A 105189-nucleotide genomic window follows, 5' to 3' on the forward strand; every position below is an offset into this window, starting at 1 on the left:
ATATATAAAAATGTAAAATTCAGGTGTGATTCGATATCCTGCCATTCTGTTTACGAAGGAGATCCTATTGCTGGCATGGCCTATTATGCTGTCGGTGTTGATGGCATTCTCATTAACTCAATAGAAAAATTGGAAAAAATAAGAGAAGCCATAGAAAGGTGCTCAATAGAGCAATGGAAGAGGCTCATAAGCCAAGAAAAAGAGCAGCTTAAAATAAAAGCGCTTATGCAAAGATGCTATGTTCTGAAAAACATGTTCGAATTGCTGGGCATAGAATGGAAACCAAGCACAGGCATGATCAATGCTGTTAAAGATAAGCCGCTTAGCTCCCCTTTCAAAATCATACCGAAAGATGAAAAAGAGAGAAGGTTATTTTGGAAGAAATTTTTTGATCCAAGACTCGAGATTTATCCTTCATAGCTACTAAAATCCAAATATATTCTTCATCATAATAAAATTTAAATACTTCTACTCCAAAATAACAAATATGGCAAGCAATTTTGTCGATCTGATCATTGAAAAAGGGATGGACAAGGTAAACATTTCTATGCTGGATGAAAAGAACAGGAAAATGATCCTTGGCGATGCAGGCAGCCAGCTGGTTAGAATGGGCAAGTTTGAAGATGGTGTGAAAGCACTTGCATTGGCTGGAGAAAAAGAAAAACTGATTAAACTGGCAGAAGACTTTGCGAAAGAGAAGCAGATAAGGCTGGCAGCATTGGCAATAGAGAATTCCGGCGATATTGCAAGGATCGAAGCCATTGCAGCAGAATGTGTAAACCTCGGATTAATGGCAGAGGCATTAAAGCTCTACAAGGCAGCAGGGAATGAGATGATGACCAATTTCGTGCTTGAGAATTTTAAGTGAATTTGATGTTTTGTTCCTGATTTCTTGAAAACTCTTCTACTAGCTTTAGTATGGTGTAGCTTACAATTTCTGAAGGGTTATCTAAAAGTCTTAGTTTAAAATTTGCAACCATCCCTATGGAGTTAGCGAAAGTATTGGAAAAGTAAGTATATCCTTTAAGGAAATATCCATCAAAATTATTAATGATATTTTTAATGTTGTCAGCAGAGTCAAAAAACAGCTCTTTTTCCATAATTGTGGGGTGATGCACACAATGGACGGTTCTAACAGCATTCACAAACTTTGCCCTAAGCCTTGATCTTTCATGGCCAAACTTCATAGGTTTAACAAAAAAGGCATTGCCCAAGTCAAAAGCCAAATCATTACATCTAGACCCCTTAATATGCACATATTCTTCATAGTTGCAAAATACTCTATTAAGAACAATCAATGGCCCTATTGGCCCTCCTTCAGAATATTTGAATGTCCTGTTAGTTTTGTCAATCTCGTATCTGTTGATAGTTTCTTCATACGATAAAGTGCTATAGACATTTTTGAAATCTTTAGATAAAAACAAAGCATTACCGGTACCAACGATGCCTTCAACTTCACCAAATTGAGAGAATGCCTCTAAAATGTTTATTGAACCGACGCCCAGGGTCAGATATACTCTGCGCTTATACAAAAATCCTGCACCTTGCATAAGTGTGCAGTTGTCACGCTCGCTGCTTTTGTAAAGCAGTTTCCGCTGTGCATCTTTATGCCCCATTAATTTCATATCTGTAAGGTCTTGTTCGTGTAGAGGGCATTTTGTCAATCTGGATCTCCAAGCATACTGGTCATAAGATGCATCAATAATGCAGTTTATCATAATGGAATGATAACATGTATGTATTTTAATTTATGTTGTACCATCATAGTACAACTATAGTAAACTTTAAAAACTCCAACATATTTCAATGCCCATGTTTGATGGCAATATTTTAAAAAGTGCAGGACTTACCGAGAATGAAACCGAGGTTTATGTCATATTATTGCAGTTAAACGAATGTTTGGCTTCAGATATTGCCAGACGTACAAAAATATCCAGACCCCACGTTTATGATGCGCTAAATAAATTACTGCATAAGGGTTTGGCATCTTATGTATTGAAGAATGGTAGCAGATACTTTATGCCTACAGATCCCAATAAACTTCTAGAACATCTTAAGGACCAAGAAAAAATTCTTCAACAAAAATACCTATCTATACAATCCATAATGCCGCAACTCAAATCACTGCGCCAACCTTTGGCGAATAAGCCGCTAGTTGAAGTCTTGGAAGGTAGTGAGGGCATTAAGACTATACTCAATGATATAATCAAGACTGGAAAAGAGATGTTGGCTTTTAATACTCTAGGCGAGGAATTTAAGAAGTATGTTCCAGAACACTTCCTTAAACGGTATTTTATTGAACGTGAAAAATATCATATTAGATCTAGGCAATTCTATGTCGAGGGTGCCCAAATATATCGGCATACCATGGTTACTTACAAAAAATTGCAACAATCCTTTAATCCAGTAGCATTATTTGTTTATGGCAATAAGGTTGTAATGTTTGTACTGACAGATACGCCATTAACTATAAGAATAGAAAGCAAGGATGTTGCCAAACTGTATAAAGAACAATTTGAAAAGATGTGGAAAGAACTCTGATTGCTTTTTTAATTAAAAAAGAAAAAATAAAATAATAAACTTATGCCTTTCCTAGAATCCTGCACACTGTTGTTGTGCATTTAGGGCATTTGCCTTTCAGGATCTTCTTTTTATTCGAAGTAACAGACTCTTTTCCGCCTTGTATATCCACTTTCTTTTTGCACTTCACGCAATATCCTTGAATTCCAGCCATTTTATTCACCTCAATATTTAGATTTTAAAGCCAATATACAGCTTAGCAACTTAAAAATACCCATTATTTATAAATCTTTGGGAAAGTAAAGTATAAAGTGGCATTTTTCATGCAGTATTATGGTACTTTGTAACATCACCTTGCAAAAAAATAAATCTTTATATATTAGTGGATAATTAGAAGCCTTGGGGGAAAATGGAAAGCGATAAGGAAGTTATTATAACTCTTGAAACTCTGTTCGATCTTCTCAGAAGGGAAAAGGAAAGAGAGGACTTGCAGAAGTTGGACGATTCTTTCTTCGGAGACGTTGTGAATTATCTGAAGGATAAAAGGCAGATAATGCTTAAAGCAGAAAGCGAACTGTTTGCTGAAGAGGAAAAAGAGAAGACAACCAAGCAGCTTGCAAACTTAAGCAAGATATTAAGAGAGTTCTATGAGAGAAGGGAGAAGAAGATAATAAGCATGGCATTGGCCAAATCAAGGATTAAATCCAGCCTGATAGACGCTTCAGCGTTTTTGGATGAAGAAAAGATGCTTTTCGACCAGCTTTTGCTTGTCTTTGACAATTTCAGGGATAAAGTGCTCTTTAGCGTTCTTAATGAAAAACTGCCTTTGTTTGAGCATGCCAAAGAAGAACCTGAAAAAAAAGAAATTCAGGCTAAAGAAACAAAAACAATAAGGTTCCTAAGCTCTGTGCCGAAGTTTGTTGGAAAAGAGCTTGAAGTTTACGGCCCCTTTGAAGAGGAGAATATTGCAAACCTTCCTTCAGAAATTGCAGATCTTCTTATAAGCAAGGGGAGGGCTGAAGAGATTGAAGGAGAATGAAAAGAAAAGACATTCCTGTTTTGATGTACCACGAAATAGCGCCTGTTATAAAGAACAAGTGGACAATCTCGCCATCAATGTTCAGGGAGCAGATCAACTATCTTGTCAAAAACAAATTTCAGGCAATAACCCCTGACGATATTTACGAATTTCTTGTAAACAACAAAAACCTTCCTGAAAAGCCAATAATGCTGACTTTCGATGACGGAAGGGAAGGCACAAAAAAATATGCAGCTCCATTGCTTGAAGAAAACAACTTTAATGCGGTTTTTTACATCACCTCAGACTGGGCAGATGGAAAGAACATTCCGGAGAGCGAAGCATATTCTGCTTTTATGAGCTGGAATGATATACAAGAGCTGTCTGAAAAAGGTTTTGTTATTGGCTGCCATGGAAAAACCCATAACGATCTGACAAAATCAGATGAAAACAGCTTAAATGATGAAATAAAAAATTCAAAAAATATCATCGAAGAAAAAATAAACAAAAAAGTTGAAGATTTTTCTTATCCCTATGGCCTTTTCAATGAGAATGTTGTTAAAAAAGTAGAAGAATCAGGCTATAAGACTGCTGTTACAATAAGAAGCACACTGAACAATAAATTTCTGCCGCCATTAGAGCTATCCAGAAGATGGGTAACAAATGATGTTTTTCTTGGAAAATTCATAAAATTGCTGGCAACCCCTACTTTAAGCGCCTGCATGATTGTAAAAAATGAAGAAAACGTTATTAAAAGATGCCTGGACAGCATCAAAGATATTGCTGACGAAATAATCGTTGTTGATACAGGCTCAGAAGATAAAACAATTGAGATTGCAGAAAGTTTTGGCGCAAAAATAATAAAGCACGAGTGGAAAAATGATTTCAGCGAAGCAAGGAATGCTTATCTGCAGAGTGCAGCATCAGACTGGATATTGACAATAGATGCCGATGAGGTTATTGACAGGAAAGATCTGCTGAACATAAAAAGAATAATGGAATTCGAGGATTTTGATGCCTTCAGGCTCATGTTATTTAATTATTCCAATAATGAAAACGATGTCGGCTGGGTGAAATTAAGCGAAAAAAGAGAAGGCTATTCAGGATATCTGCCAATAGAGCTTGCAAGATTGTTCAGGAATAATAAAAAATACAGATATGAAGGGGCAGTCCATGAAGCAATTGAAAATTCCATTATGAAGAATAAAGGCAGAATATCGAGCATAGACATCCCAATACACCATTTTGGGGGCTTTGATGAAACACTGAAAGAAAAGCAGTTGAAATATCTGGAATATTCTAAAAAAAGGCTGGAAAAAAACCCAAAAGATGTAAAGGCATGCTGCGACATTGCGCTGATAAATTTTAAATTCTTAAACAACACTGAAGAAGCAATAAAGAGTTTAAGCAGGGCAGTAGAAGCTGATAAAAAGTACATAAGATCCTACATCATCCTTGGCGAAATCTATGTTCATCTGAAAAAATACGAAGACGCAATTTCGTGCTATGAAAAAATCATCAAAATTGACAATAAAAACAGCGATGCTTATTTCAATTTGGGGCAGGTTTATTTTGAATTAAAAAAATACAAAGAATCTGGTGAATTCTACAAGAAAGCCCTGGAATTCGGATGCATTCATTCAGAAGAGATATATCGCAGGCTAAAAGCCATCAGCGCTTAAACAACAAAAGGTTTTTAAATAGTCCGCAATTTCTTTGAAGCATGAAGCTGCCAAAAACAACAAAGCGCTACTGCCCTTATTGCAAAAAGCATACAGAGCATGCTATAATCTTCGGCAAGAAGAGAAGCCCGTCTTCAATGTCCTATGGTTCTAAGTACAGAGCCAGAAAAAGAGGCCAGGCAAGAGGCCATGGCAATCTTGGCCGTTATTCAAAGCCCGCTGTCACAAAATTCAAGATGACAGGCAAGAAGCAGACAAAGAAGACTGATCTGAGATACGAATGCAAGGTCTGCAAGAAGCAGCATGTCCAGAAGAAGGGAATAAGGGCCAAAAAAGTGGAATTCAAGCAATAAGTTCGAAAACTATATAAATAGCTCTCTTTTTTCTCTTTTCAATATCGAGGGGGTTTTAAACATGAAACTAAAAGAGCCAACAAGCAAATTCATAAAAATAAGATGCGCCAAATGCAAGAATGAGCAGATATGCTTTGGAAAGGCAACTTCTGTTGTCAACTGCCTTGTCTGCGGTAAGCCATTGATAGAGCCGACTGGAGGCAAGACGCGTGTAAAAGGCCGCGTTCTAGAGGTGCTGGAGTAATGTTTTTCAAAAAAACAGGTTTTCCCGAAGAGGATGAACTCGTTTTATGCACTGTAACTGACATCCAATATCATTCTGTTTTCTGCGGCCTTGATGAATATGGAAGAATGGGCATGATTCATATTTCAGAAGTTGCTCCTGGAAGAATAAGGAACATCTACGATTTTGTAAAGAAGGACAAAAAAGTTGTCTGCAAAGTACTGAGAATTGACTCAGAAAAAGGCCATATTGACCTTTCTTTAAGAAGAGTCACAGAAACTCAAAAGAAAAACAAGCTGGACCAGGTCAAAAAAGAGCAGCTGGCTGAAAAGATAATCGAGCAGGCTGCAAAAGAGCTGAGCATCGATGTTACAAAATTATATGATTCAATTGCAGGCATTATTCTTAAAAAATATTCCCGTATCTATGCCTGCTTTTATGACATTGTTGAAGGCAAAACAAGCTTGGAATTATTGGGCATTGAGAAAAAAACTGCAAAGAGCTTGGAAGAGCTTGTAAAATCAAGAATAAAAAAACAGCAGGTTGCAATAAACGGAGAGCTTATGCTGAAAAGCTACCAGCCGAATGGGATCGAAATAGTAAAAGATGCCTTAAAAAATGCAAAGATATCTGACAAGCTCACAATAAGATACAAGGGAGGCGGCAAATATGTTGTTGATGTAAATGCCGATGATTACAAGGAAGCTGAGAACCTGCTTAACACGGCAATGGATAATGCTACATCATTTATCAAGAAAAAGAATGGCGAAGGTGCATTCGTCAGAATAAAATGAGTGCGCATATTTTGAAATGCATTGGATGCGGAAAATATACATTAAAAGAAGTTTGCGATTGCGGCGGCAAGGCAGTAAGCGCAAGGCCGCCAAAATATTCTCCTGAAGACAAGTATGGGGAATACAGGCGAAAGGCAAAAAAAGAAGAGTTTGAGAAAAAGGGGCTGGTATGATGTGGGAGATTAAAAAGGTTGCAGCAATTCCGAAGCTCAACAATCCTATTCTGATAGAAGGCATGCCCGGCATCGGCAATGTCGGAAAAATAGCAGAGGATTTTCTGATAGATGACCTCAAGGCAAAAAAAGCCTACGATTTCTTCTCTTATGATTTTCCCCATTCTGTTTTTGTGAATGAAGACAATCTTGTCGAGCTGCCCAAAATAGGCATGTATTATAAAAAGTTCAATGATAAAAGGAACGATCTTCTGCTTCTGGGAGGCGATATACAGCCTGTCAACGAAGGGGCATGTTTTGAGTTCTGCGACAAAGTGCTTGACATAATTGAAAAGAACAATGTAAAGGAAATAATAACTCTTGGCGGGATTGGCCTGCAGTCTGCCCCTAAAAAATCAAAAGTTTATTGCACTGGCAATTCAAAGGAAATAATAAAGAAATACAAAGAAGGCGTTGATGTCGAAGACAAGATTTACGGCACTGTCGGCCCGATAATCGGCGTATCAGGCGTTTTGCTTGGCATGGCTAAAAGAAGAAACATAAATGCTGTTACTTTCCTTGCTGAAACATTTGGCCATCCAATGCATATAGGCATCAAAGAAAGCCAGGAGATATTGAAAGTCCTTGATAAAAAACTGAAACTCGGCCTTAATTTGAAAAAGCTTGAAAAAGACATAAATAACCTTGAAAAAGAGATGATTCAGAAGACAAAAAATTTAAGCGAAGCTATAAAGCAGACAAGCTTAAAGGGGATGAAAAGCAAGTTCAAGGACACTAATTATATCGGATAATTAAATTTCATAAAAAGGTGATAATATGGCGAATGAAATTAAGGCAATAAAGGCAAGAGAAATACTAAGTTCTGGCTCAACTCCATCAATTGAAGTTAAATGCGAATTGGAATCAGGCGCTGTTGGCATAGCTTCTGTCCCTTACGGTGCTTCTGCTGGAATTCATGAGGCTTTTGTTCTTTTAGACGGGGACAAGAAAAGATATGATGGAAAAGGGATGCTCAAGGCTGTTGAAAATGTAAATGTAAAAATAGCATCTGTACTAAAAGGCAAAGATGCTTCAAATCAGCTTGAAATAGACAAGACAATGATTAAATTAGACGGCAGCGAGAATAAGAAAAATCTGGGAGCTAATGCAATACTTGGTGTGAGTGTGGCTGTAGCAAGGGCAATGGCTAATGAAAAAAAAGTGCCTCTTTATAAATATATAAGAGAAGCGTTTAAGCTGGATATAAAAGATTGGAGACTGCCAAATCCTATGATGGTGGTTATTGAAGGCGGAAAGCATGCAGATAAATCAACCGACTTCCAGGAGTATATGGTTTCTCCAATAGGCGGCCGGTCTGTGAAAGAGAATGTAAGAGCCGGGATTGAAGTTTATTTGCAGTTAAAAAAAGTTTTCAAGGAAATCGGGCTTAACACAAATGTTGGGAATGAGGGGGCCTTTGCAACATCTTTAAATATCAAACAGCCAGATGTAACAATAACAGGAGCATTTGCTCCAGCATCAATGGGATCTAATGAGATGCCTTTTGATCTTATCTTAAAAGCAATAAAAGACGCAGGCCACCAGGCAGGCAAGGACGTTGCTATTTCCATAGACCCGGCCGTCTCTGAACTATTTGACAAAGAAAAAGGGAAGTATGTTCTTAATAATGAAGGCGGCAAAGAGTTTACTTCAGAAGAGCTTATCGATTATTTCTCAAGATGGATTGAAAAATACCCAATAATTACATTAGAAGATGGTTTAAGTGAAGATGATTGGGATGGCTGGGTAAAATTAACAAAAAAATTAGGAAATAAAATATCTGTTATTGGTGATGATCTTACAGTAACCAATTCAAAAAGACTGCAAAAAGCCATTGATATGAAAGCAATGAATGCAATTTTGATAAAATTAAATCAAATAGGAACATTATCAGAGACTATTGAGTGTTGTATGCTGGCGAGAAAACATGGCTTTATGACAGTTATAAGCCATCGTGGCGGCGGTGAAACAAATGATACAGCAATGGTTGATCTGGCTGTCGCTGTTAACTCTGGCTTTATCAAGGTAGGTCCTTCTCGTGGGGAAAGAGTGGAAAAATACAACAGATTAATGGAAATAGAGGACGAATTAGGAAGCAAAGCAAAAGTGGCAGGAAAGGATTTTAGGAAGATTGTCTGATTTCTTTATTGTTTGCACATTGAACAAAAGTTTTATATATTAAACATCTCGTAAAAGCAGGATATAGGAGGCGCATAGATGAAATTGAAGATTTATATTTTTAGGCATGCTCAGACATACTATAATAGAAGGCATTATTTTACAGGCTGGAAGGACTCCAAATTAACCCCGTTCGGCATAAAACAAGCCAAAGCATTAGCAAAAAAATTAAAGAATAAAGAAATAGATGTTTCTTATCGCACTCATCTTTTACGATCGAAGGACACATTGAAAGAAATATTAAAATATCACCCTGAGTGTAAAAAAATCATTGAAGATGACCGGATGATTGAGCGCTCATATGGTGATTTAGAGGGAAAGTCGCACAAAGAGTTCATACAAACCGAAGGCGAAGATTCTTATAAAACATTGCTGCATTGGCATAAAATAGACCATCTGCATGGGAAAGAAAGAGAAAATTTCATTCAGCAAGTGGGGGAATCTGAGTTGCACATTATACGAAGATCTTATAGTGTTTCCCCGCCGCACGGAGAGAGCATTAAGATGGTTGAAAAACGAGTTCTGCAATTTATTAAAGATCTCTTGAAAAAAATGAAAAAAGAGAAGATTAATGTTGCCATTTCTGCCCATGGTAATTCAATGAGGCCGTTCAGAAGATATTTTGAGCATCTCAGCAAGGAAGAGATGATGAAGCTGGAAAATCCGTTTGACGATTATTTTGAGTATGCTATCAATGCTTAAATTAAAAAAAGACCAAGGAGTGGCAGGCGAAAGTTTAATAATGCGTTAGTTTTTCTTTATGCTATGCACCTTAACGATATCAAATCAAAAATCCCCAAAGACTTATTTAGCACGCTGGAACAGTTAGACATAAAAGAACTGCGTCCCTGCCAGGAAAAATCAATAAGCAAAGGCCTTCTTGAAGGAAAGAATCTTCTGGTTTGCACGCCAACTGCATCCGGAAAAACATTGGTTGCAGAGTTGGCTGCCATAAGCTCAATAATGGAAGGCAGGGGAAAAGCCATCTACATCGTTCCTCTGAAAGCATTGGCAAATGAAAAATTCAAAGAATTTTCAAATAAATACGGCAAATTCATTAAAATCGCATTATCAATAGGCGACATTGATTCTGCAGACTCCTATCTCATTGATTATGACTTCATAATATGCACTGCTGAAAAGCTGGATTCATTGATAAGGCATCATACTCCGTGGCTTAAGTATGTCAGAACAATCATCATAGATGAAATCCATCTGATGAATGATCCGGGCAGAGGCCCGACTTTGGAGATCCTGCTCACAATCCTGAGGGAGATTCTGAAAAATGTGCAGCTGATCGCCCTCTCCGCAACAATAGGCAACCCGGAGGAGCTTGCAGAATGGCTCAATGCAGAACTCATCATTGACAGCTGGAGGCCTGTAGAGCTGCGCAAGGGGATTTATTTAGATGGAAAAATAGAATTTAAAGAAAAAGAAGAAAAATAACTTAGTTCTAGCTTGCCTGCTGCAATATCTGTATTCCTGTTACTAAAGCCCAGATCCACATTGCCACCATTAACACTAAGCCAAGCCCAAAGGCAAATATCAAAGGTATTCCAATTATGTAAAGCACAAGCTGTATCACTCCTGTTTTTGTCCTTCCTGCTATTATTGTTCCCAATCCCGGCAATATTACTATGTTTAGGATCAACCCAACTATTGCCAATGTCTTATCCGGTTTTTTATCAGCCATAAATAACACCTCCGTGTTGTTTTTGTATGATTTCGATGTTTCATTATATAAATCTTTCCGAAATCAAGTCTCTCAGCGAATTTTTATGATGGTGTTTCAATACCGCACCATAACATTTATAATGGCTGAATTAAATATGCAGGATATGCAGCAATATGATGTCATTCTGGTAAGCGGGGAATATTATGCAGATCATCCGATGTCTGCTGCCGGCATCCTGGTCAGAGTTTTACAAGACAAAGGCTATTCTGTGGCTGTAATTGAAAAGCCGGATTGGAAAACAGATAAAGATTTCTTAAAATTCGGCAGGCCTAAATTATTTTTCGGAGTTACTTCCGGCTCAATTGATTCGATGCTGGTTAATTATACCCCTTTGAAAAAATTAAGGTCTGAAGACAAAAAACACCCGTATTATTCAGGAATCCCTGACAGGGCTGTAATTGTATATTGCAATAAGCTGAGGCAGTTATTTAAGGATTCTGTTCTGGTGATCGGCGGAATAGAAGCTTCTATGAGGAGATTTACGCATTATGACTATTGGAATAATGGCCTGAGAAAGAGCATATTGTTTGATTCAAGGGCAAATATCCTTGTTTATGGAAGCGGGGAATACCAGATAATTGAGATAGCTGATAAGCTAAAACAAGGAAAAAGCATTGAAAATATAGAGGGCACCTGCATTGTTTCAGATAATGCTCCAAAAGATTTTGAAATAATTCCCTCCTATGAAGAAGCCTCAGAAGACAAAAAAGTTTTCTGCAGGATGCAGCTGATGTTTTCGCAAAAAAAGAATATTGCGCAAAAAACAGCAGATAAATACGTTTTGCAGTATAAGGCGCACAATTATACAGCTCAGGAATTGGATTACATCTATGGATTAGATTATTCAAGGGATATCCCGAAAAAATTCCCGGAATTCAGGATGGCTCAGTTCAGTGTTGTAACCCATCGCGGCTGCATAGGTGATTGCAATTTCTGCTCAATTTCCCTGCATCAGGGAAGCAGGATCGTTTCAAGAAGCGAAAAATCAATTTTAGATGAATTGAAAAAAATTACAAAACACAAAGATTTCAAAGGATACATTGATGATTTTGGCGGGGCTTCCGCAAATATGTACGGCATGGATTGTGTGAAATGCGATAATAGCATTTGTATGAGCTGCAAACATTTAGATAAATCGCATTCAAGGCTCGTGCATCTTATGAGAGAAGCCAGGAAAATACCCGGGATAAAAAAGATTTTCATAAGATCGGGAATAAGATATGATCTGGCTGTTGAAAGCGAAGAATATGTAAAAGAATTATCAAAATATCACATAAGCGGATGCTTAAAAATAGCACCGGAGCATTTTTCTGAAAAAGTGCTTAAGCTTATGAACAAATCAAGCAAAAGTTTTGATAAGTTTAAGCAGATGTTTGATAAATATAATCTGCCTTTAAATCAGTCTTTAAAATACTATTTCATGACAGGGCATCCAGGAAGCACTCTTGATGAAGTTGAGGTATTGGCTGCAAAATTAGGCAAACTAAAAAATACAGAAAGCGTTCAATTATTTACGCCAACACCGATGACAGTATCAACATGTATGTATTATACCGGATTAAATCCCTACACCTTGGAAAAGGTTTACATTCCCTATACTTATAATGAGAAGAAAAAGCAAAAAAATATTCTTTACAGCTAAAATTTAGGGCTTTTTTATCTAGCCCTGCATTGAAGCTTTCCAAATCCGATTGATGAGCTTTTCTTTACTTTACAAAGTCTTTGATACGATCTCTCTCGTTTTGTTTATCGCTTCTTTGCACATTTCAACCAGTTTATTAAATTTCTCTTTTTCTTTAAAATCCAAATCAGCAGTGTACTGGAAATTCTCCCTTAAGGCGATTATATTGCTCTCCTGCCTTTCTTCTATCTTTTCTATCTTTAAGGCATCTATGAACTTTTGGTCAATATCTATTTTCCCTTCCTCTTTAAGCATTTCTATTACCGCCAGGGTGCATTCTTGATTTCTTGATGCATAACCAAATTTTATGAGGATGGCCAGGAAACAATGATAGATGCAATAAAAGAATGCTGATACAGACCAGTCTGAAAACCCTCCTTTTTCAAGATAAAGGGCAGCTTTTAAGTTATGCTCTGCTTTCGTTATGTGCCTTCTAGCCAATTCATCATCTTTTTCTGTTTCAACTAGCCCTCTATGCAGATTAGAGTCCTGAAGCTCTTTTTTTGCCTTATCTAAACACCATTTAACCTTATTGGTTGCTTCTGACATTTTTTAGCGCCTCCACTAATTTACTATATCCGTGCAATACATAACAGGAGCCGATTATATTTAAAATCACTTCATCTCTTCTTTTTAAGCTTGCATTTAAATCCTCGGGAGTCATCTTTATCACATGGATCGGTCTTGTAGAAATTGTTCTTCTTTCTTTTATTATTTTGTCTATGACGCCATTATCTTCTTTTTTAGCTATCATCAATAAATCAATATCATTTGCATTTTTCGGATCATTAACTATGGAGCCGAATATTATTGCAATCTCTGCATGGCCATATAAATCTGTAAACTCGTGCAGCCACCTTGAAGCCTTTTCCCTTGCTTCATTGATAAGCAGAGTTTCTATAACCCTGAATGCATAATAATCATCTAAATTCGCTTTATAAAATATTGCTTTGCCCATTCTTTTTCCTGCAATCAGCTTTTGTCTTTCCAGTCTTTTCATTGCCTTAAACGCACCGGCAGAAGTGATCTTTATCTTTTTGGTTATATTATTTGAATTGTAATCATTGGAAATATCTTTAACTAAAAGAAGCAATATTTCAATTTCCTTGTCAGCCAGCCCTTTCATATTAACTCGTAGTTAGTATATCTTAACTCGCAGTTAGTATATAAAACTTTCGGTTTTTTGAAGAAATAAATCACATTCCACAATCATCATAAATTATCAAGCTTCTTCTGCTTCTTTTTGCGTCAGATATTCAGGCATTTATCCCCACCTTCACAAAGTCCATATCGCCTTTAATAAGATTGCCTTTAATAATGTTTCTGATCAATCCAAGCCCAAATTTATGCAGTTCTTGCTGGTTATGGCAAATAAAGAGCTGTATATTCCTGCTGAGCTTCATTTCATAATTTCCTATCTTCAAGCCCTCTGGATCACCGTAAATAAACAGATCTATATCGCTGTTCTTGTACCAGTCTGAGCGCGCAAAACTGCCAAAAAGTATGACTGTTTTAGCTTTTCTTAACGAGCTTAAATGATTCAGAAATCCGCTGTCATAAAGCTTGTTTAATGCGAACAATTTCTTCCTGTTTTTGTAAGCGGGAGACTCATAATTGCCTGTGTAATATGGCATTTTGCCCCTTTCTTTTACTCTTTTAACCAGCTTTTCTTTAGTAAACTGTTTAAGCCATCTGTCTGCCTTGCTTCTCGCAAGTTTTGCCTCTTTTAATATCTCTTCAAAATGCCACTCTTTAGTCGGATTTTCAAAAAACAATTCAAGAACGTGATCTTCTTTGCTTTTCATAATAGTTCCCATAATAGGAACTAATATTTAAATCTTTCCAAATTCAAGTTTCCAATCCCAATCCCCTAACAACCATCTCAGGCTCAAAAACTTTCAGATCATCATACTTCTGCCCAACTCCAATGAACAAGATCGGCTTCTTTGTAATGTAGCTTGTTGAGATCGCAGCCCCTCCTTTCTCATCAACATCAGCCTTTGTCAGTATTATTCCGTCAATGCCGATTGACTCGTTGAACTGCTTGGCCTGCTCAACAGCGTCATTTCCTGTTAAGGAATCGCCAACAAATATCTTGAGGTCAGGCTTTGTAACCCTCACAATCTTTTTCATTTCATCCATTAAATTTTCATTGCTGTGCTGCCTTCCGGCAGTATCTATCAGCACAACATCTTTCTTGTTTGCTCTTGCATGCTGTATTGCATCAAACGCAACAGCAGCTGCATCTGCCCCATAACCGTGCTTTATCATCCTGACATCAAGCGCTTCGCAGTGCTTCTCCAATTGCTCGATTGCTGCAACCCTGAATGTGTCCGATGCTGCAACAATACAGCTTAAGCCATTCTTTTTAAAAAAATTAATCACTTTTGCCAGATTAGTTGTCTTGCCGGCTCCATTCACTCCAAAAAATATCATCACATATGGCTTTTCTTTTTTCTCCTTTATTTTTTTGATCAAATCAATATTTTCGACCTTGAACAAGTCTTCAATGCTGTTTTTAAGGGTTCTTTTGATTACGTCCTCAATCTTAAATCTGTCAATCTTCTTTTCAACAACCTCTTTTTTCATATCGTTCTTTATTTTTTCTATAACTTCAACAGCAACATTATTCTCCAGTAAAACAACCTCAAGATCCCAGAACAGCTCATCAAATCTTTCCTCGGAAATAGCTTTCTTAGTTATTGCCTCGGATATTTTCTTGAAAAATCCTTTTTTCTCAGGCTCTTCTTCAATTTCTTTTTCTTCAGCTTTTGCCTCTTCTTTTATTTCTTCGTGCTCTTTCTCTTCTTCAGTTGGCTCTATTTTTTTAATTTCTTTTTCAGCAGGCTTTTCTTTTATCTCCTCTTTTTCTTCTGGCTTGGTTTCAGGCTCTTCTTTAGTTTCTTTCTTTTTAGCAAATGTTTCTTTTATTTTCTGAAAAAACGATTTTGGCTTTTCCAAATCTGTCATATCTTCGTCTTCAGCCGCTTTCTCTTTTACTTTTAATTCCTCTTTTATTTCCTTTTTTTCAGCCTGTTTTTCTTCTTTTTCAATGCGCTTTTCTTCGGTTTTTATTTCTTCTTCAGCAGGCTTTTCTTTTATCTCCTCTTTTTCTTCAATCTCTTCTTCAGCCTTTTTGCTGAATATAGAAACAGCCTTCTGCAGCTTTTCCTTTAGAAATTTAAACATTAAGCTCACTCTTTGGATTCTTTTACAAGATCTTGCAGCTCATCATCCAGCTGCTGCACCCTTTCGCCAGCCATCTGCAGATTAGCCAGCATTTCCTGCTGAACAGCATTCATCTGCCCTAATTGGTCGCTTAATAATGTTTTAACGTCATCTATTGGCTTTTTAATAACAACTCCTGCACCAACATTGACAAGTACATCCTCGCTGTCCAATAACTTTGCTTTTGCAAAAACACCGCCTGTAATGGGAACAAACAGATCATTCTCTTTCCCTATCTTTTTAAAATCATCAAGATTGCCAATAGTATTGTTTAGTTCAATGCCCTGCTGCATTATCATCTGCAGCTGCTCCTGCAGCTTTTTAAACTGCTCATTCATCAGCTGGAACTCCATATATTTCTCTTTCAGCTCCTTCTGTTTTTCATTCTTCTCCAATTAAACCACCAAGAAGCAGGAAGATATGTTTATTTATAAGTTTATTGATTATTAAGAATCAAATCATCCCAAGCTCTTTATCCGCCTGTCTTTGCGTCCTCAACAGCTCAACTTCAATCTCCCCGAAATGCTCGTACTGCCAAAGGTCTATTTTCCTCTGGTGAGTCAGATGAAGCAGCGGAATAAATGTATATACTTTGTCTTCCTTGCTTTGCGAAGGCACAAGATTCGAGAATGTCAGCTTTGATCTTTTATGAAATACAAAGAAATCCTTGATCTTCCTGTAAACATCCCTTACAACAAGAGTCATATCAACGCCCTTTTTAGGGATTTCAAAATCAGTTACAGGCATTCTGCTCAGAACCCTTCTTCTTTTGACTTCCAATGCCTGTTCTAATGCGCCCACAAGGTCATAAATCGAAACCTTTCTTTTCCTTGGCTGCGGAGTCCTTGGAATCAGCTTTGCCTTTTCAGCATCCGGCTCCCCTCTTGTTTCCTCCAGCACATCAAGGAATGCCTCATCATCGCCCTGCTCGCTTACTGAAATCAGCCGGTCTAATACATCTAAATCTTCTCCAACTAAGCGGTTTGACTTTATTTTAAGAAGTATGGCGGCAGCAAGCAGCACTTTCCCGGAAATCCTGAAATCCATTTGCTTTAGCTGTTTGACCAGCCCTATGTATTTCTGGGTCAGAAGCGAAATATCAATGTCCCAGGGGTCCATCTGCTCTGTCCTGACAAGATCATAAAGAATCGTCTGCCATGTCAACTCATCTTCTTCGACGATCATCTTGAAGATACTCTCGTTGTTTGGCATTTTCACCTTTTTTAATTTTAATTTTATTCAAAGTTTATAAGGTTTTTGATATGTCGGAAATATCATCAGTCTTTTACTGATATATTTCCGAGCATGCTCAAAAACCACTTCAATGTAAGGTATGGCTTAAAGGCGTACTGCACAATATGCCACCCGTCTGTAAGAGGTGGTTTTTGATAAAGTTTAAATATCATTCAAGAAATCTCCATATTATGGGCTCATAGTTCAGTGGCTAGAACGTCGCCCTTACAAGGCGAAGGTCGCCGGTTCGAGTCCGGTTGGGCCCATTTGCGCCAGTGATCTAGTGGCTATGATAGGGCCTTGCCAAGGCTCTCACCCGAGTTCGACTCTCGGCTGGCGCATTTTTTAAAGCACAAATTTTATAAACAGATTGGCAATAATCATTCTCAAGAGTCCGTAGCTCAGTCTGGTTAGAGCGCCGTGTTTAAGAAATATCTTAAACGCGTAAGTCTTATATGAGATTTTTGGACGCAATGCGAAAATCCAAAAATTCTCTAAGCCAGCCGGCGGTCTGGGGTTCAAATATCCCGGAGGGAACCAAATTCCTCGGGATTTGAAAGTCCCTGCGGACTCATATGCCCCCATGGTGTAGTCCGGCCAATCATTCGGCCTTTTCGAGGCTGAGACACGGGTTCGAATCCCGTTGGGGGCACCATTTTCAACATGAAACCAAAAAACGCAGCAGTTGTTTACCATTTTAAAGACAAATCTTTCAAATCAATCTGCAATGTTCTGAAGAAAAACAACATAAAATTCAGCATTTTCTCAAGAGAAAACTTGAATGAAAACAGTTTTAAAAATAAGGATATGGTTATTGCACTAGGCGGCGACGGAACGTTTTTAAGGGCATCGCATTTCATTGTAAATTCCACCATAATGGGCGTTAACGCAGATCCCAAAAATAAAGAAGGATTTTTCATGTGCTGCAGCATTAAGGGCTTTGAAAATAAATTCAGAAGTATTTTACAGAATAAATTTAAAAAAATAAAACTGAACAGGCTTGAACTTAAAATAAACAATGAAAAAATAAGCACTCCGGCGTTAAACGAAGTTTACATCGGTTCTGCCAAAGCATACCATACATCAAATTACGAGCTTTCAGTTGACGGTAAAAAAGAGATTCAAAAAAGCTCAGGCATTTTGGTTGCAGCAGCTGCAGGAAGCACAGCATGGATCAAAAGCTCAGGCGGCAAAAAACTAATCTTAAATTCTAAAAAGATGCAATATCTTATTAGAGAGCCTTACAGCGGCAGAATTTATAAATTTAGCCTTAAAAAAGGATTTGCCAGCAAAATAAAAATAAAGGCATTAAAACGCGATCTTGTTGTTGTTATTGATTCTTTGACAGAAGAGCATTCATTGAAAAAAGGAAGTTCTGCAGAAATTTCAGCATCCAACAGACCTTTAACAATAATAAAATAAGTGGGAAGACGCACCAGAGAATTGACATAAAAATTGACCATCAGTTACCTTGAACTTTTCTTAACTCCGCTACCCTTTGAGCACCGATATCAAAGCTTAAGGCTGCCTAATGTAAGCTTTTGGCTTATTTCATTCCTGATCTGACCTCTTTCACTAAGACACCAATCCCGAAGGACAGAGTCTCATTGTCCAGCTCAAGACCAATAGCCAAAATATATGCCGTTCCTCTGATTTCAGCTCCGTCTAAAGCGTGTTTACGGTAACAGGAGAGCGCTAACCTCCCAGCCTAGTCTTCCCAAGCATAAGAATGAAAAATCAGTTATAAATCTTTTTGTTTTTCCCTCTAAAATGCGTAATATTTATAAACAAAGGCATTTTATTAGATTCAAGAAATAACAGGGGGTTACATGGGACGAATTAAAACGCAGTTAATCAAGAGAACTTCGAAGAAGCTTGTTGTTGATCATAAGCAGGATTTCAAGAAAGATTTCAATGAAAATAAGCAGTTAGTGGCTAAATACATAGATGTAACCGGCAAAAAAATGAAGAACATCATAGCAGGCTATGTTACAAGAATGATGAAAGCAGGGGAGCGCAGGAGAAGAAGCGTCAGGATAGAGGAAGAGAATTATGGCGGGGGCGATAAAAATGACAGAAGACAGCAACAACATATTTATAGGAAGTAAGCCGTTTATGAATTATGTGACCGGCGTGGTGATGCAGTTTACAACCAAGGACGCGCGGCAGGTCGCTATAAAGGCAAGGGGAAAATTTATATCAAGAGCAGTGGATGTGGCGCAGGTCGCGGCAAAAAGGTTTTTGGTAGGTCAGGTTGATCTAAGTGACATAAAGATTGACAGCGAAGAGTTCACAAACAAGGAAGGAAGGCAAGTAAGGGTTTCAACAATAGAGATCGTTCTGGCAAAGAAGTAATTCTTTTCAATTAATTTTATATACTGATTGCATTTTAATCAGGATAAGGGCCTATAGTCTAAGTTCATTAGATTTTTGTCTTCACCAACTATTTTAAATCGCCTCAAGTAATTCTCAACTATCAAATTATGATTTTCTCCACTGGACACATTGGACAAGTGCGGTAGAGAGGTATTTAAATACAAATCATTTACGTAGTTTCAACTAAGAAGAATTGGTGATTTAAAATGAATTCAACAAAAATTAATTCAAATAATATTAACATTGACTTACAGTTAGCAGAAATATGCGGAATCCATGCAGGTGATGGTTATTTGAGAAATGATGGAAGAAGAAAGGAATGGGATATAAGTGGTAACGTCGAAGAAAAAGACTACTATGACAAACATTTAATTCCCCTGTTTAATAAGACATTTAAGTTAAACATCGAAGGAAGGTTCTTTAGAAGCAGAAACACTTATGGATTTGTGATAAGAGACCCAAAGATCATAGAATTTGCACATAATGTCTTAGGATTTCCTTACGGAAATAAATCGTTAAAAATAAAAGCTCCCGAGTTTATTTTTAAAAATTCTTCTTTAATGGTTCATTTTTTGCGAGGTTACTTTGATACAGATGGGCATTTCAGTTGTGTTAAAAGATACGGCAATTGCTGCGAATTCAAAAATAAGGTTAATTGTTACCCTAGATTAATATTTACCACAGTTGCACATCATCTTTCAGATAATTTAAGAGATTTACTCAAAGCATTTGGATTAAGATTTTTCTTTCATAATTATCGTTCTTTAATAAAAACAGAAAGTTTAAAATACATCTATGAACTTAATGGTATTGAGAGAGTTAAAAAATTCATGAATTTGGTTAAGCCACAAAATATAATTAAAAAATCCAGGTATTTAATTTGGGTAAAATTTGGATTTTGCCCTACGAATATAACATACCAACAAAGACTAAATATTTTAGAAGGAAAAATATCACCTTATATTTTTTATAAGGGCCTATAAGCTAATGGACAGACTATCTGGCTTCGGTAAAAAAACTTGGCGATACCAGAATATCGGGGTTCGAATCCCTGTAGGCCCGCTAATTATTTTGTGTTCTATTGAGTTTTTTCAGAGAATATGTATTCGGGGATATGGCCATCATAAAATAGATTTGACAATGTTGCCAAAAATGAGGCTCTTTATTCTTCGCATAAATGAAAGATGCAGTAGTTTTCTTGTTTTTTCATATTCGTTTATATGTGTAATCGCTGTACCGCACTTAACACAGCTTAAGACATTCTGAGGTATGGTTTTACCATTGTGCACAATCAATTCTACGTGTTGCTCTAATTTTCCACCGCACTTATAGCATTTCATAATATATTAATAATATATTAATAATATAGCATAATATATAAATATTACTGATTTCTACTGATTTGTTCATTGGGGCTGTAGTATAGCTTGGTAGAATCCGAGGTTCGGGACCTTGTGGCCTGAGTTCAAATCTCAGCAGCCCCATCTTCAGAATAATAAGGTGAATAATCCGAACAGAATAAACAGGATATAGCTCGCTGTTCTTATGGTATTTCTCGGTAGCTTTTCTGCCAGCTTTCTCCCGACAAAAACATTCAGGCCTATGGTTATGGCCAATCCCACAATAACACCCAGGATTATTGGAATCGGCTGGAGATATTTCGCAGCCAGCAAGCCAGATGCAATCTGAGTCTTGTCTCCTATCTCAACAACCAAAATTGTCAGGAATGTTGCGATTAAAGGCATGCTGTGCCTGACTTTATTTTCTTTTTCCTTCCTGCTTTTTATGATGTACCTTTTTAACAGGCCCCACAGCCCGAATAAGATAAACAATGACCCGACTATTTCATCCAGTATTGACATGTTTGAAGAAAAAACAAACCCAAAATAATATCCTATAATTATCGCTATGCCGTCCATTACAGCGTGCCCTGCCAGAGCCCCTAAAAACACCTTGAATGGCGCCTTGTATTTCAGCGATAAGCCCAGAATGATCAATTGCGTCTTGTCAGCTATCTCTCCCAATACTGAAAACACCACTGCGCTGATAAAGGCTTCGAGCATTTCTAAGAATGAACAGCGCTATTATTAAAATGTTTTGTTTACTGCAGATTTAAAGATGTTTAATGCAGTTTATCGCATGCACTTTATGCTTTGAATTCTCCTTGATCTCGATAATATTCACGCACGCATTGGATTGCCCAAGTTTAAACGCCTCTTCAATGGATTTATTCAGGATAATCCCCAGCAGCATCATGATAAAAGCAGCATGCGATGAGATAAGGATTGTTTCTTTTGTATGCATTTTAAACAGCATATTGAGGAATCTTTGCGCCCTCTCTTTTAATTCTGCAAGACTTTCCCCGCCCTTTGGCTTGAATTCTGTTACTAACAATCCCCTTTTTCCCCGGGTTTTGCGAAGCTCGTCTTTTGGCTTTCCTTCAAAAATACCTAAATGCTGCTCCCTTAATTCAGAAGTATAATGAATCGGAACTTTATGAAATTTTGCTATTTCTTCAGTTGTATCTTTTGCTCTTTGCAAATCACTTGAATAAATAGCATCAATTTCTTCATCTTTCAGCCTAAATGCCAATTTTCTTGCCTGCTCAATTCCTGTTTTTGTTAATTTCCCATGCTTATGGCCCTGCAACAATCCTTTAACATTGTCTTCAGTTTCACCATGCCTGATTATTATCAATTTCATGACAGCATTGCACAGCATCTGATTTAAATAATTATTGATTAAAAATAAAGAAAATTGTCGCCCGTAGCACTAACCCCTTTATTCATTGCTTGGCGTTCGCCGTAAGCTCCAAAAGGTACTCTCGTGACGGGCTGTTTATGCAAGAACGTCCTTTATTCAACGCTACAGTGAGCTCGTAAAGGTGTTTGATTGCACGATAAGGAGAATATCTCTGTTATTTAAAAGCCTATCGGAATAAAAATCAGTCTTCAGGCCAATTTGAAGAATATACATCAACTTCAACATCTTCTTTCGGCAGGATCTTCAGGGATTTATAAGAGCAGCCAAGCGTTTCATTCAGTTTCTTATGCTCGCCATCGCAGAAAGGCAGATGTTTGCTCTTGCCGCAGGTGCATAAGCTGCATTTCGTTCCTTTCTTCAGCATAATCTTCTTTGCATTATCCGGGAGCTTATCTTCGTCTGCCATAAAGTTAAGAGCAGATAGAGATATATAAAGTTAACTCCAAAAAAATTATCCGCAATAAAAAACCAAAGATTTATATACGAGTGTTACTACCCATTAGTCAATCTTTTTAAGATAAAAATGAAAAATCTCCAAGTCGTTAAAATCGGCGCAAGCTCAATAATAAAGAACGGAAAAGCTGATCAGTATATTTTAAAGAGCATTGCTTACGATGTAAATAAATTGATGGAAGAAGGCACACGTTCAATATTAGTTGTTTCCGGAGCGATTAAGCTCGGAATGCATATTATGGGTGATAAAAAACAGCCAGAAAAAGAGGATCTGGTTGGATTGCAAATGCGGTCTGGTGTAGGCCAAAAAGAGCTCATGATAGAATACGGCAAGGCATTTGAAGGGTATGCGACAACATCTCAGCTTTTGCTAACCTTCGATGACTTGAATAATCCAAAGAAAGAAAAAAATATTGAGAATCTGATAAAAAGCTATATTAAACATGGGATTGTGCCGTTAATCAATTACAATGACGGGTCTGATTTTGATGGTGTGGCTTATGATAATGATGTTCTGGCCGGAAAAATTGCAAAATATGCTCATGCATCGAGGCTGATAATGCTGACTAATTCTAACGGAAAAGGAACAAGGGGCAACAGGGAAACAAAAGAAGATGCTGTAAAATCAGCAGAAGCAGAAGGGATTGAAGTTATAGTTGGTGAATGCGCTAAAGGCCTTTACGATATGGTAACTGGCAAGGAAAGGCCAAATTACAGAACATGCCGAAACGTTTAAATATAATATAGCAGAAAAGACATTAAATGGAAGAATCAAAAAAAGAGATTGGCATCACTGTAACGAAAGACAAGGATTTTTCAGAGTGGTATCAGCAGGTTATTCTGAAGTCTGATCTTGCAGACTACAGCGCAGTAGGCGGCTGCATTGTTTTCAGGCCCTATTCTTATGCAATATGGGAAAAGGTTGTCAAGGCAGTTGATGACCGCTTGAAAGCAATGGGTGTCAAAAACGCTTACTTCCCATTACTCATTCCCGAAAGGCTGTTGAAAAAAGAAGCAGAGCATCTCAAAGGATTCTCCCCCGAAGTTGCATGGGTTGATTATGCAGGCGACACAAAATTAGAGGAAAGGCTCGCAGTAAGGCCGACATCAGAAACAATAATGTACGATTCCTATGCAAAGTGGATACGCTCGTGGAGAGATCTGCCATTAAAGATAAACCAATGGAACTCAGTTGTAAGATGGGAGTTCAAGCATGCTGTTCCATTTTTAAGAACAAGGGAATTTCTATGGAATGAAGGCCATACAGTTTTCGCAGATAAAAAAGAAGCTGAAAAGGAATGCATTGACATCCTGAACATGTACAGGGAGATCTTGGAAGAATATTTTGCGTTATACAATCTGCCTGGAAAGAAAACAGACAGGGAAAAATTTGCAGGCGCTGAATACACATTCTCTTTGGAGATCTACATGCCTAACGGCAGGGCAATACAGGGCCCGGATTCGCATCATGACGGGGAAAACTTTGCAAAGGCATTCAATATAAAATTCCTTGACAAGGACGGAAAAGAAAAATTTGCAATCCAGAATACATGGGCTATAACAACAAGGATGCTCGGAGTTTTATTTGCAGTGCATGGCGACGATAAAGGATTGGTCCTTCCGCCAAAACTGGCTCCAATACAGATTGTCATTGTTCCGATCTTCTTCAAGGAATCTGAAAAAGAAAAGATAATGAAAAAAGCAGAAGAACTAAAATCAAAGCTTAAGGATTATTCAGTTGAGCTTGATGCAAGGGAAGAATTCACCCCGGGCTACAAGTTCAATGAATGGGAGCTGAAAGGCATTCCGATAAGGATCGAAATAGGCCCGAAAGACATTGAAAAGGATCAAGCTGTTTTAGTAAGAAGGGACAGCGGCAAAAAAGAAGCAGTAAGAATAGCTGATTTGGCTAAAAAAATAAAAGAAACATTAGATGATATTCAGGATTCATTATTCCAGAAATCAAAAAAACTGACAGAAGACAATATTGTAAAAACAGGCAATTGGAATGAATTAACAAAAGCAATTGAAAACAAAAAATTGGTATTGGCGCCGTCCTGCGGCACTCCGGAATGCGAAGACCTGATCAAAGACAAAACAGGCGGCGCAAAGGCATTGAACATTCCGTTTGACCAGCCAAAGAGCATAGGCAAGTGCGTCCACTGCGGCAAGGAAGGAAAGTACTTGGTTTATTTAGGGAAGAGCTATTAAACAGAAAATAATTTAAATCAGTCTCGACTTTCTTGTAATATGACAGCAACCTTTAAGATCGGCAGCAAGGAATTCAGCGCAGACAACAGAGCATTGCCTCAGCCTCATGATGTAATGTTCAGCTTGTTTGAGCCTTCAAATGATCACAGCATGTTTGCAGGCGAAAACAGGGATTTCCTCATAAAAGGCGCATTCTTCATTTTTTTCATCTTTATTTTAAGGTTCATCTTCACCGAATCTGTTCCGCAGCCGCTCGATATTTTATTTTTGATAATAGGCATAGTAATTGCAGTTGTTTTTTTAGTGCAGTATTTTGATTTAATAGAAAAATTATCGAAGAAATTCGGCGCCTTTAGGGCAACAATGCTCGGCATATTGCTTTTAACTGTAATGATATTTGTGGTGGTTTGAATGATATTAAGGGTATTGGGGATTTTGGACCTGATTTCAGCAGCGATCATACTTCTTGCAGCCACTATGCCGCACAAGATGGTGTGGGCAGTTGGCGTCTATCTTATTGCAAAAGGCGGTCTATTCGCATTCTCAGGCGACTTCATAAGCTTTGTTGACGTCGGAATAGGCTTCTACGTCTTAGCTCTCTCATATGGCTTTGCAGTGACAATAGTCACAGTCCTGATTCTGGTCTACATGGCCCAGAAGAGCGTTATGAGCCTGGTTTAGCTATAGAAGATATTTATAAAAATGCTCAATTATTTTCTGTTTAACAAACTGATACTCTGGCGCTTGATTAAAGCAATCATCCATTTTAGTGGCTTTGTTTAACCCATGATCTGCACCATCAGCAATAAAAAGTTCTTTTATTCCGCTGCCTAACTCATCATACATCTTCTTTATTTGATCGGGCAGCTTCCCTCCCTTAATTCCAAGAAGCCTGTCTTCTCCGCCGTATACTAAAAGAGCCGGTTGTTTGATTTGCCCAGCCGCATCATCTAATCGTGGAGCATTAGTTACCCATTGCATGAGCTTTTTTATGCTTTCTATCTTTAAAGCGCCAAATTGCGCATATGGCTGATGGCCTTTTTCTGTTAAAAATTGGGCATGCGATTTGTTTTGGTAATTTACATTGCATCTGGATTCGATCTCATCAAAGACAATTGTTCCAAATCTGATAAATGATTGAGGAACGTAGCTTAAGAATTCTCGTGTATGTGGAGGAACAATATCCTGAAGCCCGGCTGGAGTTGAAGTCATGCAAATGCAGTCTAAGATCTTTTCATCCTGCGCAGCAGTTAAGCCCACAGCCATGCCCCCAATCGAGTTTCCATGAGCTCCTAGATAAGCTAATCCATGCCTTTTTCTTATGATGTCTTGGATAGCATATACACTTTTCTGCATCTGCCTTAAATCCCAATTGCCAGAAGACTCTCCTTGGGAGTTTATGTCAAAAGTCCAGGTTTTAAAATCTTTATTCAACTTTTTTGCAATTTCTTCTAAAGATGATCTGTGCTCTGTAAACCCCGGAAATAAAATCACTCCGTTTTTTGCTGAAGGATTATCGTAATAAGTGCCTACTATTTTTATTCCATCTTCCATATTGATCTCTACTCTTTCAACACTCTCACCCATATATTCCTTCATACCCAAGATGTCTAAGACCATACGATGTGTTATAAAGAGGTAGTTTTTAAACTTTACTATTAATCTATCACTTTCAAGTGGTTAAAAATAGAAAGGTTTATAAACCCCGGATTTTTATTAATTTAAATGAAAGAATTCGGCATAGAAAAAGGCTTGGAAAGAATCTTAGATCTTGCTAAAACCAAAGAGCAAAAGCCGGTATTGATCGCTGTTTGCGGATATGCAGACAGCGGTAAAACTTTCTTATGCACAAGAGCAAGGGAAAAGTTTACTGATGAAAAGATCAGCATGAGCTCATCTTATGATGGAAAAAGCAACTACCGATGTGCTTCTCATTATGATTACTTTTTTATCCACGTTCCGCTCGATAAAATAGAAATAAGCGAAGTTTCAAAACACACTCAAAAACATTTAGGTAAGCCAGTTGACATTTCAGTGCACATTTACAATCCAGATGACCTGCGTTTTGAAAAACCAGACTTAGAGCATTTAAAAAAGTATGATGTTGTAATTAAAAACACCGGTGCATTATATAAAGACATAGATGCAGCTATAGGCGTCATAGCAGCCCAATTAGCTTCATCAGCAGTTCAAGCCAGGGTCGAAAAATACCTTTCAAAAAGAATGAGAATATGAACCCCAAAATAATACCTTTAGGAGAATACAATGGCAGCAATATTTGGATATCCTTCGAATTCGAAAAGGTATACTGGTAATTCCTGCACTTTGTCAATAGGGCCTCTGACAAAAGAGGCAAGGGCAAAAAGAGCAATATGCGATCTCGTAGATGCTGAGAAGGAATTCAATGCAAGTTTAGAAGCCAGAAGCGGCCAACCAAACCCGCCATTTAATGAAAGCACATACTATAAACATGTTTTTGAAAAATACAGCCTTTCTTTGCCAAAATAATCACCTTAAATGTATCTCTACAACATCTTCATCTTTCAATGCATAGTTCAGTGAAAGCTTCTGGCCCGGGAATTTTGATGATCCCCACACTCTTGCAAACTTAAATTTATCGGCAAAATCCCTGTGCAGCCTGTTGCACATATCCCTTATTGTTGAATCTTTTTTGACGATCATCGGCACATCCAGATCAGCCATCTTCCCGATTTCCTTGCAGTAAACCCTCATCAAATTCAGTTTTTTAAAAATCAAAGCTTTCAGCTCTTCTGTATTTATCTTTCTCTCAGCAGAAATGCACAAGTCTGGTTTTACGTCTCTGATTATCGCATTAAGCTCTTCTTTATCAACAATATCTACTTTATTTACAATTGTAATTGCCGGAACATATTTTTTATTGCTCTCTATCGCGTCTATAAGTTGGTCTGCATCTATATTCTCCCTTATGACAATCATTGCATTAACCAGCCCAAGCGCATTTGCAATGGATTTTATTGTTTGATCCTGCAGTTTGCTCAGCTTTACTGTCCTGCCTATTTCAATTCCGCCTCTCTCAGTTTTTGTTAGTTTAACATCAGGAGGCTGCTGGTTGATCCTGATGCCTGTATCATAAACTTCTTTCAGCAATGCTATATGCTGCTCTGGCTTTAGCGCATCAACAACAATCAAGACAAGGTCAGCGCTTCTCAGCATTGTAAGCACTTCTTTTCCTCTTCCCGTGCCTACAGCAGCCCCTCTGACAACTCCAGGAACATCAAGGACCTGTATCTTTGCATGATTGTATTCAAGCAATCCTGGGATGACTGTAAGCGTTGTAAAGTCATAAGAGCCGACAGGCGAATTTGCATTTGTTATGGCATTCAGCAAAGTGGATTTTCCAACAGAAGGGTAACCGACCAGAACAACTGTCGCATCTCCGGTTTTCCTTACAGCAAACCCCTCTTTTCCTTTCCCTATGCCTGCCCTGGATTCCCGCTTTTCCTTCAGCTTTGCAAGCTGCGCTTTGTACAGGCCGATGGCATGCTGCGTCTTCTTGTTGTATTTTGTATTCTTTATTCTATCTTCCAGCTCTTTTATCTTGTCATGGAGAACATTTTTGGCAGACTCTTTTTCAGGCATATCTGCCTGTTATTGGCTCTGATTTAAATTATTTATGGAAATTGAGGAAAACTATTTAAATCAAAAACAAAAACCTATGATCTATGCTTAATGCAGCAATGGTATCAGTTGATTACTGGCAGAAGTTTGTATCTGGCCTTTGGGCTAAGCTTACATTAGCAGTGATTATCCTTTTGATCGGATTCATAATCGGCAAATTGGCTGGCAGGCTGATACAGAAGATTCTGCACCAGTTTGAAGTCGATGTCGCATTCAAAAAAGCCGCTGGCATCAAAGTGACAATTGAAGGGATCATTGGCAGCATTATAACGTATTTTATTTATTTTATAGCAGTCATTATGGCACTTAACCAGTTCGGCTTGACAACACAGGTGCTTTACATTGTTTCAATCAGCGTAATCGTATTTGTGATAGTTGCCCTTCTGCTAGCTATAAAGGATTTCATGCCTAATTTTTTCGCAGGGTTTTTCATCTTCAGGAAAGGCATAATAAATGTCGGCGACAGGATAAAGCTCAAGAACATAGAAGGCAAAGTTATCGAAGTCGGATTGGTTGAGACAAAGGTAGAGACAAAAAACAAAGACCACATATTCATCCCGCATTCAGAGATGATAAAAAGCGAGCTTACAATCAAGAAGCGCTGACTTTTTCCAGCACAGAGACAATGTTCCATATCTGGGTTCTAGCATAAGACTGAAGATTTGCATCATTCGCTATCTCATCAAGCGCATGCAGTGCCTTGTTTAATTTTATAGATGTATCGGAATCGCCATTAAGAACTTCTATAATCGAATCTATTTTTATTTTTACGTTCTTTGGAACAGCAGCATCATCTTTCAATTCTTCCAGCATGCCAGTTATCTTGCCGAAATCGAACTCTTGCACCATTTTCACTTTTCTTTCATCTCGCCGAGAACTTCTTCCTGCAGTTTTTTTGCCCTGTCTTTTATGCTGTTTTCCTGCTTTTCTATTGATCTTATTCTTATTTCGAATGTTTCCTGCTTTTCCTTTAGTTCCTTCTCAAGCGCATCTTTGTCAGAGCTTACCATAATGTTGCCGACGATCTTATAGGCTTCTTTTGCCTTGCCAAGCTCGCTCAATGCAGATTCTATCTCAACCAACTGGGACTGAAACTGCTGTTTTTGCATTAAGAAATTCTGCAGATTCTGCTCTAAAAGCTGCAATGTCTGTATTTTCTCCTGAGTTTTTTTCTCCATTTTATCTTGCCTTTATCTTTGTTACAACTGAGCGCGGCTTGAAAAGTATCTTTGATCCGCAATAAGGGCATCTGACTCTCTTTCTCATCATCTCATCGCCTATTTTTTTATCGCAGCTAAAGCATTTGTATTCTACCATCTTTTTTCCTCTTTCTTTTTCTTCGAGCTTCTATCCTCAGCTTCCTCCGTTTCTTCTTTCTGGCCTTCTTTCGCTTCTTCAGGCATAAGCTCTTCAAATACTACTCTCTTTGCAATAGAATAAGACTTTCCTGTAAATTTTGCGCCGCATTTACTGCATCCCCATATTCCCGTTGCAATTCTCTTTGCTCTTAAGCTGCTGCAATAAGGGCATTTGTGCTTTTTCTTCAGCTCTTCCTCTATTTTAGCAACCTTGTACCTTATCCTTCTTCCATATCTCGCGCCAAAGCGCTTTACCGTCATTAATTTTTTTTCTGCCATTTTGTAAATGGGGCTGCCCGGACTGTCGGAGCCCATTTAATAAGCTAAATGGAGCCTTTTCGAACCGGGGTCTTCTGGTGCCCTTTGCAGCCATTTGCAACCCAAGCCAGAAAGGATAACCAAGCTACCCCACAGCCCCAATTGATAAGTTGTGAAAACGCAGTTTGTTTATAAAGCTTTCGCATGGGATTTTACAAAATAACTTTACAAAACCAACAATTTTTTATACTAACTGCCTTCTATCCATCATTATGTTCGAAGATGTAGTAAAAGAAAACAAGGTTGAAAATGAGAAGGAAGTTTTTAGTAAAATAATCTCCTTTATCGATAAAATAAAAAAAAGCATTAAAAAAAACAGGATAAAGGCAATTGCCCAGCTCGGAGGAAGCGCTGCAAAAGGAACTTTTCTGAGAGATTTTGATGTTGATATTTTTGTAAAGTTTGCTTTAAGCTATAAAAATGAAGCCCTTTCTGATATATTAGAAAGAATTTTAAAAATTTTTAACAATGCCAGAAGAGTCCATGGCAGCCGCGATTATTTTGAAGTCATTGAAAACAGCATAAACTATGAAATTATCCCTGTTTTGAACATAAAAAAGCCAGGCGATGCAAAGAATGTTACTGACTTCTCCCCCTTGCATGTCAAATGGGTCAAAAAGAATATAGGAAACTTCCAGAATGATATTTTATTGGCTAAATTGTTCTGCAAAGCTCAGGGAGTTTATGGCGCAGAGAGCTACATCGGAGGCTTCAGCGGCCACATAATTGACATTCTTGTGATATATTATAAGGGATTTTTGAATTTATTAAAAAATTCCCTCAAATGGGGAGATGGTGAAATAATCGATGTAATGCATTATTATAAAAATAAAAGGCTCGACATAAACAAGTCAAAGCTTTCGCCTTTGATCATAATCGATCCTCTGCAGAAAGGCAGGAATGCAGCCGCCGCATTAAGAAAAGAAAAGATAGAAAAATTCAGGGAAGCTGCTGTTTTGTTTTTAAAATCACCTTCAAGGGATTTCTTTGTCAAAAAGAAAATGGAGATTAAGGAAGGAGCAGCGATTATTGAAGCTACGCCATTAGATGGAAAAGAAGATGTTGTTGGAAGCAAATTATTGAAGGTTTTTGATTTCATTAAAACAGAAATTGCGCTCAATGATTTTCAATTGGAAGATTCGGGTTGGGAATTCAACGATAAAAAAACCATCATGTGGTTTTTAGTGAAAAACAAGATTTTAAGCAAAACAAAGATCCATGAAGGCCCTCCATTAAAGGCAGCAAAGCATGTTGAAAATTTTAAAAATAAATATAAGAAAACCTTTATAAAAAACAACAGGATTTATGCAGAAGTCAGCAGGGAATTTATTAATATAGATGAGTTAATAAAAAATTCAATAAAAGCCGATTATGTAACAGAAAAGATTAAAAAAATAAACCTCAAATAAAATGGACGCATTAATCAAAGCAATGATCTGGAGCTTCCTGCCGATATCAGAGTTAAGAGGCGGAATTCCTATTGGCTTATATGCCGGGCTTAACATCTTCCTGGTTTATTTTGCCTGCGTCATCGCCAATATACTTGTTGTTCCTGTTGTTTATTTCTTTTTAGAGTATATACATGGTCATTTCATGAAATCCAGGCTCTACAAAAAAACATTTGATGGCTTTCTGGAAAGGACAAGAAGAAAAGCGCATAAAAGCATTGAGAAGTGGGGTTATGTCGGATTAATGATCTTTGTTGCAATACCATTTCCAGCAACAGGAGCATATACAGGAGCTTTGGCTGCATGGTTCTTCAAGCTTGACAAGTGGAAGTCATTTCTAGCGATCTCTCTGGGAGTTGCAATTGCAGGGATTATAGTTACCTTGATCGTCTCAGGCGGGTTTACTGCATTTAAGTTTTTGGTTAAATAATAAAAATGAAAAAAAGATGCATTGTTTGCGGAAAAAAGCTCAATATAATTCTAAACAAAGATAAAACTTACAAGGGCGGATACTATTTTGGTAAAATGAGAGTCCAAATTGGAAAAGGCAAACTGGTTAAAGTTGGAACAACAAAACTTCTAGGCAAAAAGATTGATATTGTTAAATGGACTGGAAAATCAAAGAAAGCAGAATATTGGGAATGCAAGAAGTGTTTTAATGAAGAATAGCATTTTTTACGGTTTCTTTCAGTTACTTTTTTAAATCAAACTTCATTCTCGAGCTATATGAACAACTTCGAACTAAGAAGGCAGATCTTCCACCTCGCATTTGGCCTTGCTGTTGTATATCTTATTTACATGGGCATATTGACAGACATGGCAATGTTCCTGCTCATCATTGTTGGGTTTTTGATCTCCTTGATAAGCAAATACGCAAGGCTGCCATTAGTAGGATGGTTCTTGGACAAGTTTGAAAGGGAAGAAAATGCAAAAACATTCCCTGGCAGCGGCATGCTTTTCTTCATGATCGGAGCATTACTCACCCTTAAGCTATTCAATGAAAACATCGCGCTGGCTTCAATAATGATCTTGGCTGTGGGCGACTCTGTGAGTCACATCATTGGCGCAGAGTTTGGCGCTATACAAAATCCCTTCAGCAACAACGGCAAAAAGCTTGAGGGAACGCTTGTAGGAGTTCTGGTCGGATTTGTAGCGGCATTAGTCTTTGTAAGGCCTTTGGAAGCTTTATTGGCATCTGTAGGTGCAATGATCGCAGAAGTGATTGAGCTGGAATTCAATAAAAGGCCGGTTGATGACAACATTGTTGTTCCATTGGTTGCAGGGACGATAATTCTGCTTGTGAGAAAATATTTGTGATGGTTTCTTTATTAAAAAATATGCCTATATGGCTGATAAAAAGTCTTATCAAATACCGATTTAAAAGTAGTTACGAAGAAAAAATTTATAAAGTTAGCTGTTTCTTTGGCTGATATGATTGAGGTCGGGGTGGATGAGAAGTGTTGCTGCTGCTGTATTAGCTTGGCTTTAGGCTATCTGTTGCTGCATGATTCTGCAGGCGGAACAGTCTTGGCTGAATACAGCCGTGCTGGCAGGCCAGCCGCAATAGATGATGCTGTTAAATCTGCGCAACCAGATGCCTTTTTATTGAGGCAGATTGAAAATTATCAAAAAAATATCTCCCCAAAAATTAAAGAAACATTAGGAAAAGACAGGTTATGTAAATTTGAGCCATCCTGCTCGGAATATTCAAAACAGGCAATAGAAAAATATGGCTCAATGAAGGGTGCTTTGATATCGATCAACAGGCTGCTAAGATGCAATCCTATAAGCAAGGGGGGCGCAGATCCTCTCAAATAAATCATTTCTTGCACAATCTTTATAAATCCTCTTCAACAACACCCTATTTCTATGCAAACTTTAACCGAAACTTTAAAGAAAATTTTCATTGAGAACAAAGACCCATTCACAGATATTCTTGGGCAGGAAGCTGTAAAGAAGCAAATAAAGTCAGCTCTGCTAATGGACCGCCACATCATAATTGTCGGGCCGCCAGGAATTGGAAAAACAACACTGGCAAAAAACATTTCAAAATTATTGCCGGTAATCGAGATTAATGACTGCGGCTTCAGCTGCACAAAAGACACTCCACTCTGCCCAAAGTGCAAAGCAGGCGATAAAACAAAAACCAAGAAAATAAAAGGAGAAGACCGGTTCATAAGAATACAGGGATCTCCTGACCTGACAGCAGAAGACTTATTGGGTGACATAGATCCGATCAAAGCATTGAAATTCGGGCCATTGAGCATTGAAGCCTTTACCCCGGGAAAAATATTCAAGGCAAACAATGGAATTCTCTTTTTTGACGAAGTTAACAGATGCCCTGAAAAGCTGCAGAACGCCTTATTGCAGGTCCTCTCTGAAAAAAAAGCAACCATCGGCAGCTACGATGTCGATTTTCCGGCTGATTTTATTTTCATCGGCACAATGAATCCTGAAGATGCAAGCACAGAAAAGCTGAGCGATGTCTTTGTTGACCGCTTTGACTTCGTCTACATGTCATATCCTGAAAATTTAGAAATAGAAACGAGAATTGTAAAAGAAAAAGGAAAATCTTTGGTTGAATTCCCGGAAGAATTATTGGAGCTAGTCATCCGGTTTGTAAGAATTCTTAGAGAAAGCGAAAAGCTTGAAAAACATCCGTCTGTAAGAGCTTCCATCGGCCTTTACGAGAGAGCGCAGAGCAATGCATTCCTGGCTAAAAAGAAAAAAGTAGATTTTGACGATGTAAAGGAAGCAGTTGTTTCTGTATTGAGCCACAGGATAGAATTAAAGCCAAGCGTCAAATATCTGCAAAGCCCGAAAGAATACATTGAAGAGCAATTCAGCAGCTTTTCCGACCGAAATCTGGAAGAGATTGAAAAAGGTGGTTACCGGTAATGTAGATATTTCCGTTAAGGAGTTTTCTAAAGCAGAGGAATTAAGCGGCGGCCTGGAAAAACAAAGCGAAGAAGACAAATTAATGCATTCTGTTCTTCAGGCAGATAAAGACGCAATAGACGACGGAAAAATAATATCCGATTCAATAAACCAGGGATTAAATTCTTTCACCCCTGACTTGATGTTCGACAAAATAGTCAGCAATTATTCTTTGGCAAAGCAGCTTTTCGGCGAGAGCATAATAAGGGCAATAGCAGGCTATGATCCGAGATACATTGAAAGGAACATAAAAATCCCGGAATTCCAAAGGGAATTAAAGGAAAAAATAAAGGAAAACATTGAAAAATTAAAAGAAAAAAAGCTCATTGATGATGAAGGAATAATAAGCGACAAAGGAATTGAACTAGCATCTTTAGTTTTATACACAGAAGAATTAGACACTCTGATGCCGAAAGGAATTTTGGGTGAAAAAATTCATAAAAAGCGATTCATTTACGGAGATGCAGAAGATATAGAATCTTACAAAAGAGGCACCCGCTACCGCGATTTATCAATTAAAAAAACAGTAAAAACAGCGATAAGAAGAAGCCACGATTCTATCGATAAAAAAGATCTCAAAGTTTTCGAAAGAAAAGCAAGAGGCAGCGTTTATATCATTTACGGCCTTGACAGTTCTGGCAGCATGAAAGGAAAAAAAATAGAAACTGCAAAGAAAGCAGGCATTGCCCTCGCTTACAAGGCAATCAATGAAAAAGACAAAGTAGGCTTAATAGCTTTCGGAACAGAATTAAAGGCAGTTGTAGCCCCGACATCTGATTTTCTGATGCTGATAAAAGAAATAACCAAAGTAAGGGCATCAATGGAAACAAACATCACAGCAACAATAAAAAAAGCTGTTGAGCTGTTTTCAGTTAAAAATGCAACAAAGCATTTGATATTATTGACAGATGCTTTGCCGACAGTTGGAAAAAATCCAGAGGAAGAAGTTTTAGAGGCAGTTTCATTTGCAAGAAGCAGCAATATAACTGTATCCATAATAGGCATAGGCCTGGACAATAAAGGCAAAGAGCTCGCAGGCAAGATTGCAGAGATCGGAGAAGGAAGGGTGTATATTGTGAAAGATCTCGAAAAGCTCGACAAAATCGTTCTTGAGGAATATTACAGCGTGGTTTAATCACAATCAAAATAGAAAGATTTAAATACATGCACTAATTATCGTATAAACATCAAATATATTGAATAAACAAAATGACAACTTTTACTGTCTCAATACCTGAAGCCTTAAAGAAAAAGATAGATCAGCATCCTGAAATAAACTGGGCGGAATATCTTAAGCAAAGGTTTGAAGTCAGGATCAAAGAATTTAAAAAATTTGAAGAATTAAAAAATTCAGGGAGAATATAATGGCATCTCTAACTTTATCCGTGTCAGATGAATTTAAGAGCCAATTGAAAGCTCTTCAGTGGGTGAACTGGAGTGAAATAGCAAGAGAAGAAGCCATGAAAAAATTAATACTTGAAAATTACATGAAAACTGGAAAGGTAACTGATGAGGAATGGGAATTCTGCGAGAAAATAGACTGGCATCCGGTTGATGAGCTGCCTTTGAAAGAGGAGCATATGAGAAAATTAGAAAGAATAAGGCAGGAAAAATCCATAAAGGTTAAGTCCGTTTCTCATATATTTAAGAACATCAAATAGAAAGGGGTGAGAGATGTATAATATAGAGATAAAGCCTTCTTGCCAGGAAAGTATAGGGAAGCACTGCAAAAAGGACCCTGTTCTGAGGGAAGCCTTGGAAAATAAGATGAACGAAATTGTCCAGAACCCGCAGCATTACAAGCCATTAAGATATGGTCTGGCAGGAAAAAGAAGAGTGCATATTATGAAAAGCTTTGTTCTTAAGTTTGAAATCAATGAATCAGCAAAAACAGTCGAGTTCGTTGCTTTTGACCACCATGACGATGCTTACAAGAGATGATTACTCATGTCAAAGGCCATATTTCCAGCAATCCTTTTCTGATTCTCAGCTCAATATTCTCTGCCCCAAGATGCTTAATTGACTCATCGGGCAATTTTATTGCGTTATTTTTTATTGTGGCTGTTTTTATATTCCGGCAAAAAAGCCTTTTGTAATATCTGGCTAACGCTTTTGGCATAATTCTTGAAAATGCCTCTTCTCTTACATACTGCTCATAACCATCTAAAATGGCAAGATAATTAGTTTCTCGTTCCCTGTGCCAGATATACAGCATAGTGCCATCACAAGGAAGATAATTGTACCTGATAATTTCAGGAATTACTAACCTGTTTCCATTGGTTATTTTTAAACCATGCTCCATTTTATTTGAGAATATCAATAGATTTATAAAATTTTACATAAAAATACTGCTCATGAAGCTTTTTGCATTCGGTGACACGCATGGAAACAGCAGGTTCATGCATATTGTAGTCAGCAAAATAAAAAAAGAAAAGCCAAACTTGATTCTTTGTGCGGGTGACCTCTCCGTTTTTGAAAATGGTTTGGAAAAAACTCTAAAAGCACTAGACGAGCTCAAAATATTGACTTTGGTCATTCACGGCAATCACGAAAGCGAGAATGCATTGGGGCATTTGTGCTCAAAACTAAAGCATGTAAAATTCTTCCACAAGAGGGGGCTGAAGATGGGCAATTACTTTTTCTTCGGCTTCGGCGGAGGCGGATTTTCAATGGTTGATAAGGAATTTGAAAGGACTGCAAAAAAATTCAAAAAAACAATAAAAGATGAAAAAGTTGTTTTAATGACACATGCTCCTCCTTACAGGACAAAATTAGACAGAATATCGGGCATGCATCACGGCAGCAAGTCAATAAGCCATTTCATCCGTGAAATTAAGCCTGTTTTGGTCATCTGCGGCCATCTGCATGAGAACTCAGGAAAGCATGACAGGATCGGGAAAACATTTGTTATTAATCCTGGGCCGATGGGGAAAGTAATAAAGATTTAAGGAGTGTAATTTCCACCAGCATCCTTATCTGACCTCTTTTTAAGAACTAAGTACAGATCCAAAATTTCTTTCATTTTCTCTTCAAAATATTTCTTATCAACTACGGTTTTGTTTAACTCAATTATTTTAGCATTGAATTTTGCAACTTCATCAATTAAAGGAGCATATTTTTGCCTGTCTTCTCCAGCTGTGTTTTCCAACGATGCCAATTCGTCGTTCAGCGATTTAGTAGATGCTGCAAGCGAGTTATAACCCTCAATTAAAAATTCTTGTTCACATTCTATGTCCTGGGACATTGCATAAAGTTCGTTAATTCTTGCTTCAAGTCTTGCCTCAAGCGGAGCAGTTGCTTCAGCTATTTTTGAAGCAATAGACGCATTTGCAGTATCTAATGCAACCCTTGCTGTAACAACCTCATTTCTTGATTTAACAACCTCATTTTTGAGACTAGTTGCTTCCTGCTTGGCTGCCTTTAAATCTGATCTATATTCGTTAGTTTTCTTACCCATATACCACCCAACTACAGCCAGCGTTAATAAAGCCGCGCCCGTTATTCCAATCAAGATTATCCCCGCATTTGATGCGACATACAACTTAAACCTTTTATACTTATTAATCCCCCTTGCGCCATAAATTTCAACTTGTTGCCTTATCCACCAGAATCTTTTATCAGTCTGAGGTTTTGTAAGTTTTATGTGCGGGTCTAATTCCCTTATTTTCTTTGATAAATCATCAAACGACTTAAGAAGTTCTTCACTGGGCTCTTTTTTGTAAGCAATAGATAGTGCTGAATAGCTACCTAGAAGTTCAGCTTCCATTCTTAAATTATCAAGAGTTCCCCCATCCATAATCCAAGGTATTCTTTCCTCGCTTATTAATTTTTTCTATTTTGCAGTAAAGAAAACTTTAAATATAAGCGTAAGATTTACGGTTAAAACAAGATGGGTGGTTAAAATATCTACAATGGATGTCAAAAAACCGTATGATCCTAAACTAATAGCGGACAATATCAGGCCCCTTTATGAAACAATAAGAAGGTATAATATAAAAGTACTCCAAAAGAACCCCGACTTAGCTAAAGAGGCCGGAACTGTTTTCCATCGTTTAAAGGAACTTATAAAACAATACCAAAACCTGCCTCAACATCATAAAACTCCTAAGATGGATGGGCTTTTTAAAAGATATGATGCAGATTACACCAACATCGAGAAGAAGCTATCTCGATTTGTGCAATATCCACAAGAAGAAATAAAATCAACACAATCTGCCAAAGGAATAGAAAGGAAAATCGAAATCGTACCCAAACCGCTTCCCAAAATATCCGTCCCTGATTATATCCTGAATGGGATAAATGAAGATGCGGCTAAAAGAGACCCATTGCCGCTGTGTTATATACTTGGAATTGAAAGCGGCGGAGGGTGTACTGCTGATTCTTTTTCTGCAGTTAGTGAAGCTATTGACCATTACAACAAGATCGATACAAGCAAAGGTATAACGATGGTTATACTGAAAACTGAAAAAAAGGATGAAAAAATAAACTCATACCCTGTAAGTTTAGAAGAATTAAAGAACATAGCTTTACCAAAAATCTCAGCAGCAGAAGAAGCGGAAACAAAAACAGAAACAGGGCTTTCAATAGACCAACTTATACAAGCAGAAATTGACAAGAGAGGAGATAAAAAGCCTTTTTATAAATTTAAATTATTTGAAAACCAAATAAAAGAGCTCACGCCGGTTGAAGATCCAGTCAACTTGACAAAAATGATACTTCCTCCAGGAGATCATATTGCTTATGACCCTGTAGGTAAAGGCAAATATGCACAATCAAATATGAAATTTGATATTGATGCTGCTGTTAAAAAATATTCGGAAAAAATAAATCCACCGCAAACACTTCAACAAGATATTAAAAAAGAAGTTAAACTAAAAGAAACACTTAATAAGCCCTTTGGAACAAGCATAAAAATCTCTGAAGAAGATCTGAAAGCTACAATGAAATCAGTCAAACAAGCAAGCCAGGAACGAATAAGCGAGGATAAAGCAGCCAGAGATAACCCGCTTAATGCAGATAGACAAAAATAACCAATCAAAACTTTAATTTTCTTTCCTTGAAATCCTTTTTCATCAGCAAAACAACCCTGCTGTTCTTTTTCTCATCAATTATCTTATAGCCTGAATGCCTTGCAACCTTCTTGGCGAAATCCTTTATCTCATCATGCAAAGGCATATTCTTGATCTCCAATCTCTGCTGCGAATAGCCGACAAACATATACGCCTTGCACTCAACAAACATTGGCCTGTATTTTTTTATTAATTCAGCATATTTTTCAGGCTCAATCATATTAATTCCTTTAACCAATGTCAGCCTTATTGTTGATCTTCTGAATTTTTTCAATAAAGACAGCGATTCATTAATCTTTTCCCAGCCGTTTTTTATTAATGGATTACATGCCTTCTCATAAGTTTCCTCATCAGGAGCAGGCAATGTTATGTAAAGCTGAGTTGGCTGCATTTTTAACAATTTTTTAAGCATTTCAGGATTTGTCCCGTTTGTTACCAGAAAGCTTGTAATCTTTCTTTTCCTAAGCTCTTTTATCAATTCAGGCAGTTTAGGATACAAAGTCGGCTCTCCGCTAAGCGATATTGCAAAATGCAATGGCCTTTTTGATTCGTAATACCTTAAAGCATCTGTTTTCTTGTTCCCGCCAAAGCCTTCTGAATATTTTATATGCGCTTTAATGCAGTTTTCAATTATGAACCTGGGATCATCTGCCTTACCTTTAAACTTCGGCTCTGTAAATCCTATATCCCTCCAGCACCATTGGCAGCGGTGATTGCACATTGTCAGGGCAGGAGTCATCTGAACGCATCTCCAGGACTTTATACCATAAAATGTATTTTTATAGCAGACATCCTCGCAGACAATCGCCTGTTTAGCCCATTCGCATACTTTTATTGCAGAATGATTACCTATTAATCTGTAGCCCTGCTTTTCAAGATCCTTTATTTTCTCTTTTGACAGCATATTTTTCTTAAAAACAACAATCTATTTAAATGTTTAAGTTTTTTTATCTTTAATGAAGCTAAAAGACGCCATCACGAAAATAACAGAATGCGATGAGCTGAAAGAATGGAAGCTCAAAAACAAAGAGAGCTATCTGTCAACGATATTTGTCATGATGGATGAAAAGCAGAAATCAGAATGGCAGTTCGGCTATTACAACCCTAAAAACGACAAGATGACAAGTTTCTTTGTGTTTGAAGACAGCATAAAGCAAGCCGAGGAATCTGAAGTTTTTAAAGAGCCAGGCGCAGCAGTTAAAGAGCTGGATTTAAGCAAAGTCACTGTATGGGTTGATAAGGCATTGGAAACGGCAAACAATCTACAGGAAAAAAAATATCCGAAGGAAACACCTGAAAAAGTTATTGTTATACTGCAGAACATTGAAGAAGGCACACTCTGGAACATAACTTACGTTACAAGGGCATTCAACACATTAAACATAAAGGTCGATGCAGCAACAGGAAAGATAATATCTGACAAGCTGACTAATCTGATGCAGTTCAGGGCCTGATATTCTGAATGCGCCTTATTTTCAAAACCTTTAAATACAGATAAAAACAGAGCAATAAAAAAAGAGGCAAAATGGATATAGTCACGTTCTATCTTACATCAATAGGCGTTCTTCTCTTCATAGGCCTGTTGTTTTCCTTGCTTTCACAAAAGATCAAAGTGGCAAATATAATCTTTCTCATCTTTGTGGGCATTCTGTTTAATCATATATCTTATGATGGGAAGCCGCTGATACAGTTTCCGCCTGTCTTTCTTACAGCAATGGCAATCTTTACTTTAATCATGATAATCTTTGATTCAAGCTCTAATTTCAAGTTCCGCGACATAGACAAATTCTCATTAAATGCCTTCAAATTAGTGGGCGTCTTCTTAATGCTGAATCTTGTCTTTTTGACAGTAGCATCTGTTATAATAGGTGATGTTGGAAACATATTTGTCGGGCTTATATTTGCAACATTGATGACTGCAACAGCTCCAGACGCCATCATGGTATTTTTTGAAAATTCAAAAAACAAAATAGTGAAGCTGATGGAAATAGAATCCATAGTCAATACGCCATTGACAGTGCTGTTCCCGTTCATACTTCTTGATTTGATGAACAATGTAAAAAGCTTCAACATAACTTACTTTATTGATCAAATAACCCCTTTCCTGCAGCAATTCATCACAGGCATTGGTACAGGGGTTATCGTTGCCTTGATACTTTTCAAAGCGATGAAAAAAGGATATTCTGAAAAGCTAAGCCCTCTTGCATTGATAGTTGCAGCCCTCCTTGCATATGCACTGGCTGAAAATCTCAAGGGAAACGGCGTTTTAGCTGTTACAACACTCGGGCTCATCTTCGGCAATGTTTACATAAAAGAAAAAGCAACATTAAGGGAGTTTTCAGGCATACTGTCCAATGCATTGGAGGTGCTGGTGTTTATTCTGATCGGGTTTATTGTAGATGTTCCTTTAACAAAAGAATTTTTTATAAAATCAATAAGCATATTTGTGATTTACCTGCTTGTCAGGTTCTTTGCAGTCCAAATATGCCTCAAACAGTATGGATTAAGAGAGAAAATATTCATGACACTTGTTTCTCCTAAAGGAATAGCAGTTGCAGCGATCATATTTGCATTTGCAACATTCCAGGGATTTGAAAGAATGCTTGATTTTACCCTGGCAATAATGGTTTACACGCTTCTTGTGTCCACAATAGTTGTCAGGTTCTCTGATTATTTCTTACATGAAAAAATCCAGCCAGTTAAAAATGAAAGTTAAACTCGGCCCCGGCGGAACAGCAGGATTAGGCAGTATTGAAGGGATAAAGTATGCAAAAGATCATGGCCTGACAGCATTAGAAGTTGAATTCACATACGGCGTCAGCATGACAAATGAGACTGCAAAGCAGACTGGCGCATTAGCAAATCAATTAAACATTGACCTAAGCGTCCATGCCCCTTATTACATTAATCTTGTTTCTGAAGAAAAAAAGAAAATTGAAGCCTCAAAGAAAAGAATATTGGATAGCTGCGAGCGAGCTCATTTTCTCAATGCAAAATACGTTGTTTTTCATGCAGCATTTTATGGAAAGCATTCAAAAGAAGAAACTTTTGCTTTAGTAAAGAAAGAAATTGAAGAAATGCAGAAAACAATAAGGCAGAATAAATGGAATGTTGCTCTGGCTCCTGAATTGACAGGCAAGCACTCTGCATTTGGCGATCCGGATGAATTAATAAAGCTGTCAAAAGAAACAGGCTGCGCATTCTGCATTGACTTTTCGCATTGGAAGGCAAGAAACAACGGAGATCCAAAATACGATGAGTTATTCAAAAAATTAAAAGGCATTAAGCACATTCATTCACATTTCTCAGGCATTGATTACACACCAAAAGGAGAAAGGAAACATAAACTAACAGAAGAAAAGGACATAAAGGAGCTTATAACTTACATCAAGAAATACAATGTAGATATAACTATAATAAATGAAAGCCCGGATCCTTTTGGAGATTCTATTAAGACGAAAAGGATTTTGGAAAAAATTTAGTTTTCTCTCTCTTCATCATGTGGTTCTATTAATTTTTCCAAACCGGCAGTAGGGCAAGTTATCTTTCATGCTTTCCTGTTCTAACTTCTTAACTAAGTTATCAACATACTCGGGATTGTTGCCCAGCGCTTTATACCAATTTTCCCATTCAAGCTCTTCTTTTTTATCCATTTTTACCTCCACCATTTTCTTCAATTATTGGTTTTTTATAGCTGCCCAATATTCTTAATTCTCCGGGTTTTTTCTTAAGGTAATGTTTGATCAAATCTATTGCGCCTGCAACATGGCAGTCACTTTCATGGCCCTCAATGTCCATGTAAAGTATCACGCCCCACATGCCATCGGCCCTGGGGTATATTGTAGTCTTTATATTGCCGCCGTGCAAAATCCTTTTTATTCCATTCAGAAATTCCGGCTCGTCATTTTCAGGATGTAGTGCGAGGCATGTTATGTCGTTGCCTGTTGGCTCTGTTTTGCAAATTTTTGAGATCACTGCGAATACTGTTTTATTTTTCTTAACCACGTCTCTGTCAATAATTTCAAGGCCATATTCCTTCAAAGCAGCTTCAGAGCCAATTGCCGCCGCATAGCGCATTTTTTTCATCGCAATTAATTCAGCTGCCTGCGCAGTGCTTGATGCCTCTTCTCTTTCAGCACCAGGATAATGCTTATCAAGGTAGCGGGAGCATTGCCTCAGCGCTTGGTCGCAGGATATTATCTTCTCAATTTTTGATGCATTATGTATTGTCCCGATGCAATGCACTATGTCTAATACAATTGTATCTGTAATTCTCACATTATCTGTGTTTCTCAAATGCATTTTGCTGTTGTATTGCCACAGGCAATCTAATGTTTCATTAACAGGCCCCCCAATCTTATTGAATGTTGGCGCAATTCCGACATTTTCCCTCATTTCATTTATTGACCTGAATACCTGTGTTATTGAGTTATACGGAATAATTTCAGCATTCCGATCATATTTTTCTGCTGCCTTTTCAGTATAGGTGCCTTTCGGCCCCAGCGTTGCGATTTTCATGATTATGACCTCCGATTAGTTTTATTTGATGATGTATTATTTTGATCTATTTGCCAGAATTCCCTTGTTTTTGCCCCAAACATATGGCTTTTCAGACCAAAAGAAATTGAAGCATTATATCAAGAGATGCGACTAATAAAAGAATTTAAATGTAAAAGTTATAATATCGCGCATCATATTCCTTGGAAAACAAAGCTTGTTAATAAAGTTTTCTTTTTTTAAGCCAAAAAATCTGAGAGTATTTATTGAACATAACGATGTTATACACCTTTTCCCTCGTGAGCACCCTCGAAAATGGGAACCATTTTCAGAGATGGGGCGAACAGAGTGGAAAAGTTCGAAGAAAACGAAGTTTTCTGAGAAAGTTGGTGTGGGTGAGAAAGACTATTTTTTCTTTTTAGATTTTATTTTTCCGATGATATAACCAACCAACATTCCAATTAAAATATAAAATAATAGACCGACTGAATATATAACAATTACATCCCTTAAACTGCACCATTTAAAACATATAAAAATAGTTGCTAATAATATTGGAAGACCTAATACTAAAGCAATAACACTTTGAATTATTCGTATGGAACTTAGGACATCATTATAGGGTATTATACCATTTAAACCCACAATTATATAGACGATTAGTCCAATTATTCCCCCTTTCAACCATGTCGGTAACTTTTTCCATCCCATAAAGAAAAATAAAATCTTTAGCTATATAAAACTTTCGAGCCCACACCAATTGTATATAACGATGTTATATACCCCGACCTCGAGGCTTTCCTCCAACGAACGAAAGTGAGTTGAGAGCTGAAAGCCTCAGAGCTGGAGGGTTGAGTACCGCAGTCCCGAAGGGACGAGGAACGGAAAAGTTCAAAAGTCCGCGAGCTAAAATTTAGTTTAAGAATAAGTCAAAGTTGGGGCAAATAGTAAATTTATTAAACTTCAGGTTCGTTAGAAGTTATAAATAGGTTTTTAAATACTAATATATTCCTAAAAGAGGTGAATTAGAATGAAAGTTATAAAAAATATTGTATGTCTTTTAATGATTCTGCTACTAATAGGTTTTACCTATGCTCAAGATGATTCAGAAATTGGGCCAGAAGGACATTCTTCAAATCTTTGTTTAGAAGATTCTGAATGTAGCCCTATATGTGTAAATCAAGATGAGTGTTATGTAAAAAGTTGCACACCAAGATGTGTAGAAATTGGTCAATATAATGGTGGAAAGGGTAAATGTAAGGGGGAATTGGAATACTACACAAAAGACTTTAATGAGCAAGAAATAATAAAAGTAGCAGAAGAATTTTTGGTGTCAAGATTAGGAAGACAATATTTTGAAACACATTATGAATTTTCTTCAAGTAGAGCTATGGCAAATGGAAGGGGTTTAGAATTATTCTTTACATATGAAACTGAATTTCCTCCACAGGAAGCATTAATTCCACTTGAAATTCAGATGAGTATAGGGCATTGTAAAAATAAAGATTATTACATCATAACCGGAAATGGTATTGTAGAACCTTTAAAAACAGAGGTTACGTATGATAAAGCTCTTGAAATTGCTAAATCAGAAGGATTTGAAAAAGATTTAATTATAACAAATGGTCTAATGGGTATTAAAATGGATGAACAATTTCAATCAAGATCGGGTTTACACTTCTTTGTGCAAAGACCTGCTTATATTATAACCAAAAGAGGAGATGTAGGATGCGATGAATTTAAAACAATCTATATAGACGCATTTGAAGGTAAATACATAGAAAAGGTTTATGATAATGAATGTTATTTGGAGAGTGAGAAAAAGACCAGTGATTTAGACACCATAATAGAACCTGAAGTTGAAACAAAGAATATATTTCAGAAATTGTGGGAGTGGTTAAAAAACTTATTTAAATAAATTTGCCCCAACTTACTAATTGCCATAAGGTAATATTTTGCGAGCGGACTTTTGAATTGTATATAACGATGTTATACACCTTTTCCCTCGTGAGCCCCCCGAAAATTTGGGACAAATTTTCTGGCTGGGGCGAACAGAGTGGAAAAGTTCGACGAACGAAGTGAGGAGAAAGTCACGAGGACACCGTCAAAAAGAAGTAAGGGGCTGGGCTTTCATAGAAATGTATTTATATCAGGGATTTAATTAAAGATAGCATGAACAAGCCAAACTGTTTTATTTGTAATAAAGAAATATCATCTCCCAACTATAAGGATGACGAAGGGTTAGTGGTAAGTTATGATATATTCGCATTTCCACGAGCATACCATCGAAAATGTGCAATTTTCAGAGGTAAGTTTTTTCTGTGGGCCTTGAGTAGACTCATAAGGAGAGATTTCGAAAAGCGAAAAGGATGGCGTTCAACTGCATTAATTCCAATAGTTAATAATGAAGAGGCCTTTGGATGGACCATCATAAACTCTCCTTCTTTTAAATTCATTTCTATCTTTCTTACAGTAATTTATCTAGTTTTCTCAGGCATAGTGATTATTTTTGCAACTCAAGGGAGGAGTTTAACTCTAATTTTATTTTTCCCTATGCTTTTTCCAGGAATTGTAAAGTTGATATCTTACTTCAGATATGAAAGACTGTTTAAATCCTAATCTGAAATCGTATAAGCAAGTTAAGCCCAGCCCTAATCAATAAAATAGTTTTCCTTTTGACATTTAAAGGTGTCCTCGTGATTGTGTATAACAATGTTATGTTCTCGTTCCCTCGAAACGAGCCCTCGCAAAATGGGACATTTTGCAGAGTGGCGAGTTTCAGAGATGGAACGACGAGGAAAACGAAGTTTTCCGAAGAGTCAGATTTTCTTTTCAAAAGTTATGCAATAGCATAGAATATCAATAGTAAAGTCGGGGGCACCTACTATTCCAAAAGGTTTTTATAGATATTAACTTACGGTTAAATTATGATGGGGAAAAAGAGATTTTTTATTGGACCAGTAACATGGATTTTAGTTATAATAATTCTTTTTGTAAGTTATATTCTTGCATACGCATTATTTAGTGGTTTGTATAAAGATACCAAAGTTATAGTTTATGGTAGTTTGGCTTTAATCTTCGGTTTGATTTGGCTAATTTATGTATTAACGAGTTCTTATATCCTAATCAAAGATAATCAAATATTATTCCCAAAGCAATATAAGATGAATCTTCAATTTATATTTGGATTAACATTCTTAATAGCCCTTTTTAAAAGAAGAAAAAGGATTAATATTAAGGATATTAGTAGTGTTGATTTGGTTGTAGGTTATACAGACTCTTTGGAATCATTACATCAACCATTAACCATAACTCTTAAAGATGGGACAAAAGAAGTTTTCTTTATGAAATTCTATTCTAAAAAAACTGTAATGAATATTCTTAAGAATATGAAACAACTAAATCCTAAAATAAATTTTTTAAAAAGTTGTAAAGAAATGATTGAATTAAAAAGTCCATTTAAGATGACTGAAACTGAAAAACAGGATTTCCGTAGAAAAAGAGGACTTCTTTTCTTTTGTTTAGGAATTATAGTAGTTATGTTTTTATTTATATTCTTTGTAAATGCGTTCGCTAAGTATGGAGGTGGAAATTTTGATATAAATAATATCTCTATTCGGGATGATTTTCGAGAAGGGCATTATAATGAAAAAAGAATTCTGGTGTCCACAGAACAAGGACCATCCTTTGTAATCACTTACAAAAAAGGTTATGTTAATTATGGCGAAGTTACTAAATTTCTTGATGCTTTGAATACTAATAAGTCACTATATGCGAAGACCAGTATAAGTTATAAACAACTTTTTGGCGAAAGGTCTATGAAAGCAATAAAAGCAATGAATATAACTCTTTCTGATGGTAGAACATTTAATGTAGGTCTTCATTAGGTTTTCAGTCTTGTGCCCCCGACTTTTGTTTCTAAGAAAAGAAAATCTGATTGAACATAACGATGTTATACACCCAAGCCTCGAATTTCCCCTTCACGAAGGGAACCTAAGTGAGAGTGGGAAATTCAGAGGTGCGAGGCAAAACCCGAAGGGTTTTGAGTTGTCGGCACACTAAAATAAAAGAATAGAGGTCGGCGAGCTAAATTATTTCGTATTCACCAATTGTTAAAACTTTAATTCCACTATAACCATACCAACCAGTTGTTTTAAATTTAGAGCCTTCTTCTAATCCTGGAAGAGTTATTTCTGTTTCTTCAGTAATTGTCCCGCTTTTGGTTGAATATACAAAATAACCATTTTCTTTTGTAAAAGAAAGTGTGGCACTTACTGCACTCTCATTTCCAGAACTTGCTGGAGCTTCTGGATCAAAAACTTTTCTAATCTTGGTTGGTCTTGCACTATATTGAAGTTGGATTGTAATTTCTTTACCTTCTTCAATTCCTGCTGAAACCCAATCAAAATCACCGCTTATGGAATTAATTTTATCAATTCTTACAACTGTTGTATCTCTTGGACGAGTAATATCTCCTCCCTCTTCTTCTCCACCAACTAAAGATAACGAGAGGACAGTGCCTTCGAAATTTACATTTGGTAAAAATACTGCTTGGGGTAGGGGTTTGCTTCTCTCTTGATTCATAACTAAAAAAAGTCCAGCTATAATTATTAATGCAATAATTCCAACAATCAAATAATATTTCTGTTTCATAATTCATTGATAGTTTAAGTTCTATTTAAACTTACCGAAAACTTCTGATTGAATTGAAGCTATCGTACGAGCCGACCTCTAATAATAAATAAGTGCCGACAATTGTGCATAACTCAATATATGCAAACTCCCTTATCTTTGGCCGTTATGAGCCCTGAAATGGCAAAATTTGGAGGATCATAACACGTTTTTCCGTCTCTATTCTGAAGTTGTATAAAGCCACTGGACACATTGGACACCTGCGGCTGGAACATATATAAATAAGCCGCAACACCCATTATTGACAAAGAAGTGATCAGCATGGACATTCCCGAATTGATACGGAAGATCGGCCTGAGAAGAGGCCTTAGCATAAGGACAATAAATACATACAGGCAGTGCGTAAAGCTCTTTTTCAGGCAGTGCAGTAAAGATCCTAAAGAAGTTAAAAAATCAGACATAGAAGGCTATCTCGACAGGCTGATAGAGAAAGGCAAAGCAGGCAACACAGTAAATGTTTATCTTAATGCCTTGAAATTCTTTTATAACGAAATTCTGCACAAGCGGCTTTTGTTAAATATGCGGTTTTCAAAAACCCCAAAAGAAATGCCTGTTGTGCTTACGAAAGAAGAGACAAAAAGATTGATCGAAGCAATAGAAAATCCAAAGCACAGGCTTATGGTAAAGCTGCTGTATTCTGCAGGCTTAAGGGTGAGTGAGCTTGTTAATCTGAAGCCCGAGCATTTTGAATTCTCAAAAAATTACGGTTGGGTGAGACGAGGCAAAGGCAACAAAGACAGGTTGTTTATAGTGGCAGAAAAACTCAAGGAAGAATTAATGAGCCACATAACAAACGAATGCCCTTGCCAGCATTCGTGGCTTTTTGAGGGTAAAAATGGCCATATAACCATAACAACGCTTCAGAAAATAATAAAGACTGCAGCAAAAAAAGCCAGAATTGAAAAGAATGTCCATCCACATACATTGAGGCACAGCTTTGCAACGCATCTGATTGAAAACGGATATGATGTCGCTTCTGTCCAGTCCTTGCTGGGCCATGGAAGCGCAGCTACAACAATGGTCTACGTGCATATGGCTTCTCCGAGAATGATCAATGTAACAAGCCCGATAGAAGGATTATGGGCATCTGGGATGCAATAATTTAAAAACAACAAAAAAATCCTCTTTCCAATGAAGGCCATAATCCTTGACACAAACTTTCTGACCATTCCGGCAGAGTTCAAAGTAGACATTTTCTCAGAGATAGACAGAATATGCAATTTCAATTATTCGCTTTTTGTTTTGGATAAATCAGTTGAAGAGCTAAAAAAGATGATTGAAACCCAAAAAGGAAAAGAAAAGGCAAAAGCCAGGCTGGCGCTTCAGTTGATCGAAAACAAGGAAATAAGCATAATAAAGACAAACTCAGGCAAGACAGTTGACGATCTCCTTGTTGATCTGTCAGAAGACAGGAACAATATCATCGCAACCCAGGACAGGGAGCTGAGAAAGCAGCTGAAGGGAAAAACCACCATATTTTTGAGAAATAAGAAATATCTTGAAATGTCAACAGGCTAAAATGGATAATATGCCCAAAATAGGGGTCGGAGTTATTGTAATCAAGGATAACAAGGTTCTTTTAGGCAGAAGAAAAAATGCCCATGGCCAGGGCTCATGGTGTTTTCCCGGAGGGCATCTGGAGTTTAACGAACAAATAGAAGACTGCGCCAGGCGGGAAGTTCAGGAGGAAACAGGCATTAATATCAAAAACATAAGAATCGGAACAGTTACCGATGACATTTTTAAAAAAGAGGGAAAGCACTATGTTACAGTATTTGTAGTTTCTGAATATGCTTTTGGCGAAGTCAGGATTATGGAGCCTGAAAACCTTGAAAAATGGGGATGGTTTGAATGGGGCAAGCTGCCTCAGCCGCTTTTCATGCCAATACAGAACCTGCTGAAGCAGAACTTTGATCCGTTTAAGCAATGAAAAAACCGCAAGCAATGAAAACCTCTGGGTTTCAAGCTTTTGGCTTTCCCCTCTGAAAAACCAAAAGCAAAGAAAAGTTTCACTTTTAGAACTTTGTTTTTTGTGCAAAAAACGTAAGCTTTAAAAACATCTCCTTAATATCTATTCTAAAATGTTTTACAAACTAGAGCTAGCAGACCATATAAGAGTTCCGCCTGACTTATTTGGATTGCCGCTGAAGGAAGCAATCACAAAGAGAGTGAAGAAGAAGTACGAGGGCTTTATAGACAAAGATCTGGGTGTTATAATAGATGTCTTCGACATAGGCGACGTAAAGGAAGGCACAATCATCCCAGGCGATGGCGCTGCTTATTATGAAACATCATTCAGCCTTATAGCATTCAAGCCCGAGCTGCAGGAAGTTGTTCTGGGCAAAATAAAGGATGTAGCGGATTTCGGCGCTTTCATAACCATCGGCCCGATAGAGGGCATGATTCACGTTTCACAGACAATGGACGATTTCGTAAGCTTCAGCAAGGACAAAGTCCTGCAGGGCAAGGATTCAAAAAGAACATTGAAAGTAGGCGATAACTGCAGGGCAAGGATAATAGCAGTTTCATTTAAGGATGTTACAAACCCTAAAATCGGGCTTACCATGAGGCAGCCTGGATTGGGAAAAATTGAATGGCTGGCAGAAGAATTGAAAAAAGCTCCGGCAGAAGAGCCAGAAAAAGAGAAAAAACCAGCAGAAAAGAAGAAGGCAAAATGAAAAAAAAAGCATGCAGGCAATGCAAGATATTTGTTGAAGACAGCACTTGCCCAATATGCAAGGGCAGCCAGTTTTCAAATACATGGCAGGGCAGGATCTACATTCTTGACCCAAAAAAATCATCAATAGCAAAGAAAATCGGCCTTGAAGCAAAAGGCGAATACGCAATCAAGTTAAGGTGAAATCAATGGAACTTAAGATAACAGAGCAGAAGCAAAATACGTTTTTTTCAAGAACAGAAATAAAAGCGCAGCTTTTATACGAGGGCAAAACACCTTCAATCCCTGAAATCAGGAAAGCGCTTGCATCACAATTAAAAAAAGAAGAATCGCTTGTAATAGTAAAAAATATCCTTACAAAATTCGGCTTTAATCGCGCAGTTGTTGAAGCAACAGCATACAGCAAAAAAGAAGATTTGGAAAAAGCAGAGCCAAAATATATTCTGAACAGGCAGACAGGAAAGAAAGCAGATAAAGCAGAAGAAAAGACAGCAGAGCAAGAACCAAAAGAAAAAACTAAAGAGAAACAACCAGAAAAGCCAAAAGAAGAAACAAAAAAACCAGAACTTAAAGAAAAACCTGCAGAAGAGGCAAAGAAATAAGGCAACAAAATGGCAGAAGAAAAGAAAGAAGTCAAAAAAGAACCCAAAGTCAGATCAGAAGGGAAAAAGCAAAAGGCTAAAAATAAAGTTCCCTCAAAGGCATGGAAATATTACGAATCCGGAAAAAGAAAAAACAAGTTCTGCCCTAAATGCGGATCAGGCTATTTCATGGCGATTCATAAAGACAGGACAACATGCGGCAGCTGCGGGTATACTGAGTTTACAAAGAAATAAAACAAATTCTATTCTGTTTTAGCCAGCTTCCATGAGCCTTCAAAGTAACTCCTATAGGAATCTGCTACTTCCTTGCTATCCATTGCAATGCATTAGCAGAGCCTGTCTTTTATTGTGTCAATAAAGCTCTCAAAAATTATTCAATACAAGAAGGTCTTATGGGAGGTGAAAACTCCGGTGAAGATAAAAATCTGAAAATAACTCCTGAGTACTGGAAAGAAGCAGTTAATATGTCGGAAATATACCATCAGTCTATGACTGATGGATAACACCATGCTGTGTATTTCGCTATGCGGTATATTTCCGAGCATGCTCAAATGTCAAAAATGTTTGCATTTTTGAGCAAATTGGAAATGTGAACATTTCCAATTAACCACCTGATGCATGTAACTGCAGCGACATGCCACCCATCTGTGATGGGTGGTTTTTGACAAGTTAGAAGAAAAAATCAAAAAATAAAATCAATTACTCTTTTATCCCCTTGGAACAAAATCAGATAATCGGTGATTGATTTCTCACTTTTCTAATAGTTACCAAATAGGTAACCAAAAACAAAAGATTTATATATAAGTTACCAAATAGGTATCTAATATGACAAAAGAAATACCAAAATATGCCTTAAGGGCATACGGCTTGTTATACACAAGGTATGGCGCAGAAGAAGAGTTTAGCCAGGATAATTTAAATTGGATAGTCAGCTTTTCAATGAGAAAAAAGATTTTCTCAGTTTTATTAAATTCAGGATGGATAATAAAAAAGTCAAGAAGAACATATGTTTGCACAGATCCAAAAACAATATTCAACTCATTATTTTCGTTTAAAGTGCCGGGCATATTAAAAACCTCTAAAAAAGAATATTGCTATGGCAGGATGAGCGCTGTAGAGATCTGGACTGATTTTTCCTACATCCAGAGAAGCTGGGAGCACAGCCCTTATTTTATAAAAATAAAAGAACAAGATTTAAATTATTGGAAAGAATTCTTGTCAAAAGAGGGAATTCCCTTCTTTATTAAAGAAGGCAGCTTTATTGGGGAATTCATCATATTAGAGCCGCAAAAAAAATTAAGATGTTCTGTGCATAATGGATTTCCAGTCGAGAATTTAGATGCTGCAGTTAAATTCTGCCAGGGCAACTCATTGTTTGAGTATCCTTTGGCTTATTTAAAGCAAAAATTTAATCTAAAAATTAAAGTAAAAAAAGAATTGCTTGAAAAAGCAAGGGAGGCAATGTGATGCTGGAGCTAAGAGAAAAAGAAATATTAAGGATGTTAGAAAAATTAAAGGGCCTTAATTTCGTGCTTATAGGCGGTTATGCCATAAATACCTACGCGCAGCCAAGATTTTCAGTTGATTGTGATTTGGTTGTTTTGAATAAAGAAGATGCTGGAAAAATAAAGAAAGTATTGGAGCAAGAAGGCTATAAAGAGAAAGAGATTAACCCTGATATTACTTATAGCGGAGATTTTTTATGCCTTGCAAAGAACATAGAAGCTTACGCCATACCATTTGATGTAATGATTGGAAATGTAATGATTGGAAATGTAATCGATAGAGATACCAAACTTAAATTCCCGGCAGAATGGATTTTTAATAATTCAAAAATAAGAGTATTAGTTGGAAAAGCAAATCCTGTAAAGATTGAGCTAAGGATTGCTGATCCTGAAATTTTAGTCATAATGAAATTGGCTGCAAGCAGAAAATCAGATTTGAGGGACATTTTTATGCTCTTGGAAAGAGACATTAATATGGGGTTTATTTTATCTGAACTTAAAAAATATAGATTGCAAAACAAATTAGCTGAATTTAAAGAATATGCAATCAGTAAAGAGTTTAGAGACAGCCTTCAAGGAGTTTTTGGAAAGGTTGATGACAAAACATTTAAAAAAATAGTTGAGAAAATAAGAAACTTGTAAACAAATTAACCCTGCATGAAACTTTATTCCTTTACTCTTTCATCCCCTGGAACACGATCAAATCCTCTGTGGTTAATTTCCCACCTTTCCTGATCTTGTCCATGACATCTTCTTCTTTGCTCCTCAGTATATTCTCTTCCCTGCCTCTTCTCTCTGACCTTCCCCTTTCTTTCTCAACGCCAAGCTTTTGCGCTGCTTCATTCAGTTTCCCAAGCTTTTCTTTCAGGGAATTATTGACTTCAGAAAATTTCTGCTTCAATTCAAAGAAGTTCTTATAAGCATCCTCTTCCTTTGGCTTTAATTCATCTACTTTCTTGCTTAATTCAAGCATCTCTTCATGGCTCCTCTGGCTTTCAGCAGCATCCTTCTGCACTTTTTGATGCACTTCCTCAGCTTCATCCTTCAGCTTGTCAATCTCTTTTGACATGCTTCTTGACTTTTCAAACAGGGCATTTATCTCTTTTGTTTCATCATACCTCTTTTTCAGGTTCTTTATCACCTTCATAGTCTCTTTTTCTTTTTCAAAGGACATCCCGCTGGTTTCAATGCTCATCTCCAGTCTGTCAATCTCCTCTTTTACTCTTGAAGGAGCTTCCTTTAATCCGAATTTTTTTAAAAAAGATTCTTTCTCAGAATTTACTTTTTTAACATCCTCTATCTTTTTGACAATTACATCATTTAGCTCTTTTCTCTTCTCTTTAGAAGACTTAACCTGCTTTGTCAGGTCATCTCTTTTTATCTTCAGCTCTTTTACCTTTTTAATAAGATCAGAAATCTCTTTTGTTACGGCACCCTTTTTGCCAAAGGCGGCTTCTTTTTCAGCGTCAATGCTGTTCAATTGAAGCCTTAATGCCATTATTTCTTTTTTCAGCTCGTCATATTCTTTAAATAATTTATTATTATCTTCTTGCATTCCACTCACGCACACTATTTGTTGTTATTATTGAAATAAAAAAAACAAAAAATTTAGCCGAACAAGGCGCCTAAACCGGCAGCAGCTTGCTCTTCGCTTTTCTTCTCATCTTCTGCTGATTTCTCTTCCTTCTTCTCAGCTTTTGCTTCCACAGCAGCAGGAGCTGCACTCTGCATAACAGCAGATTTCTTGATTGCCTCGTCTATATTTACTCCTTCAAGAGCAGCCACTAATGCCCTTACGCGAGTTTCATCTGCTTTTACACCAGCAGCTTCCAGCACTTTCTTCAAGCTGGCTTCATTAATTTTGCCTCCCGCTTTATGGATCAGCATTGCCGCATACACATATTCCATTTTACCTTCCTCCGTATTTTTGTTTTATTGGAAATTAAGTAACAAATTTCTTATTGAACTCTCAATTTCCAATATACCAAAAAAGTTGAAAAATTTCTATTTTTCAACTTTTTTCAGTTTAAATTTAAAGCTTAAGCATATTTTTTGCTTCTGTCAAATTCGCCTTTTTTTAATTTTTCTACAATATCTGCAACCTCTTTTTGATCTTTCTTTTCCTTGTAATCTTTATCTTTTACTTCTTCGGTTTTCAGTACCTCGTCAGAGGTTTTTTCGTCTTTAACTTCCTGTTTAGTTTCTATTTTTTCTTCTTTGGCTTCCTTCACTTCCTCGTGTTTTTTTGTTTCTTCTGCTTCCTCAATTTTCTCTTTCTTTTCACTTGGTTTTGCATCAACTTCTATTTTCTGCTCAGCAGCCAAAGCCTTGCTTTCCAGATACGCCTTGCTTATCATTATCTCAATAGTTTCTTTTGTCGGGAATCCAATCTCAATCGCAAGATTAATTGCATACCTTGCTCCTTCGCTGACATCAATCATAAACTTCTCTTCATCAAAATTCAGCACATCTTTATTGAACACAATTCCGTTTTCATAAGCAGCAACCAGATCCAAGCCGATCTCCATTGGCTCTTTTCCAAACTTTGAAAGCAGGCTTGCCATCTTTGCATCTATAACCTGGCCTTTCTTTACAACAACCTTTTCCAGCTTTATTGCTACCTTTCCGCCTTCAACTCCAGTCTTCAATCCCGCCATAGTCAGCTCGCTTATTATCGGACCTGGTGAAAATGGTGTTGGCCCGGCTTCAATCACAATATCTGCTGGTGCAGTCTGCCCCGGCTTTGCTGCTGCCTTTGATTTGTTCTTCTTCAGATTTCCGAATAATGAAAAAGGATTGTCTTTTGTGAAAAGCAGTGCAGGCATTCCGATGAGCTGCTGCTCTAATGCTTCAATGCCTTTTTTTTCAGTTTTAACCTTTTCAATTGCCAGCTTTATCAGCCTTCTTTTTGCAATTCTTAAGACAACATTGCCTCTCATCTGGCCTCTCATTTTCTGCAGCTGCGCAGTTGGAAGGTTCTCTACATTTACAGCCCCAATTATAGGATATTCCAAAATAAGCTTCGCTAGCTCATCAACAATTTTCTTTTTATCATCTGAAACATGCGCTTCCATCACGCCACCTTAACAGCTTTTCCCATAGTCAGCTTTAGGTAAACTGCTTTTAAGTTATTCTTTTGATTAGGCAGATGCTGCAATAATTGGTCATAAACACTGACAACATTATCCGCAATTTCCTCGTCTTTCATATCTTCCTTTCCAACTGCAATCTGCATCATCGGGTCCTTTTTAATGCTAATCCTGAACATAGTCTGCAGATTCGCATACAATGGCTTTAAATTTGTCTTTGGCGGAACAACACATCCTGCTTTAGGATTAGGCATCTTGTTTTTTGGACCTAAAATACGTCCAAAAGCCGATGCAACTTGTGTCATTATATTTGCCTGGGCAATGAAAAAATCAAATTCATCCGCTAGTTTTTTTGTTAATTTCTTGTCCTGTGCATATTTTGGGAACTCAAGAATATCCACAACATTGTCGCACACTGCTTTAGCTTCATCTTTCAGCTCAGGCGCTGCAAAAGCGCATACTTTGATCTTCTTCCCTCTGCTATGATGCAGATTCCCAAAGAAATCAACATGGTTTTCCTGCTTCTTAAGATCAATGTCCTTTAAAGTTATGACTAAATCATAAGTCTGGTTGAAATTACGCTTGGTAGAAATTTCTTTTATCTTCTTTAATGCTTCCAATACATCTTTTTGATCCATTCTTGACCTCTGCCCTGCTATTGTCCATTGCGGACAACTAGTTGACGGGCATCCTTGAGCAGAAGAAATTGCAGGTTATTTATAAAGCTTTATGTTTTCATATTGTCACCTTTAATTAGTAGTGAATAACCGAAAGATTTAAATAGTAGCATAGATTAACTAATTGATAGGAGGCTTAAACGAAATGACTCGAACAATTGATGATAGGGTATATGTAGACAAAAAATGGAGACTAAAAGTTAAAGACATAGCTAAAGGTTTTATTGTTGAAAAACAGTTTATGAATGAAGAACTTTTTGAATATACATGGAAAATAGTAAATAAGAATTATAATAGAATAGAACAATTAAGAAAAATATACGGCCCTAAAAAAGCGATTGAAATCTTGGGCGAGTACGTGGCATGGAAAAGGGAGCAAAAACCAACAATAAAAACTTCTTTTGAAGGATATTTAAGAAAATATCATCATTCTCCAGAATAAAACTACTTTTTTGTAATATTGTTAATCATTTCTTTATTTTTTATAAGCCTTTTTAAAAATGCGCTGCAAATATAAACTTTTTAGTGGTAAAGTAATCAAAAGATTTATAAATTTCAGTAAAATTGTATCTTTATGGTAAGATTTAAGCCGCCAAAAATAAGCACAGCTTCTTATAACGCGCTTAATGGTCCTGAGTTTGATGATTTATGCAAGAAAGTTGCAAAAGAAAACAGGCCGTGGATGAAGGAAATTATGCCAGACCCAAATACGAGTTGGGTATTGGTAATCGGCAATAAAGCTGCAGCTTTCGGGCAGAGTGATCTTATCCCTTCACTATCTCAGGTTAGGGAAAAGTGTGGAGCAGGCCAAAGGGGCTATCTTCTCATGAGGCCAAATGCAAGATATTGCGACCTTGTGTTATACTTTCAAAGTTCTCAGGCAAAAAAAATTGCAGGTATTTTAAAAAGAAACCCCGCTGACATAAAAACATATTTGGAGCCTACAGAGAACATTTCATATGTTAACGCGCCGTCAGGAGTGCTTAATAAATTAGATGATGCTTTTGCTTTGGGAGAAATAAAGTACGAACGCCCTTTGTTATATCCTGATACTGAAAGTAAAGAGAAGCATGCGCAAGGCGCTTATGTTGCAGCAATAAAGCACAAAACTTTTGGCAAACCCATAAGACTTACATCACAATCGCTAATAGAAGTCAACTTAAGAGGAAGTAAAACTTTAGACCAGAGATACCCTGAAAAATGGGTGCGAATGGAGAGATTACACAGATTTCATGACGAGATTGTTGACATGCTTAATACATATGAAGTGAAAAAACAGGAAAACTGGCCTCCGTTAGTGCTTCATAGGTCGAGGAATTCAGTCGAGTCAAAAGTTTTATAACGATAATTTTACTTATTTCTCATAAACCTTTTCAAAGCACTCTACAAAAACATCCTTCGGCACATCAATCCCTGCTTCTACAAAGCATTTTGCCAGCTTCAGTCCGACTTCTTTTTCACTGCCTTTTTCATTGAAATCCAGTAGCCTTTTAATTGTGAAATCGCACAAAAAGCCTTCATTGAAAGCCAGAACACATCTTATCTTTTTATTTGCCTGTTTTTTATAGATTTCATTATTTTCAAAAAAAATGCCGTTTGAAGCAAAAACCTCCTCTTTTTCATCAAACCCGTGTTTTCTTAATTCCCACTTTGCAAGCACTTTAATAAGCTCTTTATATCCAATATTCTTGGTATTGCCATTAAACATCAGCTCCTTTTTGTCAAAAAAACAAACCTTTCCCAAATATCCCCTTACCGTTTGCCTTGGCCCTTTAGAAGTCCATTTGTTCTCAACAAGATACGCATAAGAAAGCTCCTCTCCTGCTTTGTTTTTCCTTTTCTTGACCCTTATGATCATAAGGCATATGGGCACTATGCAATATATATGTTTTTCGCTTTATTTTTACATTACTTTTATCGTCGATAAAACCTTAAATCTTTTTCTCCACAACTTTCCCGTCTTCTTCTGCAAAAATCTGCGCCTGGAACTTGAAAACTTTCACATCAAGATTCCGCCACGCATCAGAGCTTAATCCTGCTTTCTGGCAGGTCATAGAAAGAGCCATCTCAGGATCAGCCTCGTACTCAGTAAACACCTGAGGCAATAACAATCCCCTATTATGAAAACCAGCCTGCGCAATCAAGCCGTCTTCTCCTATCTTCACATACTTCAAATAATCATCAGCCTTCAGCACTTTTATCTGCTCCGGCTTTGTCAAAACACTGATTTCAATTGTAATGCTCTCAAACTCCTCTTTAGTCAATGATGCAAATCTTGGGTCATGAAAAGCAGCGCTTTTGGCAGCTTCAACTATTGCCTCGTAAAGCGGCAGAACAGGCTCAGGATAGCCAATGCATCCCCTTAACTCGCCGTGCATATTCAGCGTTACAAACACTCCCTGTTTTTCAGAAAACTTCTTCTTTGTAATGTCGCTGATCTTAACATCTTCATTATAGAACTGAGAACGAATGCTTTTCCTTGCAAGCATTACTAATTTTTCACCATCTTTTAAGCTTAACATGCTGGGCTTTATTTCACTTTAATTCTTTATCAACAGCATTCCTGAATTTATCCGCTTCTTTCTTCAACCTTTTGGCAGCTTCCTCTAGTGCTTCCCTTGCAGTTTCTCTTCCTTCAGTCTCGACAATAAACTTCGGTTTTCCGACCATAGGGTGCCTTATGTTATATCCTGCTATCTTCACGCTTTTATCATTCTGCAGCTCTTCCCTAAGGGCATTTGAAAGCGTATGGCCTTCTCCAGAAATCTCGATCATTAATTTGTTTTTATTCTCTTCAAGAACTTTTATTTCCATGATTTCACCATATAAAAAGAATTGCCATTTGTTTAAATAGTTAACTGTTTTAGATTTTTTGCTTTTCCAGCCTGAACAAGCTCACTTTTACCCTGTAGATCCTCTTTTCATGCATTTTCATGGTAGCTTTCAGTGGCATCTCGAAATCAAGCACATTCGTAACCCTGAAGCCATGATCCCTTGCAAGGGCATCTACAAAGCCTTTGCTCTCACTTTTATGCAAAGAATATACAACAGGAGCCAATTCCATAGCTTTCTCCAAAAAAACCCTGTCTGCATGCCTCTCTTTTGTTCCAAAAGGCGGGTTTTCAAACACCACATCCACTCTATCATTAAAATCCGCAATATCCTGGCGCAAAAAGACCGCTCTGCCACTCAGCGAACTCTCACTTTTAGCCATTTTTGCCGCATTTTTAAGGTTTTTTTGAGCAATTCCCACACTTTCAGCATCAGAGTCCACAAAATACACCTTTTTGGCCCCCAGCAGCAAGGCGCCAATGCCCAAAATACCTGTTCCACAGCCCAGATCAACACTCACTTTCTGCTTTAAATCCCCTTTCATAGCTGAAAACCACAGGAATTCAGCTGCAACCTCGCTGTCTGTGGCATACTGTTCAACCATCACTTTCGGCTGTTTAAAGCCCTCAAGCTTGGAAAGCACTATTGCCAGCCCTGATTTCGATCTTACTTCCATTTCAAAAACAATCAGCCAGCACTATTTAATCTTTTTTATTTTTTCAATCATCTGCTCTTCAGATTTTTAAAACAGCTCAAACAAAAATACCATAAAAAACATCTAAAAACTCATTATCAATCATATTCCCAGGACAGTCCCAGTATATTCCCAGCATATTCCCAGATAGTCCCAGTTTTGACCACTTTATCGTCGAGAGATATTCCCAGCATATTCCCAGATAGTCCCAGAATAGTCCCAATATATTCCCAGTTCAGTCCCAGATAGTCCCAATTTTGGCCATTTTTAGTCGAGAAACATTCCCACACAATCCCAGATAGTCCCAACACATATTCCCAGAAAATAAGGCCTGGAATGAGAAAAATCCACTAAGAACAACTAAAACTTTTAAGCTTTGACACTAATCTTTGACAAGTACAATTTCTCCTTGCCATCCTTCATAAATCCAATTTCCCTGCCTCTCTCAACCTCTTCCAGAATCCTGTAAAACGAGCTCTTGCTGCACAGCTTTTGCTCATCAACAACAATCTCCCTCAACTGCAAAGCGCTCACTTTCTCATATTTCTGTATCAAAGAAACAATGACAGACTTGACATAATCCTTGGAATTCTTTGTGAGCTTTTTGACAACCTTTTCCTTGAAGCTCTGTTTATAGCCGCTATGTGCAACTTCTTTTCTGACTTCCAACGAGGCTATTTTTTCGTCCAATTCCCTTATCTTGTCAATCAGCGCCTTTTGATTGTTATGCAGGCCATAATATGCATCAATTATCTTGCCCTGCTCAACCTTTTGCTGCGTTATGGAGCTCCTCAAGTCATTTATCTCAAGATCATGCGCATTCCCTTTCTCATTCAGATGCCTTACCCATGCCCAGACATTGACCACATCGCGCTTTACGCTTAAAAAAGAATTCTTTACAGCCTCTTTTATGCTGTTATCCTCTTTTTTCCTGAAAAAATTGAACATTTTAGACAAACCTCCAGTTTGGATAAATGGTTTGAAAATCTTGATTTTCAAAACATTTTTATTTTATTGAGCATCGCAACTATATATATTTTTTGGAAAATTGCTTTTCCTTGTACTATCGAAAACTATTTAAATGACCGCCCTCCCATTTTTATGATTCGGGGGTGTTAGACAGTGTTTGAAAAGAGGGAATTATTGTTAGATATGGACAAGAAGCTGAAAGCAGCTTTTAAGTCGATAAAAGAAGAGTTTGAAGATCACCTTGAATCCATAAACGACAACACAAACGAAATACAGTCCAATTACGAGTACATCTGCAAGCTCGATTCTCGCATGGACAAGGTTGAAGAAAAGCTTGAAGAATTTGCTCTTTTCTTAAAACAATTAAGCAAGGAAAACAAGGAGATTTCCCAGAAAATAGAGTTCAAAATAACGCCTCTTACAGAAAAAGAGAAAGAAGTGTTCCTGGCGTTATATATATTGGAAGAAGCCACTCCGGTAAGCTATAAGGCGCTTGCCCAAAAACTCGCAATTTCAGAAGCTTTAGTCCAAAATTACACCGGCAATCTGATCGAAAAAGGCATACCGATTATTAAGAAATACATGAACAATGAAACATTCCTTAAGCTGAATCTGGATTTCAGGCAGCTTCAGACAAAAGAAAACATTGTTGGCATAAACACAGAAATTTCAAAAATTATGGTAAAAACTATGGATAAAAATTCTGTTGAAAACATTTAAGCAAAGATTAAACTTTCTATCGTATATAATATTTGAGCATTGATTAAAAGTTTTATTCATAAACATTCTTGAATCATTTTCCCTCATAAAAACACAATTCATTCAAGAGAACTTCGCCTAATACTGATTAGGCGAAAAGCTTAAAAACTTGTAGTTTTTATACATAAAATTATGCAAAAAGAGGAACTAGTCAAGTACATTGAAAAATTGAAAACAGAGCTTAAGCTTAGAGCTTGCAGCCAAAGAACAATACAGTCTTACATCTTTTTTATAAAACCATTTTTGGAATCAGTTGAGTCTGTGGAATCTATAAGCCTAGATCAGTGCAAGGCCTTCTTGGCAAACCTCATTGACAAGTACAGCAATAAATCCAGATCCCTGGCAGTTTCAAGCCTAAGGTTCTTTTTCAAAAGGGTTGTGGAAAGGCCAGATATTTTTGTAAAACTAGAGATCCCTAAAAAAGAGAAAAAGTTGCCAACTGTTCTTTCAGTTTCTGAGATTAAGGCGCTCATTAATGCGGCGGATTTTGCTAAAACAAGGTTGATTATAAAATTACTTTATTCTTCTGGCTTAAGGGTGAGTGAGCTTGTTAATCTGACTCCAAAAGATCTTGATTTTGAGCAGAGCATAGGGTGGGTTAGAAAAGGCAAGGGAAGCAAAGACAGAATGTTTAAAATAGCAGACTCTATATCCAAACAACTTAAAAAACATCTAAGCAAGAATTCAAATAACAAATATGTGTTTTCAGAAGAAAAGCCAATGTCCGCCAGAAATATACAGCTTTTAATAAAAAAGGCCGCCCAAAAGGCAAAAATAAACAAAAAGGTAACTCCTCATACGATGAGGCACAGTTTTGCCACACATCTGCTTGAAAGCGGAGAGAATCTGCTCGTTATACAGCAGCTCCTAGGTCATGAAAATCTTGAAACCACAAGGATCTACACACATATCAGCCAGGATCAAATCAAGAATGTTAAAAGCCCCTTAGACAGGTTATGAATTTAAATCAAAACTTCTTCCCATTTTTCAAACTTTTAATCAGCTCTTCAGAAATAAAAATCTTCCCATTCAAAACAACATATCTATAAGGCAATATCACTTCTTCATTCCTGCCGGTTTTAATTTTTATGTTGTCCTTGAACTTTATTTTCTCAAGCGGAACGCCATCAATGATCAATTTTACAGCCAAAACAGCATTATCCGTGCTCATCTGCTTTTTTCCGATATTGAAAGATTCAAATTTTAATTTTTCAGTCAACAATCTTTTTGTTCTTTTTTCAGGAGGATAATTTCCAAGTATGCCGCCAAAAATAAAATAATCAAATTTTCTTGCGATTGCAGGCGTTAATGTTTTCTTTGAGTTTGGATCAAGAACGCACGTTTTATTTTTATTAAATTTAAAATCAAAAACACTTTCTTTACAGGCATTACCGAGCTTTTTTAATTTTAAAAGCTCTTTTTTATTTTTTATATTTGTAAATATTATGTTGCCTTTTCCAACAATCTTTGCTATATTCCCGTATTCAAGAAAACACCACTTATACAGCTTTTTTTCCAGATGCTCGATGACAAATTTAGGTTGCATTTAAAATTTCTTAAACGGCGCGATCTTATCGATAAGATCGATATGCCCCAAGAACAATGCTCTGCAGCAGTATCTCTCCAATCCAAGATCATCAAGAACTTTTTTTCTGCTTTCTCCTTTTGAAACTCGCTCCTGGAAAGATTCCCACAATTGGGCAACCGGCTTTCCGCAGCTGAAACATCTTATTGGAATAATCATTTTACATCACCTGTAGCTTTTTTGAACTTTTGCACGCGCTTTTCCGTGCCTGTTTGGCTTTCTCGTTTCCTTTCTCCTGATATCTGCAACAAGCAATTGCCTGTCATAATCCAAAAAATCTTTCTCAAGCAGCTTATTAAACTGCACTAATGCCCTTCCTATTGCCAGTCTTGCAGCTTCTGCCTGGCTTGTAATTCCGCCTCCGTTGACATTTACATTAATATCTACCTTTGAGGCTGTATCGCCCGCCAATATCAATGGCTCCATAATTTTCATCCTTGAAATCTCTGGCTGAATTAGCTCGATGGAAACATTGTTGACCTTTATTTTGCCGCTTCCCTGCTTTAATGTAACCCTTGCAACAGCCCTTTTTCTCTTCCCAGAGCAATTTATTGCTTTCATACCTTTCCTCCAAGGAATCTGCATATATCCTTGACTTTAACGCGCTTTAAAATTGATAATCTTTCCGCTTTGGCCTTTTCAACGCTCTCAAATTTCTTATTCTTCAGCTCTTCAGGAACTCCGATATAGCATTTTATCCTTCTGAAAGCAGCCAGACCGCGATGCTGATGAGGAAGCATGCCTCTTATTGTTCTTTTTACAAATCGGTCAGGCATTCTATACAAAAAAGGGCCTGTTGTATGCGTTCCCATATCCCTCAATCTTTTGTAATTTGCAAAAATCATATGCTTATCCCCTGAAATGACAGCATTCTCGCAGTTCACTATTGTTACAGTATCGCCTAATAATGCTGCTTTAGCTACAATTGTAGCCATTCTTCCCAAAATCAAATTAGTTGCATCTATTAGCCTTTCCATTTTATCCTATTATCCTCAAATCCTTTCCCTTGGGATTTTTTTCCATTATTTCATTTATTGTGAAAAATTTGTTTTTTGAAGCCTTTATTTTTTCAATTGCAGACTCTGAAAACTGCCATGCAGCAATATTTACCTTGTGCATTAGATCCCCTGAGCCAAGCACTTTTCCGGGAACAATAACAGTTTCATTATCATTCGAATAAAGATCTATCTTTGATAAATTAACTATTCTTCTTTTTCTTGCAGAGCTTTCCAGCTCTTCAGCTATTCTGTGCCATATCTTGGCTTTTTCTTTATAGCTCATTCTCTTTAGCTCTTCTATGAGCTTTTTCAATATTTGGTTTGTCGGTCCTGTTTTCATTTTCTTTATCTTTAATGCGGGAGACGAGATTCGAACTCGCGTAAGCACTAAGCTACTAGGCCCTCAACCTAGCCCGTTTGGCCGCTCCGGCACTCCCGCAAATTTACTGAGCAATGCGAGAGTCACTTTGCTTTTTTGAGTGCCTCTGTGAAACCGTCAAGTTGATCATCGAAACTGTCCAAAGATTGCTCGACAATTTCTTTCGCGCTTAACTGTCCCCATGATTCAACATAAAAAATAAAATCATTGCTTTTCTCGATTTTTATTGCCCCTTTTGGCCTGCATATATCAATGCACGCTTCGCACAAGTGGCATTTAATCAAATTGTCTTTGTTGATTGTCAATTTTCCGTCCTTTAGATCAAATATTTTTAATGGGCAGGCCTTAAAAACTTCGTCCTTGTTTTCACAATCCTTGATGATTTCAACAACAGGCTTGTTCTTGTAATAAACCAGGCCAGGGCTCCATTTGATATGATCTTCTCCTGATCCCAGAACAGCTGTTGCTTCTAATTCCAGCTCCTGGCCCTTTGTTAATTTTACAATCGGAGTTTCAGGATAAACCGGGATAACTTTCGGGTCTTTTGACTTGATGTCAGAGGCATAAACAACAGCAGGCCCTTTTGCCTTTAATGTAAGCTTTAACTGGCAGTGAGCGCATCCCTTGCCCTCGCATTTGCACTTGCTTGGCAATGTGTATGACTTCAAATCTGTCTTCAGTGGAATCAATCCCAGGCGGTGCGCAACAATTTCATCATACAAAACAGACGAGTTCTTTCTGAATTCCACATCCTCAATTGCCATTGTCAGAACTTTGCTTATGGCATTTCTTCTGACTGCATTGACAATCGCAGCTGTTGAATCCTTGATAACAAATGAAAGTTTAAAATTCTTCTTGTCATTTTCCAATAGCCTTATTTCCATTTAAACCCGCCTCCCTCTTTTTCCGCCTTTTTTCCTGCATCCATCATGCGGAATAGGCGTGACGTCTTCTATTATGCCGATTCTTAGGCCCATTCTTGACAATGCCCTTATGGCAGCTTGCGCTCCTGGCCCGGGATTTGTAGGGCCGTTATGCCCGCCAGGCGCTTTTATTTTAACATTTATTCCTGTGATTCCTTTTTCAAATGCAGTCTCAGCAGCCTTCTTTGCGGCAATCATTGCAGCAGTCGGCGAACTTTCCATTCTGTCTGACTTGACCACCTGGCCGCCAGATGTAAGCGCAATTGTTTCCGTGCCAGTTATATCTGTGATATGGATTATTGTATTGTTGTAACTGGAATAAATATGGGCAATTCCCCATCTAGTTTCTTCTCTGTAATGCCTTTCTTCCTCTCTGCCTTGTGATCGAGAAGGCGCTTTTGCATTCTCAGCATCATTTTGCGGCGCTTGAGAGCGTTTATCCTCAGAATCGCTTTGTGGTTTTGTCATTTTTATTTCTTCTTTCCTGCCTTCCTCGGCCGCCCCATTTTCTTTCACTTACTCTTCCTTTATGAACTTTTTTCTTTTTCCCTTCTGTTTTTGCCCTTTCAGCATGCTCCTCGCTGATTAAAGGGCTTTTTGTTGAAAATGAAATTTTGTCTTCTTCTTCCCTCAGCACAAGATAAGATGGCGCGCTTATTTTTTTATCTCCGACAATGATGTGGCCGTGCGTTATAAACTGCTTTGCCTGCCTCATGCTTTTTGCCAATGCCTTTTTATGCACGAAAGTCTGAAGCCTTCTGTCTAGTATGTTGTTCAATGTGAGCGCCAGAACATCTTCCAGCCTGGCATTTTGCGCTATTAGGCCCAGTAAATGAAGCCTTTTGAGCAGCAGGCTTTTTTCTTTCTCAGATTGTTCGCTTGGATTCCCTGATATTTTCTTGGCTTGTGTAGCGAAATTGCTTAAAACAGATGACATTTTATAAATTTCTTTCTTGTTCTTCAGCCCATATTCTCCAACAATCTTATTCTCTTCATCTATTCTTGCGCCCTGCCATGGATGGCGCGGCGGATGATATTTCTTTCTTTGTTTTTTAGGGTCTCCCATTTTGCTTATACCTTTCCGGGCTTGGCACCCGATCTTTTAATGACGCCAAGCGTTCCCTTGCCCTTGCTTTTTGTTCTTCTGAAGTTTGATTTTGTTCTCTGTCCGCGCAAAGGCAATCCAGCAGTATGCCTTATTCCCCTTCTGCTCTTTATCTTCTTCAATATTTTGATGTCATTGCCTTTTGCAAAGTCAAGATCAGCTGCAAATAAATGCATGTCGCTGCCAGTTTCATAGTCTTTTCTTCTGTTCAGCATCCATACAGGAATTTTGAATTTCAGGGGATCCCTGATCACAGTTTCCAATTTTAAAACATCCTCGTCAGAAAGATCTCCTGCTTTTTTTGTTTTTTCTACATTTGCCATCCTGCATATGGCATTGGAAAGCATGAAATTAACCCCTCTTATTTTTCTGATGGCCATGGCTATTGCCTTATTTCCGTCGAGATCAGTCTGCATGATTCTTACAAGATACCTGAATTCGTGCTTTTCTTCCATTTTGCATAAACCTTATGGCCGAGAATAATGTAAGCTAAATTAAACCCTATGAACGCCTACACCAGTAAACTCGGGCTTAATAGTGTAGAATAAGGGTTTATTTAAAAACGTTTCGTAAAAAACAGGCGATCAGCGAGAATCGAACTCGCTTCCGAGGCTCCACAGGCCTCTATTCTGCCATTGAACTATGACCGCCGTAAGAACTTAAAAACTGCTTTGCTTTAAATAATTTACTGAGAAACTCTATGCTGTTTCTTTCTCAATTGCCGGAAGCCAATTCTCGCGGTGTATTATAACCGTTTCATGGTTTCTTATAATTTCATGGAATTCCTTCCTCAGGTCATCTACGATTTTGTTTAATTCATGATAGTTATTCACAATCATTTCTAATTCTGCATCCCATGGCGCAATCATCTTTATATAATAAATGGACTGGGGAAGCCTTTTGATATATTCGAGAAGTTTTCTTTCTTCTTCAGGGCTTATTGACCTATAGTATAATATTATTTTAAAAAACTCCAGTCCTAATTTGTTTATATCGACACTTATCCTGTAGCCGATAATTATCCCTTTCTCCTCGAGATTTTTTATTCTGGTGCTGACGGTTTTTACGCTGGAGCTTGCCTCTTTTGCAAGATGCGCAATCGGGATTCTTGCATTGTTTGCTAGGATGTCTAATATTTTCTGGTCTAATTCATCTATTTCATTGCGAACAATCTCTCCTGCAAAGGATTTCACATCATATATTCCTCCAGTCAGATATTTCTTAACATACTGCTTTGTTTCTACCATCAGCCCTATCTCTTTCTTAATGATAAGATGCTTGAACTTTGTAAAGATTTCATTTTTAATCCTGTCAAATTCCATAGAAGATTCTGCAGAAACACCAATAATGTAATCCCAAACACCGCTGCAAATTCCGTGCCAGGGTATTTTTTTGTGGTTTCCTATATAAGCAAATAGTTTTTCCTTTTCTTCAGGAATATTCTCTAATTGAAGGAATATCTTGTAATATGATATTCCCAGCTTGGCATGGTTTATCGAAGTAATGAATTTCTCAATAATTCCTTTTTCAATCAATTGCTTGATTCTGTATTTTACAGCTTCTCTCGACCTTCCCGCTTTCTTCGCCAGTTGCGTGTCTGAAATCCTGCAGTTCTTGTCCAGCTCAAGGAGTATTTTTCGGTCGATCTTGTCTAGCTTTATAGGTTCAGTATTGTCCATTTATTACCATTAATTCCCTTTTATATATAAATATTTCTATTTTTGGTCAAAATTTAAAGAAAAGTTTAATATATTTGGTTTAACATTATTACTACCATTAAGTGAGAATTAACAAAGAGGAGGTAATTCGAAATGACAAAAAAAATAATGTTGATTAAACCGCCAGTGGAAACAGATGCAGTTTTTGACCCAATCAGAACTACGCAGCCAATAGGCTCGTGGTATATTGCAAGCTACCTTAAAGAGAGAGGTTATGATGTTAACATATTTGACACAGTAATTGAAGGAATAAGCCAAAGAGTAATGGTTAATTCTAGCCTAAGCTATGAAGACTTCCAAAAACAAAAAGCTACTGACTTGCAGACAATGGCTGCTGGGCAATTTGTTGAAAAATATTCTCCACAAATACTTGAAGGTGGGGTTTCAAGGCAAGTAGTCAGAACAGGATTGTCAAATGAAAAAATTTTAGATAGAATTAGAAAAGAGAATCCAGAGTATATAGGATTATCAATATTTGCTTCATGCAACCACGGCTCAGCCATAAAAATTGCAAAACTAATTAAGTCAGAATTTCCAGAAATAAAAATTGTTGCTGGAGGAGCTCATGCTACAGACATGGCTGAAAAAGTATTGCAAGATTCTGAAGGTGCTATAAGTTTTTGCGTGAAAGGTGACGGTCAGTTTGTGCTTGAAGAAATTATCGAAGGAAAAACTCCGGAAACTGGCGTTGCTTATATGGAAAATGGAAGGCTAGTTAATAAGGGAGAATATAGGAGAATGAGAATGGATGAGTTCTCAACCTTGGATCCAACACTGCTTGAAAACATAGTGCTTCCAATGCCAGCAACTCACACACAAGATACACAAGGAAGAAAATATGTTGATGTAATGTTTTCAAGAGGATGCAAAAAGAAATGCGAATATTGTGTGGCTGGAAGCAAAAACTACGGTTACGACCCGCTAAGTTTAGACAAAGTTGACAAACAGCTTAAATCATTGAAACAAGCAGGATATGAAGAACTTGTAGTCCAAGATGATGACTTGCTTAGGAACAAAGAATACTTTTTTGAAGTTTTAAAACTTATAAACAAGTATGATTTTAAGTGGCAGGACAATGGAGGAATTGCAATAGAAGACCTTGATGTTAAAGTAGCAGATGCAATAATTGAGAACGGCAACTGCAATTCATTGTACGTGCCTTTCAATCCAAGAAACTACAAAGTCAAACAAGCAGCAAACTCAGCAACAAAAACATATTCCGGAAATGTAGAACAGCTAAAAAGACTAAGAGAAGCAGGAATATATATCTACACCAGCGGAATATATGGGACAGATGTGCAAACCAAGGAAGATATAGACGGCGAGATAAACATCTACAAAAACCTCATACAAGACGGCTTCGTAGACCAAGCTTTAGTATTCGCTGTTTCACATTTGCCTGGAACAAGAAACCACCAGTTATTTAGTCAAGACATTGTTGACCACCAAGATTGGATAGGCTACTCCATATTCGTTCCACATGCAAAAACATCCAGCATGAGCATAAGAGAAGTGGAAACAGCAGTAGTAAAGGCAAACCAAGAGTTTAATAGAATACAAGAGATTGCTGGTCCTTGGGGAAGCTCATTCCCAAAATGATTTTTTCTTTTTTTCTTTATTTTTCTAAACTTCATCAGCTCTGAGAAATCGGCGGATAACTATAGCTAGTTCTAGGAACTTCTGATCTTTCCATCTGCCTTCTTGCCATGGCTATTAAATAAGGTATGCTGAATGAGAATACATAAACAATGCTCACAAAAAAAGGATCCTGCAGCGGATTAGTCAGCTTAAGCAGCTTTATCAGGTAATTTGCCATATCGGTCATAAAATAAATGTTGATGATCGCAATGGCCGGGATAAAAACCCATGCAATTACATGCTGCTTTTCATCAGCTGTTTCAATATCCTTTAATAAAAGATTGAACAAAGAGCCGAAAGCAATGCCGATCATTATGATTATTGCATAAAGAAAAAAACCCTTTAAAGTCAGAAGAAAAGGAACAAGCACAACTGACAAGATTCCATTGCCGACTATCGCAACAACTAAGGAGAACCAATAAACAAACTTTCCCCTTTTGAGCTCTTTTTTGCCGAATACATTTGAAACTCTTGCTACCTCTGCATCAGACCATCCCTTTTGCTTTAATCTTTGCTGCAGTGTGCTCATTTTCTCACCAAAAGTGCAGCAAGTTTTCTGAAAGCAGCTGAAGCCGGCGCATTCGGCTCAATATAGGCAACAGGATGCTTCAAAAAAAGAGCCTTTCTTACATTGTCATCATGGGGAATTATGCCAATTACAGTTTTCTCTAAAATTGATTCAACATTCTCAGCGCTCATCTCATTTTCATCATTCTTAACATTGTTCAATACAATGCCGATAGTTGAAATGCCATTCTCCTCAGCTAATTTTATTGTTTTAAGCGCATCTGTCACAGACGGAAGATCCGGGTTTGTAACAATAATTAACTCATCCGCTGCTTTAATTGCGTCAGCAGCGTGCTTTCCCAAAGTTGCAGCTGTGTCGATAAGCGCAATTTCAGTTGTTCCATTCAGCTCCCTTAAAGCGCCTTTTAATCTTCCGCTTGCATTCTCGTCAATGTTTGAAAAAGAAAGCGAGCCAGTTACAAGCTTCAAGCCGCTGGGATGAAGATATGTTGCTTCAGAAATGTGCTTTTTTCCGATCAGAACATCGTGCAAAGTTGCCGCCAGAATCGGAACCCCGAGAAATAACCCGATATTTGGGTTGGTTAAATTGCCGTCAACAAGAGTTACATCCCTGCCATAACTGCTGAGCGCTACTCCGAGATTAATAGCGGTAGTTGTTTTTCCCACTCCTCCTTTTGCTGAAGCAATTGCAACAAACTTAGTCATTTTCATCCTTGGGCGGATATATGATGCTTTCGATTATGCTTATGAACTTTCTTATTTTATGATAGTATTCGGTTATTATGTCAATGTCAATCTCAATCTCTCCTTCTTCAAGAAAAGCAGTCATTGTGACGTGCCTTCTGAATTCTCTGGCCCTTTCAAAATGGGCCCTATCAATCTTCCTCAGTAAAATGTAAAAATCAACATAATCCTTCAGGCTTTCATACTCTTCTGACTTGAACAAATTTAGAAAAACATTGCATCGCTCAACAACGTTTGCCGGAATCGCCTTTATTTTCTTCTTCTCTTTTGCATATTCTAAGCCGGCTCTTATAGAACAGTCAAAGGCATTGATCATCCTCTCCACTATGCTTTTTATGACATCAACTGTCCTTGTGTACTTCAGGCTTACGTATATTAAATGGTCAACCCTTTTAAGCTCCTCTTTTGCTTCAGCTAAAGATTCTAGGTATTCGCTCATCTTCGTTCTTTTTTAATATAGTATCAATAACTTGAATAAATAACTTTGTTTTTGTTACGTATTTCTTTATGCTGTCCAGCGATATGGTGTTCATCCTGTAGTTGTCAGAGCATATGACAAACCTGTCCTTTCTTATGAATTCAACAGGGCTTTTTTTATGGCTCACTATTATGTCTTTTACCTCTCTTATCATGGCAGTATAATCCTTGCTTATTCCATATTTCTGCATCCTTTCTGTGAATAGCATGAATTTTGGCCCGAATGTGTCGTTAAAAGCCGGAATTGCCTTGTAGAACCTCTCATAATAAAGCAGGGCAGACATTGAATAAGTCAATGCCAGGAAAACATTGTCCACGATCGAAAGAAGCAGCCTTGGATCCTTCAATAAAGTATATGTAACCGATATCATATGATCAGCTACTGCAATGTTCTTTTTAGCCTTCTGGATGGCTTCCTCGTATTGCTCCATTTTACATAGTTATTTTATAGAAGTATAAAAATGTTTAGAATTTTTACTGGCTTTTCAGCTTCAAGATAGCCTCTGCAATATCTCCATTTGAGTCTTTTAATGCCTTTCTTGCAGATTCTTGATCAACATTTGCCTGCTCCATCACAGTCTTGATGTCATCCTCTGAGATCTCTACGCTCTTTTCCCTTTCGTTTATAGTGCCGCTGATCTGAAACGATTCCTGGCCCATCATATTTACTTTCTGAACGCTGGGATTAGTTATTACAATGTCTTTATCTTCACACTTTATTATGACTTCTGATGCTTCTATCTCTTCCTGCTTCATGCCAAGCTTTTTCATAGCCTGCTGCATCTGTCTTGGGTCAATTCCTGGAAACATTTTAGACAAATCTCCTGATTTGGATAAAATGGTTTGGAAATCTTGATTTCAAAAACATTTTATATTCCTAGCAACGCGCTGCCGTAAGCATGCAGAATAAGCATAACTATAATGACAATTATAGAGAAAACAACAATCATGCCTGGCTTGAATTCTATCTTTGATTTGTAGTCGTCAAAATATCTCGTGATTCCTGCTGTGCTTGTCGGCATTGATACTTTTTCTTGCGCCATTTTTCCTTTTAAAATAAATGCAGGGTGAAAATAAGCCACCTTCTGTCGGATGCTTATTCAGACCATCCGCCTCAGTATTTAACTAAGCGTTCTTTGCGAACTTGCACCAGCCAGGGCTGCCCGTTTCACCGCATCCTTTAAAGGCGTCAGCAGGTTAACTTACCTCTGTTGCCAGAAGCTTCACTGCATCATCCCATTTTAAAGGCCGTTTCGTTTCTGTGACGTTGCCGTCCATTGCTGGAACTCGCTGCCGCGAGTGGCTGCTTCCTCCACGAATGGAGGGGTGGGTGGACTTTCCTCAGCTCCACTAAAGGTATCCTCACTTTCGTTCGGAAACCCCTCCGGGGAACCGTCAACTGAGTATTCACCCTGCAGAACATGGTAATTGGTTTTTATTTATAAAGATTGTGAAAATTTTTATATAAGTTTGATTTTTCCCATTTTGATGGGCATCAAAGAAATTAAAAAGACGCTATCCGAAAACCTGGAGTTTATTGTTGCAAGTGCAGCTTATGTTGCAGCAAATACTGCAGATTACATTTTGACATCGCAAGGAGTTGCGCATGAGCCTCACGAGGGGAACATTGTAATTCAGCAGTATATGAAATGTTTTGGGGTTAATGACGGGCTGTTGATCTATAAATTAATTGTATGCGGCAATTTGTTAGTGGGATTAAAGGCCATTGATTCCGCATATAAATGTCAGAATTTTCCATCCAGTCTTTGACTGGTGGCAGAACGCCAACCGTTTTCATATGTGGAAAATTCTGAGCATGCTCAAAAACCACCCGATGTGATGGAACGCAGCTACATGCCACCCATCTATGATGGGTGGTTTTTGACAAATAGCCAAACCAATGTCAAAGCAAAATACCTGCTCTATGGGGCTTCTGCATTGACAGCAATAGCAGGATATGTCTGGCTTTACTTGAATAAGTAATGCAATGCAGAATTGCAATAGAAAACCAACAATTTTATATACCCTTTCTTAAATCCATATCGTATGAAAAGAACCAACACCTGCGGAGAGCTTGCAAAGAAAGATATTGGGAAAAAGGTAACTTTGTGCGGCTGGAACCACAGCAGAAGGGATCACGGCGGAATAATATTCATTGATCTCAGGGACAGATACGGCATTACGCAGATTGTTCTTGATCCAAAACATAACAAGAAACTCCATTCTGAAGCAGAGCATTTGTCAAGAGAAGATGTTCTGCAAGCCAAAGGAACTGTCAGATACAGGGGCAAAGGGCTGGAAAATCCAAAGCTGGCAACAGGCGAAATTGAAGTCCTGATTGATGAATTAAATGTGCTGAACAAAGCAGCAACCCCTCCTTTTGAAATAGAGGACAGGCTTCCTGTTAATGAAGATTTAAGGTTGAAGTACAGGTATCTCGACTTAAGAAGGCAGGTAATGCAGCAGAACATAATTCTGAGGCATAAGATGATCAAGGTTGTAAGGGATTACTTTAATGAATTAGGATTTTTGGAGATTGAAACTCCGCTATTGGCAAAATCAACTCCTGAAGGCGCACGTGATTATCTGGTTCCGTCAAGAGTGCATGCCGGCAAGTTTTACGCATTGCCGCAAAGCCCGCAATTATTCAAGCAATTATTAATGGTTGCAGGATTTGACCGCTATCTGCAGATTGCAAAATGTTTAAGAGATGAAGATTTACGTGCAGACAGGCAGCCGGAATTTACGCAGATTGACATTGAAATGAGTTTTATTGATGAGGAAGATATTTACAGCATGATGGATGGCATGATAAAGAAAATCTGGAAAGATGTTTTAAACATTGACGTCAAAACACCTATAAAAAGAATAACATATGAAGAAGCAATGGGCAGGTACGGCTCAGACAAGCCCGATCTGAGATTTGGCTTAGAGCTAGTCAATGTGAGCGATATTGCAAAGGATTCTGATTTCGAAGTTTTCAAGAATGTAACAAAATCCGGTGGCTGTGTCAAGGCAATCAATGTAAAATCTGCAGGAGATAAATTTTCAAGAAGCGACATTGACGGCTTTATCAGCTTTGTACAGATCTACGGAGCCAAAGGCCTTGCATGGGCAAAGATAACAGACAAGGGAATGGAAAGCTCTATTGTAAAATATTTCAATGAAAAAACTCAGAAGGAATTAATTAAAAAATTAAATGCTGAAAAAGGGGATTTGCTCTTATTTGTTGCAGACCACAAGCATTTTGTTGTAAATGCTGCATTGGGCGCCTTGAGATTGGAGATCGCAAAAAGATTAAGCTTAATAAATCCAAATACATTTGATTTTACATGGGTTACTGATTTTCCATTGTTTGAGTTTGATGAAGACTTGCAGAAGCATATCGCTGTGCACCATCCCTTTACCTCACCAAAGGACGCTGATATGCCCCTTCTTGATACGGATCCCTTAAAAGTTAAAGCCAAAGCTTATGATCTGACGCTTAACGGAGTTGAAATAGGGGGCGGATCAATAAGAATACACAGAAGCGAGCTGCAGCAGAAAATGTTTGATATTCTGGGCATAACAAGGAAGGAAGCAGAGGGCAAGTTCGGATTTTTATTGGATGCGTTTAAATATGGAGCGCCTCCGCACGGAGGAATCGCTTTTGGCGTTGACAGATTAGCTGCGATAATGACCGGAAACGAGTCTATAAGGGAAGTTATTGCATTTCCAAAGAATAAAGCTGCTGAATCATTAATGGAAGGCTCTCCTTCTGAAGTTTCTGATGAGCAATTAAAGGACTTGAGTTTGAAGCTAGACATTGTGAAAGTTCCTGAAAAGAACGCATTGTTTGACAGGATAATTGAAACATTGAAGAATGAAAATATAACTTATGAATTAATGGAGCACAAGCCCGTTAATACATCAGAAGAAGCTGCAAAAGTCAGGGGAACTGAATTGAAGCAAGGCGCAAAGGCGCTTGTCTGCAAAGCAGGAAATAATTTTGTGCAATTGGTTATTTCTGCTGCTACTGAGCTTGATCTTGATAGGGCAAAAAGAGTGATTGGATCAGCAGTTTCACTTGCAAATGCAGATGATGTAAAAGTTTTGAGCGGCGTTTCAATCGGAGCAGTTCCTCCGTTTGGAAATTTGTTTGGCATAAAAGTTTACGTTGACAAAAGGCTGACAGAGAACGAGCAGATCGCCTTCAATGCAGGAATGCACACAAAATCAATAAAGATGAGAGCAAAGGATCTTGTGAGGGTTACTGGGGCTAAGGTTGTGGAGATTAGCAAATAGATGTTATGCTCAATAATTTCATGGGCTTAAATTAGAAAGCGCAAGAATTATATGTGATTGTTTTCGATTAACGATTTAGCCCAATTTTCTACATTATCATTATCTTCAATTATAAACTCCTGACCAATATCTACTGATTTAAAATAGCCTTCCGATTTCCAAGATTTTTCAGAATGTCTGCTTATTCTAACATCCTTAAAGAATTTAGGCAAATCCCATTTTGAACGGGAAAGACCTTCTTTTGTTAAAACCAACTCTTTATTAAATCTAAAAATTCCTGCACCAGATATACCATCGTCCCATGTTAAATTCTTTCTTGCAACATAGATTGTGTTTGTTGAAGTTTTTCTCCTATCTTCATCCATTGCGTGTGGATGGCACTTCATCCAATCAGGAATTTCAGATTTATCATTAACTTGAATTATCTTCTCTATTTGAAGATATCCAAAAAGAATATGTAAATCAGGGGCAGATTTATCAAAATAATATCTTCCATTCTTCAAAATAGTCTGTCTAAACCAACCAAAAAATAAAAATAAATCACCCTCTTTTACTCCTTCATTTAGTAAATGCGATTGCGATTGATTAATTTGCCCAAAAACCGCTTTCCAATCTTTATCTCTTTTTATAATATCTGTATAAATGTCTGGATCTAAATGACATTCTGTGTCTTCTGTTAATTCGTGCCATTCTTCATCATATTTTATTTTTGGTTTTAATTCTTTCATTAAATCAAAATAGGATTTGTTTTCATTTAATTTTAAGTTAGAATATTTTATTACATCCCTTAATGGAATTGGTAAAGATATCAATCCACCATCTGGGAGAATTGGGCTTGGATAACCTCCATAAGCTGAATCAAAACCTTTACGGCTGAGTATAATCTTCATATTAGACCATATTTATCTACACTAATTTATAATTCTTGCCATTTATTGTAGTTCTTTATTGCTCACTTTGTTCGCCTGATTGAACGCCCCTGAAATTACTTTTTGGACGAAATTTTACCACACTTTGCAGAGCGAAAGAGCATACAGGAATCCCCTGTTTTCTTTCAAGTCAAATTTTTCAATAAATATATAAAGAAAACAAAATAATCTCACACTATGAACTATCCGCTTGGCGTGCTGTTCGGCATTATCGTCATGATCAGCTGGGGCCTTGACAAGATATGCTGGAAAAAGGTTTCATCTAAGTTAGATCATCACACAATGCTGCTGTTTAATTATTTCTTCATGGTCTTGTTTCTGTTTATTTTTTCAGCCATAACAAACAACATAAAGTGGATCAGCCTGAATGATCTATTGCTGGCTGCATTTATGGGCTTCTTGGGATTTATAGCAATTCTGATGTTTTTCATTTCATTCAGATTCACACAGATATCATTGATAACCGCTCTCACCACAGCTTATGTGCCAATTGCTGCAATTCTGGCCGTATTTATTTTTAAAGAAAGCATAACCCTGCTCTTGCTTATCGGCACAGCTCTTGTTTTCATGGGTATTTTTCTGTTAAGCTTAAAGGACGGCAAATTAAAAATAAAGAACTGGAAAATAACTTTGCTGCTTGCAGCAGCCATATCTGTTATATGGGGATTCACATATCCTTTCCTCAGGATTTTGGTAAACAGCATGGGCGCAGTAACAGCATCGCTTTATTTTGAGGGCTTTATAATGCTTTTCTGCCTGATTTATTTTTTGATCAGGAACAAAAACCATAAATTTATTGTAAAAAAAGAAAACACAAGATGGCTTATTTTAAGCGGCCTTTTAGGCGCAGTTGGAGCTGTGTTTTACAACTTCAGCCTTGATCATGGCCTTATTCTGATAGCCTCGCCAATGGCATCTGCTTCAATGATAATAACTGTTTTGGCTTCATGGCTTTTCTTAAAGGAAAGATTAACGAAGAAGCAATGGGTTTATATAATAGTTATACTGTCAGGTTTAATCTTGATTTCTATATAAAAAATCAATACATTGCCACTAAACATATTTCTATACAGCTATTTTTCTATTATTTCTATATTCTCGGGTGTTGTGTTATACCATTTTTGCATAATCCAATATATAGTCTCTTGTAGTTTGCTATGCATCTTTTTGTCCGCCGGAATTATTGCTCTCAATGGATCATCTTTAGGAATGCAAATTATGCCAAATGGAAGATTATCTGCGAGACAACCACGATTATGATAGTCACTGAATTGATTTAAATGCGCTTCCTGAAGTAAAAGATGATCATCTATTGTTAATGCTTCAATAGAGATAAAGCGCACATCTTCAGGTTTATTTTTATAGTCTTTTCCTGCTTCAGGCAAAAATGCATCATAACCCCACCTCTCCGAATAATCCTTAGGAATGCACATTTTCCCTGCTCTTTTTACAAGTACATGGTATTTCTTTGCAGTTTGAGCAGTATCGGTCATTTTTTATCCCAGCTGTTTTGCAATTCGCCTCGTTCATATAGCTTTATTAGACAATACGCAAAAAGCAATTTTTGAAAAGATATTGCTCCAGTGTAATGATTCTTGTATTCAAAAAATCCAGAAACAAGTTTGCCTACTATATTGTTGATGCCCTCCTCTCCTTTAATTTGCTTTGGTATTTTTGGGCAGTTTGCTTCCAAATACCTTTTTGCACACATTACATCAACTTTGTATGTGGTTTTGTCTAATTTTTTTATTACACCTTCTCTTAATGCTTCATGTTGAATATCATCTATGGCAAGATCCAACATTCTACGAATATCGTTGATGATATATACCCCAAACATTTTGACCCTCCTATTTTTATCATTATATTATTTTTGGCTTTGATTCTTTCTTACACAGCTCTCTCATAAGATATATGGCGTACACAAGGGCTCGGGTAAGGTTTTTATAGTTTAATGGATAATGATCTAAAGACTCTGCTATCTTGTCTGTTAATAATAAATGTAACTCTTTTGGATCACGGTTAGAAGGTTCATAATGCTGCTTAATTGCCACATTTGCAAATGCGCAATAATTTTTGGTATCTGGAGTATTTTCTAATAAAGTTATTAAGTTGTTCATCTTTTGTTTTTGCTTATTATAATAGGCATCATCATAATAACTGTTGTAATAAGTACTAAACAGGTCTTTTAAATTTGAAAATCCACAATTCTCTGCAATTTTTCTAATTTTGTCCATTTCGTTCAGAGTTCTTCCATATGTAAACATTTCATGAATCTTCTTCAACATTTTTCCCTCCTCATGATGATTAATAACTATGAAGTAGTATAATATATCAACTATTTAAATCCTTGTTGTCTTTTAAATAACAACAATAGAAAGATTTATAAAGCTCTGAATATCTTCATTTAGAGATGGAAACCGATTTTTTAAAGGATATCGGATTAACAGACAACGAAATAAGGGTTTATTTGGAACTGCTGAAATTAGGCGAAGCCTTGGCCAGTGAATTATCAGACAGAACTAATGTAAATAGAACCTTGACATATCAGATATTAAGCAATTTAATGAAAAGAGGGTTGATTAGTTATGTTATTAAAAATAATATCAAATACTTCAAAGCTGCTAATCCATCTAAATTGCTGGATTTTCTTAAAGAGAAAGAGATTAATATTGAAAGGCTGATCCCGGAATTATTTAAATTAACCCCGCCTAAAGAGAAAAAGTATTCTGTAGAGCTGTATGAAGGCAAAGAAGGGCTAAAGACCATAATGAATGATATAATAAGATCAAAGCCAAAAGAATGGCTGGATTTTACTTCTGGCTTAACAGTTGAAATTCTGCCTGAATTTTTCATGGATAAATGGAATAAATCAAGGATTAAAGAGAAAATAAAAGCGAGAATCTTGATTAACAACACTCCCGAAGGAAGAAAAAGGGGCAAGGATTTAGAAAAACTGAAATTTACAGAGATCAGATATTTGCCAGAAGATTTAAAATCTCCATCTCATATTTATATTTACGGAAATAAGGTTGGTATTGCCTTGTGGGTCAAAGAATTTCCATTCGGGGTTTTAATTGAAAGCGAAGAAATTGCCAACAGATTCAGGGAATTTTTTGAATGGTTTTGGAGGTTAAGTAAAAAATGCTAAAAGTAATCTCCTTTGACCTCGACGGGACATTATTGGACAAAGAAAGGTTTGACAATGTCTTCTGGTTTGAGGAAGTTCCGAGGCTCTACTCAAGGAAAAATAAGATCAGCCTTGAAAAAGCAAAGAAATTTGTTTATGGGGAATACCATAAAGTCGGGAATAAGCGCCTTGACTGGTATTTTCCTTCATACTGGTTCAGGCATTTTAAATTGAAGGAAGATCATAGGGCTGTAATGAGGGATATGAAGCACAGGATCAAGCTTCTCCCGGAAGTTAAAAAAGTTCTGAAAAAATTAAGCAAAAAATACAGATTGATTGTTGTGACAACATCAACGCATGAGATGAATGAATTGAAGCTTGAAACTGAAGGTTTAAGAGATTATTTTTCAAAGATCTTTTCAGTAACATCAGACTTCAAGATGATAAAAAAGAACCCGAATGTATTCTTAAAAATCATAAAAAAGCTAAAAATAAAAAAGAACGAAATAGTTCATATCGGGGATGATTATGAAGATGATTATATCACACCAAGAAAAGCCGGGATCAAAGCAATTCTGATTGACAGAAAGAACAGGCACAAAGGAAAATTTATAATAAATACCCTTAAAAAATTAGAAAATCTTATAAATGCCTGAATTTGTTAATATGCACAAGGTGGTAGATCATGAAAGTTGATAAAGAGCTTATTGAGCATGTTGCAGAGCTTGCAAGGTTAAAGCTTACAAATGAAGAGATTGATAAATTTCTGCCTCAGCTAAAGGAAATTCTGGATGCATTTTCAAAGCTTGATGAAATTGATGTAACAGATACAAAGCCTAGCTTCCAGCCGATTGATCTGAAAAATGTGATGCGCGAAGACAAAGTGGAAAAATGCCTTACGCAGGAAGAAGCTTTGTCATTGACAGAGCATAAGAAAGACGGTTATTTCAAAGGACCGAGGGCGGTGTGAAATGAGAAATGCATTACTCTTAATTTTAGTGTTCATTTTAATAGCGGGGTGCGCAAAAATGGCAGATGAAACAAAAAAAGAAATAGCAGTTATTGACACGTCAAAAGGCATTATAAAAGTTGAGCTTGACAGGCAAAATGCTCCTCTGACAGTCAATAATTTTGTGAACTATGCAAATAATAGATTTTATGACGGCCTTATTTTCCACAGGGTAATACCTGGCTTTATGATACAGGGCGGCGGCATGGATGAGAATTTAACACAGAAAAACGCATATGCCCCTCTTGTCAAGAATGAGGCAAAAAACGGCCTGAAAAATCTAAGGGGCACAATAGCAATGGCAAGGACAAGCATGATTGACAGCGCAACATCGCAGTTCTTCATAAATGTAATTGACAATTCTTTCCTGGATCACAGAGATGAAACTTCGGGAGGATACGGCTATGCTGTTTTTGGCAAGGTCACCGAGGGAATGGATGTTGTGGATGCCATCAGCCTGGCTGAAACCGGCTCTAAAAACGGATTTGATGATGTTCCTATTGAAACTATAAAAATAAACTCAATCAGAATAGAATGAACACAGCAGATTTCATCAAAAAAATACAGAACAGGGAGATTGATGTAATTAAAAATACAGAAAAAGCCATTGATGAGATAAAAAAAATAAACAAAGATCACAATTATTTCAATACTATCTCCGAGAACTTTGCGTTAGATCAGGCAAAGGTTGTTGGCAAAAGGCCGCATGGAAGATTAGCCGGGCTGACTGTCTCGATAAAAGACTGTATCTGCGTTGATGGCGTTGAATCAACTGCCGGCTCAAAAATATTGAAAGGTTACAATCCTGTTTTCAATGCAACTGTTGTTGAAAAAATAATAAGGGAAGGGGCGATTATTGTCGGAAAAACATCGCAGGATGAATTTGGCTTCGGAGGATTTTCCATTAATACTGGTGTTGACTTTAAAATTCCATTGAATCCTTTTGATAAGGAAAGGAGCTGCGGAGGAAGCTCTGGCGGCTCTGGCGGTATAACGCAAAAAGCATCTTTCCCGCATATCAGTTTGGGTGAAAGCACAGGCGGATCAATTGTAAATCCTGCATCGTTCTGCGGGGTTGTAGGCTTGTGCCCCACATATGGAAGAGTTTCCCGTTATGGTTTGATAGATTACGCTAATAGCCTTGATAAAATCGGGCCAATGGCCAAGAATGTTTATGATGCTGCGCTGATGCTTGAAATAATTTCAGGGCATGACCCAAAAGACTCAACAACAATAAGCAAGGCTGTTGAAAAATATACAGATGCTGTTGGAAAAGACTGCGATGGAATGAAGATCGGCATTATAAAGGACTCATTTGGCGAGGGAACAGACAAGGAAGTTAAAAACAAGGTTATGGATGCTGTTAAAAAGCTTGAAAAAAACAATGTGAAATACGAAGAAGTTTCATTGCCAATAACATATAAATACGGGATTGCATGCTACTATCTTATCGCAATGTCTGAGTCCTCAACAAACCTTGCAAAGTACTGCGGAATGAGATACGGGAAGCATGAAAAGCTTGAAGGCAATTTTAATGAATATTTTTCAAAAGTAAGGTCGCTTAACTTTGGCCCAGAAGCAAAAAGAAGAATTATTCTTGGAACATTCGCAAGAATGGCAGGCTACAGGGATGCTTATTATATCAAAGCAATGAAAGTAAGGACAAAGGTTATTGATGAATACAAAAAATTATTCAAGAAATATGATGCATTGATCTCACCCACAATGCCGATAACTGCTCCAAAAATAAAAGAGATAGAAAAGCTAACTCCTTTGCAGAATTATATGATGGACATCATGACTGTTGGCCCTAATCTAGCGGGTCTGCCGCATATAAGTATTCCTGTCAGGTTTAAAGGCAATATGCCGATAGGCATGATGATTATTGGCGATCATCTTGAAGAAAGCAAGATAATCCAATTAGGAAGCGCAGTGGAAAAATGACAAAATGGGGCAATCAGAAGGATGTTACAGCTTTGGAAAGCGAAGACAAGCCAAAGAAATGCCCAGACTGCGGCGGCAAGATCGTCTTTGAAGATGGCGAATTAATCTGCAGGGTTTGCGGGCTGATAGTTGAATAATTTGAATAACGCGTTGGAATGATCATGCAAAAAAGAGGCCAGATAACTGCATTCATTATAATAGGGCTTGTTCTAGTTATTTCTCTGGTCATTGTTTTTTCAATATCGGGCGGCAGGCAGGCAAGCGAGCTGAAAAGCTCAGCTGCTGAGGCAACTGTTGGCAGCGTAGAAACAACCGTGATCCGCACATATATTGAGAATTGCCTGAAGACTACATCTCAGGATGCTGTCTTTTCAAAAATAGGGCTGCACGGGGGATATTTAACAGAAGAAACAGACGTAAATTATGCCCACTATCAGGACGACGAAATTACTTATTACGTTCCTTATTATGTTGATGGTGCAGCTATTTCTATTCCTGCGCTCAGCTATATTGAAGCCAAAGCAGGAGAATATGTTGCAGCAGAAGTTGACACGTGCATTGATTTCGATATGCTGAAAGATCTGGGATATAATATAACAAAAGAGGATGAAATAGAAGTGAGCTTTAAAATAAACAGGGAAGATATTTCTGTTTCAATGCAATATCTGATAACTGCAAAAAAGGACTCCTCTATGGCAGAATTGTCGCAGTTCAGTGTTGTGCTTCCGATAAGGCTTGGATTGTTGTATGAAAAAGCAAATGAAATTGTGAATGCGATAAAAGCTGCAGAGCAAATCCAGCCGCCTGAAAATTATGATATTTCGCAGCACTGCAGTATGTTCGACAATAACGTCAATGTTTATTTTAAGAACGGTGAAATAGTGCAGCTGGTCGACTTCAAAACTTATGATTACAAATATACACATTCAACCATATACCAGTTCGCAATACAAAATGTCAGATTCACAGGTGAGTGCAGTTGAAAAAAAACAATGCAGTATTTTTTGTTTTGATGATTTTATTTATTTTTATTTCTGTAAAAATAGCCCAGGCTGTTCCAGATTCTGACCGCGATGGTGTTCCTGACGCAAATGACAAATGCCCAGGCACAGCTGTATTGATCGTTGACAGCAATGGCTGCTCCTGCGCCCAAAAAAACTGCCCCAGCTTGAACAATCCGTGCAGAAAAGACTGCGATGACAGCACTTATGAAGCGATATGCGGCAAGCCGATCGATTATGCGTCATGCGGCAGCGCAAGAACGTGCCCAGAGGATAAATGCGAAGGAGATCTTTTTGTTGATTATCCTGAAAGCAAGAATGATTACTGCCTGAACGGAGACTGCTTTGCTTATTCATGCGCAGCATTAAGCAGAGCATATAATGCAGATTGCGCATCTGGAAAAAAACCCAACATTAATGAAAGCGTTAATAAAACTGTTACGAGCAGCATAATCAATTTAACCAATCTGACAAACATTACAAATCTAACAAGTGCGGCTATTGGGGGAGGCGTTGCAGAAAATTTAGAAAATGCCAGCGGCCTTAATCTTTCAAACCAATCAGCAACAAGCAAAGATTCAGGATTTCCGTTTATTCCTTCTGGCGAAGAAAGAACTGCTGCCAGTCCAATAAAATTCAATCTCGATGCAAGAATAATCATTGTTGGCTTTATTTCAATAGCAATCTTAATCGCAATCATATCGGCAATTCTGATCATAGCAAGGCAGATTGCAGTATCAGAAGCTGTTTCAATAGAAAGAGATTTGAAGCTGAGAAGATACATATTGGCGGCATTGGCAGCAGGATTTACAATTGATCAGATAAGAAGAAGGTTGAAAATGTCAAAGATCCCGGACAAGCATGTTAAGAGGGCGATGAGGGGGATAAGGTTAAAGCGCTAAGAAAGATTTAAGCTATCATAGATTTTCTCAAATAAAACCCCTTTTCTAAAAACAACGGGTGAGCCAGAACTTAAATCTATTATTGTTCCGCCTTTTCTTTCAGGATTTTGATATTTTGCAGGTTTTGAATCATAAATTATGTAATCAACATTATTGACCATTTGTACGGGCAGTTCTTCAAATACCGCACAATTTCCTTCTCCAGTATTATTGGCTGAAGACCCGACAATTAAAACCTTGTCTTTCGTTGATAATTGCGCTAATGCTTCAATAACATTTCCAGGATTAAACGGAACTGCAATTTTTCCATCCTGCACCGTATGATTCAATACCCACTCCGATAATGCGCCATACCATTGTCTAGATCTTGGGTTGATAGGAACTAAAAAAGAACACAGGTATCCTGCTTCTTTAATTGACCGGATATATTTTTCATATGTTGGTATGGGCACATAAGTGACATCATCAAATATTTCTTGGTTATTTCCTATTACCATGCAAGGCTTATATTCAGGCCTTCCTTTTAATTCATACATCTTCTTTATGGCTTCTTCAGAATTTCCCAATAGCACATAACCAACATCTGAAGGAACTAAAATTAACCCGCCTTCTTTAAGAACAGCATATGCCCTTTTAACCTCACGATCGACATTAGCATCACCTAACTCGCTACTTGAATATTTGCCTTGTTTCAATAGCCTTTCCCTCCCTACGTTGTTAGGATCAAACAATTCATAAGTGGCTGTATTTTTTAAGATGCCTTTTTGATGAGTTCCGCTTAAAGTCGTGAAGGATGTTTTCCCGACTACTGCTTTTTCACAAGGAGAATCTCTCCCCAATACAGTATAAACCAATTTGCTTGTTCCAAAGAGCAATTTGGGCTTTATATTTGTTGTAAAATTATAAAAATCAGGCCTTGCGATTGAAGCAGCAATTATCTCTTCTAATGCGCAATTACCGCTTCGTTCCCCAACACCATTGATAGTTGTCTGTATTTCATCAACTCCTGCTTTGATTGCTGCCAGAGTATTTGCAACTGCTAATCCCAAATCATTATGCATATGAACACTTATTTTTAAAGAATCTTTAAAATGAGCTTTTATTTTTTTTATCAGATCTCTAAATTCTTCTGGCTGCGAATGACCTAAAGTATCAGCTATAACGATGCTATTCGCTCCTGCCTTTTTGGATTCTTCACATAATTTAACAAAGAAGGCATAATCTGCTCTTGTTGCGTCCTCGATCCCAATAGCCACATCCTGAAATCTTTGTTTTGCGTATTGTGCTGCTTTAATGGTGTTTTCAATAGTTTGCTCTTTTGACCAACCCAGTTTATTAATCAGAATATCTGAACCAACAGTTGCTAATTCTATTTGAGCATTTTTGTTGGATTTTATGGCATAGTGGGCTGCATCAATATCGGATTGATGTAATCTTGAAAATACGCACAACTTTGCATTTAAGTTAAGGCGGCTTATTTCTTGTGCAGCAAGATACTCCATATAACACGCTGCAGGAAACCCTGCCTCAATTGTGTTTATGCCCAATTTATCCAGAGCCTTGGCTACCTCTATTTTCTGGGCAATAGTCATCCTGTTATTTGCTCCTTGCTCTCCGTCCCTGAGTGTTGTGTCGAAAATATTTACCTGTTTCATATAATTACCGTACAGTAATTACATTTATTAAAGTATATAAATCTTTGTTGTAAATATAATTACTACAAATAGAAACATTTAAAAGGCCGAGAATATATCCTGCATTATGAGAGAAGATGTATTAAAGTCGCTTGGGCTTTCAGACAAAGAAGCCAAGACTTACATTGTGCTGCTGGAACTTGGCCCTAGCTTAGCCAGCGAAGTGTCAAAAAAGACAGACATTCCAAGAACATTTACATATGACATTTTAAACGAGCTGATCAAGAAAGGACTGGCTTCTTACTTCATAAAAGAGAACAGAAAATACTTCAGGGCAACAGATCCTGAAAACCTAAAGACAGTGATAGAGCAGCAGAAGAGAATTCAATTATCGCTAATTTCAGAGGCATTGCCTGAATTAAATGAAATAAAATTCAAAGAGGCAGAAGAAAAGCCAAAAGTTGAATTGTATGAAGGAAAAGAAGGAGTTAAGACGATCCTGAACGATATCCTCAATACAAGGCCCAAAGAGATTCTTGTATATGGCGGCGTAGGCCAGTCAAGGGTCTTATTCCCAGTATTTATGAAACACTGGCATAAAAGAAGGCAGGAGCTTAAAATAAAGTTTAAGGTGATCTATAACAAAACAGAAGAGGCAGAGGAGAGGTTTAAAAAATTCAAGGAGGATTACAAATATTCTGAGGTGAAGTTTCTGCCGCTCTCTTTTTTCTCCCCAACTGCAATGATAGTTTATAAAAACAAGGTTGCCCTTACTGTGTGGACCAAATATCCTTTTGGGATTTTGATACAAAGCAGCGAAATCTCAGAAAATTATAAAAAGAGATTTGAATATTTATGGGAAATGGCAAGTAAAATCATCAAATGAGATAAAAAATGACCCAAAACTTTACAAGCGACATTGTGATCGGCCTTGAAATTCACGTTGAATTAAACACAAAAACAAAATTATTCTGCGGCTGCGCAACAAAAGGCAATGAAGATCCGAATACAAGAACCTGCCCGACATGCCTGGGCCATCCAGGGAGCAAGCCAGTATTAAACCAGGATGCGCTTGAATTTGCATTGAAGCTCTGCATTGCCCTTGACGCAGATGTTTCGCCGGAAATTGTCTTTTCAAGAAAATCGTATTTCTATCCTGATATGTCAAAGAATTTTCAGATAACGCAGTATGAAGTTCCTCTTGCAAAAGACGGGAAATTAAAGCTGAAAGCCGGGAAAACAATCGGAATAGCAAAATTGCATCTTGAGGAAGATCCTGCTTCCCTTGTCCATATCGGGTCAATGCAACAGTCTCCTTTTGTTCTGGTTGATTACAACAGAAGCGGCAACCCTCTTGTTGAGGTTGTTACAAAGCCCGAGCTTGAAAGCCCGGAAGAAGCTCGCGACTTTATGAACCAGCTCATTTCAATATTGGCATATTTGAGGATTTTTGACATCAACAATGGGATAATAAAAGCAGATGCAAATGTTTCAATAAGGGAGAGCGGCTATGTAAGGGCAGAAGTTAAGAATATAACTGGATTCAAGGACATTGAGAGAGCATTGAGTTATGAAGTTGAAAGGCAGAAGAAGGAAATCGAAGAAGGCAAAAAATTAAAGCAGGAGACAAGGGCATGGGATTCTGAAAAAGGAATTACATTTTTGCTGAGAACAAAAGAAACAGAAGAGGATTACGGCTACATAATTGAGCCTGATTTAACAAGGATCGAGATAAGCAGCGAACTAGTTGAAAGAATAAAAGAAGCAATGCCGGAATTGGCGCATGAAAAGGCGAAGCGTTTTGCCTCGCAATACAAGATAAAGAAAGAAGATGCTGAAGTGCTGGCTCAGGAATTTATGCTTGCAAAGCTTTATGAGCAGGTCGCAAAGGAAATTGACCCTCTGTTGGCTGCAAAATGGCTGAGAAGGGAATTGCCAAGGGTTCTGAATTATATCAAAAAGGATTTAGAGGAAGTTGAACTTGATGAAACGCATATAATTGACCTGCTCGATCTGGTTGAGAAAAAGGTTATAACAGAACAGGTTGCTCAAAGATTATTGGAAAAATTAGTTGAATCTCCTTTTGATGTAAAAAAATATGTTAAAGATCAAGGCATGGAAGCTGTTTCTGACAAAAAAGAGCTTGAAAAGTTCTGCATTGAAGCTATTGCAGAGAATCCAAAGGCAGTTGAAGACTATAAAAAAGGCAATGAAAAGGCGCTGAACTTCATTGTCGGATCAGTCATGAAGAAAACAAAAGGGAAGGCAACTCCTGTTGAAGTTAATGAGATATTGAAGAAGCTGGTAAAATAAGGCGCTTTTTCATAATGAAATTTCTACAAAAGAGATTAATCGTTATCTAAAACCACAATCTTTATATATTAATACGTATTTTTACGTAATATGGTAGAATTGATCAGCAAAATAAGCAAAGGAAGCAGGATGGATCAGGTGTATATCCCGAAAAACAGGTCAGATTTTGCCATAGGCAGCTATGTTGTGATAAAGCCGCTGGAAACTATGCCTGAAGAAGTGCTTAAGCCTTTTTTTTATAATATTAAATATCTGGAGCCGATAAAACTTAAAATAGTGGAAGAGGTCTTTAAAAATATAGGAATGCTTGTCAAATTCGATAACATAATAATAACAGGCTCTTTTTTGGAAGAAGGGTTTAGATTTAATGATATAGACATCATACTTGTCAGCGAAAATAAAATCGATGCAAAACTTATCGAAGCTTCTTTAAAGGAGAAAATTGGAATTGGATTTCATGTAAGTGCTATGAGCAACAAAGCTTTATTAAAGGGCATTTCCACAGATCCCTTATATCGCGCCATGCTGACTAAATGCGTTTCCAGTAAAAGGCTGATTTATAAAATACGCCCTGAAATAAACTATAAATTGCTAGACTTGCATCTTCTGAAAAGCAAGCCATTAATAGAAAACTTCGAGTTTTTAACAGGCGACGAAAAGTACAAAATAACAAGAAACCTTGTTGCCATACGCTTATTTATCGATAAAAAAGAAATAACCAAAAATAAAATAGATTCGGCTATTGATAACATTTTTGGCAGCAAAACAGTCCAGAAATTAAAAGAAAACATTGTTTTAAAAGAAGATTTTTTGGCTAAGTACAAGAAGCTTTATAAAGGTACTTTGAATAAGATTTTAGAGGGTATAAAGAATGAGCCAAAACAAAAGGAGACTGAAGTAATTTAATAAAATGATAATCGAATGGCTTTACAGTCTGATAAGCGTACTGATCATCAGCTTGATCTCCCTTATAGGCGTTTTTACATTTTTCATAAAAGAAAAAACACTGCAGCAGATATTGCTGTTTTTGGTTTCTTTTTCAACAGGCGCATTATTGGGCGATACATTTATTCATTTGCTGCCGGAAGTTGTCAGTGAATATGGCTTCAGCATTGTTGTTTCGCTTTATATCCTATGCGGAATGCTTGTATTTTTTATACTTGAAAAATTCCTTCACTGGAGGCATTGCCACATCCCGACATCAAAGCAGCATCCGCATCCATTGGCTCTTATTAATTTAGTTGGCGATGGCCTGCACAACTTTATAGACGGCATGGTGATTGCCGGCTCTTATCTTGTTTCTGTTCCGCTCGGAATTGCGACAACGCTTGCTGTTTTGTTCCATGAAATACCCCAGGAAATGGGAGATTTCGGGATTTTGCTGCATGCCGGGCTTTCAAAGAAAAAAGCGCTGTTCTTCAATTTTTTATCTGCATTGATCTCTGTTTTTGGAGCAATTTTAATTTTAGCGATAGGTGGCGCAATAAAAGATCTTAATCTTTTCATCCTGCCATTTACAGCCGGAGGATTTATTTACATTGCAGGATCTGATCTTATACCGGAGCTGCACAAAGAAGTGATACCATTAAAGTCTTTAATCCAGCTCATTAGTTTGGTGTTTGGGATTTTGGTGATGATAGTTTTGTTGTTTCTAGGTTAAATCTCAATCATCTTGCTGATTTCTTCCTTTATCCTCTTCTCAAAATCCGCTATTTTTTCGCCTTCGCCTTTTTCAGCACCAAGAACTTTCATAAGGCTTTTTATCAGGCTTTTTTCTTTCTCCAAAGACAGTCCTTCAACCTTTATCTGGCCTAAATGCTCTTTAATCAGTTTTTCCTCTGTTTCCTCGACTGATGTCACTTCAACCTTTGTTTCCTCAAATTCCCTTGATGAAAGCTTGTTTGTGTTTTTCATCACAAAGTATGCTGATTTTTCATAAAGCTTTTCAAAAATTATTTTAAAATCAATGCTTGACGGCTTTCCTCTCTCTAGCATTCCCTCAAGCCGTATTGTTACGATTGTGTTGTTGAATTCCTTGTTTTTAATCTCTTTCAAAAGCATTTCATTTATTTCTTCAGGTGTTTTATTGTCGCAGTTGATTGTCAGCGATAAAACAGGGCATATTTGTATCGGCTCGTAGCTTAATTTATCATCTTCAACAATGTAGAAGCCTCCATTATGCAGTTTTTCTAATTCAAGGAAGCTATTGGGAAATAATGGGCCAGGATAAGCTATCAATCCATAATCCTTTTCTTTTTTTTCAATTACCTCATGGACATGGCCCCCCGCATAATAGTTGAAGTTTTTCGGCAATAATGAAAAGGGGATTGATTCCATGGCTTCCAGATCTTCTGTTTTCAATTCAGTCAGTGCAGTATGAAATACAAATATCTTGTAACCCTGCTCTTTTTCAAGGGCGGCCCTGTCAAGCAGTTCGTAATAGCCCTTTTCCAAAGTTCCTTTTTTTCCCAGCAAGCCTGTAATCTTTGCCCCGGTTTTTGGATCAACTGTAAACTTTAATCTGAGCTTTCCATCTTTTTCTTCCCCTCTTGCAGCATTTATGAACAGCCCGGCTTCTTCCAAAACATCAAGCATTGTTTTTCCTGAAGGTGAGAAATCATGGCTGCCTGCTATGATGTAAACCGGAATGTTTTTGTTTTTTATTTCCTTTAACTTTTTAACAGCTGTTTTTAAATTATCAATCGCAGGCAGTGATGTGTTGAAGAGATCGCCGGAGATTATAATGAAGTCAACATTCCGTTCAATGCAGAGGTCCATTGCCTTTATGAATGCATTTACAGAAAGATCTCTTAATTTCGGCTCTCTCCATGATCCTATGTGCATGTCTGCTAGATGGGCAAATTTCATCTTAGGTATTTTCTTATTTCATCAACACTAAATTGTCCCGCTGTTGTTTTTTTATCTTTGCTTAATGCAGCAAACGTCAGATAATTTTTTGGATGAATTCTTGTTCCTCTTCCTAATTCACCAATGCTGATTCCTATTATCGGCTTTTTTGCAAATCCAATTAACTGCATCATTCTTTTTACATCATCATATGTGTTTGCTTTAACAGCTAACTTTGCAATGTCTGCGCCCTTAGCTGTAATTCTTTTATAAATTTCTCCGAGATTTTCAGGTGTTTTATTAATATCATGATATGCCACAATTAATTTTGTCTTATCTCTTCTTAACAGATGAAAATAATTCAGCTCAACAGTAACATAATCCACGCCAAGATCGCATGCTTTCTGCAAATAAGCTGCTCTCTCATTCTCGCTGCCTGAAAACCTTCCGCCTTCTTTCTTAGGCATACAGGTTAAAATAACTGGCTTTTCCGAACATTTTAAAAGTTCTTCTAAATCCTGTTTTTTTAAATAATCAAGCCTGATTTCAACAATATCTGCCTTTTCTGAAGCAATTTTTATACTTTTTATAGCTTCCTTAATTGTTTCTTCTCCAACAGATACAGCAACTAAGGTCATTGCATATTCACTCCGCTAAAATCATTCTTTATCTTGCTTTTATTGATTAATGTTTCCTTTACAACATCTTCAAAAAGCGGGATCTTTACGGGAGTTGCGAATTTTGTGAAGTTGCTCGTTATCAGTGCCTCGCCTTTGTCAAGCGATGCTATATTCCTATCATCATCACTCAGATCCTGCGATGCAGACTCAATTACAGCAAGCCTTTCGCTTTTCATCTCTATGCCGAGGATTATTTTTGTGTTTATATTGGCAAGAATTTCTTTTGGAATCAATGATGGAAGCTGTGTTATCGCAACCAAGCCTACTTTAAACTTTCTTCCTTCCCTTGCAATTGTTGAAAATATATTCGGGCCTTTTTCAAGCACATCCCTGCCAAGAACGCGAGGTGCTTCTTCCAGAATAATTGATATTATCGGCTTATCCTTAAGCTCGCCAGTCCTTTTATAGTTCTTGTATTTACTGAATATTTCAGACGCTATCATGCTGCCAATTAATATCTCAACTGCGCTGTCAAAATCTGAAGTGTCAACTATAACCGTCTTTGATTCTTCAAGCTCTTTTACAATGTCTTTTATTGTTGCTGACCCGGCGTTCAATTCAAAGATCCCGGATGTTGTCAGCTGCACTCCGTCCCATTCAAGATCCAGCAGATTCATCAACTTTCTTTTCACAACTCCTACAGTCTGCTCTGCAAATCTTCCTTCAACCAGTTTCTCAAGTATTATTGCTTCAATCCAGCTGCCGCCGTATTTCTTGTTGAACATATCAAGGCAGTCTTTTTGCGGGTCGCTCCAGTCCACAACGCCGTTAAGGTGATGCGGCCTTATTGTTTCAAGATTTATCTTCAATGTCCTGCATCCTGGCGGAGCATCTTTTGAAGTGTAATAAACAATTTTGTCTTTTGAAGGATGGTCCTTTAATCCAAGCTTATTTCTGCCGTAATACTCGTCGTGAGGGTCTAAAACCAGAATTCCGCAGTAATCCTTGTCAGCTGCATTCCACAGCATGATGCTTGTCAAATTAGATTTTCCCCTGCCCGTCGTAGCTGGAATTAAGATATGATGAGCGAATATTTCAGATCCATCAAGAACAATATCAACATCAACAATCTTTGATCCGCTCCTCAATTTTCCGATATACAACGGATTTTTCGGGATGCTGATAAACCCCAAGTCAGATTTTTCAACAGCTCTTGTATTTGAAAAGAAATTCGGCAGCTCTTTGCACAAGCCGTGCTTATTATCTTTTATTGTCAATAAATTTTTAAGAAAAGCTACCCTGTAATTCCTTATGTTTGCGTCCATAAATTCAGCGCTTGCATTTTCTTCAAGGTTCATGCCCGAAATAAGCTCAAGATTCTGCTGCGAGATCTGTGAGCTGTAATTAAGATCATAAACCTGGAGCAATACCTTGCCGCAGTCTATGTCGCCGATTAATAACTCCCCTATTTCAAGGCCAGCTCCAGCTTTCTCCCGCATTATTACATTATTGAAGCTGCCCCCGATAACCATGCCTTTGATCATAGAAGGAGTTATTTCTCTGTTGTTTTTATAGTTTTTGCTTTAAAATATGATTTAGAAATTAAAAAAATAAAAAAAAGAAACAGAAAATTTATCTTCCTCTCGCCATCTTTGCGGCTGATACATTGCCTTTCTTGTCGATGAAGTACAAGTATCCTTTCTTTTTCGTGATGCTGCATTTTGCAACAACTTCAATCTTGGCCTTGCCCTTTTTCTTTCCGCGGGCCATCTTGGCTCTTGCTACGTTTCCTTTCTTGTCCACAAAATACAGATATCCTTTTTCTTTCTTTACTCCAACTTTTGCTATTTGTTCTGCCATTTATACCTACCTCCTTTTATTTTATGGTTAATAAGACACACCCCCTATGATGTTAGTCTTATGTTTTAAATAATAAGCCAGCTTATTTAAATACTTTTCGATTTTACGTCTATAAATCATTATTTTCTCGTCTCGATCTTTATTATTTTGTTGATCTCTTTTGAGGAGACGGCGCAGCCCCTGACTTTCAACCCCCACAATACAGCATCCAGAAGGGTTTTTTCAGGTTCAGGAATTGTTTTTATGATGTATTTATCCAAAAATCCCAATTCATAAGCAACAGCAATCAATTCAACAGACCTTATTATTTTTAGATTTTCAGTTTCTTTTCTGAATTTTGAAAGGGCTTCTTTGTTTATTTCTATCTTCGTGTTTAGTTTGTTTTTCAGCAGTTTTGCCAATCTTTCAGGATTTTCTATCAAAAGCCTGACTGTTCTCTCATCTATTATTAAGGCTTCAGCATCAAGAACAATGGTTGCTGCTATTGACATAGCATCGCCCAAATGGACAATATTGATGTAATTGTTTTGCGCAGTGAAGCAATGATTGGCCAGATCCAGCAGCTCCATTCCCTTGTTTTTTATCTTTTCATTTTCGACGACATTCAGTACACCTTTGTTTATCAGATCCAGCACCTGTATTGCTTCAAACTCGAATCTTTTTGTGTTTAAAGGCCGGTCAACAAGCTCGTATTTTATCATATTTGCTATATAAAATTCACCTTTAAAATTTTCTTTCAGCTTTTCCATGATCCACAATAAGCTGTTAACGCTTAAGCTTATTATCGGGCCGCTGTCAAAAACCAATGATCTCATATCAAGCACCAAAAATATTTCTTGCCAATTCGAGCCTCTTTTTTATATCAGTTATTTTGCCTTCTTCTGTTATGCTGGTCTTTCCTATATAGCTCATCAGCTCCCACTGGGATATACCCAATAGCTCAGAAGCCTGGGCAATAGAAAGTCCATGCTCATACAGTTTGCTGCCTTTCTTTACCTCAGCCTGCTTTATAACCTCATCTATATACTGTTTTAATTTAACATCAACCTTGGAAATTAACTCGAGGATATTCTTAATGGCATCCTGGTATTCTTTTGTTTTATCTTTAATTAAAAGGTCATAAGCATCTTTTAATTTTTTCACTATTTCTGCATCAATGCTGCCTGTTCTCTCCATTATTTTTGACATGGCGTATATTATAATTGCAATCGAGATGGAATCCCTGTCCTGGAATATGGATGCATTATGTATTGTATGGTTGCTTATCTTTTTAAGATCAACAAAATTTTTTTGCCCTATAAGAATAAGTCCGTCATCAATGATCTTAAGTATGTCTTTTTTGACTATCTTATTCATAAGTTAATTTTTTAATTTTGGATTATTTAAAGGTTATTGTTTTAAACCCGCTAGTTAGAATTCAAACTATTACTTTCTTGCTCTTCTTCTCTTCTCGCGCTTCATTCTCTTGCGCTGCCACTTCCATCGCATTTGCCTTTTCTTCTTCCATCTACGTGAGCTTCTTTTCATAGCGTTCGAAATAAGGGGTTTCTATTTAAATGTTTTTATTTTGTTAAGTGCACTTTTTAACTAATGAAAGCGCCGACTATGGCGGTGCGACGGATATTTTCCTGCGGAAAATGTCCTACGCGACAGCCCGTAGGGCGCAACCCCAGTCGCGCCGCACGCCACGTCGGCGCTGACCTGACGGGGGATGTCCCTTACGGGGTGGCAGGTAGCACAAGCGAATGTAATGAGCTTGTGCGTCAGCCGCCGTTGTGGTGGCGTGCGGCTATGAAGTTTAAAATTTTACTTTACATATTTTGCATTTATCCGCCAAATCACCAAAATCTTTATATATTAGTTATTATTATGAAATGGAAACAATAGATAATTACTTCAAAATGGGGTGGAAACATGAGGGGTGTAAGATATTTAATTTTGTTGAGTGTAGTTCTACTGTTAGCTGGCTGCTATAAATATCCAGATTATTTTCCTGGATTGGTTCCTGCTTCGAATGGAACAGGCATTATAGCGCCTTTAAATGCAACGCCGCCAGTAAGTGAAGATGTAACCGCAAACATAACTCCTCAGCCTGAAGAGCCCCCGCAGGAGCTGGCAGCATTGACAACTATTTCAGTCAGCGAAGGCGATTTAGTGAAGCTAAAGCTTGTTGCAGCTGATCCAGACGGCGATGCCCTAACATATACCTATGGCCCGCCATTGAACGAGAAGGGAGAATGGCAGACAAAATTGGGTGATATGGGGGAATACAGGGTGACAATAACAGTTTCTGATGGAACAACAGGCGTTTCAAAAGACATCACAATAATTGTAAAGAAAACAAACAAGGCTCCAGCAATTACGTCATTCAAGCCTTCTGATTTGATAGCGAACAGCGATGAAGGAAAAACAACTGAATTTAAAGCAGAAGCCACTGACCCGAATAAGGATGCATTGACATATTTATGGAAAGTTGATGATAAAGAAGTGTCAACTAAGGACTTTTACCTGTATGATCTAAGCTATGACTCTGCAGGCCAGCACAAAGTAACTGTCGTCATTTCAGATGGCGCTTTGGAAGCATCGAAGGAATGGATAGTTAATGCTGCAAATATCAACAGGCCGCCAGTAATTCAGGACATGGATCTGATAAAAGTGAAGGCAAGCGAAACAGTTGAAGTAAGGCCTGTTGTGGTTGACCCAGACGGCGACAAGGTTGATATTACAATATCTGCTCCTTTGACAACAGGAACGTGGAAAACCAGCTACAGGGATGCAGGAACTTACACAATAACAGTATCTGCTTCAGACGGCAAGGATATTGCAACAAAGACAGTTGCAATTGATGTTATTGAAAGCAACAAGCTGCCTGTGCTGAATAAGATAGATGACATTTCAGCAAATGAAGGTGATATTGTGAAAATCAACGTAGATGCAGCTGATTCAGATGGCGATGAATTGACAATAACAGTAAGCGGATGGGTGACTTCAACAACTTATCAAACAACATATGATGACGCGTATCCGAAAGGATGCAATGCAAAAGGATGCACAGCAACATACAATGCAAGGGTTACAGTAAGCGACGGCAAGGAGAGTGTCAGCCAGGATCTGAAGATCTCGGTGAAAGATGTCAACAGGCCGCCTGTAATCGGCGACATTACGCAAAGTTAATTTTATTTTTTTTATTTATTTTTATGGGGGTAAGGCGCTAATGAAGAAATTACTTATTGCAATAGTTTTAATGTTAGTATTATCTTTTTCTGTATTCGCTGTTACAAATCTTACAGTTGATGAAGGAAAGCTGCTGAAAGTCAAAGTAAATACTTATGATCCTGACAAGGACAAGCTGACAATAAACTATGCATCACCTTTAAACTCGAAAGGAGAATGGAGGCCGGATTTTAATCAGTCAGGGGATTACAAAAGCTTTGTTTCTGTGTCTGACGGCGAGTTTGTCATCTCAGATGAGCTAAACATAAAAGTCATAGATATTGACAGGCCGCCAATATTTAATCCAGTCAGGATTGCTGCTGTGAATGAGACGCAGGAAGTTTCGTTTGATGCAAGCGCTTACGATCTTGACGGTGATTTTATTACAATAAGCGCAGTAAGCCTGCCGGAAGGCGCAATTTTCTCCAATAATCATTTTTCTATGCCTACAAGCTATGACGCAGTCAAAAAGAACTGGTTTTCCAGATTGATAGATAATCTGCCGTTTGTTAAAATAAGCAAAACATTTGATGTAAAATTAAAGGCAATCGGCAGGACAGCATATTCTGAAAAGAATTTCAAAGTAAAGGTTTATGATGTCAACAGGCAGCCTGTTTTGGCTGCTCTTGCGCCGATAACAGTCAATGAAGGCGAAGAGGTTGTAATTAATCCCTCTGCAGCAGATCCTGACAATGATAAAATAAAATACAGCTACAGCGGATGGATGGATTCAAATAAAAAAATAACCGGCTATGATGATGCCGGAGTGCAGATTATAACTGTAAAGGCATCTGACGGATTTTTATCTGATTCAAAAGATGTTTCTGTAATTGTGAACAATGTAAACAGAGCTCCTGTATTTGATCCGATAAAGAATGCTGCTGTTAAGGAAGGCGATGAGATTATTATCGATCTTAAAGCAGCTGACCCAGATGGCGATGCCCTGATATTTTCCTCTCTAAATATTCCCTATAATTCAACCTTGACTGAGAACAGGTTTATCTACACGCCAAGTTATGACGTTGTAACGCACGAAGATGCCAAAACAAGGCAGAAGAAATTCAATATTACATTCACGGCAAGAGACAGCAGCGGCCTTAATGCAACGCAAAATTTCACATTAACAGTCAAGGATTTTAATAGGGCGCCTGTTATAAATGATTCTGAGCCTAGCGGAGAAAAGATAAAAGCATATGTCGGCGCAAAGGTAAGGTTCAGCGTAAATGCCTCAGACCCTGATGATGACAATCTGACTTATTCATGGCATTTTGGATTTCTGGATACGCGCAAAGGAAAAGACGCAATAACGATGAAGTTCACATCATCAGGGACAAAGAAGATCGCAGTGACAGTTTCAGACGGCCAGACAACAGCGAAGAAAGAATGGATTGTTGAAGTGCTGTCGAAGAAGAAATAATTTATTTCAGCACTTTCCCTGTTTTATTGCTCCAGAACAACAGATCAAGCTCGTCAACTGGTATTTTTACTTTTTTGGCAAATCCTTTTATTTTGTTTTCAATTTCAAGGTATTCCTTTTTGTTTTTGGGCCTTTTGTTGCTTTTCAAAACACCATGTTCCTTTAAGCAGTTCAATATGTGCCCGTCTATTATCGCCAATCCTTTATAGCCGATATTTCTTAAAAAATGCGATGCTTCCTTAAAGCTCAATCCTTTGATGTTTTCAACAAGAAAATCTCGTGCTTCATCAGGATTTTTTGAAAGTCTTTTTAGGTTTTTTAACGCTCTTCTTGCCTCAATTATGTATCTCGACTTATTTTTGTGGAATCTTACATGCCTTATTAACAGATTTTCAAGCTCTTTTTGGCCTTTTTTCAATAAAACATTTTTATTCTGGGAAGTTATAACCTGGATTACCCTCTCTGCCTTGCTCAGCGGAGTGCATAAGCAATAGCAAAGCTCAACAAAAAGTTCTTCAATATTTTTCTTGCCGGTTTTTTCAAATTCGTTTAATCTTTTTTTTATTTCAGAGCTTTTATTCTTATGCTGCTTTTTTAAATGTTTAATTGTTTTTTCCATTTGTCAAATCCCCTGACTTTTCCATTGTAAACTTTAACTAATTCATTATAAAGCCCTTTAATAACATCCGAATTGCTTTCAATGAACCCATCGGCAATATGCTCGTTGAATTTAAACTTTTTGCCGTATGCTGTTCCAATATAGACTTTTTCAAGCTTCAACATAAGATAAGGCGGGCAAAAATTTCTGCCAAGCCCATTTTCAAACTCTACATCAAACCTTCTGCATACATCACTTACTTGTATTATTTTGTCGATAGATATATTATCACCTTTCTCGATAAGCTCCTTTATGCCAGGCAGCCCAATCATTTTATAAACTCTCCAAGCCCTTTCTGAACTTTTTTCTCTTCTTTGAATTCTTTTGGTTTTGTGTTATCAAAAACCGGATATCCATATTCCCCGTCATAGCCTGGCTGTATTTTTATTTTTTCATTTCTGTTGTCGATGATCGCCTTTGCAGCCTTTTCATCAACGATTTTAAGCAGATCTTTCTCTTCAGCATTTAATAAAATATTAAACTCATTCCCAAACTGGGCAATTAAGTCATTGAAAATCTTCCATGTCTTTGCAGTAGCTATCCCGGATCCAATGACTGCAGATATTATCTCTGACAATGGAATTAGTTTTTTGAATGGAACTGCATCTTTTGGAACAAAACCTTCAGGCCTGTCTGCCAGTTCTTCAATGCGGTGCGCCACTCCTATAATCAGTTTTCTGCCGCATTTCGGGCAGATATTTTTGATTTTTATTGATTCTGAGGGAGACATGCACACGTGGCAGAGCCTATGCCCGTTGTAATGGTATTTTCCATAGCCAGGATCAACTTCAACAGTCTCCTTAAATCCTTGTTTTGTTCTTATGGCATTGATTATATTTTTATAAGTTAACTCTTTCAGTTCGAAAACATTTGCTTCCCTTCCAATGCGCCATGGCCAGTAAGAATGCGAGTCAGAGTTTGAAACAAGCGAGAATTTATCTAATTTTGATAATCGCCAGTTCATTGCAGGATCGCTTGACATCCCGGTTTCCAAAGCATGAATGTATTTTGTCTTTTCCATAAAGCATTCTTCGACTGAATCAAAGCCGGACATTGAGCCGAATATCGCGAACCAAGGTGTCCATACATGTGCCGGTATGATCTCAATATCACTGTCAATCTTCATCAAATCATCGACTAATTCAATGCAAGAGTAAGATCCGAAAATCGGCCTTCCGTCTGCTTTCAGCTTGCCTTTTTTCGACAGCAGTTCGTTTATTTGATCAACAACTTCAAAGCTTTTGGCAAGCAATATATTATGGACTTTCCTTAATTTATTACCTTGATTGTAAATATTGCTGACTTCTGCCTGAAGAACAAAATTAAACCCAGTCTTTGTCTTTAAAATGCCTGTTTCATCTTCAGTTAGCTCTTTTTTCAATTCAGCAAGCCATTCTGGATGCGTAAAGTCGCCTGTTCCAAAAACATCTAAGCCTTTTATTCTGGCGTATTTCTCAAGGTTCGGAATAGTAAGATCTTTGCTTGTTGCCCTTGAGAAGCGGCTGTGCAGATGCAAGTCAGCTATTATCATGAGAAACAGGAAAACGCTTTTATATAAAAACGTTCCTACAAAAACTATATAAACAACCCCATATTCAACTATCATAATTCAACTAATCGGAGGTCAAACAAAATGTGTGGAACATGCGGCTGCGGCGGAAAGAAAGGGAAGAAGTAAGTGTTTTTATTGTTACTTAAAAGTAGTTAAAAATAGAAAGATTTAAATACTAGTTCTGCTTAGTGCATTACAGGCAAATATTGCTTTATCACGATGAAAACAAATAAAGCCGCCTGAGGGTTAGTTCTTAAAGCACCCCCGTGTTTGCCCTTAGGCGCTTTTATAATCAAAAATGGCAAAAATACTTATTGTTGAGAATGATGCTGATCTGACTTTCATGTACGTAACAAGATTTGGGAGTATGGGCCATGATGTTCTTGCTGCATCAACTATTGATGACGGGATTAAAATGTATGATGAACAAAATCCTGATTTGATTATCTCAGATTACAGGTTCAATGAGAAGACGGGCAAGGATTTATTTAACTATGTGAGAGAGGGAGATAAAAAAAATGGGAGGCACACGCCTTTTATTCTGGTATCTGGCAAAGAAAGGGAATTCAAACCAGATAAATTCTTGATGAAGCCTTTTGACGGCAAGGATCTGTGTAATGTTGTCGACACGCTTCTAAAAAATAAACATCTTTCTCAAAAATAAAAGGATTTATAAATTCTTTTCATTCTCTGTTAAAAATGCAGCTCGATTATTTGGTGAAGCCATCTAAATCAAACGACAGAAGCTTTGTTCTGTCTAATTCCAGCAAAAAAGACATAAGGGAAAGGATCAGGAAGTCGAGCTATGTTGTTTCAGACCTTGATTACACACTCATAGATTCCCCGACACTCGGCCTTGTTGTGCGCAGGTTTTTTGAAGGCGGCTTCCTGGATATAAGGCAGGATATCTGGGCCGTTAAAGCAGTCTTTCAGTATCTTCTGCACGGAAAAAATGCAGCTCCCCCGATGTGGAGCGAATATCGCGATAAATTCAAATGCGAGTTCAGGCATTACATTGAGTCCCACAAGCCAGCTCTTTCTTTCTATCCCGGAGTTCAGGAATTTTTCAGATCATTGCCAGAAACAACTGAAAAGATGATGGTCACAAGAACATTTCACGAAATAGCAAAGCCTTTTGCAGACTGCCTTGGCTTTGGCGAATGCCATTCTTTTGAAGATGACAAGGTGCTGCCTTTTTTAGAAGGAATAATCCACAGCAGCTATGATGTGCTCATAGGCGATTCAAAAGAAGATGAAAACATTGTAACTGCATTAAAAAAGAGGAGCACCCATCCTTTAACAATCTATGTTGCAAGCTCGCCAAATAGAATAAATGAGAATTTTGAGATAAACATCGGAAGGGATTACAGGGGATTGAACAAAATAATAAATTCTGATTAATAACCTTTAAATATGCCTTAAACATAAGCCGGCTTAGGTTAACATGGATCTGGAAAAATACAGCGAACTGAAAAAAGCCTATGACGCGTATGGAAACTCTCTCTTAAAGCATGGCAAGCTTCTTTACAAGGACACGGAAAAAGGGATCTGGGGCATCACACCTTGCGAAGATATATTCAATCTTTTCATTAAGATCAACTTAGAAAAATACAAAACATTCCTTGATATCGGAAGCGGCGATGGAAGGGCAGTTTTAACAGCAGCATTGTTCGGCATTAATACAGTTGGCATTGAAATTGATGACGAGCTGATAAAGGTTTCAAATGAAATAAAAAATAAATTAAAAATAAAAAATGCCGTATTCTTAAAAAAGGATTTCTTTGGCGAGGATTTCTCAAAATATGATGTTCTATTCATTAATCCGGACAAAGGATTTCATCTCGGGCTGGAGGATAAACTGATAAAAGAGTTAAAAGGAAGATTATTTGTTTATAATCGAATATTCGTGCCAAGGTTTTTAAAAAAGACAAGAATGATATGGGTTGGGCAGATGCCCATAATAGAATACACAAAATGCTAAAAATAAAAGCAGTAATATTTGACTTTGACGGCGTTGTAATAGACTCTCGCGCAAGGGCATTTGAGGTATGGGAATTTGCATTCAAGAAATTCAAGAAAAAGGACGTAAAATTAGACAGAGATTTCTTTGAAGCAGATTATAAGGATCTGGCAAAGAAGATCAACATATCAAAAAATAATTTAAAGGAAGTGGAAAAATTATTTTTTCATTCCAAAACCCCGGTTTATCTTTTCAAAGGCATTAAAAGAATTCTTAACACATTGTCAAAGAAGTATAAGCTGGCATTGGTCTCCAACAATCCTCCAAATAGATTGAAGCAATATGGCATATTTAATTATTTTAAAGCGGTTATTGGAATAAGAAGCGGCATCAGGCTAAAGCCTCACCCGGACATGATTCATTTGGCTTTAAAAAAATTAGGAGCAAGGCCTGAAGAAGCGATGTTTATTGGCGACATGGAAGGCGACATTCTTGCCGGCAAAGCTGCAGGTGTATTCGTCATAGGCGCATCATACGGATTCCATACGCATGTCAGGCTGAAGGGCGCAGATGTGATTATTGATTCGCAAAATGATATAATTCCCACAATAAGAAAAATAGAAAAAGGGCTGCTTTAATTGTAGAAAAGAGCTAAAAAATGCAAAGCGCATTAAAAAAATTTCTTTGGCTAGGATTTGTAAAGTGCGCGATATGATTTAAAAGCCTTCAATGCTATATTTCTGACATCAGCAGGAATGTGCTCTTGATTTAACTCTTCAACAGAAAACCACGCAGAATTTTTAAGTTCAGACTTGTTAACTATCATTTTTTCTGGATTTTTAGTTTTGCATAAATAAAAGAAACAGCAATGGTCGTGATCTCCTACTCTGTGAACATTTGCATAAAAAGGAACAGCCAACTGCTTTACAATGTTGCCTCCCATTGGAATGTCATTTCTGTTCAGGATTTCCACATCCAAACCCAGTTCTTCTTTGAACTCCCTTTTCACAGCATCATCCGGAGTTTCATCTTTTTCAATATGGCCGCCCGGCGGAAGCCACAAATCCAGTTTTTTGTGGTGAATTAAAAGAACTTTGTTATTGTAAAACAAAAAAGCGCCAATTACCAAATCTGTTTTCATGATTGCATAATACATTAATGCATTTATAAATTTATTTAAAATATGGCTGATAAATTTTAACCATTATAAAATGAATAATAAACTTAATAAACTACGTTAAAATAAAGTTACCATCCTAGAATAGAAAGGGTGGCTTATGAAGTTTGATATAAAAAAGAGGTCGAATCCGAACAAGGCAAAGTATTCTAAAGAAGAGTATGAGATATCAGCGGAATTTGCCAAAAGAACATACAAGGA

At 37.4% G+C, this 105189-nt stretch carries 144 protein-coding genes, 9 tRNA genes, 2 other RNA genes and 3 pseudogenes (2 of these 158 running past the window's edge); 87 read left to right on the plus strand and 71 right to left on the minus strand.

The window, feature by feature from the left end; genetic code table 11:
• Together Q7J54_03320 and Q7J54_03325 are read left to right on the plus strand one after the other, a co-directional pair.
• Positions 1-420, plus strand: the final stretch of a protein-coding gene (locus Q7J54_03320; GenBank protein ID MDO8740579.1) for a hypothetical protein. Its footprint begins 645 nt before the window's first position; only the last 420 of its 1065 coding nucleotides appear in the window; its start codon lies off the left edge, out of view; the stop codon is at positions 418-420.
• A 67-nt stretch (positions 421-487) separates the two neighbouring features.
• A complete protein-coding gene (locus tag Q7J54_03325) occupies positions 488-868 on the plus strand; it encodes a hypothetical protein (protein MDO8740580.1) in 381 nt (126 codons plus the stop codon).
• Here Q7J54_03325 and Q7J54_03330 read toward each other — a convergent pair.
• Positions 861-1718: a hypothetical protein gene (locus Q7J54_03330; protein MDO8740581.1), complete on the minus strand. Its 858-nt coding sequence runs from the start codon at positions 1716-1718 to the stop codon at positions 861-863. The two genes, Q7J54_03325 and Q7J54_03330, sit on opposite strands and share 8 nt — an antisense overlap.
• 94 nt (positions 1719-1812) lie before the next feature.
• Between Q7J54_03330 and Q7J54_03335 the strand changes: the two genes are divergently transcribed.
• A complete protein-coding gene (locus tag Q7J54_03335; GenBank protein ID MDO8740582.1) occupies positions 1813-2541 on the plus strand; it encodes a helix-turn-helix domain-containing protein in 729 nt (242 codons plus the stop codon).
• Positions 2542-2581: 40 nt separating this feature from the next.
• Here Q7J54_03335 and Q7J54_03340 read toward each other — a convergent pair whose 3' ends face one another.
• Positions 2582-2734, minus strand: coding sequence for a DUF5679 domain-containing protein (locus Q7J54_03340; protein ID MDO8740583.1), 153 nt, complete (start codon positions 2732-2734; stop codon positions 2582-2584).
• A gap of 195 nt (positions 2735-2929) precedes the next feature.
• Here Q7J54_03340 and Q7J54_03345 point away from each other — a divergent pair, with 195 nt between their 5' ends.
• From Q7J54_03345 to Q7J54_03390, 10 genes are all read left to right on the plus strand, one after another.
• Complete coding sequence (locus tag Q7J54_03345; protein ID MDO8740584.1) at positions 2930-3559, plus strand: hypothetical protein; 630 nt, start codon at positions 2930-2932, stop codon at positions 3557-3559.
• Positions 3556-5220, plus strand: coding sequence for a polysaccharide deacetylase family protein (locus Q7J54_03350; protein ID MDO8740585.1), 1665 nt, complete (start codon positions 3556-3558; stop codon positions 5218-5220). Before Q7J54_03345 ends, Q7J54_03350 begins: the two co-directional genes overlap by 4 nt.
• A gap of 41 nt (positions 5221-5261) precedes the next feature.
• Positions 5262-5573: a 50S ribosomal protein L44e gene (locus tag Q7J54_03355; GenBank protein ID MDO8740586.1), complete on the plus strand. Its 312-nt coding sequence runs from the start codon at positions 5262-5264 to the stop codon at positions 5571-5573.
• Between the two features lie 61 nt (positions 5574-5634).
• A complete protein-coding gene (locus Q7J54_03360; protein ID MDO8740587.1) occupies positions 5635-5817 on the plus strand; it encodes a 30S ribosomal protein S27e in 183 nt (60 codons plus the stop codon).
• On the plus strand, positions 5817-6590 hold the full coding sequence (locus Q7J54_03365; GenBank protein ID MDO8740588.1) for a S1 RNA-binding domain-containing protein: 774 nt from the start codon (positions 5817-5819) through the stop codon (positions 6588-6590). The genes Q7J54_03360 and Q7J54_03365 overlap by 1 nt, the downstream gene beginning before the upstream one ends.
• Positions 6587-6763, plus strand: coding sequence for an RNA-protein complex protein Nop10 (locus Q7J54_03370; GenBank protein MDO8740589.1), 177 nt, complete (start codon positions 6587-6589; stop codon positions 6761-6763). Before Q7J54_03365 ends, Q7J54_03370 begins: the two co-directional genes overlap by 4 nt.
• A complete protein-coding gene (locus tag Q7J54_03375) occupies positions 6760-7554 on the plus strand; it encodes a PAC2 family protein (GenBank protein ID MDO8740590.1) in 795 nt (264 codons plus the stop codon). Before Q7J54_03370 ends, Q7J54_03375 begins: the two co-directional genes overlap by 4 nt.
• 25 nt (positions 7555-7579) lie before the next feature.
• On the plus strand, positions 7580-8941 hold the full coding sequence (gene eno, locus Q7J54_03380; GenBank protein ID MDO8740591.1) for a phosphopyruvate hydratase: 1362 nt from the start codon (positions 7580-7582) through the stop codon (positions 8939-8941).
• Positions 8942-9019: 78 nt separating this feature from the next.
• Positions 9020-9682 (plus strand): 2,3-bisphosphoglycerate-dependent phosphoglycerate mutase, encoded by a 663-nt coding sequence (locus tag Q7J54_03385; GenBank protein ID MDO8740592.1) that lies wholly within the window; start codon positions 9020-9022, stop codon positions 9680-9682.
• Positions 9683-9745: 63 nt separating this feature from the next.
• Entirely contained in the window at positions 9746-10426 is a 681-nt protein-coding gene (locus Q7J54_03390; protein MDO8740593.1) for a DEAD/DEAH box helicase, read from the plus strand.
• A 7-nt stretch (positions 10427-10433) separates the two neighbouring features.
• On the opposite strand, the gene Q7J54_03395 is transcribed toward Q7J54_03390, so the two are convergent.
• Complete coding sequence (locus Q7J54_03395) at positions 10434-10673, minus strand: hypothetical protein (GenBank protein ID MDO8740594.1); 240 nt, start codon at positions 10671-10673, stop codon at positions 10434-10436.
• A 121-nt stretch (positions 10674-10794) separates the two neighbouring features.
• Here Q7J54_03395 and Q7J54_03400 point away from each other — a divergent pair, with 121 nt between their 5' ends.
• Entirely contained in the window at positions 10795-12357 is a 1563-nt protein-coding gene (locus tag Q7J54_03400; GenBank protein ID MDO8740595.1) for a YgiQ family radical SAM protein, read from the plus strand.
• Positions 12358-12426: 69 nt separating this feature from the next.
• Here the strand turns inward: Q7J54_03400 and Q7J54_03405 are convergent, their stop codons facing one another.
• The 7 genes from Q7J54_03405 to Q7J54_03435 form a co-directional block, all read right to left on the minus strand.
• Positions 12427-12945 (minus strand): HEPN domain-containing protein, encoded by a 519-nt coding sequence (locus Q7J54_03405; GenBank protein ID MDO8740596.1) that lies wholly within the window; start codon positions 12943-12945, stop codon positions 12427-12429.
• Positions 12926-13522 (minus strand): hypothetical protein, encoded by a 597-nt coding sequence (locus Q7J54_03410; GenBank protein ID MDO8740597.1) that lies wholly within the window; start codon positions 13520-13522, stop codon positions 12926-12928. Before Q7J54_03410 ends, Q7J54_03405 begins: the two co-directional genes overlap by 20 nt.
• A 130-nt stretch (positions 13523-13652) precedes the next feature.
• A complete protein-coding gene (locus Q7J54_03415) occupies positions 13653-14201 on the minus strand; it encodes a nucleotidyltransferase domain-containing protein (GenBank protein MDO8740598.1) in 549 nt (182 codons plus the stop codon).
• Between the two features lie 43 nt (positions 14202-14244).
• On the minus strand, positions 14245-15585 hold the full coding sequence (ftsY, locus tag Q7J54_03420; protein MDO8740599.1) for a signal recognition particle-docking protein FtsY: 1341 nt from the start codon (positions 15583-15585) through the stop codon (positions 14245-14247).
• Between the two features lie 5 nt (positions 15586-15590).
• Entirely contained in the window at positions 15591-16019 is a 429-nt protein-coding gene (pfdA, locus tag Q7J54_03425; GenBank protein MDO8740600.1) for a prefoldin subunit alpha, read from the minus strand.
• A gap of 58 nt (positions 16020-16077) precedes the next feature.
• A complete protein-coding gene (locus Q7J54_03430; protein ID MDO8740601.1) occupies positions 16078-16836 on the minus strand; it encodes a ScpA family protein in 759 nt (252 codons plus the stop codon).
• A gap of 65 nt (positions 16837-16901) precedes the next feature.
• Positions 16902-17030 (minus strand): hypothetical protein, encoded by a 129-nt coding sequence (locus Q7J54_03435; protein ID MDO8740602.1) that lies wholly within the window; start codon positions 17028-17030, stop codon positions 16902-16904.
• 20 nt (positions 17031-17050) lie between these two features.
• Between Q7J54_03435 and Q7J54_03440 the strand changes: the two genes are divergently transcribed.
• The 5 genes from Q7J54_03440 (at position 17051) to Q7J54_03460 (ending at position 18279) form a co-directional block, all read left to right on the plus strand.
• Positions 17051-17123: transfer RNA gene (locus Q7J54_03440), tRNA-Val, on the plus strand.
• A gap of 3 nt (positions 17124-17126) precedes the next feature.
• Positions 17127-17198: transfer RNA gene (locus Q7J54_03445), tRNA-Gly, on the plus strand.
• 49 nt (positions 17199-17247) lie between these two features.
• Positions 17248-17431 (plus strand) — tRNA-Ile (locus Q7J54_03450).
• A gap of 3 nt (positions 17432-17434) precedes the next feature.
• Positions 17435-17512 (plus strand) — tRNA-Glu (locus Q7J54_03455).
• A gap of 8 nt (positions 17513-17520) precedes the next feature.
• Positions 17521-18279, plus strand: a complete 759-nt coding sequence (locus tag Q7J54_03460; protein MDO8740603.1) for a hypothetical protein — start codon at positions 17521-17523, stop codon at positions 18277-18279.
• Between the two features lie 2 nt (positions 18280-18281).
• On the opposite strand, the gene ffs is transcribed toward Q7J54_03460, so the two are convergent.
• Positions 18282-18576, minus strand: an RNA gene (gene ffs / locus Q7J54_03465) — signal recognition particle sRNA.
• A gap of 110 nt (positions 18577-18686) precedes the next feature.
• On the opposite strand from ffs, the gene Q7J54_03470 reads away from it, so the two are divergent.
• From Q7J54_03470 to Q7J54_03490, 5 genes are all read left to right on the plus strand, one after another.
• The gene (locus Q7J54_03470) at positions 18687-18965 is read left to right on the plus strand and encodes a 30S ribosomal protein S17e (GenBank protein ID MDO8740604.1); all 279 of its coding nucleotides are present in this window, start codon (positions 18687-18689) and stop codon (positions 18963-18965) included.
• Positions 18928-19212, plus strand: coding sequence for a DNA-binding protein Alba (gene albA, locus Q7J54_03475; protein ID MDO8740605.1), 285 nt, complete (start codon positions 18928-18930; stop codon positions 19210-19212). Before Q7J54_03470 ends, albA begins: the two co-directional genes overlap by 38 nt.
• Before the next feature lie 227 nt (positions 19213-19439).
• Positions 19440-20216 carry an LAGLIDADG family homing endonuclease gene (locus Q7J54_03480; protein ID MDO8740606.1) on the plus strand — a complete coding sequence of 259 codons (777 nt, stop codon included), beginning with the start codon at positions 19440-19442 and terminating at the stop codon, positions 20214-20216.
• Positions 20207-20295: transfer RNA gene (locus Q7J54_03485), tRNA-Arg, on the plus strand. Before Q7J54_03480 ends, Q7J54_03485 begins: the two co-directional genes overlap by 10 nt.
• A 349-nt stretch (positions 20296-20644) precedes the next feature.
• Positions 20645-20717: transfer RNA gene (locus Q7J54_03490), tRNA-Pro, on the plus strand.
• A 3-nt stretch (positions 20718-20720) separates the two neighbouring features.
• On the opposite strand, the gene Q7J54_03495 is transcribed toward Q7J54_03490, so the two are convergent.
• The 3 genes from Q7J54_03495 to Q7J54_03505 all read right to left on the minus strand — a co-directional run bounded on the left by Q7J54_03495 (position 20721) and on the right by Q7J54_03505 (position 22402).
• Positions 20721-21296 carry a TMEM165/GDT1 family protein gene (locus Q7J54_03495; protein MDO8740607.1) on the minus strand — a complete coding sequence of 192 codons (576 nt, stop codon included), beginning with the start codon at positions 21294-21296 and terminating at the stop codon, positions 20721-20723.
• A 49-nt stretch (positions 21297-21345) separates the two neighbouring features.
• Positions 21346-21936: a histidine phosphatase family protein gene (locus Q7J54_03500; GenBank protein ID MDO8740608.1), complete on the minus strand. Its 591-nt coding sequence runs from the start codon at positions 21934-21936 to the stop codon at positions 21346-21348.
• 241 nt (positions 21937-22177) lie between these two features.
• Positions 22178-22402: a CDGSH iron-sulfur domain-containing protein gene (locus Q7J54_03505; protein MDO8740609.1), complete on the minus strand. Its 225-nt coding sequence runs from the start codon at positions 22400-22402 to the stop codon at positions 22178-22180.
• A gap of 117 nt (positions 22403-22519) precedes the next feature.
• Here Q7J54_03505 and Q7J54_03510 point away from each other — a divergent pair, with 117 nt between their 5' ends.
• From Q7J54_03510 to Q7J54_03525, 4 genes are read left to right on the plus strand one after another with little or no spacing between them, the layout of a single operon-like run.
• On the plus strand, positions 22520-23185 hold the full coding sequence (locus Q7J54_03510) for a hypothetical protein (GenBank protein ID MDO8740610.1): 666 nt from the start codon (positions 22520-22522) through the stop codon (positions 23183-23185).
• 26 nt (positions 23186-23211) lie between these two features.
• Positions 23212-24660, plus strand: a complete 1449-nt coding sequence (proS, locus tag Q7J54_03515) for a proline--tRNA ligase (GenBank protein ID MDO8740611.1) — start codon at positions 23212-23214, stop codon at positions 24658-24660.
• 39 nt (positions 24661-24699) lie between these two features.
• Entirely contained in the window at positions 24700-25071 is a 372-nt protein-coding gene (locus Q7J54_03520) for a hypothetical protein (protein MDO8740612.1), read from the plus strand.
• Positions 25072-25341, plus strand: coding sequence for a hypothetical protein (locus Q7J54_03525; GenBank protein ID MDO8740613.1), 270 nt, complete (start codon positions 25072-25074; stop codon positions 25339-25341). It abuts the gene before it with no gap.
• Here Q7J54_03525 and Q7J54_03530 read toward each other — a convergent pair whose 3' ends face one another.
• Complete coding sequence (locus tag Q7J54_03530) at positions 25342-26280, minus strand: alpha/beta fold hydrolase (GenBank protein ID MDO8740614.1); 939 nt, start codon at positions 26278-26280, stop codon at positions 25342-25344. It abuts the gene before it with no gap.
• A gap of 105 nt (positions 26281-26385) precedes the next feature.
• Here Q7J54_03530 and Q7J54_03535 point away from each other — a divergent pair, with 105 nt between their 5' ends.
• Positions 26386-26895 carry a hypothetical protein gene (locus tag Q7J54_03535; GenBank protein ID MDO8740615.1) on the plus strand — a complete coding sequence of 170 codons (510 nt, stop codon included), beginning with the start codon at positions 26386-26388 and terminating at the stop codon, positions 26893-26895.
• A gap of 30 nt (positions 26896-26925) precedes the next feature.
• Positions 26926-27168 (plus strand): hypothetical protein, encoded by a 243-nt coding sequence (locus Q7J54_03540; protein MDO8740616.1) that lies wholly within the window; start codon positions 26926-26928, stop codon positions 27166-27168.
• Here Q7J54_03540 and Q7J54_03545 read toward each other — a convergent pair whose 3' ends face one another.
• Positions 27169-28281, minus strand: coding sequence for a GTP-binding protein (locus tag Q7J54_03545; protein ID MDO8740617.1), 1113 nt, complete (start codon positions 28279-28281; stop codon positions 27169-27171).
• A gap of 83 nt (positions 28282-28364) precedes the next feature.
• Here Q7J54_03545 and Q7J54_03550 point away from each other — a divergent pair, with 83 nt between their 5' ends.
• Positions 28365-28925 carry a mechanosensitive ion channel gene (locus Q7J54_03550; protein MDO8740618.1) on the plus strand — a complete coding sequence of 187 codons (561 nt, stop codon included), beginning with the start codon at positions 28365-28367 and terminating at the stop codon, positions 28923-28925.
• On the opposite strand, the gene Q7J54_03555 is transcribed toward Q7J54_03550, so the two are convergent.
• The 5 genes from Q7J54_03555 to Q7J54_03575 all read right to left on the minus strand — a co-directional run bounded on the left by Q7J54_03555 (position 28912) and on the right by Q7J54_03575 (position 30096).
• A complete protein-coding gene (locus Q7J54_03555) occupies positions 28912-29169 on the minus strand; it encodes a UPF0147 family protein (protein MDO8740619.1) in 258 nt (85 codons plus the stop codon). The genes Q7J54_03550 and Q7J54_03555 overlap by 14 nt on opposite strands.
• Before the next feature lie 2 nt (positions 29170-29171).
• Positions 29172-29498, minus strand: coding sequence for a prefoldin subunit beta (locus Q7J54_03560; protein MDO8740620.1), 327 nt, complete (start codon positions 29496-29498; stop codon positions 29172-29174).
• A gap of 1 nt (position 29499) precedes the next feature.
• A complete protein-coding gene (locus Q7J54_03565) occupies positions 29500-29637 on the minus strand; it encodes a DNA-directed RNA polymerase subunit P (GenBank protein ID MDO8740621.1) in 138 nt (45 codons plus the stop codon).
• The gene (locus Q7J54_03570; protein ID MDO8740622.1) at positions 29631-29957 is read right to left on the minus strand and encodes a hypothetical protein; all 327 of its coding nucleotides are present in this window, start codon (positions 29955-29957) and stop codon (positions 29631-29633) included. Before Q7J54_03570 ends, Q7J54_03565 begins: the two co-directional genes overlap by 7 nt.
• A gap of 8 nt (positions 29958-29965) precedes the next feature.
• Positions 29966-30096, minus strand: a tRNA-Pro gene (locus Q7J54_03575).
• A 112-nt stretch (positions 30097-30208) separates the two neighbouring features.
• On the opposite strand from Q7J54_03575, the gene Q7J54_03580 reads away from it, so the two are divergent.
• The 10 genes from Q7J54_03580 to Q7J54_03625 all read left to right on the plus strand — a co-directional run bounded on the left by Q7J54_03580 (position 30209) and on the right by Q7J54_03625 (position 36322).
• Positions 30209-31405 carry a nucleotidyltransferase domain-containing protein gene (locus Q7J54_03580; protein ID MDO8740623.1) on the plus strand — a complete coding sequence of 399 codons (1197 nt, stop codon included), beginning with the start codon at positions 30209-30211 and terminating at the stop codon, positions 31403-31405.
• A 1-nt stretch (position 31406) separates the two neighbouring features.
• Complete coding sequence (locus Q7J54_03585) at positions 31407-31874, plus strand: small multi-drug export protein (protein MDO8740624.1); 468 nt, start codon at positions 31407-31409, stop codon at positions 31872-31874.
• A 5-nt stretch (positions 31875-31879) separates the two neighbouring features.
• Entirely contained in the window at positions 31880-32113 is a 234-nt protein-coding gene (locus Q7J54_03590; GenBank protein MDO8740625.1) for a hypothetical protein, read from the plus strand.
• A gap of 57 nt (positions 32114-32170) precedes the next feature.
• Complete coding sequence (locus tag Q7J54_03595; GenBank protein ID MDO8740626.1) at positions 32171-32761, plus strand: SEC59/DGK1/VTE5 family protein; 591 nt, start codon at positions 32171-32173, stop codon at positions 32759-32761.
• Positions 32762-33007: 246 nt separating this feature from the next.
• The gene (yidD, locus tag Q7J54_03600) at positions 33008-33262 is read left to right on the plus strand and encodes a membrane protein insertion efficiency factor YidD (protein ID MDO8740627.1); all 255 of its coding nucleotides are present in this window, start codon (positions 33008-33010) and stop codon (positions 33260-33262) included.
• Between the two features lie 51 nt (positions 33263-33313).
• Positions 33314-34342, plus strand: coding sequence for an ATP-binding protein (locus Q7J54_03605; GenBank protein ID MDO8740628.1), 1029 nt, complete (start codon positions 33314-33316; stop codon positions 34340-34342).
• Positions 34329-35516: a VWA domain-containing protein gene (locus Q7J54_03610; protein MDO8740629.1), complete on the plus strand. Its 1188-nt coding sequence runs from the start codon at positions 34329-34331 to the stop codon at positions 35514-35516. Before Q7J54_03605 ends, Q7J54_03610 begins: the two co-directional genes overlap by 14 nt.
• Before the next feature lie 74 nt (positions 35517-35590).
• The gene (locus tag Q7J54_03615; GenBank protein ID MDO8740630.1) at positions 35591-35746 is read left to right on the plus strand and encodes a hypothetical protein; all 156 of its coding nucleotides are present in this window, start codon (positions 35591-35593) and stop codon (positions 35744-35746) included.
• Complete coding sequence (locus tag Q7J54_03620) at positions 35746-36042, plus strand: hypothetical protein (GenBank protein ID MDO8740631.1); 297 nt, start codon at positions 35746-35748, stop codon at positions 36040-36042. Before Q7J54_03615 ends, Q7J54_03620 begins: the two co-directional genes overlap by 1 nt.
• Before the next feature lie 13 nt (positions 36043-36055).
• The gene (locus tag Q7J54_03625) at positions 36056-36322 is read left to right on the plus strand and encodes a type II toxin-antitoxin system RelE/ParE family toxin (GenBank protein ID MDO8740632.1); all 267 of its coding nucleotides are present in this window, start codon (positions 36056-36058) and stop codon (positions 36320-36322) included.
• 4 nt (positions 36323-36326) lie between these two features.
• On the opposite strand, the gene Q7J54_03630 is transcribed toward Q7J54_03625, so the two are convergent.
• Entirely contained in the window at positions 36327-36683 is a 357-nt protein-coding gene (locus Q7J54_03630) for a hypothetical protein (protein MDO8740633.1), read from the minus strand.
• 52 nt (positions 36684-36735) lie between these two features.
• Here Q7J54_03630 and Q7J54_03635 point away from each other — a divergent pair, with 52 nt between their 5' ends.
• Positions 36736-37329: a metallophosphoesterase gene (locus Q7J54_03635; GenBank protein ID MDO8740634.1), complete on the plus strand. Its 594-nt coding sequence runs from the start codon at positions 36736-36738 to the stop codon at positions 37327-37329.
• On the opposite strand, the gene Q7J54_03640 is transcribed toward Q7J54_03635, so the two are convergent.
• Positions 37326-38177 carry a hypothetical protein gene (locus tag Q7J54_03640; GenBank protein ID MDO8740635.1) on the minus strand — a complete coding sequence of 284 codons (852 nt, stop codon included), beginning with the start codon at positions 38175-38177 and terminating at the stop codon, positions 37326-37328. The genes Q7J54_03635 and Q7J54_03640 overlap by 4 nt on opposite strands.
• 115 nt (positions 38178-38292) lie before the next feature.
• Between Q7J54_03640 and Q7J54_03645 the strand changes: the two genes are divergently transcribed.
• Positions 38293-39411 (plus strand): hypothetical protein, encoded by a 1119-nt coding sequence (locus Q7J54_03645; protein MDO8740636.1) that lies wholly within the window; start codon positions 38293-38295, stop codon positions 39409-39411.
• 4 nt (positions 39412-39415) lie between these two features.
• Here the strand turns inward: Q7J54_03645 and twy1 are convergent, their stop codons facing one another.
• Complete coding sequence (gene twy1 / locus Q7J54_03650) at positions 39416-40354, minus strand: 4-demethylwyosine synthase TYW1 (GenBank protein ID MDO8740637.1); 939 nt, start codon at positions 40352-40354, stop codon at positions 39416-39418.
• A gap of 52 nt (positions 40355-40406) precedes the next feature.
• On the opposite strand from twy1, the gene Q7J54_03655 reads away from it, so the two are divergent.
• The 3 genes from Q7J54_03655 (at position 40407) to Q7J54_03665 (ending at position 42932) form a co-directional block, all read left to right on the plus strand.
• Positions 40407-40904, plus strand: coding sequence for a hypothetical protein (locus tag Q7J54_03655; GenBank protein ID MDO8740638.1), 498 nt, complete (start codon positions 40407-40409; stop codon positions 40902-40904).
• 71 nt (positions 40905-40975) lie between these two features.
• Entirely contained in the window at positions 40976-42166 is a 1191-nt protein-coding gene (locus Q7J54_03660; protein MDO8740639.1) for a cation:proton antiporter, read from the plus strand.
• Positions 42156-42932 (plus strand): TIM barrel protein, encoded by a 777-nt coding sequence (locus Q7J54_03665; protein MDO8740640.1) that lies wholly within the window; start codon positions 42156-42158, stop codon positions 42930-42932. Before Q7J54_03660 ends, Q7J54_03665 begins: the two co-directional genes overlap by 11 nt.
• A 15-nt stretch (positions 42933-42947) precedes the next feature.
• Here Q7J54_03665 and Q7J54_03670 read toward each other — a convergent pair whose 3' ends face one another.
• The 3 genes from Q7J54_03670 to Q7J54_03680 all read right to left on the minus strand — a co-directional run bounded on the left by Q7J54_03670 (position 42948) and on the right by Q7J54_03680 (position 44658).
• Positions 42948-43103, minus strand: coding sequence for a hypothetical protein (locus Q7J54_03670; protein MDO8740641.1), 156 nt, complete (start codon positions 43101-43103; stop codon positions 42948-42950).
• Positions 43096-43968, minus strand: coding sequence for a prephenate dehydratase domain-containing protein (locus Q7J54_03675; protein MDO8740642.1), 873 nt, complete (start codon positions 43966-43968; stop codon positions 43096-43098). Before Q7J54_03675 ends, Q7J54_03670 begins: the two co-directional genes overlap by 8 nt.
• 384 nt (positions 43969-44352) lie before the next feature.
• Positions 44353-44658: a hypothetical protein gene (locus Q7J54_03680; GenBank protein ID MDO8740643.1), complete on the minus strand. Its 306-nt coding sequence runs from the start codon at positions 44656-44658 to the stop codon at positions 44353-44355.
• A 319-nt stretch (positions 44659-44977) separates the two neighbouring features.
• Between Q7J54_03680 and Q7J54_03685 the strand changes: the two genes are divergently transcribed.
• From Q7J54_03685 to Q7J54_03695, 3 genes are all read left to right on the plus strand, one after another.
• Positions 44978-45865 (plus strand): hypothetical protein, encoded by an 888-nt coding sequence (locus tag Q7J54_03685; GenBank protein ID MDO8740644.1) that lies wholly within the window; start codon positions 44978-44980, stop codon positions 45863-45865.
• Between the two features lie 254 nt (positions 45866-46119).
• On the plus strand, positions 46120-46566 hold the full coding sequence (locus Q7J54_03690) for a hypothetical protein (protein ID MDO8740645.1): 447 nt from the start codon (positions 46120-46122) through the stop codon (positions 46564-46566).
• Positions 46567-46874: 308 nt separating this feature from the next.
• Complete coding sequence (locus Q7J54_03695) at positions 46875-47834, plus strand: hypothetical protein (protein ID MDO8740646.1); 960 nt, start codon at positions 46875-46877, stop codon at positions 47832-47834.
• 199 nt (positions 47835-48033) lie between these two features.
• Here Q7J54_03695 and Q7J54_03700 read toward each other — a convergent pair whose 3' ends face one another.
• Entirely contained in the window at positions 48034-48600 is a 567-nt protein-coding gene (locus Q7J54_03700; GenBank protein ID MDO8740647.1) for a hypothetical protein, read from the minus strand.
• A 300-nt stretch (positions 48601-48900) separates the two neighbouring features.
• Here Q7J54_03700 and Q7J54_03705 point away from each other — a divergent pair, with 300 nt between their 5' ends.
• The 9 genes and pseudogenes from Q7J54_03705 (at position 48901) to Q7J54_03745 (ending at position 54065) form a co-directional block, all read left to right on the plus strand.
• A complete protein-coding gene (locus Q7J54_03705; GenBank protein MDO8740648.1) occupies positions 48901-49740 on the plus strand; it encodes a tyrosine-type recombinase/integrase in 840 nt (279 codons plus the stop codon).
• 30 nt (positions 49741-49770) lie between these two features.
• Positions 49771-50157, plus strand: coding sequence for a nucleotide-binding protein (locus tag Q7J54_03710; GenBank protein ID MDO8740649.1), 387 nt, complete (start codon positions 49771-49773; stop codon positions 50155-50157).
• 1 nt (position 50158) lies between these two features.
• Positions 50159-50569: an NUDIX hydrolase gene (locus Q7J54_03715; protein ID MDO8740650.1), complete on the plus strand. Its 411-nt coding sequence runs from the start codon at positions 50159-50161 to the stop codon at positions 50567-50569.
• 151 nt (positions 50570-50720) lie between these two features.
• Positions 50721-51317: a DNA-directed RNA polymerase gene (locus Q7J54_03720; protein ID MDO8740651.1), complete on the plus strand. Its 597-nt coding sequence runs from the start codon at positions 50721-50723 to the stop codon at positions 51315-51317.
• A complete protein-coding gene (spt4, locus tag Q7J54_03725) occupies positions 51314-51499 on the plus strand; it encodes a transcription elongation factor subunit Spt4 (protein ID MDO8740652.1) in 186 nt (61 codons plus the stop codon). Before Q7J54_03720 ends, spt4 begins: the two co-directional genes overlap by 4 nt.
• Before the next feature lie 5 nt (positions 51500-51504).
• Positions 51505-51918: a hypothetical protein gene (locus Q7J54_03730; protein ID MDO8740653.1), complete on the plus strand. Its 414-nt coding sequence runs from the start codon at positions 51505-51507 to the stop codon at positions 51916-51918.
• Between the two features lie 84 nt (positions 51919-52002).
• Positions 52003-52152 (plus strand): annotated as a pseudogene (locus Q7J54_03735) (30S ribosomal protein S27ae).
• A gap of 591 nt (positions 52153-52743) precedes the next feature.
• On the plus strand, positions 52744-53385 hold the full coding sequence (locus Q7J54_03740) for a hypothetical protein (GenBank protein ID MDO8740654.1): 642 nt from the start codon (positions 52744-52746) through the stop codon (positions 53383-53385).
• Positions 53385-54065 carry a nucleotidyl transferase AbiEii/AbiGii toxin family protein gene (locus tag Q7J54_03745; GenBank protein MDO8740655.1) on the plus strand — a complete coding sequence of 227 codons (681 nt, stop codon included), beginning with the start codon at positions 53385-53387 and terminating at the stop codon, positions 54063-54065. The genes Q7J54_03740 and Q7J54_03745 overlap by 1 nt, the downstream gene beginning before the upstream one ends.
• A 31-nt stretch (positions 54066-54096) precedes the next feature.
• Here Q7J54_03745 and Q7J54_03750 read toward each other — a convergent pair whose 3' ends face one another.
• From Q7J54_03750 to Q7J54_03765, 4 genes are all read right to left on the minus strand, one after another.
• Positions 54097-54978: a hypothetical protein gene (locus tag Q7J54_03750; GenBank protein MDO8740656.1), complete on the minus strand. Its 882-nt coding sequence runs from the start codon at positions 54976-54978 to the stop codon at positions 54097-54099.
• Positions 54979-55031: 53 nt separating this feature from the next.
• Positions 55032-55331, minus strand: a complete 300-nt coding sequence (gene rpl12p / locus Q7J54_03755) for a 50S ribosomal protein P1 (protein ID MDO8740657.1) — start codon at positions 55329-55331, stop codon at positions 55032-55034.
• 131 nt (positions 55332-55462) lie between these two features.
• Positions 55463-56497, minus strand: a complete 1035-nt coding sequence (gene rplJ / locus Q7J54_03760; GenBank protein MDO8740658.1) for a 50S ribosomal protein L10 — start codon at positions 56495-56497, stop codon at positions 55463-55465.
• Entirely contained in the window at positions 56497-57150 is a 654-nt protein-coding gene (locus tag Q7J54_03765) for a 50S ribosomal protein L1 (protein MDO8740659.1), read from the minus strand. Before Q7J54_03765 ends, rplJ begins: the two co-directional genes overlap by 1 nt.
• Positions 57151-57334: 184 nt before the next feature.
• On the opposite strand from Q7J54_03765, the gene Q7J54_03770 reads away from it, so the two are divergent.
• Together Q7J54_03770 and Q7J54_03775 are read left to right on the plus strand one after the other, a co-directional pair.
• Entirely contained in the window at positions 57335-57631 is a 297-nt protein-coding gene (locus tag Q7J54_03770; GenBank protein MDO8740660.1) for a hypothetical protein, read from the plus strand.
• A 132-nt stretch (positions 57632-57763) separates the two neighbouring features.
• Complete coding sequence (locus tag Q7J54_03775; GenBank protein ID MDO8740661.1) at positions 57764-58531, plus strand: hypothetical protein; 768 nt, start codon at positions 57764-57766, stop codon at positions 58529-58531.
• Positions 58532-58543: 12 nt separating this feature from the next.
• On the opposite strand, the gene Q7J54_03780 is transcribed toward Q7J54_03775, so the two are convergent.
• The 5 genes from Q7J54_03780 to Q7J54_03800 all read right to left on the minus strand — a co-directional run bounded on the left by Q7J54_03780 (position 58544) and on the right by Q7J54_03800 (position 61663).
• Entirely contained in the window at positions 58544-59047 is a 504-nt protein-coding gene (locus Q7J54_03780) for a hypothetical protein (GenBank protein MDO8740662.1), read from the minus strand.
• A gap of 73 nt (positions 59048-59120) precedes the next feature.
• Complete coding sequence (locus tag Q7J54_03785; GenBank protein ID MDO8740663.1) at positions 59121-59711, minus strand: TIGR00296 family protein; 591 nt, start codon at positions 59709-59711, stop codon at positions 59121-59123.
• Positions 59712-59724: 13 nt separating this feature from the next.
• Positions 59725-60003, minus strand: a complete 279-nt coding sequence (locus Q7J54_03790) for a DNA-directed RNA polymerase subunit L (GenBank protein MDO8740664.1) — start codon at positions 60001-60003, stop codon at positions 59725-59727.
• Positions 60004-60052: 49 nt separating this feature from the next.
• Positions 60053-60697 (minus strand): METTL5 family protein, encoded by a 645-nt coding sequence (locus Q7J54_03795; GenBank protein MDO8740665.1) that lies wholly within the window; start codon positions 60695-60697, stop codon positions 60053-60055.
• Positions 60698-61084: 387 nt separating this feature from the next.
• Positions 61085-61663: a hypothetical protein gene (locus Q7J54_03800; protein MDO8740666.1), complete on the minus strand. Its 579-nt coding sequence runs from the start codon at positions 61661-61663 to the stop codon at positions 61085-61087.
• A 174-nt stretch (positions 61664-61837) separates the two neighbouring features.
• On the opposite strand from Q7J54_03800, the gene Q7J54_03805 reads away from it, so the two are divergent.
• Positions 61838-62404: an HTH domain-containing protein gene (locus Q7J54_03805; GenBank protein MDO8740667.1), complete on the plus strand. Its 567-nt coding sequence runs from the start codon at positions 61838-61840 to the stop codon at positions 62402-62404.
• Between the two features lie 171 nt (positions 62405-62575).
• A complete protein-coding gene (locus Q7J54_03810) occupies positions 62576-63403 on the plus strand; it encodes a tyrosine-type recombinase/integrase (protein MDO8740668.1) in 828 nt (275 codons plus the stop codon).
• 7 nt (positions 63404-63410) lie between these two features.
• Here Q7J54_03810 and Q7J54_03815 read toward each other — a convergent pair whose 3' ends face one another.
• The 12 genes and pseudogenes from Q7J54_03815 to Q7J54_03870 all read right to left on the minus strand — a co-directional run bounded on the left by Q7J54_03815 (position 63411) and on the right by Q7J54_03870 (position 69112).
• Complete coding sequence (locus tag Q7J54_03815; protein ID MDO8740669.1) at positions 63411-63989, minus strand: SAM-dependent methyltransferase; 579 nt, start codon at positions 63987-63989, stop codon at positions 63411-63413.
• Positions 63990-64187: a DNA-directed RNA polymerase subunit N gene (locus Q7J54_03820; GenBank protein MDO8740670.1), complete on the minus strand. Its 198-nt coding sequence runs from the start codon at positions 64185-64187 to the stop codon at positions 63990-63992.
• Positions 64188-64193: 6 nt separating this feature from the next.
• Positions 64194-64589, minus strand: a complete 396-nt coding sequence (locus Q7J54_03825) for a 30S ribosomal protein S9 (protein MDO8740671.1) — start codon at positions 64587-64589, stop codon at positions 64194-64196.
• Positions 64586-65005 carry a 50S ribosomal protein L13 gene (locus tag Q7J54_03830; GenBank protein MDO8740672.1) on the minus strand — a complete coding sequence of 140 codons (420 nt, stop codon included), beginning with the start codon at positions 65003-65005 and terminating at the stop codon, positions 64586-64588. The genes Q7J54_03825 and Q7J54_03830 overlap by 4 nt, the downstream gene beginning before the upstream one ends.
• A 1-nt stretch (position 65006) precedes the next feature.
• Positions 65007-65366: a 50S ribosomal protein L18e gene (locus Q7J54_03835; GenBank protein MDO8740673.1), complete on the minus strand. Its 360-nt coding sequence runs from the start codon at positions 65364-65366 to the stop codon at positions 65007-65009.
• A 15-nt stretch (positions 65367-65381) separates the two neighbouring features.
• Positions 65382-65465, minus strand: a tRNA-Leu gene (locus Q7J54_03840).
• Positions 65466-65488: 23 nt separating this feature from the next.
• Complete coding sequence (locus tag Q7J54_03845; GenBank protein ID MDO8740674.1) at positions 65489-66289, minus strand: DNA-directed RNA polymerase subunit D; 801 nt, start codon at positions 66287-66289, stop codon at positions 65489-65491.
• Complete coding sequence (locus Q7J54_03850) at positions 66290-66796, minus strand: 30S ribosomal protein S11 (GenBank protein ID MDO8740675.1); 507 nt, start codon at positions 66794-66796, stop codon at positions 66290-66292. It abuts the gene before it with no gap.
• A gap of 70 nt (positions 66797-66866) precedes the next feature.
• A pseudogene (locus tag Q7J54_03855) lies at positions 66867-67394 on the minus strand (30S ribosomal protein S4).
• Positions 67395-67399: 5 nt separating this feature from the next.
• A complete protein-coding gene (locus Q7J54_03860) occupies positions 67400-67888 on the minus strand; it encodes a 30S ribosomal protein S13 (GenBank protein MDO8740676.1) in 489 nt (162 codons plus the stop codon).
• A gap of 124 nt (positions 67889-68012) precedes the next feature.
• Positions 68013-68083 (minus strand) — tRNA-His (locus Q7J54_03865).
• A 48-nt stretch (positions 68084-68131) separates the two neighbouring features.
• Positions 68132-69112 carry an Lrp/AsnC family transcriptional regulator gene (locus tag Q7J54_03870; GenBank protein ID MDO8740677.1) on the minus strand — a complete coding sequence of 327 codons (981 nt, stop codon included), beginning with the start codon at positions 69110-69112 and terminating at the stop codon, positions 68132-68134.
• Between the two features lie 132 nt (positions 69113-69244).
• Here Q7J54_03870 and Q7J54_03875 point away from each other — a divergent pair, with 132 nt between their 5' ends.
• Entirely contained in the window at positions 69245-70750 is a 1506-nt protein-coding gene (locus Q7J54_03875; GenBank protein ID MDO8740678.1) for a cobalamin-dependent protein, read from the plus strand.
• A 34-nt stretch (positions 70751-70784) separates the two neighbouring features.
• Here the strand turns inward: Q7J54_03875 and Q7J54_03880 are convergent, their stop codons facing one another.
• The 7 genes from Q7J54_03880 to rnpB form a co-directional block, all read right to left on the minus strand.
• Positions 70785-71318: a hypothetical protein gene (locus Q7J54_03880; protein MDO8740679.1), complete on the minus strand. Its 534-nt coding sequence runs from the start codon at positions 71316-71318 to the stop codon at positions 70785-70787.
• Complete coding sequence (gene minD / locus Q7J54_03885) at positions 71315-72022, minus strand: cell division ATPase MinD (GenBank protein ID MDO8740680.1); 708 nt, start codon at positions 72020-72022, stop codon at positions 71315-71317. The genes Q7J54_03880 and minD overlap by 4 nt, the downstream gene beginning before the upstream one ends.
• Positions 72015-72500 (minus strand): hypothetical protein, encoded by a 486-nt coding sequence (locus Q7J54_03890; protein ID MDO8740681.1) that lies wholly within the window; start codon positions 72498-72500, stop codon positions 72015-72017. The genes minD and Q7J54_03890 overlap by 8 nt, the downstream gene beginning before the upstream one ends.
• The gene (locus Q7J54_03895) at positions 72472-72969 is read right to left on the minus strand and encodes a hypothetical protein (protein MDO8740682.1); all 498 of its coding nucleotides are present in this window, start codon (positions 72967-72969) and stop codon (positions 72472-72474) included. Before Q7J54_03895 ends, Q7J54_03890 begins: the two co-directional genes overlap by 29 nt.
• A 43-nt stretch (positions 72970-73012) precedes the next feature.
• Positions 73013-73348, minus strand: coding sequence for a nascent polypeptide-associated complex protein (locus tag Q7J54_03900; GenBank protein ID MDO8740683.1), 336 nt, complete (start codon positions 73346-73348; stop codon positions 73013-73015).
• A gap of 59 nt (positions 73349-73407) precedes the next feature.
• Positions 73408-73581 carry a preprotein translocase subunit Sec61beta gene (locus tag Q7J54_03905; GenBank protein MDO8740684.1) on the minus strand — a complete coding sequence of 58 codons (174 nt, stop codon included), beginning with the start codon at positions 73579-73581 and terminating at the stop codon, positions 73408-73410.
• A gap of 22 nt (positions 73582-73603) precedes the next feature.
• Positions 73604-73951: RNase P RNA component (rnpB, locus tag Q7J54_03910), an RNA gene on the minus strand.
• A 75-nt stretch (positions 73952-74026) separates the two neighbouring features.
• Here rnpB and Q7J54_03915 point away from each other — a divergent pair.
• From Q7J54_03915 to Q7J54_03930, 4 genes and pseudogenes are all read left to right on the plus strand, one after another.
• Complete coding sequence (locus Q7J54_03915) at positions 74027-74308, plus strand: hypothetical protein (protein ID MDO8740685.1); 282 nt, start codon at positions 74027-74029, stop codon at positions 74306-74308.
• Between the two features lie 69 nt (positions 74309-74377).
• Complete coding sequence (locus Q7J54_03920; protein ID MDO8740686.1) at positions 74378-74521, plus strand: hypothetical protein; 144 nt, start codon at positions 74378-74380, stop codon at positions 74519-74521.
• A gap of 63 nt (positions 74522-74584) precedes the next feature.
• Positions 74585-76345: pseudogene (aspS, locus tag Q7J54_03925) on the plus strand (aspartate--tRNA ligase).
• A 78-nt stretch (positions 76346-76423) separates the two neighbouring features.
• Positions 76424-76822 carry a YbaK/EbsC family protein gene (locus Q7J54_03930; protein MDO8740687.1) on the plus strand — a complete coding sequence of 133 codons (399 nt, stop codon included), beginning with the start codon at positions 76424-76426 and terminating at the stop codon, positions 76820-76822.
• Positions 76823-76869: 47 nt separating this feature from the next.
• Here Q7J54_03930 and Q7J54_03935 read toward each other — a convergent pair whose 3' ends face one another.
• The gene (locus Q7J54_03935; protein MDO8740688.1) at positions 76870-77712 is read right to left on the minus strand and encodes a hypothetical protein; all 843 of its coding nucleotides are present in this window, start codon (positions 77710-77712) and stop codon (positions 76870-76872) included.
• Between the two features lie 216 nt (positions 77713-77928).
• Between Q7J54_03935 and Q7J54_03940 the strand changes: the two genes are divergently transcribed.
• Positions 77929-78786, plus strand: a complete 858-nt coding sequence (locus Q7J54_03940; GenBank protein MDO8740689.1) for a DMT family transporter — start codon at positions 77929-77931, stop codon at positions 78784-78786.
• Between the two features lie 38 nt (positions 78787-78824).
• Here Q7J54_03940 and Q7J54_03945 read toward each other — a convergent pair whose 3' ends face one another.
• The 3 genes from Q7J54_03945 to Q7J54_03955 are packed head-to-tail and all read right to left on the minus strand — an operon-like array spanning position 78825 to position 80039.
• Positions 78825-79244: a hypothetical protein gene (locus Q7J54_03945; GenBank protein ID MDO8740690.1), complete on the minus strand. Its 420-nt coding sequence runs from the start codon at positions 79242-79244 to the stop codon at positions 78825-78827.
• Positions 79241-79591, minus strand: coding sequence for a hypothetical protein (locus Q7J54_03950; GenBank protein ID MDO8740691.1), 351 nt, complete (start codon positions 79589-79591; stop codon positions 79241-79243). The genes Q7J54_03945 and Q7J54_03950 overlap by 4 nt, the downstream gene beginning before the upstream one ends.
• A 22-nt stretch (positions 79592-79613) precedes the next feature.
• Positions 79614-80039: a hypothetical protein gene (locus tag Q7J54_03955; protein ID MDO8740692.1), complete on the minus strand. Its 426-nt coding sequence runs from the start codon at positions 80037-80039 to the stop codon at positions 79614-79616.
• A 125-nt stretch (positions 80040-80164) separates the two neighbouring features.
• Here Q7J54_03955 and Q7J54_03960 point away from each other — a divergent pair, with 125 nt between their 5' ends.
• Genes Q7J54_03960 through Q7J54_03995 form a run of 8 tightly spaced genes read left to right on the plus strand, consistent with a single transcriptional unit; the run spans position 80165 to position 85737 of the window.
• Positions 80165-80902 (plus strand): helix-turn-helix domain-containing protein, encoded by a 738-nt coding sequence (locus Q7J54_03960; protein MDO8740693.1) that lies wholly within the window; start codon positions 80165-80167, stop codon positions 80900-80902.
• A complete protein-coding gene (locus tag Q7J54_03965) occupies positions 80896-81537 on the plus strand; it encodes an HAD family hydrolase (protein MDO8740694.1) in 642 nt (213 codons plus the stop codon). The genes Q7J54_03960 and Q7J54_03965 overlap by 7 nt, the downstream gene beginning before the upstream one ends.
• 29 nt (positions 81538-81566) lie before the next feature.
• Positions 81567-81851 carry an Asp-tRNA(Asn)/Glu-tRNA(Gln) amidotransferase subunit GatC gene (gene gatC / locus Q7J54_03970; GenBank protein ID MDO8740695.1) on the plus strand — a complete coding sequence of 95 codons (285 nt, stop codon included), beginning with the start codon at positions 81567-81569 and terminating at the stop codon, positions 81849-81851.
• Positions 81852-81909: 58 nt separating this feature from the next.
• Positions 81910-82428 carry a peptidylprolyl isomerase gene (locus Q7J54_03975; GenBank protein ID MDO8740696.1) on the plus strand — a complete coding sequence of 173 codons (519 nt, stop codon included), beginning with the start codon at positions 81910-81912 and terminating at the stop codon, positions 82426-82428.
• A complete protein-coding gene (locus Q7J54_03980) occupies positions 82425-83834 on the plus strand; it encodes an amidase family protein (protein MDO8740697.1) in 1410 nt (469 codons plus the stop codon). The genes Q7J54_03975 and Q7J54_03980 overlap by 4 nt, the downstream gene beginning before the upstream one ends.
• Positions 83831-83971 (plus strand): hypothetical protein, encoded by a 141-nt coding sequence (locus Q7J54_03985; GenBank protein ID MDO8740698.1) that lies wholly within the window; start codon positions 83831-83833, stop codon positions 83969-83971. The genes Q7J54_03980 and Q7J54_03985 overlap by 4 nt, the downstream gene beginning before the upstream one ends.
• 24 nt (positions 83972-83995) lie before the next feature.
• Complete coding sequence (locus tag Q7J54_03990; GenBank protein ID MDO8740699.1) at positions 83996-84817, plus strand: hypothetical protein; 822 nt, start codon at positions 83996-83998, stop codon at positions 84815-84817.
• A complete protein-coding gene (locus tag Q7J54_03995) occupies positions 84814-85737 on the plus strand; it encodes a hypothetical protein (protein MDO8740700.1) in 924 nt (307 codons plus the stop codon). Before Q7J54_03990 ends, Q7J54_03995 begins: the two co-directional genes overlap by 4 nt.
• Here the strand turns inward: Q7J54_03995 and Q7J54_04000 are convergent.
• Entirely contained in the window at positions 85734-87392 is a 1659-nt protein-coding gene (locus Q7J54_04000; GenBank protein MDO8740701.1) for a Sua5/YciO/YrdC/YwlC family protein, read from the minus strand. The two genes, Q7J54_03995 and Q7J54_04000, sit on opposite strands and share 4 nt — an antisense overlap.
• A gap of 106 nt (positions 87393-87498) precedes the next feature.
• Between Q7J54_04000 and Q7J54_04005 the strand changes: the two genes are divergently transcribed.
• The 4 genes from Q7J54_04005 (at position 87499) to Q7J54_04020 (ending at position 91344) form a co-directional block, all read left to right on the plus strand.
• Positions 87499-88257, plus strand: coding sequence for a helix-turn-helix domain-containing protein (locus tag Q7J54_04005; protein MDO8740702.1), 759 nt, complete (start codon positions 87499-87501; stop codon positions 88255-88257).
• A gap of 8 nt (positions 88258-88265) precedes the next feature.
• Positions 88266-89684 (plus strand): Asp-tRNA(Asn)/Glu-tRNA(Gln) amidotransferase subunit GatB, encoded by a 1419-nt coding sequence (gene gatB, locus Q7J54_04010; GenBank protein MDO8740703.1) that lies wholly within the window; start codon positions 88266-88268, stop codon positions 89682-89684.
• 90 nt (positions 89685-89774) lie between these two features.
• Entirely contained in the window at positions 89775-90590 is an 816-nt protein-coding gene (locus Q7J54_04015) for a hypothetical protein (GenBank protein ID MDO8740704.1), read from the plus strand.
• A 4-nt stretch (positions 90591-90594) separates the two neighbouring features.
• Positions 90595-91344, plus strand: coding sequence for a ZIP family metal transporter (locus Q7J54_04020; protein MDO8740705.1), 750 nt, complete (start codon positions 90595-90597; stop codon positions 91342-91344).
• Here Q7J54_04020 and Q7J54_04025 read toward each other — a convergent pair.
• The 6 genes from Q7J54_04025 to Q7J54_04050 form a co-directional block, all read right to left on the minus strand.
• Positions 91341-92552 carry an exonuclease SbcCD subunit D gene (locus Q7J54_04025; protein MDO8740706.1) on the minus strand — a complete coding sequence of 404 codons (1212 nt, stop codon included), beginning with the start codon at positions 92550-92552 and terminating at the stop codon, positions 91341-91343. The two genes, Q7J54_04020 and Q7J54_04025, sit on opposite strands and share 4 nt — an antisense overlap.
• Positions 92549-93169, minus strand: a complete 621-nt coding sequence (locus tag Q7J54_04030) for a type I 3-dehydroquinate dehydratase (GenBank protein MDO8740707.1) — start codon at positions 93167-93169, stop codon at positions 92549-92551. The genes Q7J54_04025 and Q7J54_04030 overlap by 4 nt, the downstream gene beginning before the upstream one ends.
• A complete protein-coding gene (locus tag Q7J54_04035; protein ID MDO8740708.1) occupies positions 93166-94695 on the minus strand; it encodes an ATP-binding protein in 1530 nt (509 codons plus the stop codon). Before Q7J54_04035 ends, Q7J54_04030 begins: the two co-directional genes overlap by 4 nt.
• 88 nt (positions 94696-94783) lie before the next feature.
• Positions 94784-95011: a hypothetical protein gene (locus tag Q7J54_04040; GenBank protein ID MDO8740709.1), complete on the minus strand. Its 228-nt coding sequence runs from the start codon at positions 95009-95011 to the stop codon at positions 94784-94786.
• A gap of 119 nt (positions 95012-95130) precedes the next feature.
• Positions 95131-95826 carry a hypothetical protein gene (locus tag Q7J54_04045; GenBank protein MDO8740710.1) on the minus strand — a complete coding sequence of 232 codons (696 nt, stop codon included), beginning with the start codon at positions 95824-95826 and terminating at the stop codon, positions 95131-95133.
• A 1-nt stretch (position 95827) separates the two neighbouring features.
• Positions 95828-96367, minus strand: a complete 540-nt coding sequence (locus tag Q7J54_04050) for a hypothetical protein (GenBank protein MDO8740711.1) — start codon at positions 96365-96367, stop codon at positions 95828-95830.
• 558 nt (positions 96368-96925) lie between these two features.
• On the opposite strand from Q7J54_04050, the gene Q7J54_04055 reads away from it, so the two are divergent.
• Both Q7J54_04055 and Q7J54_04060 read left to right on the plus strand, forming a co-directional pair.
• Positions 96926-98185 (plus strand): PKD domain-containing protein, encoded by a 1260-nt coding sequence (locus tag Q7J54_04055; protein ID MDO8740712.1) that lies wholly within the window; start codon positions 96926-96928, stop codon positions 98183-98185.
• A gap of 40 nt (positions 98186-98225) precedes the next feature.
• Positions 98226-99641 (plus strand): PKD domain-containing protein, encoded by a 1416-nt coding sequence (locus tag Q7J54_04060; GenBank protein ID MDO8740713.1) that lies wholly within the window; start codon positions 98226-98228, stop codon positions 99639-99641.
• A 1-nt stretch (position 99642) separates the two neighbouring features.
• Here the strand turns inward: Q7J54_04060 and Q7J54_04065 are convergent, their stop codons facing one another.
• The 3 genes from Q7J54_04065 to Q7J54_04075 are packed head-to-tail and all read right to left on the minus strand — an operon-like array spanning position 99643 to position 101830.
• Positions 99643-100260 carry an N-glycosylase/DNA lyase gene (locus Q7J54_04065; protein ID MDO8740714.1) on the minus strand — a complete coding sequence of 206 codons (618 nt, stop codon included), beginning with the start codon at positions 100258-100260 and terminating at the stop codon, positions 99643-99645.
• Positions 100236-100571 carry a hypothetical protein gene (locus Q7J54_04070; protein MDO8740715.1) on the minus strand — a complete coding sequence of 112 codons (336 nt, stop codon included), beginning with the start codon at positions 100569-100571 and terminating at the stop codon, positions 100236-100238. The genes Q7J54_04065 and Q7J54_04070 overlap by 25 nt, the downstream gene beginning before the upstream one ends.
• Entirely contained in the window at positions 100568-101830 is a 1263-nt protein-coding gene (locus Q7J54_04075; GenBank protein ID MDO8740716.1) for an endonuclease Q family protein, read from the minus strand. Before Q7J54_04075 ends, Q7J54_04070 begins: the two co-directional genes overlap by 4 nt.
• A 319-nt stretch (positions 101831-102149) precedes the next feature.
• Between Q7J54_04075 and Q7J54_04080 the strand changes: the two genes are divergently transcribed.
• From Q7J54_04080 to Q7J54_04095, 4 genes are read left to right on the plus strand one after another with little or no spacing between them, the layout of a single operon-like run.
• Complete coding sequence (locus tag Q7J54_04080) at positions 102150-102515, plus strand: response regulator (protein MDO8740717.1); 366 nt, start codon at positions 102150-102152, stop codon at positions 102513-102515.
• Positions 102516-102550: 35 nt separating this feature from the next.
• Positions 102551-103252 (plus strand): haloacid dehalogenase-like hydrolase, encoded by a 702-nt coding sequence (locus tag Q7J54_04085; GenBank protein MDO8740718.1) that lies wholly within the window; start codon positions 102551-102553, stop codon positions 103250-103252.
• A 43-nt stretch (positions 103253-103295) separates the two neighbouring features.
• The gene (locus tag Q7J54_04090; GenBank protein ID MDO8740719.1) at positions 103296-103832 is read left to right on the plus strand and encodes a class I SAM-dependent methyltransferase; all 537 of its coding nucleotides are present in this window, start codon (positions 103296-103298) and stop codon (positions 103830-103832) included.
• Positions 103826-104449: an HAD family hydrolase gene (locus Q7J54_04095; GenBank protein ID MDO8740720.1), complete on the plus strand. Its 624-nt coding sequence runs from the start codon at positions 103826-103828 to the stop codon at positions 104447-104449. The genes Q7J54_04090 and Q7J54_04095 overlap by 7 nt, the downstream gene beginning before the upstream one ends.
• 50 nt (positions 104450-104499) lie before the next feature.
• Here the strand turns inward: Q7J54_04095 and Q7J54_04100 are convergent, their stop codons facing one another.
• On the minus strand, positions 104500-104952 hold the full coding sequence (locus Q7J54_04100; GenBank protein MDO8740721.1) for an NUDIX domain-containing protein: 453 nt from the start codon (positions 104950-104952) through the stop codon (positions 104500-104502).
• 136 nt (positions 104953-105088) lie between these two features.
• Between Q7J54_04100 and Q7J54_04105 the strand changes: the two genes are divergently transcribed.
• Positions 105089-105189: the 5' end (the start) of a nucleotidyltransferase domain-containing protein gene (locus Q7J54_04105; GenBank protein MDO8740722.1), read on the plus strand. Its footprint extends 709 nt past the window's final position; only the first 101 of its 810 coding nucleotides appear in the window; its start codon is at positions 105089-105091; its stop codon lies off the right edge, out of view.

The organism is Candidatus Woesearchaeota archaeon, from assembly GCA_030651135.1.
Classification (GTDB): domain Archaea; phylum Nanobdellota; class Nanobdellia; order Woesearchaeales; family JACPBO01; genus JACPBO01.

Bases quoted from the DNA above. Each gene is read 5' to 3' on its own strand.
- Q7J54_03325 (MDO8740580.1), top strand. From the start codon at position 488: ATGGCAAGCAATTTTGTCGATCTGATCATTGAAAAAGGGATGGACAAG.
- Q7J54_03330 (MDO8740581.1), bottom strand. From the start codon at position 1,718: ATGATAAACTGCATTATTGATGCATCTTATGACCAGTATGCTTGGAGA.
- Q7J54_03335 (MDO8740582.1), top strand. From the start codon at position 1,813: ATGTTTGATGGCAATATTTTAAAAAGTGCAGGACTTACCGAGAATGAA.
- Q7J54_03340 (MDO8740583.1), bottom strand. From the start codon at position 2,734: ATGGCTGGAATTCAAGGATATTGCGTGAAGTGCAAAAAGAAAGTGGAT.
- Q7J54_03345 (MDO8740584.1), top strand. From the start codon at position 2,930: ATGGAAAGCGATAAGGAAGTTATTATAACTCTTGAAACTCTGTTCGAT.
- Q7J54_03350 (MDO8740585.1), top strand. From the start codon at position 3,556: ATGAAAAGAAAAGACATTCCTGTTTTGATGTACCACGAAATAGCGCCT.
- Q7J54_03355 (MDO8740586.1), top strand. From the start codon at position 5,262: ATGAAGCTGCCAAAAACAACAAAGCGCTACTGCCCTTATTGCAAAAAG.
- Q7J54_03360 (MDO8740587.1), top strand. From the start codon at position 5,635: ATGAAACTAAAAGAGCCAACAAGCAAATTCATAAAAATAAGATGCGCC.
- Q7J54_03365 (MDO8740588.1), top strand. From the start codon at position 5,817: ATGTTTTTCAAAAAAACAGGTTTTCCCGAAGAGGATGAACTCGTTTTA.
- Q7J54_03370 (MDO8740589.1), top strand. From the start codon at position 6,587: ATGAGTGCGCATATTTTGAAATGCATTGGATGCGGAAAATATACATTA.
- Q7J54_03375 (MDO8740590.1), top strand. From the start codon at position 6,760: ATGATGTGGGAGATTAAAAAGGTTGCAGCAATTCCGAAGCTCAACAAT.
- eno (MDO8740591.1), top strand. From the start codon at position 7,580: ATGGCGAATGAAATTAAGGCAATAAAGGCAAGAGAAATACTAAGTTCT.
- Q7J54_03385 (MDO8740592.1), top strand. From the start codon at position 9,020: ATGAAATTGAAGATTTATATTTTTAGGCATGCTCAGACATACTATAAT.
- Q7J54_03390 (MDO8740593.1), top strand. From the start codon at position 9,746: ATGCACCTTAACGATATCAAATCAAAAATCCCCAAAGACTTATTTAGC.
- Q7J54_03395 (MDO8740594.1), bottom strand. From the start codon at position 10,673: ATGGCTGATAAAAAACCGGATAAGACATTGGCAATAGTTGGGTTGATC.
- Q7J54_03400 (MDO8740595.1), top strand. From the start codon at position 10,795: ATGGCTGAATTAAATATGCAGGATATGCAGCAATATGATGTCATTCTG.
- Q7J54_03405 (MDO8740596.1), bottom strand. From the start codon at position 12,945: ATGTCAGAAGCAACCAATAAGGTTAAATGGTGTTTAGATAAGGCAAAA.
- Q7J54_03410 (MDO8740597.1), bottom strand. From the start codon at position 13,522: ATGAAAGGGCTGGCTGACAAGGAAATTGAAATATTGCTTCTTTTAGTT.
- Q7J54_03415 (MDO8740598.1), bottom strand. From the start codon at position 14,201: ATGAAAAGCAAAGAAGATCACGTTCTTGAATTGTTTTTTGAAAATCCG.
- ftsY (MDO8740599.1), bottom strand. From the start codon at position 15,585: ATGTTTAAATTTCTAAAGGAAAAGCTGCAGAAGGCTGTTTCTATATTC.
- Q7J54_03430 (MDO8740601.1), bottom strand. From the start codon at position 16,836: ATGCCAAACAACGAGAGTATCTTCAAGATGATCGTCGAAGAAGATGAG.
- Q7J54_03435 (MDO8740602.1), bottom strand. From the start codon at position 17,030: ATGATATTTAAACTTTATCAAAAACCACCTCTTACAGACGGGTGGCAT.
- Q7J54_03460 (MDO8740603.1), top strand. From the start codon at position 17,521: ATGAAACCAAAAAACGCAGCAGTTGTTTACCATTTTAAAGACAAATCT.
- Q7J54_03470 (MDO8740604.1), top strand. From the start codon at position 18,687: ATGGGACGAATTAAAACGCAGTTAATCAAGAGAACTTCGAAGAAGCTT.
- albA (MDO8740605.1), top strand. From the start codon at position 18,928: ATGACAGAAGACAGCAACAACATATTTATAGGAAGTAAGCCGTTTATG.
- Q7J54_03480 (MDO8740606.1), top strand. From the start codon at position 19,440: ATGAATTCAACAAAAATTAATTCAAATAATATTAACATTGACTTACAG.
- Q7J54_03495 (MDO8740607.1), bottom strand. From the start codon at position 21,296: ATGCTCGAAGCCTTTATCAGCGCAGTGGTGTTTTCAGTATTGGGAGAG.
- Q7J54_03500 (MDO8740608.1), bottom strand. From the start codon at position 21,936: ATGAAATTGATAATAATCAGGCATGGTGAAACTGAAGACAATGTTAAA.
- Q7J54_03505 (MDO8740609.1), bottom strand. From the start codon at position 22,402: ATGGCAGACGAAGATAAGCTCCCGGATAATGCAAAGAAGATTATGCTG.
- Q7J54_03510 (MDO8740610.1), top strand. From the start codon at position 22,520: ATGAAAAATCTCCAAGTCGTTAAAATCGGCGCAAGCTCAATAATAAAG.
- proS (MDO8740611.1), top strand. From the start codon at position 23,212: ATGGAAGAATCAAAAAAAGAGATTGGCATCACTGTAACGAAAGACAAG.
- Q7J54_03520 (MDO8740612.1), top strand. From the start codon at position 24,700: ATGACAGCAACCTTTAAGATCGGCAGCAAGGAATTCAGCGCAGACAAC.
- Q7J54_03525 (MDO8740613.1), top strand. From the start codon at position 25,072: ATGATATTAAGGGTATTGGGGATTTTGGACCTGATTTCAGCAGCGATC.
- Q7J54_03530 (MDO8740614.1), bottom strand. From the start codon at position 26,280: ATGGTCTTAGACATCTTGGGTATGAAGGAATATATGGGTGAGAGTGTT.
- Q7J54_03535 (MDO8740615.1), top strand. From the start codon at position 26,386: ATGAAAGAATTCGGCATAGAAAAAGGCTTGGAAAGAATCTTAGATCTT.
- Q7J54_03540 (MDO8740616.1), top strand. From the start codon at position 26,926: ATGGCAGCAATATTTGGATATCCTTCGAATTCGAAAAGGTATACTGGT.
- Q7J54_03545 (MDO8740617.1), bottom strand. From the start codon at position 28,281: ATGCCTGAAAAAGAGTCTGCCAAAAATGTTCTCCATGACAAGATAAAA.
- Q7J54_03550 (MDO8740618.1), top strand. From the start codon at position 28,365: ATGCTTAATGCAGCAATGGTATCAGTTGATTACTGGCAGAAGTTTGTA.
- Q7J54_03555 (MDO8740619.1), bottom strand. From the start codon at position 29,169: ATGGTGCAAGAGTTCGATTTCGGCAAGATAACTGGCATGCTGGAAGAA.
- Q7J54_03560 (MDO8740620.1), bottom strand. From the start codon at position 29,498: ATGGAGAAAAAAACTCAGGAGAAAATACAGACATTGCAGCTTTTAGAG.
- Q7J54_03565 (MDO8740621.1), bottom strand. From the start codon at position 29,637: ATGGTAGAATACAAATGCTTTAGCTGCGATAAAAAAATAGGCGATGAG.
- Q7J54_03570 (MDO8740622.1), bottom strand. From the start codon at position 29,957: ATGGCAGAAAAAAAATTAATGACGGTAAAGCGCTTTGGCGCGAGATAT.
- Q7J54_03580 (MDO8740623.1), top strand. From the start codon at position 30,209: ATGTTCGAAGATGTAGTAAAAGAAAACAAGGTTGAAAATGAGAAGGAA.
- Q7J54_03585 (MDO8740624.1), top strand. From the start codon at position 31,407: ATGGACGCATTAATCAAAGCAATGATCTGGAGCTTCCTGCCGATATCA.
- Q7J54_03590 (MDO8740625.1), top strand. From the start codon at position 31,880: ATGAAAAAAAGATGCATTGTTTGCGGAAAAAAGCTCAATATAATTCTA.
- Q7J54_03595 (MDO8740626.1), top strand. From the start codon at position 32,171: ATGAACAACTTCGAACTAAGAAGGCAGATCTTCCACCTCGCATTTGGC.
- Q7J54_03605 (MDO8740628.1), top strand. From the start codon at position 33,314: ATGCAAACTTTAACCGAAACTTTAAAGAAAATTTTCATTGAGAACAAA.
- Q7J54_03615 (MDO8740630.1), top strand. From the start codon at position 35,591: ATGACAACTTTTACTGTCTCAATACCTGAAGCCTTAAAGAAAAAGATA.
- Q7J54_03620 (MDO8740631.1), top strand. From the start codon at position 35,746: ATGGCATCTCTAACTTTATCCGTGTCAGATGAATTTAAGAGCCAATTG.
- Q7J54_03625 (MDO8740632.1), top strand. From the start codon at position 36,056: ATGTATAATATAGAGATAAAGCCTTCTTGCCAGGAAAGTATAGGGAAG.
- Q7J54_03630 (MDO8740633.1), bottom strand. From the start codon at position 36,683: ATGGAGCATGGTTTAAAAATAACCAATGGAAACAGGTTAGTAATTCCT.
- Q7J54_03635 (MDO8740634.1), top strand. From the start codon at position 36,736: ATGAAGCTTTTTGCATTCGGTGACACGCATGGAAACAGCAGGTTCATG.
- Q7J54_03640 (MDO8740635.1), bottom strand. From the start codon at position 38,177: ATGGATGGGGGAACTCTTGATAATTTAAGAATGGAAGCTGAACTTCTA.
- Q7J54_03645 (MDO8740636.1), top strand. From the start codon at position 38,293: ATGGATGTCAAAAAACCGTATGATCCTAAACTAATAGCGGACAATATC.
- twy1 (MDO8740637.1), bottom strand. From the start codon at position 40,354: ATGCTGTCAAAAGAGAAAATAAAGGATCTTGAAAAGCAGGGCTACAGA.
- Q7J54_03655 (MDO8740638.1), top strand. From the start codon at position 40,407: ATGAAGCTAAAAGACGCCATCACGAAAATAACAGAATGCGATGAGCTG.
- Q7J54_03660 (MDO8740639.1), top strand. From the start codon at position 40,976: ATGGATATAGTCACGTTCTATCTTACATCAATAGGCGTTCTTCTCTTC.
- Q7J54_03665 (MDO8740640.1), top strand. From the start codon at position 42,156: ATGAAAGTTAAACTCGGCCCCGGCGGAACAGCAGGATTAGGCAGTATT.
- Q7J54_03670 (MDO8740641.1), bottom strand. From the start codon at position 43,103: ATGGATAAAAAAGAAGAGCTTGAATGGGAAAATTGGTATAAAGCGCTG.
- Q7J54_03675 (MDO8740642.1), bottom strand. From the start codon at position 43,968: ATGAAAATCGCAACGCTGGGGCCGAAAGGCACCTATACTGAAAAGGCA.
- Q7J54_03680 (MDO8740643.1), bottom strand. From the start codon at position 44,658: ATGGGATGGAAAAAGTTACCGACATGGTTGAAAGGGGGAATAATTGGA.
- Q7J54_03685 (MDO8740644.1), top strand. From the start codon at position 44,978: ATGAAAGTTATAAAAAATATTGTATGTCTTTTAATGATTCTGCTACTA.
- Q7J54_03690 (MDO8740645.1), top strand. From the start codon at position 46,120: ATGAACAAGCCAAACTGTTTTATTTGTAATAAAGAAATATCATCTCCC.
- Q7J54_03695 (MDO8740646.1), top strand. From the start codon at position 46,875: ATGATGGGGAAAAAGAGATTTTTTATTGGACCAGTAACATGGATTTTA.
- Q7J54_03700 (MDO8740647.1), bottom strand. From the start codon at position 48,600: ATGAAACAGAAATATTATTTGATTGTTGGAATTATTGCATTAATAATT.
- Q7J54_03705 (MDO8740648.1), top strand. From the start codon at position 48,901: ATGGACATTCCCGAATTGATACGGAAGATCGGCCTGAGAAGAGGCCTT.
- Q7J54_03710 (MDO8740649.1), top strand. From the start codon at position 49,771: ATGAAGGCCATAATCCTTGACACAAACTTTCTGACCATTCCGGCAGAG.
- Q7J54_03715 (MDO8740650.1), top strand. From the start codon at position 50,159: ATGGATAATATGCCCAAAATAGGGGTCGGAGTTATTGTAATCAAGGAT.
- Q7J54_03720 (MDO8740651.1), top strand. From the start codon at position 50,721: ATGTTTTACAAACTAGAGCTAGCAGACCATATAAGAGTTCCGCCTGAC.
- spt4 (MDO8740652.1), top strand. From the start codon at position 51,314: ATGAAAAAAAAAGCATGCAGGCAATGCAAGATATTTGTTGAAGACAGC.
- Q7J54_03730 (MDO8740653.1), top strand. From the start codon at position 51,505: ATGGAACTTAAGATAACAGAGCAGAAGCAAAATACGTTTTTTTCAAGA.
- Q7J54_03740 (MDO8740654.1), top strand. From the start codon at position 52,744: ATGACAAAAGAAATACCAAAATATGCCTTAAGGGCATACGGCTTGTTA.
- Q7J54_03745 (MDO8740655.1), top strand. From the start codon at position 53,385: ATGCTGGAGCTAAGAGAAAAAGAAATATTAAGGATGTTAGAAAAATTA.
- Q7J54_03750 (MDO8740656.1), bottom strand. From the start codon at position 54,978: ATGCAAGAAGATAATAATAAATTATTTAAAGAATATGACGAGCTGAAA.
- rpl12p (MDO8740657.1), bottom strand. From the start codon at position 55,331: ATGGAATATGTGTATGCGGCAATGCTGATCCATAAAGCGGGAGGCAAA.
- rplJ (MDO8740658.1), bottom strand. From the start codon at position 56,497: ATGGAAGCGCATGTTTCAGATGATAAAAAGAAAATTGTTGATGAGCTA.
- Q7J54_03765 (MDO8740659.1), bottom strand. From the start codon at position 57,150: ATGGATCAAAAAGATGTATTGGAAGCATTAAAGAAGATAAAAGAAATT.
- Q7J54_03770 (MDO8740660.1), top strand. From the start codon at position 57,335: ATGACTCGAACAATTGATGATAGGGTATATGTAGACAAAAAATGGAGA.
- Q7J54_03775 (MDO8740661.1), top strand. From the start codon at position 57,764: ATGGTAAGATTTAAGCCGCCAAAAATAAGCACAGCTTCTTATAACGCG.
- Q7J54_03780 (MDO8740662.1), bottom strand. From the start codon at position 59,047: ATGATCATAAGGGTCAAGAAAAGGAAAAACAAAGCAGGAGAGGAGCTT.
- Q7J54_03785 (MDO8740663.1), bottom strand. From the start codon at position 59,711: ATGTTAAGCTTAAAAGATGGTGAAAAATTAGTAATGCTTGCAAGGAAA.
- Q7J54_03790 (MDO8740664.1), bottom strand. From the start codon at position 60,003: ATGGAAATAAAAGTTCTTGAAGAGAATAAAAACAAATTAATGATCGAG.
- Q7J54_03795 (MDO8740665.1), bottom strand. From the start codon at position 60,697: ATGGAAGTAAGATCGAAATCAGGGCTGGCAATAGTGCTTTCCAAGCTT.
- Q7J54_03800 (MDO8740666.1), bottom strand. From the start codon at position 61,663: ATGTTCAATTTTTTCAGGAAAAAAGAGGATAACAGCATAAAAGAGGCT.
- Q7J54_03810 (MDO8740668.1), top strand. From the start codon at position 62,576: ATGCAAAAAGAGGAACTAGTCAAGTACATTGAAAAATTGAAAACAGAG.
- Q7J54_03815 (MDO8740669.1), bottom strand. From the start codon at position 63,989: ATGCAACCTAAATTTGTCATCGAGCATCTGGAAAAAAAGCTGTATAAG.
- Q7J54_03820 (MDO8740670.1), bottom strand. From the start codon at position 64,187: ATGATTATTCCAATAAGATGTTTCAGCTGCGGAAAGCCGGTTGCCCAA.
- Q7J54_03825 (MDO8740671.1), bottom strand. From the start codon at position 64,589: ATGAAAGCAATAAATTGCTCTGGGAAGAGAAAAAGGGCTGTTGCAAGG.
- Q7J54_03830 (MDO8740672.1), bottom strand. From the start codon at position 65,005: ATGGAAAGGCTAATAGATGCAACTAATTTGATTTTGGGAAGAATGGCT.
- Q7J54_03835 (MDO8740673.1), bottom strand. From the start codon at position 65,366: ATGAAAACAGGACCGACAAACCAAATATTGAAAAAGCTCATAGAAGAG.
- Q7J54_03845 (MDO8740674.1), bottom strand. From the start codon at position 66,289: ATGGAAATAAGGCTATTGGAAAATGACAAGAAGAATTTTAAACTTTCA.
- Q7J54_03850 (MDO8740675.1), bottom strand. From the start codon at position 66,796: ATGACAAAACCACAAAGCGATTCTGAGGATAAACGCTCTCAAGCGCCG.
- Q7J54_03860 (MDO8740676.1), bottom strand. From the start codon at position 67,888: ATGGAAGAAAAGCACGAATTCAGGTATCTTGTAAGAATCATGCAGACT.
- Q7J54_03870 (MDO8740677.1), bottom strand. From the start codon at position 69,112: ATGGACAATACTGAACCTATAAAGCTAGACAAGATCGACCGAAAAATA.
- Q7J54_03875 (MDO8740678.1), top strand. From the start codon at position 69,245: ATGACAAAAAAAATAATGTTGATTAAACCGCCAGTGGAAACAGATGCA.
- Q7J54_03880 (MDO8740679.1), bottom strand. From the start codon at position 71,318: ATGAGCACACTGCAGCAAAGATTAAAGCAAAAGGGATGGTCTGATGCA.
- minD (MDO8740680.1), bottom strand. From the start codon at position 72,022: ATGACTAAGTTTGTTGCAATTGCTTCAGCAAAAGGAGGAGTGGGAAAA.
- Q7J54_03890 (MDO8740681.1), bottom strand. From the start codon at position 72,500: ATGAGCGAATACCTAGAATCTTTAGCTGAAGCAAAAGAGGAGCTTAAA.
- Q7J54_03895 (MDO8740682.1), bottom strand. From the start codon at position 72,969: ATGGAGCAATACGAGGAAGCCATCCAGAAGGCTAAAAAGAACATTGCA.
- Q7J54_03900 (MDO8740683.1), bottom strand. From the start codon at position 73,348: ATGTTTCCAGGAATTGACCCAAGACAGATGCAGCAGGCTATGAAAAAG.
- Q7J54_03905 (MDO8740684.1), bottom strand. From the start codon at position 73,581: ATGGCGCAAGAAAAAGTATCAATGCCGACAAGCACAGCAGGAATCACG.
- Q7J54_03915 (MDO8740685.1), top strand. From the start codon at position 74,027: ATGGGCATCAAAGAAATTAAAAAGACGCTATCCGAAAACCTGGAGTTT.
- Q7J54_03920 (MDO8740686.1), top strand. From the start codon at position 74,378: ATGGAACGCAGCTACATGCCACCCATCTATGATGGGTGGTTTTTGACA.
- Q7J54_03930 (MDO8740687.1), top strand. From the start codon at position 76,424: ATGGAGCACAAGCCCGTTAATACATCAGAAGAAGCTGCAAAAGTCAGG.
- Q7J54_03935 (MDO8740688.1), bottom strand. From the start codon at position 77,712: ATGAAGATTATACTCAGCCGTAAAGGTTTTGATTCAGCTTATGGAGGT.
- Q7J54_03940 (MDO8740689.1), top strand. From the start codon at position 77,929: ATGAACTATCCGCTTGGCGTGCTGTTCGGCATTATCGTCATGATCAGC.
- Q7J54_03945 (MDO8740690.1), bottom strand. From the start codon at position 79,244: ATGACCGATACTGCTCAAACTGCAAAGAAATACCATGTACTTGTAAAA.
- Q7J54_03950 (MDO8740691.1), bottom strand. From the start codon at position 79,591: ATGTTTGGGGTATATATCATCAACGATATTCGTAGAATGTTGGATCTT.
- Q7J54_03955 (MDO8740692.1), bottom strand. From the start codon at position 80,039: ATGTTGAAGAAGATTCATGAAATGTTTACATATGGAAGAACTCTGAAC.
- Q7J54_03960 (MDO8740693.1), top strand. From the start codon at position 80,165: ATGGAAACCGATTTTTTAAAGGATATCGGATTAACAGACAACGAAATA.
- Q7J54_03965 (MDO8740694.1), top strand. From the start codon at position 80,896: ATGCTAAAAGTAATCTCCTTTGACCTCGACGGGACATTATTGGACAAA.
- gatC (MDO8740695.1), top strand. From the start codon at position 81,567: ATGAAAGTTGATAAAGAGCTTATTGAGCATGTTGCAGAGCTTGCAAGG.
- Q7J54_03975 (MDO8740696.1), top strand. From the start codon at position 81,910: ATGGCAGATGAAACAAAAAAAGAAATAGCAGTTATTGACACGTCAAAA.
- Q7J54_03980 (MDO8740697.1), top strand. From the start codon at position 82,425: ATGAACACAGCAGATTTCATCAAAAAAATACAGAACAGGGAGATTGAT.
- Q7J54_03985 (MDO8740698.1), top strand. From the start codon at position 83,831: ATGACAAAATGGGGCAATCAGAAGGATGTTACAGCTTTGGAAAGCGAA.
- Q7J54_03990 (MDO8740699.1), top strand. From the start codon at position 83,996: ATGCAAAAAAGAGGCCAGATAACTGCATTCATTATAATAGGGCTTGTT.
- Q7J54_04000 (MDO8740701.1), bottom strand. From the start codon at position 87,392: ATGAAACAGGTAAATATTTTCGACACAACACTCAGGGACGGAGAGCAA.
- Q7J54_04005 (MDO8740702.1), top strand. From the start codon at position 87,499: ATGAGAGAAGATGTATTAAAGTCGCTTGGGCTTTCAGACAAAGAAGCC.
- gatB (MDO8740703.1), top strand. From the start codon at position 88,266: ATGACCCAAAACTTTACAAGCGACATTGTGATCGGCCTTGAAATTCAC.
- Q7J54_04015 (MDO8740704.1), top strand. From the start codon at position 89,775: ATGGTAGAATTGATCAGCAAAATAAGCAAAGGAAGCAGGATGGATCAG.
- Q7J54_04020 (MDO8740705.1), top strand. From the start codon at position 90,595: ATGATAATCGAATGGCTTTACAGTCTGATAAGCGTACTGATCATCAGC.
- Q7J54_04025 (MDO8740706.1), bottom strand. From the start codon at position 92,552: ATGAAATTTGCCCATCTAGCAGACATGCACATAGGATCATGGAGAGAG.
- Q7J54_04030 (MDO8740707.1), bottom strand. From the start codon at position 93,169: ATGACCTTAGTTGCTGTATCTGTTGGAGAAGAAACAATTAAGGAAGCT.
- Q7J54_04035 (MDO8740708.1), bottom strand. From the start codon at position 94,695: ATGATCAAAGGCATGGTTATCGGGGGCAGCTTCAATAATGTAATAATG.
- Q7J54_04040 (MDO8740709.1), bottom strand. From the start codon at position 95,011: ATGGCAGAACAAATAGCAAAAGTTGGAGTAAAGAAAGAAAAAGGATAT.
- Q7J54_04045 (MDO8740710.1), bottom strand. From the start codon at position 95,826: ATGAGATCATTGGTTTTTGACAGCGGCCCGATAATAAGCTTAAGCGTT.
- Q7J54_04050 (MDO8740711.1), bottom strand. From the start codon at position 96,367: ATGAATAAGATAGTCAAAAAAGACATACTTAAGATCATTGATGACGGA.
- Q7J54_04055 (MDO8740712.1), top strand. From the start codon at position 96,926: ATGAGGGGTGTAAGATATTTAATTTTGTTGAGTGTAGTTCTACTGTTA.
- Q7J54_04060 (MDO8740713.1), top strand. From the start codon at position 98,226: ATGAAGAAATTACTTATTGCAATAGTTTTAATGTTAGTATTATCTTTT.
- Q7J54_04065 (MDO8740714.1), bottom strand. From the start codon at position 100,260: ATGGAAAAAACAATTAAACATTTAAAAAAGCAGCATAAGAATAAAAGC.
- Q7J54_04070 (MDO8740715.1), bottom strand. From the start codon at position 100,571: ATGATTGGGCTGCCTGGCATAAAGGAGCTTATCGAGAAAGGTGATAAT.
- Q7J54_04075 (MDO8740716.1), bottom strand. From the start codon at position 101,830: ATGATAATAGCTGACTTGCATCTGCACAGCCGCTTCTCAAGGGCAACA.
- Q7J54_04080 (MDO8740717.1), top strand. From the start codon at position 102,150: ATGGCAAAAATACTTATTGTTGAGAATGATGCTGATCTGACTTTCATG.
- Q7J54_04085 (MDO8740718.1), top strand. From the start codon at position 102,551: ATGCAGCTCGATTATTTGGTGAAGCCATCTAAATCAAACGACAGAAGC.
- Q7J54_04090 (MDO8740719.1), top strand. From the start codon at position 103,296: ATGGATCTGGAAAAATACAGCGAACTGAAAAAAGCCTATGACGCGTAT.
- Q7J54_04095 (MDO8740720.1), top strand. From the start codon at position 103,826: ATGCTAAAAATAAAAGCAGTAATATTTGACTTTGACGGCGTTGTAATA.
- Q7J54_04100 (MDO8740721.1), bottom strand. From the start codon at position 104,952: ATGAAAACAGATTTGGTAATTGGCGCTTTTTTGTTTTACAATAACAAA.